Here is a 115343-nt window from a genome sequence, read left to right as displayed (position 1 = left end):
AAGCGGTAGAACTTCTTGCGCTGCACCAGGTAGTTCAGGAAGCTGTGGCGGCTGGTGGGTTTCACCGCGCTGACCAGATCCTTGAGGAAGCTCGTCTGCATATGGCAGTCGGGCACCATCATTCCGGGGTGCCAGGAAAAATGCGGTTTACGCTCAAGAAACAGCGTGCTGAATCCCTCAAGACCGTCTGCCAGCGCGGCGATGCTGAGATTGAACGGGCCAATACCAATGCCGATGAAATCATAGGTTTTCACTGTGCGGGCTCCCTGGTAGCAAAATAAAGCGGGTTATCGAGATCGGTGAGATAGATCGGCAGCATGCGGCTACCGCCGTCATGTTCGGAGAAAGTGAGTTTGACCGGGTTGAGGATCACGCGAATGATCTGCGGCTTAAACAGATCAAACAGGTCGAAGCGCGCCTGCATCTGAGGATGGTGGCTCATGTACTCCTGCAACACCTCAGCCAGCAGCTGATAAAAGCGGGTTTCACTGACGCCACAGCGTTCGGTCAGGCGCGAAATAAAGCGCAGCACCGTGACGAAATGGCCCGTCTGTAAATCATGAATGATGTAGTCGGCGCTCAGGCGGGCGGTGACTTGTTTCACCTCATCAGGTAACGAGGCCATTTCAGGGAAGTCCTCATCCACCAGTCGCATATCGCCCTGGAAATCTTTCAGCAGAATGCGCTGCGGCAGATGGTCTTTCATCACCAGCGTGACGTTCTGGCCGTGGGCGATCAGCGCAACGCCATAGCGGCAAAGCAGGTGATAAAACGGCAGCACCACGGCGCGGAACATCTGCGTGAGCCAGGCTTCCGCGCTCAGGCCGGAACGGGCAATCCAGGCATCAATAAGCGGGCGACCGCTTTCGTCACACTCCATCAATGCTGCCATCAGCACGCCCTGTTCACCCTCCTGCAAATAGCAGGAAGGGTTCTCACGCCAGATAACGCCAAGCATTTCCTGATAGCGATAGGGCGCTTTTGGCAGGGCGGCGTAACCCTGATGCGTCAGATAGCCCGCAGCGGGTTCGCCAAGGATCTGCGCGCCAAGCGCGGTCAGCGTGGTGTCGGCGGCAAATTGCTGCTGTAGCCAGCGGGAAGCCAACGGCCCGGCCGCAATGTATTTGCCGGGAATGCCGCGATAGCAGGAGGTGTTATAGATGGTCAGCGGCAGCTTGATATCGTACGCCGAACGGCGGCTTGCGTTCGTCAGCGTGCGCAGCGACTGCTGAGCCAGATACTCATCGCCGAACTCACCAAGTTCGATAATGTCGCCGCGAGCCAGATGCGGGAAAAAGTGCAGGGCGATTTTCTGCTGCCACTGCCACGGATGGAGCGGCACGGGCAGCCAGGCGTCGGGATCGGGCAAGGTCTGCCAGCAGGCGTTAAAGCGTTGACGTTCGCCGTCGTTCATGGCGCTGGCGAGTAAGCTGCTGATGTCGCAGTCCACATCGCTGCTCCATACCAGCTTGTCCCGACGAACGGCTACCCAGACAAGTTGAAAACGCCCGCAGTATTCAGGAGCGTAAGCCTGCAGCGCATCCAGGCCCCAGCCCCGGCGACCTTTATTGAAGATAAATTTAGGATGACCGCTCAGCAGGCATTGCAGGGTATCCGCAGGCAGGTCGATCAGCGCATCGGCATCCAGCCCTTTGCGGGCCTCCAGCAGCTGCACGTCACCGCGCAGGGTGGCATAGAGATCTTCGAGATGTTCAGCGGTTTGCGCATCACTCATCCCAAGCACCTGCGCAAGCTGACGGAGGGCACGCTCGGCCTCGATGGGTTCGCCGCTGATATTGCTGAGCGTTTGCGGGTCGATATGCAGCCAGCCCCAGATCCCACGCTTTGCGCTGAACTGCCAGCGCTCGTCCCCGAGCCTGATGCGCCACTGACCGTCACTTATTTGTTCGGCGTTCAGGGTGCGCTCATACTCCAGCTCCGCGAGAATTTTTGCCACCATCTCGCGGTTAACCTGTTCCCAGCGAGACAAATTCATAGCCCAACCTCGCGGAAAAACGCCTCACGCTCGTTCATCACCAGACGCGAACGCTTGTGCGGGAAATCGAACTCTTTCAGCGTACTGAAGCCTGCTACGGGCAGATGACGGAACAGGCGCTGGTTGTCATAGCGAGGTTCTGCTACCACGCGCGTAGTACGGGGCTCATCAAGGTAGAGATAATGGCTGAGTCCGCGCAGCCAGCTGCGAATATACTGCGCGCCGCGCCATTGCTCTTCACCGACCAGCATATGCAGGCCGCGATCGAAAGGCTGCCAGCGATAGTGACGGCCAATCCGGTCCTCTGCCGCCCAGTAAATTTCAAAATAGCCGAACGGCTGGTCGTCAAAGCAGCCAATCAGCGGATAGCAATAGCTGGAATCCAGCTGCTTGCGCAGATAGTTTTCCTGCTCAGCCAGCGGGCCTGCCATCTCCCAGAATGCGTTCACCCGCGGTGAATTCATCCAGGCGGTAAAGCGTTCGGCATCCCACGCCACATCCGCAACGCGGAAGCTCAGCGTACGTTTGATTTGTGGATCGTAACGGCGATAAACCTCACCTTCAGGACGCAGTGGACGCTGCGGGAGGCAAAGCTGACGTGATTCATCAAACTGCATTCCCGTGCGCGCGGTGGGCCGCTCACCGCATAGCCACAGCGGCAGCTGCCAGAAAGCTTCCCGGGAGAGGTAATCGCTCTGAACCTGGCTCAGCAGCGCTTTTGCCTGTGCATCGTGTTGCCACTGAGCCCACGGCAAGGTGACACCGCTCAGCTTTGGTGCAGCGACAAAAAGCTGATCGAGAGCCTGAATCAGCCAGCCGTCGGGTATGTTTTCGGGAGGCAGCAGCACGGCGCTGCCGTCGAGTCCAAGCTGCAATGACAGCGGGGCATCAAGCTGAGTACAGCGGAATCCATAGCCGTCATGAACGAGATGAGCGTGCGGCATCAGGGTTGCTCCTTGTAAAACGGGTTGCTGAAGTTGAAGTAGATCACCGCCGGATCGGCAATGGTGTTTTCGTTGTGATCGTGGAGATAGCAGAAGAAGTTGCCCTTACAGTTCCACACCGGACTGTCGAGAACGTAATCCAGGCAGCGGGTATTCACGGCGCTCTGGCGCAGACGAAGCAGGGCATCGCGTACCCGCGCCATCAGCGCCTCTTCCGTGGCAAAGCCCGCAGCAGCGAGCGCCGCTGTGACGGCAAGGGTGGAATTCACCAACAGGTAGTAGGGGAAGTAGCGCAGCAGTTGGGCTTCGCTAAAGCGGTTTTCCGCCTCCAGCTCATTCTCTTCCGTCAGCCAGTCGCGCGCACCTTCGGTAAAGGCGCTTCCCTGGCAGTCACGGTACAGCAGGCCGACGGGCAAATCCTCCTGCATCTCAACCAGAATATTTTGCTGGTGGGCCAGCAGCACCAGTCCATAATCAGCCTCAGCGCTGAACAGCGGCAGCAACACACGTTCGCAGTAAGCCTCTACCCAGCAATCCGACGCTGTTTCCAGAGAGAGATTCAGGCGCTGGCTCAGGCGACGAACAGCGGCAGCAAGCAGGCTGTCACCGCCATCGGGCGCAGCCTGGGTCAGACTTACCAGCACATTGGTCTGGGTTTGCGGCTGGTCAAACAGCAGGTTCACACGCAGCGCCATCAGGCTCTCTTCCTGAATGTTGCCGTTTGCATCGCGCAGTCCTGCCCAGCCATCTTCCTGCATCACCCGCATTGTCGGGTAGCGGGCCTGTAACGCCTGCCAGCGCGACGTTTTTGCAAGACGTGCGAGACGCATACCGCGTTTCACTTCTTTCACCGACAGGGTACGTACGGAGTTGGTCAGCCGCACGCTCAGGGAGAACTTGATCATGTCCCGGCTGCTTTCGCAGTACAGGGAGCGCGAGGAGCTGGTGGGCAGCCAGCTCTCACCCGCTTCGCCCAGATCGAGCAGGCTGCCGTTTTCAGCTAACTGCTGGCACCAGGCCTGTGTCAGCAAATAGTCTGCCTGCCATGGATGCATGGGCAGCAGCCAGCGCTCGTCGCTGAAATGGGGCAGTAGCGCAGGTGCGTTTTCTGCGGCGAAACGCAGCAGGCGATCGCGCAAGGAGAGGTTCAGGCTCTCGCCAGCAACCTGCTTTTTATCCACGGCAAACCAGCGCAACGGGAAACGTGAGGCGAAATCCGGCAGGTAGCGGCGGGCTTCGGTTTCGCTAAAAGGCTCATGGGATTTGGGGGCCGGATGAAAAGCATGTCCCACCAGCAGCGCCTGTTCAGCCTGAGCAAAATTGAGCGGCCCGCTGCGCAGGGTCGCCCAGTCGTGGCGCAGATCGATGGCCTGCCAGGTGTGTCGATGGCTCTCGAGGACGCGCTCGCTGAACTGAGCAAGCGTCTCCTGACTCAGTTCACCCCGCACGCCCGGTTTATTCAGCACGTTGGTAACGAGCTCATCAAAAGTGAGCGTCTGTTTTTCATCGTGGGCGGTGTCAATCAGCAGAGCAGGAAACTGGTACTGATGATGCTGAGTAGGGGAAAAGTAGCGGAGTGGCAGTTGAATCGCCTGACGATCGTTGAGGGGAAAATGGATTCGGGCTGACTCGCCCGGTTGCTCTGCTGGCAGCTTCTGCCAGTCGCGAGTTTCACGCAACAAGGCATTCAGGAAGCACTGAGCCGCAACGTCGGTGCCGGCATGACGGGACGGGGAACGCATCGTTCTCTCTCACTCCATAATTGATAATAATTATCGTTATGATATGCATTCTATTTACATAAACAACTATTTTTGCAATATTTGTTTTCATTAAGTTCATAATTTCCTCACATTTTTTGGCGTTATTTTACATTCCTATGAGTACAAATTCGGGCGTTGCCCCTGATGTGATTTCCCTGAAACCCGCGTGGCCGCTGGCGCTGTGCGCGGGGTTGCTGGGGATTGGCCAGAATGGCTTGTTGGTGATGATGCCGCAGCTGGTGTCGATGACCGGGCTGTCGCTCTCCGTTTGGGCGGGACTGCTGATGTTTGGCTCGATGCTGTTTTTACCCGGTTCGCCGTGGTGGGGGCGGCAGGCCGAGATCCGCGGCTGTAAATTTGTGGTGGTGGCGGCCCTGACGGGCTATCTGGCGAGTTTCACCCTCATGGCATTGACGATCTGGGGGATGGCGCTAGGTGCGGTGGGCCTGTGGCCTGGGCTGTGCGGATTGATTCTCTCCCGCTGTCTGTATGGCCTGACGGTTTCCGGCATGGTGCCAGCCGTGCAAACCTGGGCTATTCAGCGTGGGGGGATGGAAAAACGTATGTCAGCGCTTGCTACAATCAGCTCCGGCTTAAGCTGCGGCCGTCTTCTGGGGCCACCGCTGGCGGCCGCAGCGTTAGGTTTGCATCCGCAGGCTCCGCTGTGGCTGATGGCGGTAGCGCCTTTACTGGCACTGTTGCTGATCGCGCGGGAGGATAACGACCCGCCGCTGCCTCCGGTGGCGAAGCAATCTGCTCACCTTAGCCGCGCAATGCTGCCGTATCTCCTGCTGGCACTGCTGCTGGCGGGCAGCGTCAGCCTGATGCAAATTGGCCTCTCAGCCCGCCTGCAGCCGATCTTCCCGGGTTCCGCGATGCAGGTCAGCCATCATGTGGCTTTGCTGCTGAGCCTCGCGGCGGCAAGCACGCTGGCGGCCCAGTTTCTGGTGGTTCGTCCGCAACGTTTACGTCCTCTGCACTTGCTGTGCGCAGCGGCATTGTTAATGAGCGGAGGCTTGCTGCTGATGGTGCTGCCCGGCCTGTTCACGCTTTACACCGGCATTATCGTGACTTCACTCGGCTCGGCCATGGCAACGCCCGGCTACCAGCTGCTGCTCAACGATCGTCTGACTACTGGCAAAGGCGCAGGCGCTATCGCCACCAGCCATACGCTGGGCTACGGGCTCAGCGCGCTGATGGTTCCTGCTGTCACTGCGCTTTTGGGTGAGCCAATGCTGCTGGGCGCAGCAATGATGCTGTCCTTGCTGTTCCTTCTTCTCTGCGGGGTGCTCTGGCGTCGCCGTAATGACCCGGAGTTCTGATTATGGCCGCTGGCTACCGTATTTTTAACGTCACTCTTGCCCGTCGCATTCCTGTCTCACCCTCGCTGCTGCGCTGCGTTTTTACTGGACCCGAAGTGGCGCAAATGAAGCATGAATCGCCGGATCAGCGTATCAAACTGCTGTTTGACGGGCAGGGCGGGAAGGCGGCCAAAATGGCAATGAGCGATAGCTGGTATCAGGATTACCTTGCCCTGCCGAAGGAGCAGCGCCCGGTAATGCGCACCTACACGCTGCGAGCTTTGCGTGCCGCCGAACTTGAGGTTGACGTTGAGTTTGTGCTGCACGGTGACGACGGCCCGGCATCGCGCTGGGCCACGCACGCCCGGCCCGGTGATGCTATACAGCTGGTGGCACCGAATGCAGCATCGCCGGAAGACAGCGGCGGCTATGAATGGTTAGACAGCGACAGCGTGCGCCAGGCGCTGCTGATTGCCGATGAGACGGCGCTGCCTGCGGCGATTGGCATTCTCGAGCAACTCGCCAAAAAGGCTGAACCGCCGCGCGTGCAGGCCTTTTTCTCGGTGCCGCTGGTGGAAGATGTACAAACCCAGGCGTTTCCGTTCGCGGAGATCCACTGGCTCGCCCGGGAGCGAAATGAGGATTTACTCCACGCCGTGGCAAAGCAAGTGCAGATCCCGGAATACGCGAAAACCTGCGAACAATCGACGCAAGAGCAGAGCCTGAGTGACACGCTTTTGTGGGAAAGGGCGACGGCGGCGACGGGTTTTCAGGCATGGGTGGCAGCGGAATCCAGAGTGGTGAAGTTACTGCGCCGCGAGCTGCTTGAGAAGCAGAAGTTAAACCGCGACTGTGCGAGCTTTATGGCCTACTGGTCTCAGGGGAAGGCATAAAAAAAACCTTCCCGTAGGAAGGTTTTCACATTTTAACGTGTGCGGCCTGATGCCCTCACCCCGACCCTCTCCCACAGGGAGAGGGAGCAGACATTAAAAAAGGCAACCGAAGTTGCCTTTTTGCTGTTTATTACCGACCAAACAGGTCGCGCTTTTTCGGTTTGAACGGCTGGGCAATCAGCACCAGCAGCGCCACAATCAGAAACGCGGCAAAAATCCCTACCAGCCACTGCGGCATTTCGAGCGACAGGAATGACCACTGGCGCACGGAGCAGTCGCCGCTGGCGACAAATACCTGCGGCAGCCACTTATCAAGCGGCAGCCACGTCGGGAAGCGTGCGGCAAAATCACAGGTCTGGAACGGAGACGGGTGCAGCTGCATGATGGTGTGCTCCCATGAAAGCTGCAGGCCCCGAATGGCACTGTAAATCCAGATGGCGAGGGCGGCAAAACGCAGCGGCGTTTTTGGCGCGATCGCCCCGACAATCCCGGCACCCATGACGCCGAACAGCGCGCAGCGTTCGTAGATGCAGAGCACGCACGGCTGCAGCTTCATCACGTGCTGAAACCAGAGCGCAACCATCTCTAAAGCAAACGCGACCAACGCTAACAATAACCATGCTCCGCGACCGCGTGAGCACTGGTTTAAAAATCGCAACATAATCATTTCCCTGGAACATGCTAAGACACCGCAGTGTAAACGAAAACATTTACCGCGCCACTATGCGGAGCGTAATTATTACGTAAAAGCAGATGAATCGCCCGCAAATACCTGCGGGCGTCAATCAGAGAAGGTTTAATGCAGCGGCAGAGGGGCGTTTATCAGCCAGCCCTTTGTCGTCAGCCACTCCGTGTAAGGCATCAGCGTGAACTCCACACACAGCAATCCGACGAGCGTGAGAACCAGCGTATAAGGCAGCGCCATCCACACCATGCGCCCGTAGGAGAGACGGATCAGCGGGGCGAGAGCAGAGGTCAGTAGGAACAGAAATGCTGCCTGGCCGTTAGGCGTCGCGACTGACGGCAGGTTTGTGCCGGTATTAATTGCCACCGCCAGCATTTCAAATTGCTCAAGGGAAATCGCGCCGTGTTCCAGCGCAGATTTGGCTTCGTTGATGTAAACCGTGCCGACAAATACGTTATCAGAAATGGATGAGAGAAGGCCGTTGAACAAGTAGAACAGGGAGAGCTGCGCGTGAGGCGAAGCCTGTAGCACAAAGTTAATGATGGGGGCGAACAGCTGCTGGTCGATAATCACCGCCACCACGGCAAAGAATATCGTCAGCAGTGCGGTAAACGGCAGCGCCTCGGTAAAGGCTTTGCCGATGGCGTGTTCATCGGTAACGCCCGTAAACGACGTGGCAAAAACGATCACCGTCAGGCCAATCAGTCCGACTTCGGCTAAATGCAGCGCGAGGGCGATAATCAGCCACACGCCGATGATCCCCTGAATCACCAGCTTCAGCGTTTCCTGGCGCGTGCGCTGTGCACGGCTGTTGTCATCGAACGCCTGTAGCTCATCCCGCACAGCAGGGGGCAAGGTTTCGCCATAACCAAACAGCCTGAACTTTTCGACCAATACGCAGGTGATTAATCCGCAGACAAACACCGGCAGCGTGACCGGCAGCATCCGCAGGAAAAATTCGCCAAAGTGCCAGCCTGCGGCTTTGGCGATGATCAGATTTTGCGGCTCACCAACCATTGTCATTACGCCGCCGAGCGCCGTACCGACCCCGGCATGCATCATCAGGCTGCGCAGGAATCCACGGAATTGTTCGAGCACGGCTTTGCTGTGAATGTCGATGTCGCTGTCATCAAGCAGGTCAATATCGCCGGGGCGCGAAGACGCGACGCGGTGATAAATGCCATAAAATCCTACCGCTACGCTGATAATAACCGCTACCACGGTCAGCGCATCGAGGAAGGCGGAGAGGAATGCGGCGGCCATGCAGAAGGCAAGGGAGAGCAGCATTTTGCTGCGAATAGTCAGCAGCAGACGAGTGAAGATAAACAGCAGCAGCTGCTTCATAAAGTAGATGCCTGCCACCATAAATATCAGCAGCAACAGCACTTCAAGATTTCCGGCAATCTCTTCCCGCACGTGCTCCGCGCGGGTCATACCGATCATCACCGCCTCAATCGCCAGCAGACCGCCAGGCAGCAGAGGATAGCACTTGAGCGCCATTGCCAGCGTAAAGATGAACTCGGCGACCAGCAGCCATCCGGCAACAAACGGATTGAAGAAGAAGACGACAGGGTTGATCGCCAGAAAGAGAATAAGCGTCAGTTTGTACCAGTCCGGTGACTGACCTAAAAAATTACGCCATAGGGCGCGTGAGGTTGATATTTCCACGACAGATTTCCGATCCCGTCAAAAGTAAGCAGTTTGCTGGAAGTGAAGACGAAGTATCGTTCGTGAGAGCGGGACAGGCAAGTCCCGCTGAGGTGAGGAAATTTTATAAAATAAAACCGCGATCCCCTTTTAATTACCGCGTTGCGCTATCTGCGCCCCTGTTCGCTCTGGTATGATGAGTTCCAAATTTGCAACGCTGTGTAATGGAAATCTCACTATGGTCATTAAGGCGCAGAGCCCGGCGGGTTTCGCGGAAGAGTACATCATTGAAAGTATCTGGAATAACCGCTTCGCACCTGGAACCATCCTGCCCGCAGAGCGTGAGCTTTCTGAACTGATCGGCGTTACGCGTACTACGTTACGTGAAGTGTTGCAGCGTCTGGCGCGGGATGGCTGGCTGACCATTCAGCATGGCAAACCGACCAAAGTGAACAACTTCTGGGAAACATCCGGCTTAAACATTCTGGAAACGCTGGCGCGCCTCGATCACGACAGCGTGCCGCAGCTGATTGATAACCTGCTCTCCGTGCGGACCAACATCGCCACCATTTTTATCCGCACCGCTTTCCGTCAGCATCCTGAAGACGCACTGAAGGTGCTGGCGACCGCAAACGAAGTGGAAGATCACGCCGATGCTTTCGCCGAACTGGATTACAGCATTTTCCGCGGCCTGGCGTTTGCCTCCGGCAACCCAATCTACGGTCTGATCCTTAACGGCATGAAGGGCCTCTACACCCGTATTGGCCGTCACTACTTTGCGAATCCGGAAGCGCGCAGTCTAGCGCTCGGCTTCTATCATCAGCTGGCGAAAGTCTGTGAGCAAGGGCTGCACGAGCAGGTTTATGAAACCGTGCGTCGCTATGGCCATGAGTCCGGGCTTATCTGGCATAAAATGCAGAAAACGCTGCCGGGCGATCTGGCTATTCACGGTCGTTAACCGACGTGAACATGCCGGATGGCGCTAACGCTTATCCGGCCTACAAAATCGAACACGGAAATACCGACAGGCCGGGCAGGCAAAAGCGCCGCCCGGTTTTTTTATGTCTACAGCAAATTTTGCCGCGGCGGGCAACGCTCCAGCAGCTCCACGCTGCCGTCTGCATTCTGCTGCTCCAGCAGCACGTCAAACCCCCACAAACGATGCACGTGTTTCAGCACTTCGCGACGTCCCATATCCAGCGGTGCGCGGTTATGCGGCACGTAGCGCAGCGTCAGCGAACGGTCACCGCGCAGATCAACGTTCCATACCTGAATATTCGGCTCCAGGTTACTCAGGTTGTACTGTGCCGACAGCCGGTTGCGAATTTCCCGGTAGCCCTCTTCGTTGTGAATGGCGGATATTTCCAGATAGTTATTATGATCGTCGTCGAGCACCGTAAACAGGCGGAAATCCCGCATCACCTTCGGCGACAGGAACTGGCTGATAAAGCTCTCATCCTTAAAATCACGCATCGCAAAGTGCAGCGTTTCGAGCCAGTCCGATCCGGCGATGTCCGGGAACCAGTATTTATCTTCTTCCGTTGGCGACTGGCAAATGCGCTTGATGTCCTGGAACATCGCAAAGCCCAGCGCATACGGATTGATGCCGCTGTACCACGGACTGTTGTACGGCGGCTGGAACACCACGTTGGTATGGCTGTGCAGGAATTCCAGCATAAAGCGCTCGGTCACTTTTCCCTCGTCATACAGATGATTGAGGATGGTGTAGTGCCAGAACGTCGCCCAGCCTTCGTTCATGACCTGCGTCTGTTTTTGCGGATAGAAATACTGGCTGACCTTGCGCACGATGCGCAGGATCTCACGCTGCCAGGATTCCAGCAGCGGGGCGTTTTTCTCCATAAAGTAGAGGAGGTTTTCCTGCGGCTCGGAAGGGTAGCGACGGGCGGTTTCGATCGCCTTTTCCTCTTCGCGCTTCGGCAGGGTACGCCACAGCGTGTTCACCTGGCTTTGCAGATATTCTTCCCGGTTTTTCTGCCGCGCTTTCTCCTCCTGTAAGGAGATTTTCTGCGGACGTTTGTAGCGATCCACGCCGTAGTTCATCAGCGCATGGCAGGAGTCCAGCAGTTTTTCCACCTCGTCAACGCCGTAGCGCTCTTCGCATTCGGTGATGTATTTGCGGGCGAAAATCAGGTAGTCGACGATAGAGCTCGCGTCCGTCCAGCTGCGGAACAGATAGTTATTTTTGAAGAAGGAGTTGTGCCCATAGCAGGCGTGCGCCATGACCAGCGCCTGCATGGTCATGGTGTTCTCTTCCATCAGATAGGCGATACAAGGGTTAGAGTTAATAACGATTTCATACGCCAGCCCTTGCTGGCCGTGCTTATAGAGTCGCTCAGTTTCGATGAATTTTTTGCCAAACGACCAGTGAGTGTAGTTGATCGGCATCCCCACGCTGGAGTAAGCGTCCATCATCTGCTCGGAAGTAATGACTTCGATTTGATGCGGATAGGTATCAAGCCGGTAGAGCTTCGCCACCCGGTCGATTTCCGCCAGATAGGTATCCAGCAGCTCGAAGGTCCAGTCGGGTCCATCGCTCAGACGTGTGGTGTCCTTATTCATGGAGTCAATCGTAGCCATTAGCGCGCCCTCATTGTTGGCGGCCCTCTCTGTCTGGAGAGCCTCCTATCAAGAATAGAACACCCCCACGCTAACGTGCGAACAGCAAATATTTTTCTTCGCGATTTCCCTGCGTCAGTCACGCCGGTTTGGTGAATTCTCAGCATTTTGTGCTGACGAAATTTGGGCCGCAGCAGGAGATTTCAAAACCATCCATACCTTTGTGATATGGGCATATGTGAGATGAGTCACCATAAAAAAAGCCTATGTTGAATAATATTTTAAACTAGGTTATCAGTTTGTAATCAGAAGATTGTTCTTTTACGGTACTGGAGTCGTTATGCGAGTGGTTATCCTCGGAAGTGGGGTCGTTGGCGTGGCCAGCGCCTGGTATTTACGTCAGGCGGGACACGATGTGACGGTCATCGACAGGGAGCCGGGCCCGGCGCTGGAAACCAGCGCCGCCAACGCCGGACAAATTTCACCAGGCTACGCCGCGCCGTGGGCCGCACCGGGCGTGCCGCTGAAGGCCATCAAATGGATGTTCCAGCGCCACGCGCCGCTGGCGATAAGCCTCGACGGCACGCCGTTCCAGCTGAAGTGGATGTGGCAAATGCTGCGCAACTGCGACACCCGCCACTATATGGAAAACAAAGGCCGCATGGTGCGCCTTGCGGAATACAGTCGTGACTGCCTGATGGCGCTGCGTGACAGCACTGGCATCCAGTACGAAGGGCGCCAGGGAGGCACTTTGCAGCTTTTCCGCACCGAACAACAGTATGAAAATGCCACCCGCGATATTGCCGTGCTGCAGGATGCCGGCGTCCCTTATCAGCTGCTGGAGGCAAACCGCCTGGCGGAAGTTGAACCTGCTCTGGCGGAAGTTGCCCACAAGCTTACCGGCGGCCTGCGTTTGCCTAATGACGAAACCGGCGACTGCCAGCTGTTCACCCAAAGGCTGGCGAAAATGGCGGAAGAGGCGGGTGTCGTCTTCCGCTTTAATACACCTGTGGATCAGCTGCTGTCAGAAGGCGGGCAAATTTACGGCGTGAAGTGTGGTGAAGAAATTGTCAAAGCCGATGCGTACGTGATGGCCTTTGGCTCCTATTCCACCGCTATGCTGAAGGGCATTGTCGATATTCCTGTGTATCCGCTCAAAGGCTATTCGCTCACGATTCCGGTTAAAGAAGAGGATGGCGCGCCTGTTTCAACTATCCTTGATGAAACGTATAAAATAGCGATAACCCGCTTCGATAACCGGATCCGCGTGGGCGGCATGGCGGAAATTGTCGGGTTTAATACGGCGCTGCTGAAGGCGCGGCGTGAAACGCTCGAAATGGTGGTGCGCGACCTCTTCCCACGCGGTGGTCACGTTGAACAGGCGAACTTCTGGACCGGCCTGCGTCCCATGACGCCGGACGGCACGCCGGTGGTCGGGCGCACGCCATACAAGAATTTATGGCTTAACACGGGCCACGGCACGCTGGGCTGGACCATGGCCTGCGGCTCCGGGCAGCTGTTGAGTGATTTGATTTCTGGCCGCACGCCGGCCATTCCGTACGATGATTTGGGCGTGGCCCGCTATCAGTCAGGCTATACGCCGTCGCGCCCGCAGCATTTGCACGGCGCGCACAACTAAGGAACCGTTATGTCACGTCCCATTACCGCCAGCCTGGATCTCCAGGCGCTGCGGCAGAACCTTGCGGTGGTACGCACTGCGGCCCCTGATTCCCGCGTCTGGTCGGTGGTGAAAGCCAATGCCTATGGGCACGGTATCGACAGGATCTGGAGCGCGCTGAGCGACACCGATGGCTTCGCGATGCTCAATCTTGAAGAGGCGGTGCTGCTGCGAGAACGCGGCTGGAAAGGGCCGATCCTGATGCTGGAAGGCTTTTTCCACGCCGAAGATTTACCGCTGTATGACCAGTATCGCCTGACCACTACCGTCCACAGCAACTGGCAGTTGAAGGCTTTGCAGAACGCAAAACTCAACGCGCCGCTGGATGTATATGTCAAAGTCAACAGCGGGATGAACCGGCTGGGCTTCACGCCGGATAAAGTCTATACCGTCTGGCAGCAGCTGCGGGCTATGCGCAACGTCAGCGACATGACGCTGATGTCGCACTTTGCCGATGCAGAAAATCCCGAGGGCATCGTTGAGGCGTTAGAAAAGGTTGAGCTGGCGGCAGAAGGGCTGAATTGCCCTCGCTCGCTCTCTAACTCTGCCGCTACGCTATGGCACCCGGAGGCGCATTACGACTGGGTTCGTCCGGGAATTGTGCTGTATGGCGCATCCCCATCCGGCAAATGGCAGGATATTGCCAACAGCGGCCTCAAGCCGGTAATGACGCTGAGCAGCGAAATCATCGCAGTGCAGAACCTGAAGTCGGGTGACACCGTAGGCTACGGGCGGCTGTATACCGCGCAGCAGGAGCAGCGTATCGGCATCGTTGCCTGCGGCTATGCCGACGGCTATCCGCGCATCGCGCCGGACGGCACGCCGGTGCTGGTGGATGGTATTCGTACCGGAACGGTCGGGCGGGTCTCGATGGATATGCTGGCGATAGATTTAACGCCGTGTCCGCAGGCCGGGATCGGCACGCCCGTTGAGCTGTGGGGTAAAGAGATTAAGATTGATGACGTAGCGGAGCGCTGCGGCACGGTTGGCTATGAGCTGATGTGCGCTCTGGCGCAGCGCGTGCCTGTTGTGACGAGGTAAACCGCAAAACCTTCTCTTCGGAGAAGGTTTTTAGTGTTTGCTCCCTCTCCCTGTGGGAGAGGGTTGGGGTGAGGGCATCAGGCCGCAGAGCAATCAGACTACTCCACATCCTCTTCCGCCACGCGGACACCCACCTTCAGTACAGCGTTATCTGCTTTCTCCGCAACCGTCCAGACCATTCCGGCGAACTCAACCTGGTCACCCACGACCGGCGCGGCACCCAGCAGCAGCTGCACGATATCGCCGAGCGACTGCTGGTTATCGCGGAACTCTTCACCACCATCGAGGCCGTAAATCAGGGCCACGTCGGCAAATTTCGCGCTGGCTTCCAGAATAAAGTCACCAAAGAAGCGCTGATCGAGCGCCACCGGTGGCGACTGGCTGAACATCTTGCCGAGCGCAGGCAGATCGCGCTCGCGGCCAATCACACACAGCACGTCGTCTTCACGCAGGCGAGTGCTGCCCGTTGGGTGGAGCAGCATGTTGTCGCGGAACAGGGCGGCGATGCGCGTGTCCGGCGGCATATGCAAATCCCGCAGTGCCGCTCCCACGCACCATTTGTCGGCGCTGAGCTGGTACACAAATTGCTCCCACGGGTTCTCCGGATGAATATCCAGCCCTACGCGGGAAACCGGCCAGCCGACAGGGGGCACCACCACTTTGGCTTTTTTGGCGGCCCAGGAGAGCGAGGTGCCCTGCAACAGCAGCGAAACCAGCACCACGAAAAAGGCGACGTTGAAGAACAGCCGTGCGTTCTCAAGGCCTGCCATCATTGGGAACACGGCCAGGATGATCGGCACCGCGCCCCTGAGGCCAACCCAGCTGATAAACACGCGCTCGCGCAGGTTGAAACCGCGAAACGGCAGCAGGCCGATGAACACGGATAACGGGCGTGCGAAGAAGATCATGCCGGCAGAAAGCAGCAGCGCAGGAATGGCTATCGGCAACAGATCCGACGGCGTCACCAGCAGGCCGAGCACGAGGAACATGCCGATTTGTGCGAGCCACGCCAGGCCATCGAAGTTTTGCAGGATGGCGTAGCGGTTACGAATGGGGCGGTTGCCGAGCAGAAAACCGCAAAGATACACCGCCAGAATGCCGCTGCCATCGAGCGAGGTGGTGACAGCGAAAATCATAATGCCGCCGCTCAGCGCCAGCAGGGGATAAAGCCCGGCGGGAAGTGAGATGCGGTTGATCATCTGCAGCAGCAGGTAGCCACCGCCCAGGCCAATCACGATGCCGAGGCCAAACTGCTGGAAAATGTGAACGGCAAACATCCAGTCGAGACCGGTCTGCTGACGCTGGATCATCTCAATTAGCGTGATGGTGAGAAACACCGCCATCGGATCGTTGCTGCCAGATTCAATCTCCAGCGTGGAGCCGACGCGCTCGTTGAGGCCTTTGCCGCCGAGCAGTGAAAATACCGCCGCCGCATCGGTTGAGCCGACTATCGCGCCAATCAGCAGCCCTTCAATCAGATTCAGGTGGAACAGCCATGCGGCCATCATTCCGGTCAGACCGGAGGTGATTAGCACGCCAACGGTCGCCAGCGACAGCGCCGGGCCGAGGGCGACGCGAAAGGAGCTTGCCTGAGTACGCATTCCGCCGTCGAGCAGGATCACCGCCAGCGCGAGGTTACTGATCATGTAAGCGAAGGGGTAATTATCAAACGGAATGCCGCCGACGCCATCGATGCCCGCAAGCATGCCAATGGCGAGGAAAATCACCAGAATGGGGATCCCGAGACGGGAAGAAAAAGAACTCAATAAAATACTGCAGGTGACCAGCACCGAACCCAGAATAAACAGACTGATTATTGCCCCGGCATCCAACGTTCACGTACTCCCTTGATCGCGTGAAAATGAGTGTAAAACGTTATCACAGAAGTACGCGAAACGACGGATTAATCAGCGCTATGAGCGATTTTTTTATTCCATGAGGGTCGGATGACCGGACATTGTTAACGTGGTGCGCTTGCCGGAGTGAACCAGACGCGCCTGCGCGCCCAGCGGCAGAGTCACTGTGCGCTGCTCATGACCAAAATCCAGGCCGCTGATAACAGGAATGCTCAGCCGTGATTGCAGATATGCCGTCATCACCGGTAAGTCATATCCGGCATCGTAATCATTCGGCTCTGCGCCGCTGAAGCTGCCGAGGACAATCGCCTGCTGACGGCCCAGTATTCCCGCGTGGAACAGCTGTAACAGCATGCGCTCAACGCGGAACGGGTGCTCGTTAATGTCTTCCAGTACCAGAATGCCGTCATTCATTTCCGGCAGCCAGGGCGTGCCGACCAGGGACGCCAGCATCGCCAGGTTGCCGCCCCATAGTATGCCGGTTGCTTCACAGGCCGGGCCGCTGCCATTCCATTCGACGGTAAACGCCGGGTTGCGCAGCGCGCGCCAGAAGTGCTCTTCGGTAAACGTGTTCAGCGTCTCTGCGCCGAAGTTCCCGGCAATCATGGGCCCGCTAAATGTTATGACGCCTTCACACAATAGCGCCATCTGGATTGCGGTGAAATCACTGTGGCCGCAGATGAGCAGCGGCGCCTGCTGCTGGCGGGCGGCAATGGCCTGCCAGTCAATCATATCGAGCAGGCGGCTTGCGCCGTAGCCACCGCGCACCGGCATGACGATGACGTTTTGCCCTTTGAGGTTTGCCAGCGCGCTGATATCACCCGCCCGTTCCGCTTCTGTACCGGCAAAACGCTGCTGGCGGCGCGTCAGAATCGACTGATTCTCTACCGGATACCCGGCGGCTTCGAGGCGCTCAATCCCGCGTGCGGCGGCCTGCTGGTTGATGCAGTAGCCCGATGGCGAAATCAGATGAAACAGAGTCATGGCAATTCCTTGCAGAGAATGAAACGGTTATGATGCCGCCTGAACTTCGCGTTGTCATCAGCGCGCACACTTCAGTGATAAGGATAGAAGCGTGAAATTGAGATGGTTTGCTGTTTTAGCGGTACTGCTTGCCGGGTGCAGTTCTAAGCCCAAATACGATTATACTCAGCCACCTTATAACCCGACGGTGCCGGTACAACGGGCTATGCAGTGGATGCCGATAAGCCAAAAAGCTGGGGCGGCCTGGGGACTCGATCCAAAATTTATCACGGCGATTATCGCGGTCGAATCAGGCGGGAACCCTGGCGTGGTGAGTAAATCGGGCGCAGTGGGCCTGATGCAGCTTAAGCCGTCCACCGCCGGGCGCGAAGTGTATCGCTATATGGGCTGGAGCGGCGATCCTTCCGTCAGCGAGCTGAAAAATCCAGAGCGCAACATCTCAATGGGCACGGCCTATTTCCGGATTCTGGAAAACGGACCGCTGCTGGGCATTAAGGATCCCGAAGTGATGCAGTACGCGCTGGTCACCTCTTATGTTAACGGGGCAGGCGCGCTGCTGAGAACCTTCTCGTCAGACCGCAAAAAAGCCATTGCTGCAATCAACGGCATGGACAAAGAGGCGTTCTTCGACCATATCGTTAAAAATCATCCATCGCCGCAGGCCCCTCGCTATATCTGGAAGGTGCAAAAGGCCATGGACGCTATCGACTGATTTAACGAACCTTATTCGCGCGTTCGCGCGCCTCACGCTCCAGGGAGAAAATAATGCGCTGGAGCGTGCGTTCAACCGCCGGACTGACGTTAAGAAAACGGAAGCTCAGGCGCGGTGTGCTGATGGTTTCATTCTTGCCGTCCACCACCTTGCGTTCGCTCAGCGAAATCAGCTGGGCATCGAAGTGAAATTTCCCCCATTCCCCCATATCAAGCTCCAGCTGCGGGATCATCACGCCTGACTTAAGCTGAGGCGGCGGCGTTCCGTCCAGCAGTGCACCCATGCCCCCAAGGGAGAGGTCGCACAGGCGAAAGCGGATTTCACTTTTATCGGCAAGCTTCGCTTTGCAGTAATAAACCGGGTGCAGCGGGGCAGAAATACGGAAAAATTCCCGGCGCTGAATAAACCACAGCGTAGGTGGCACGGGCATGGTGAAGGCGGGCAGGTCCAGAAACTGGCCATGGCTGAGCGCTGGCACGGTAAATTCGATTTTTGCGCCCTGGGTTTCGGCAGAGAGAGTGATATTTTCCGCACGCTGCACCGCGCGATTTTCATACTCCTGGCTGCCGTAATCGATAATAAGAGTCTGAGGTGAGACGTCGAGAATGCGGCTTATAAATTGAGATGTGCCCCAGGAGACGCGTACAGGAATGCGGTCGCGGTGCAGATCGCGAAGAATGTTTAACACTGCCAGCGGATTTTGTTTAAGGAATTGCTCATTGTAATGACTCACGCCCGGTAGCTCCTTATTGACAGAGATTCGATCCACTATCGGCAGCGCGCACCAGAACTTAATACAAACGAGGGAATATTTTTTTACAGATAAAAAATTAAATTGAATCGCTACATTTTAAGAATGTTTACCTATACTTAAGATAACCGGAGCGCACAATACGCTCGCATTATTTGTGGTTATTTTATTTCTTTGGAGGGTGGTTAAAATGGGCATTCTGACCTGGATTGTATTTGGACTGATTGCAGGTATTATCGCGAAACTGATCATGCCGGGCCGCGATGGCGGCGGTTTTATTCTGACCTGCGTGCTGGGGATTGTCGGTGCCGTCGTCGGCGGCTGGCTGGCAACCATGTTCGGCATCGGCAGCGTGAACGGTTTCAATATGCACAGCTTCCTGGTAGCGGTTGTGGGTGCCATCGTGGTGCTGATTGTCTTCCGACTTCTGCGCCGCAACGCATAAGCAATAACGAGTAATAAATAAAAGGGCAGCCGAATGGCTGCCCTTTTTCGTACACGCAAGCGAAGCGCTGCCGGGCAATGGGCCGCAAATTGCTTAAAAATCATACCCCACGGTGGCAATCACCGAGCGCTCTGCACCCCAGTAGCAGTTGTTGGTGCCATAGCAACCAGAAAGATATTCACGGTCGGTCAGGTTGTTGGCGTTAACCTGCACATATGCACCTTTGAGAGCAGAACTCCAGGCCCCAAGGTCGGCGCGGATCATCGCATCAATCAGCGTGGTCGAGGGCAGGCGTTCAGTGTTGGTATCGTCTGCCCACTGTTTACCGATGTAGCGCACGCCTGCCCCTGCGCTGATGCCGAAATCGAACTGATAATGCGCCCACAGGGAAGCCATCTGATCCGGCGTCAGCTGTGGCGTGTTGTTATCGGTGCCGTCTTTGGTATCGGCAAAGCGCAGGCGGTTCCAGCTATACCCGGCAATGGTGCTCAGGCGCGGCGTCAGCTGATTACGCGCTTCCAGCTCAACGCCCTGCGAATGCACTTTCCCGGCAGGCAGGAAGGTTGCAGTACCGATGTTCGGGTCGCGGGTCGCCACGTCCTTTTGCGTCAGATCGTAAACTGCAATGCTGTAGAGGTCAGCGCTGCCCGGCGGCTGGAACTTCAGACCGGCTTCATACTGCTCCGCCGTGGTGGGCTTCAGCAGATTGCCATCAGGACCGGAGAGCATCGCAGGCGTGATCGCCTGACTGTAGCTCAGGTAGGGCGAGAGGCCATTTTCGAAGGCGTAAAGCAGCGAGGCGCGGCTGCTGATGTGGTCATCCGAGCGCCGCGAGGAGGCCCCAAAAGTGTCGCTGACCTGCTGCGAGACAATGCGGTCGTAGCGGGTGGAGAGATTCGCATGCCAGCGGTTCCAGACCATTTCATCCTGCAAATAGACACCCGCCTGATAGTAGCGACGGTTGTTATCGTCGCTGTAGGTTACGGTGTGCCCGGTCTGCGGCGTGGAGTACGTCCATGGATCCAGCGGTGAAGCCCCGCCTGCGCCGCTCCACAGGTCATTGCGGAAACGGTGATATTCGCCGCCCAGAATCAGCGTGTGCGCTACGTCGCCCGTGTTGAAATCGGCCTTCAAGCGGTTGTCGGTTGACCAGCCGTCCAGCGAACCTTCCGAGCCGCTGTAGCCGCGGGCCAGCATGTCGCTGTCGCCGATCCAGCCCACCTGATACACCTGATCGAGCTTCACGTTGGAGTGGGTATAGCTGCCGCTTGAATGTACCGACCAGATGTCGCTGAACTGGTGGTCGAACTCGTAGCTGTAAATCTGTTCCCGGCGCTGGTAGCCGTCGCCCGGATCGCCCTCGTTGGTATGATTGCCGAGCCTGCGTCCGTTGTGCTCGTAGCGTGTGCCGTCCAGCGGCAGCGATCCGTGATAGCCGCCCGACGGATCTTTTTGCAGATACGCGCGTAACAGCAGGGTGGTGTCGGAGTCCGGCTGCCAGAGCAGCGACGGGGAAATGGCGTAGCGCTCCTCGCGGGTGTTGTCGAACTGCGTGTCGGTATTACGGGTAATCCCCGTCAGGCGATACGCCCACTGGTCGTTAATAGCGTCGGTGTAATCAAACGCTGCGCCTTTGGTGTTCTGGGTGCCGCCAAACGCCTGAAGGTGGCCTTCGGAGGTGAACAGCGGGCGCTTAGAGGTGAGATTTACCAGCCCGCCCGGCACGCTCTGGCCGTACAGCGCGGAGGAGGGGCCTTTAATCACATCAATGCGATCGAGGAACCATGGGTCAATCTGCACGATGTTGTGGCTGCCACCATCGCTCATCAGACGCATACCGTCGAGGAAAATATTATCGACGTCACCGCCGTGGTAGCCCCGTAGCGAAATAGCGTCGAAGCGGGTCGCCGCGCCGCCAAAGGTGCTGTAGACGCCTGGCGTATAGCTCAGCGCCTGGCTGACGTTAGTGATGCCCTGATCTTCCATCTGCTGACGCGTCACCACGGACACCGACTGCGCGGTGGTGATTAAGGGCTGATCGGTTTTGGTCGCGCCGGTTGACGTTTTAGCGCTATATCCCTGAGTCGGGGCAGTGGCAGATTCTACCGGCTGTGCCGTCACCACAACCGTTTCTTCAGAGAAGGCGGCGCAGGGGAAAACCAGCGCCAGCGCGCAAAGCACCGACGAGCGTTTAAGAGGCAAAGTGTTAGTCATCACATCATCCTGAGAAACACGGTCTGGCACTCCTGTACGCCGCCGTGTCAAATCGTGCGAAAATGTCAGTTTTCGTTAAAAAAAGAATGCGAATTATTATTGTTTGCGTTAATTGAATCAAGCGAAGAAGTCACGAGGTGACTACCATTTTGGGTAGTAGCGCTGGGGAATTGCCAGGTGGCGGCTGAAGCCCTGGCTGGCCTACAAAAACAGCCGGATATAGCATCTGGCTCACAGGCCGGGCAAGCCTGCGCCGCCCGGCAATGTCGCCGTTTATTGCGTTTTGGTGGTGGGAGCGGCAGCCGCTGGCGCTGGCCGCGTTTTCGGCACGTCGTCGCACGGTTTCTCTTTCGGACAGATCAGATCGAGCATCTTCAGCGTCACGCCGTTACTCCAGCCAAAACCGTCCTGGAGCGGATATTCCCCACCGCCGCCTCCGGTGCCGGTGGAGGTGATGTCATACTTCTCGACCAGCTTCTGCTGGCTGTCGTAGGTGTGCTGCACGTTGGTGAGAAAACGCCAGCTCACTTCCATTGCCAGCGTCTCTTTGCCGTAATTCTGCAGGCCTTCGGTTGCCACCCATTGCAGCGGCGCCCAGCCGTTCGGCGCGTCCCACTGCTGGCCGCTGTTGACCGTGGTGGTGGTGATACCGCCAGGTTTCAGCAGGCGTGATTCTGTTACGGCAGCGACTTTCGCCGCGCGGTCATTAGACGCCGCATGCACGTAAAGCGGAAACAGCGCCGCGGCGGTCAGTTGATTACGCGTCTTTTTGGTTTTCAGATCGTAATCGGCGTACCAGCCCTCTTTGTCGTTCCACAAATATTTCTCTATCGCTTTCTGGCGCTCGTTTGCCAGCGTTTCATAGCGGGTGGCTTTGGTATCGTCCCCCGCAGCTTTGCTGGCGGTAGCGATGATTTTTTCCATCCGGAACATCAGCGAGTTGAGATCGACGGGCACAATGCTGGTGGTGCGAATGGAGCTGAGTTTTTGCGGGTCGTCCATCCAGCGCGAACTGAAATCCCAGCCGGAGGCGGCAGCAGAGCGCAGATCGCGGTAAATCTCGGTGGCCGGACGATTCGGATTGCTTTTGGCGGTGTTGACGTCATCCAGCCAGGATTCCGGGCGCGGCGTGTCCTTATCGTCCCAGTAGCGGTTCAGCAGGACGCCATCCTCCAGCTTCACCACGCGCTTATTCGCCGAACCGTTTTGCAGCGCGTCTGCACCGTCCATCCAGTAAGCGTGCTCTTTTTCCATCTGTGGCAAATACGTTTTCAGTGCGTCGCTGTCGTGTGTGGCAAGCAGTTCCACCATCAGCGAGAAGAACGGCGGCTGTGAGCGGCTCAGGTAGTAGCTGCGGTTGCCGTTGGGAATGTGGCCCCAGGTGTCGATTTCATAGCCGAAGTTAGCGACCATATCCTCGATTTTGTCCCAGTGGCCGCTCTCCGCCAGCCCCAGCATGGTGAAATAGCTGTCCCAGTAATAGACTTCGCGAAAGCGCCCGCCGGGCACCACATAGGGCTTCGGCAACGGCAGCAGGGAATCCCATTTTTCGGCGCTGCCGGTGGTACGCGTCAGCACGGGCCAAAGTCCGTCGATATGGTCGCGCAGGCTTTGATCCTTCGGCGGCACGTACTTGTCTTTTTCCTCGGGGAGAGTGAAGTTGACCTCAACAAAGTGGCGCAGGTCAAAGCTGCTCTGGGCGCGCTGCATCCTGTAATCGGCCAGGATCATCAGCGGATCGCTTTTGGGCACGGCGTCGGCAAAGGTTTTTTGATCGGGAAACAGCTTCGCGCTCTGCACATCGTTAAATAACGGGCCTAATAAAACATCCGGGGATTGAGGTTGCGCCTCATCGGCCTGCGCATAAGCCAGGCCCAGCGAAAACAGCGCCCCCCCAAGTGCCAGCCGCAGGGCGAGGTAGAGGGTATCTGGGCGGCGCAAAGCGGGTTTATTCATTGTCGGTTCTCCTTTTTAATAGCGCACATTCCGCTGCCTGTAACCATAGACGAAACTCATTTACGTCGCGTGTCGGGGATAACACTTTTCGCTTTTTCGACTAATTTCCTATACCGCTGAAACGTGGGGGATAAAACAAAAAATGCCCTCAAATCATCCGCCAGAATCTCCGGGATCGCTTTTGCAAAACCCGCGTCTGTACTCCCCGTTCAGGAATATTCAGCGCGTCATCTTCATCTGTTTATCGTTTTTCTGTCATTAAAGCGTCACGCGCAGCGCTGTTAATAACCCACGGCGAAAACCAGCAACGTGGAACTCTTATGAACAACGCTCGCGCCCTTTTTTCCCTGAACGATTACCCGCTCCAGCCGCAGCCGCTCCCGGCAAATCTGCGTAAAGTGCTGAGCGTGAAAAATCTCTGCAAATCCTATAACGCTCAGCAGACGGTGCTGAACGACATCAGTTTCGACCTGCATGCCGGAGAAATGGTGGGCATTGTCGGGCGAAGCGGGGCGGGGAAATCCACGCTGCTGCACGTGCTGAACGGCACGCATACCGCCACCGAAGGTGAAATCTTAAGCTACCCGGAAGTGGGCATGCCGCGTGATGTTTCCCATCTCAGCGGACGCGCCCTGAACCAGTGGCGCAGCGAATGCGGGATGATTTTCCAGGATTTTTGCCTGGTGCCGCGCCTCGACGTGCTGACCAACGTGCTGCTTGGCCGCCTGAGCCAGACTTCCACCCTCAAATCCCTGTTTAAGGTCTTCTCAGACGACGACCGCGCCCGGGCAATTGCCCTGCTCGAATGGATGAACATGCTGCCGCACGCGCTTCAGCGGGCGGAAAACCTCTCCGGAGGGCAGATGCAGCGCGTGGCGATTTGTCGGGCGCTGATCCAGAACCCTTCTGTGCTACTGGCCGATGAACCCGTTGCTTCACTCGATCCCAAAAACACTCAGCGCATCATGAACGTGCTGCGTGAGGTCAGCGAGCAGGGCATCAGCGTGATGGTCAACCTGCACTCGATTGAACTGGTTAAAACTTACTGCACCCGCGTAATTGGCATTGCGCAGGGGAAAATCGTCTTTGACGGCCATCCGGACGATCTGAACCCGGATGTGCTGCAACAGCTTTATGGCGATGACATCAGCCAGATCCACTGAAACATACCTTCTCTTAAGACAACACGGGCAATGATAATGACTAAGCACATGAAGCGCACATTAACACTTTCCGCGATGATGGCTGGGCTGCTGGTGGCCGGGCATGCCGCGGCAGAACAGCCGAAAGAGCTCAATCTGGGCATCCTCGGCGGGCAGAACGCCACGCAGCAAATTGGCGATAACCAGTGCGTGAAGGACTTTCTCGACAAGGAGCTGAACGTCGACACCAAACTGCGCAACTCCTCTGACTATTCCGGCGTCATTCAGGGCCTGCTCGGCGGCAAAGTCGACGTGGTGCTGAGCATGTCGCCGTCGTCCTACGCTTCGGTGTACATCAATAACCCGAAAGCCGTGGATATCGTTGGCATTGCGGTGGATGACAAAGATCAGTCCCGCGGCTATCACTCGGTGGTGATAGTCAAAGCCGACAGCCCGTATAAAACCATTGATGACCTGAAAGGCAAGTCCTTCGGCATGGCCGACCCTGATTCCACCTCTGGCTTCCTGATCCCGAATCAGGCGTTCAAGAAAAAATTCGGCGGCACGCCGGATGACAAATACAACAACTTCTTCTCAAGCGTTACCTTCTCAGGCGGCCACGAGCAGGACATTCTCGGCGTGCTGAATGGCCAGTTCGCAGGCGCAGTGACCTGGGCGTCGATGGTCGGTGATTACAACGACGGCTATACGGCTGGTGCGTTCAACCGCCTGATCCGCATGGATCACCCGGACCTGATGAAGAACATCCGGATTATCTGGCAGTCGCCGCTGATCCCGAATGGCCCGATTCTGGTGAGCAACAGCCTGCCGGCGGACTTCAAGGCCAAAGTGGTGGATGCAGTGAAGAAGCTGGATAAGGAAGATCACGCCTGCTTCATCAAGGCGATGGGCGGCACCCAGCATATCGGCCCGTCGACGGTGGCGGACTTCCAGCAGATTATCGACATGAAGCGCGAACTGGTTAACGCTCGTTAATCAGGCCATTTCACCTCCCTCGCGCGGTTGGCGGGGGAGCGTTCATCCCGCGAGTGAACATGCAGAATACTGAATTCGAACGTTATTACCACCAGATAAAGGCCCGCCAGACGCGCGATACCTTCACCTGGTCGGCCCTGCTGCTGGTTCTCTGGTTTGCTGCCGGGCAGGCCGCCGAGTTTAATCTCCTCACCATCTGGCACTCACTGCCGAACTTCTTCGATTACATGCTGGAAACGGTGCCGACGCTGCACGGCGGCCTGCTTTTCGCCGATTCGCACACCAAAGGATCGCTGGCGTACTGGGGCTATCGTTTACCCATTCAGCTGCCGCTGATTTGGGAAACGCTGCAGCTGGCGCTGGCGGCAACGCTGGTGGCGGTGGCCATTGCGACAATCCTTGCATTCCTTGCGGCGCGAAACGCCTGGGCACCGCTCGGCGTGCGAATGGCTATCCGCGCGCTGGTGGCGTTTTTGCGTACCATGCCGGAGCTGGCGTGGGCGGTGATTTTCGTTATGGCGTTTGGCATTGGTGCAATACCGGGCTTTCTGGCGCTAATGCTGCACACCGTTGGCAGCCTGACCAAGCTCTTTTACGAGGCTATCGAAAGCGCGCAGAACAAGCCGGTTCGTGGGCTTACGGCCTGCGGAGCCACGCCCGTTCAGCGGATGCGATTCGCGCTCTGGCCGCAGGTGAAGCCCATTTTTCTCTCCTACGGCTTTATGCGGCTTGAAATAAATTTCCGCTCATCAACCATTCTTGGGTTAGTGGGGGCGGGCGGCATCGGCCAGGAGTTGATGACCAACATTAAACTCGACAGATACGACCAGGTGAGCATGACGCTGCTGCTGATTGTGATCGTCGTTTCGCTGCTCGATATGCTCTCTGGCCGCCTGCGCCAGCGGGTGCTGGAGGGGAACAAATGAAACAGTGGCAAGCGGTGACGGATACCGCGCAATACCGGGAAATGCATGCGGCGCTGTTTCGCGTGCAGGGGCGCTATCTGCGCCATATCGGCCTGCTCGCGCTTGCGGCCTTGCTCTATTACGTCTGGTTCTTCATCCAGTTCGGCATCAGCTACGAGCAGCTCACCAGCGGCATGGCGCAGCTCGGGCGCTATTTCTTTCGCATGTTCGTCTGGCATGATTTCCTTAACTGGCCGTTTGGCTACTACTTCCGCCAGATTGGCATCACGCTGGCTATCGTCTTTTCCGGCACCCTCACTGCGACGGTCATTGCGCTGCTGCTTTCGTTTCTTGCGGCCCGCAACATCATGCGCGGCCCGGTAACGCGGTTTGTGGCGATGTTTGTGCGCCGCCTGTTCGACCTGCTGCGCGGAATCGACATGGCGATTTGGGGGCTGATATTCGTGCGCGCCGTGGGGCTTGGCCCGCTGGCGGGCGTGCTGGCGATTATCATGCAGGACACCGGTTTGCTCGGGCGCTTATATGCTGAAGGGCATGAAGCGGTGGAGCGTGCGCCGGGTCGTGGCCTGACGGCGGTTGGCGCTAACGGTCTGCAAAAGCACCGTTTCGGTATTTTCACCCAGTCCTTCCCGACGTTCCTGGCGCTAAGCCTCTATCAGCTGGAATCCAATACCCGTTCGGCGGCGGTGCTGGGCTTCGTAGGCGCGGGCGGTATCGGGCTGATTTATGCTGAAAATATGCGCCTGTGGAACTGGGATGTGGTGATGTTCATTACCCTGCTGCTGGTGGCAGTGGTGATGACGATGGATGCGCTGTCGTCGTGGTTTCGCCGTCGCTACATTACCGGGGCGACGGTGCCGTTGTATAAAGCAGGGGAGTAATCATCGGGCGGGTGGGCGCGAAAAAACTCGCCTCGGGACGGGGCGGGCAATGGTATGATTGCGGCCTGAACGTCAGCCGCTGGCTGATACCGATGCATTTACCGGAATACTGACCGTGACCTCTTTTGCTGAACTTAACGCGCTGCCTGATGAACAACTGAATAACCTCACCGAGCTGGGCTATCTCACCATGACCCCGGTGCAGGCGGCGGCGTTACCGGCCATTCTTGCGGGGAAAGACGTCCGCGCGCAGGCAAAAACCGGCAGCGGCAAAACCGCCGCGTTTGGCCTTGGCCTGCTGCAACACATCGACGCCAGCCAGTTTATTACCCAGTCGTTGATCCTCTGCCCGACGCGCGAGCTGGCCGACCAGGTGGCGAAAGAGCTGCGCCGTCTGGCGCGCTACATGGCTAACATTAAAGTGTTGACCCTGTGCGGTGGCCTGCCGTTCAGCGTGCAGCGCGATTCGTTAATTCATGCGCCGCATATCATTGTGGCAACGCCCGGCCGTCTGCTCGATCACCTGAAAAAAGAGACCGTCAGCCTCGACGCGTTGCAGACGCTGGTGCTGGACGAAGCCGATCGCATGCTGGATATGGGGTTTGCCGATGCCATTGATGAAGTACTGAGCCACGCCCCGGCGAAGCGCCAGACGCTACTGTTCTCGGCCACCTGGCCGAAGGCGATTGCGGCGATCAGCACCCGTTTTCAGCGCGAGCCGGTGACGGTGGAAATCGATACCGTCGACGAACTTCCTGCGGTGGAGCAGCAGTTCTACGAAGTGTCGCGCAACGGCAAAATCCGCCTGTTGCAGCAGCTGCTGAGCAAGCACCAGCCCGCATCCTGCGTGGTGTTCTGCAATACCAAAAAAGATTGTCAGGCCGTCTGCGATGCGCTGACTGAAAGCAATCAGAGCGTGCTGGCCCTGCACGGCGATATGGAGCAGCGCGATCGCGACCAGACGCTGGTGCGTTTTGCGAACGGCAGCAGCCGCGTGCTGGTGGCAACCGACGTCGCGGCGCGCGGTCTGGACATTAAAGCGCTGGAGATGGTCATCAACTTCGAGCTGGCGTGGGATCCGGAAGTGCACGTGCACCGTATCGGGCGTACCGCGCGCGCCGGGCAGAGTGGCCTTGCCATCAGTTTCTGCTCGCCGGAAGAGGGCCAGCGCGCCGCTGTCCTTGAAGAGATGCTGAATATGAAGGTGGAATGGCAGCAGCCGCCTGCGGGCATCACCGTTGCGCCGCTGGAAGCCACAATGGCGACGCTGTGCATCGACGGCGGTAAAAAAGCCAAAATGCGTCCGGGCGATATTCTGGGGGCGTTAACCGGTGATATGGGCTTAGACGGGGCCGACATCGGCAAAATCGACATTCACCCGATTCACGCGTTTGTCGCGGTGAAACAAAGCGTAGCCCGCCATGCCTGGAAGCAGCTCCAGCAGGGCAAAATCAAAGGCAAGTCGGTGAAGGTGCGTCTGTTTAAGTAATCCTTTCCGCCCGTTTGCATGGGCATTGCCCGGTGGCGGCTGCGCCTGACCGGGCCTACGGGGTTTGCCGTTTGTAGGCCGGATAAGCGTAGCGCCACCCGGCCAACTTCCCCCTAACGCATCATCGGCAGATTAAGCTCATGCTTTTTCGCGCACTCAATGGCCTGCTCGTATCCGGCATCGGCATGGCGCATCACGCCCGTTGCCGGGTCGTTCCACAGTACGCGCGCCAGGCGCTTGTCGGCTTCCGGTGTGCCATCACAGACAATCACCACCCCGGCGTGCTGTGAGAAGCCCATGCCAACGCCGCCGCCGTGATGCAGGCTGACCCAGGTTGCGCCGCCAGCGGTGTTGAGCAGGGCATTCAGCAGCGGCCAGTCGGATACGGCATCAGACCCGTCGCGCATCGATTCTGTTTCGCGGTTGGGTGAGGCGACGGAGCCGCAGTCGAGGTGATCGCGGCCAATCACAATTGGCGCTTTCAGCTCGCCGTTGCGCACCATTTCGTTAAACGCCAGCCCGGCCAGATGGCGTTCGCCGAGGCCAAGCCAGCAGATACGCGCCGGTAAGCCCTGGAAGGCGATGCGCTCCTGCGCCATATCCAGCCAGCGGTGCAGGTGGGCGTTATCCGGGAACAGCTCCTTCAGTTTGGCGTCGGTTTTACGAATATCTTCTTCATCGCCGGAAAGCGCCACCCAGCGGAACGGGCCTTTGCCCTCGCAGAACAGCGGGCGAATGTAGGCGGGCACAAAGCCCGGGAAATCGAAGGCATTTTTCACGCCTTCCTCAAGCGCCACCTGGCGAATGTTGTTGCCGTAATCGACGGTTGGCACGCCCATATGATGGAAATCGAGCATCGCCTGAACGTGTACCGCCATCGAGGCGCGGGCGGCTTTTTCCACGGCCTTCGGCTGCGTTTCCCGCTCATCAAGCCAGCGCGTCACGCTCCAGCCTGCCGGTAAATAACCGTTAATCGGGTCATGGGCAGAGGTCTGATCGGTGACGATGTCCGGACGCATACCGCCTGCCTGCGCACGCTTCACCAGCTCCGGCAGGATTTCTGCGGCGTTGCCGAGCAGGCCGACGGAAATGGCTTTCTTCTTCGCCGTCGCATCAGCAATCAACGCCAGGGCCTGATCGAGATTCGTTGCTTTGTAGTCGACGTAGCGGGTCCGAATGCGGAAGTCGATACGCGACTCCTGGCACTCAATTGCCAGCACCGATGCGCCCGCCAGAACGCCCGCCAGCGGCTGCGCGCCGCCCATGCCGCCCAGTCCGGCGGTGAGGATCCATTTACCGCTCAGATCGCCGTTATAGTGCTGACGTCCCGCCTCGGCGAAGGTTTCGTAGGTGCCCTGTACGATGCCTTGTGCGCCGATGTATATCCAGGAGCCCGCGGTCATCTGGCCGTACATCATCAGCCCGGCTTTATCGAGTTCGTGGAAGTGATCCCAGTTGGCCCAGTGCGGCACGATATTGGCGTTCGCCAGCAGCACGCGCGGGGCGTCGGCGTGGGTGCGGAATACCGCGACCGGCTTACCGGACTGAACCACCAGCGTCTCTTCAGGGTGCAGAGCTTCGAGCGAACGCAGGATCTGCTCGAAGCATTCCCAGTTGCGTGCGGCCTTGCCAATCCCGCCGTACACCACCAGATCTTCCGGGCGTTCGGCCACGTCCGGATCGAGGTTGTTCTGAATCATGCGGTAAGCGGCTTCAATCAGCCAGTTGGCGCAGTGCAGTTTGTCGCCGTGAGGGGCGCGAACCGTACGGGAGAGAGCAGTAGTCTGAGGCGTGGTCATGGCAGTCCTTCCTGAGTCAGTGTCGGTGATCGGTAAACGCCGGAGCGTTTGTTATGAATATGTAACAATAAAAGCGATGATGTATAGGCTTGTCTATACAACTTGATGTATATTGCAAACGGGATCACATTCGGCCTTATAAATATCTGGAAAGACAAAGGGTTATAAGATGCTGATCTCAGCCAGTAACAGCAGTGCATCGTCGGAACACGGCAAAACGATGCCTGGACAGTCGCCCTGCCATGCGATGCCGCTTCGTGTATGGCACTGTTTTCCGGCGAGTTCCCATGTTCCCTGAAGCACAAACGCCACACCTTCCTGAGCGGGGGGATGCGCCGAGCTGACAACCTGAACGGAGGCAGAGGCCCGGCCGCGCCGGGTCATGATGTTGAAATCCAGCCCCGCGCCCGCGATCCCTTCCGACCTTAACGGCCACTCTCCGGCAAACGCCCACGGCTGCCAGCGCTCAAGCTGATGATTGATCTCATTACCGCGTAGCCACAGCGGCCCGCCTTCCAGCAGCATGATGACCCGATCCACACCCTCGAACAACGAAAAAGGACCGTCCGCGTTCAAAGTTGCCAGGCTTGCCCGCCAGAGAAACGGCGCATCGGGAGAGGGGACTTTGATGATTTCGCGGGTTTCTCCGCCGCCATTCTTCCAGCGACTCACCGGCAGCGTGTCAAAACTGAAGGGGAAAATCATGAGGCTAACTCCCTGGTTTTCTGCGCATTAAGCTGTTTTAATGCCACATTTGATATTCATTTTGATTACAAATTATTTACAACATGGCTCACAAATCCATCATTCGGCGAGTGTGATGAAAAGTCAATGGTTGTATATACATGTTCTGTCATCTGTTGCACGCCGTGCCGCACAGCATCAAACACGCTAATGAAATCAGGAGAATCATCATGAAGCAGCGCACCACATTTCGCGGGATCTGTCTGACCACTCTGCTTTCAGGGCTATTGCTGAGCGCCACAGCCGTACAGGCGAAGGAGTGGAGCTCGATAACCATCGCCACCGAAGGCGGGTATGAGCCGTGGAACCTGACGCTGCCGGGCGGCAAGCTGAGCGGTTTTGAGCCAGAGCTGATGGAAAATCTCTGCAAGCGAATGGGCATCCAGTGCAAGCTGGTGGTACAGAACTGGGATGGCATGATTGCCGGGCTGAATGCGGGCAAATATGACGTGATCATGGATGCGATTGTGATCACGCCTGAGCGTAAAAAGGTAGTCAGCTTCACCGTGCCTTACGCCAGTACGCCTGCTTCGTTTATCACCGTGAAGGGCAACCTGCTGCCGCCTGCGCCAGCCATCAAGCTGCACGATGACGAAAAAGAGATTCAGGCAGCTATTGCGCCACTGAAGGCTGCGCTGAAGGGCAAAACCATCGGTATCGCCTCCGGAACGGTCTACACGCCGTTTATCGACAAGTACTTCAAAGACGTGGCGGACATTCGCGAATACAACAGCTCTGCCGATGCGATTCTGGATTTGCAGTCCGAACGCATTGATGCGGTCTTTGACGACATCACCTTCGCCAACTCCACGCTCGCCCGTCCGGAAAACAGCAATCTGACCTTCAGCGGCCCGCAGCTGGCGGGGCCCATCTGGGGTGAAGGCGAAGCGATGGGCCTGCGCCCGGCGGACGCTGATCTGAAAGCGAAACTGGATGCTGCGATCAAGGCTGCGCTTGCCGACGGCACGGTGAAAAAGCTGAGCGAAAAATGGTTTAAAGCCGACGTCACGCCATAAGCGAGGTTTCTCATGCTGAATCTGTTAGGTCTGGGCGACGACGGCTGGGGAAGACTCATCCTCAGCGCTACGCTGACCACGCTGTTGCTCTCCCTTGCCGCGCTGCTGGTGGGTGCGGTAGTGGGGGGAGTGATTGCCTCCGCCAAACTGTCATCGCACACGTCGGCCCGCTGGCTTGGCGCGGCCTATTCGGTGGTATTTCGCGGTATTCCTGAGCTGCTGATTATCTATCTGTTCTATTTCGGCGGATCCGGGCTGGTGTCGCTGATTGGCCAGATGTTTGGCGCCGACGGCTTTATCGAAGTGCCGCCGTTTCTGATTGGTGCGCTGGCTATTGGCCTGATTTCGGCCTCTTACCAGGCAGAAGTGTACCGTGCAGCGCGCCTTGCGTTGTCTCCTGGCGAAGTGGAGGCGGCGCAGGCCATTGGCATGCCACGCTGGCGCATTCTCCAGCGTGTGATGCTGCCGCAGATTTTCCGCTACGCATTACCGGGGCTGTCGAACGTCTGGCAGATGAGCCTGAAGGACTCCGCGCTGGTATCGGTGACCGGTATCGTCGAGCTGATGCGCGCGAGCCAGATTGCGGCAGGATCGACCCGCGACTACTTCCTGTTCTATCTGATTGGCGGCGGCTGCTATTTGCTGCTGACCCTGCTGTCGAACCGGGCGTTTATGAAAGCGGAAACCCGGCTGAACCGTGCCTGGCAGCGCCGCACCGTGGCCCAGGCTTAAGGAGCGCATATGGCTATCGATCTGGCTTTTCTCAGCGACACCTTCCTGAAACTGAGCGCCGCGCTGCCGGTGACGCTCGGGCTGTTTATCTGCTCCTTTCTGCTGGGCGGCCTGCTGGCGCTGGGCATTCTGGCGATGCGGATGAGCTCATGGCGTGCGCTGAGCGGCTTTGCCCGCGGCTACATTCTGGTGTTTCGCGGCTCGCCGCTGATGATTCAGCTGTTTCTGGTTTATTACGGCCTTGGGCAGTTTGGCGTGATCCGCCACAGCTTTATGTGGCCGCTGCTGCGCGAACCCTTTATTTGTGCAGTGCTGGCGCTTTCGCTCTGTACGGCGGCGTACACCGCTGAGATTCTGCGCGGTGGCCTGCTGGCGATCCCCGTCGGGCAAATTGAGGCCGGGCGTGCCTGCGGCATGTCACGCTGGCTGCTGCTACGACGGATTATCGCTCCGGTGATGCTGCGCTATGCGCTTCCGGCGTACTCTACCGAAGCGATTCTGCTGGTGAAGTCGACGGCGCTGGCGAGCCTCGTCACCGTCTGGGACGTTACCGGCGTCGCGCAGCAGATTATTCAGCGCACCTACCGCACCATGGAGGTGTTTCTCTGCGCTGCGGCCATCTACCTGATCCTCAACTTTATTATCGTTCAGCTCTATACGTGGCTTGAGCGCCGCCTTACGCCGCATACCCGCCAGAGTTCGCGCACCCTCGCGCTGAAGCCTGCGACCAAAGGAGAATAACATGCAAGATTTGCGTCCCGTCACCCTGTCGGTCAGCGGTATTCAGAAGTCCTTTGACCAGTTGGAGGTGCTGAAAGGCATCTCGATTGAGGCCCGCAAGGGCGATGTGATCTCCATTCTCGGGGCCAGCGGTTCGGGGAAAAGTACGCTACTGCGCTGCATTAACCTGCTCGAAACGCCGGACGCGGGCGTGGTGAGCGTGGGCGGCGAAACCATCGAAATGAAGCAGCATGCGCGCGGGCACCGGCTGGCGGCAAATCCAAAGCAGATTGAGCACCTGCGTTCGCGCCTCGGCATGGTCTTCCAGAGCTTCAACCTCTGGTCACACATGACGGTATTGCAGAACGTGATTGAAGGGCCGCACTACGTCCTTAAACGTAACAAGCGTGAATGCATTGAGCAGGCGGAACAGCTGCTCGATCGCGTTGGCCTGCTGAACCGCAAAGATTATTACCCTGCGCAGCTCTCCGGCGGGCAGCAGCAGCGCGTAGCGATCGCCCGTGCGCTGGCGATGGATCCGGAAGTGATGCTGTTTGATGAACCAACGTCGGCGTTGGATCCGGAACTGGTGGGCGAAGTGCTTAAGGTGATGCGCAGCCTGGCAGAAGAGGGCCGCACGATGCTGGTCGTAACCCATGAACTGGGCTTCGCCCGTCACGTTTCTAACCGCGTGGTGTTCATGCATCAGGGCAATATCGACTGTGAAGGTTCGCCGGATGAGCTGTTTGGCGAGCAGGGCTCGCCGCGCTTCCGCCAGTTTATCTCCAGCCACTATCAGAAGGAACAGTCGCTGTGAACGCAACGGTAGAGTGGGGCGATAGGCCGTTACGCTGGCAGGATGTGGCGAGCGTGGCGCGGGGTAAAGCGACTTTAACGCTGAGCAACCGTGCCCGGGAGCGCATTGCGCAGGGCCGCAGAATTGTCGATTTGATTGTCTCTTCAGGCCACGTGGCCTATGGCGTCAACACCGGACTGGGCGCACTGTGCAATATCAGCCTGCCGGAAGACCAGCTTGGACAGCTTTCCCGCAATACGCTGCTGAGCCATGCCTGCGGCGTGGGCGAACTGCTCGATGAGGCGCAGACCCGCGCCATTATGTGCGCCGCGGTGGCGAACTACAGCCACGGCAAATCGGGGATTTCGCTGGCTATCGTCGACCAGCTGCTGGCGTTCCTCAATCAGCAGATCACCCCGCAGGTGCCCTCGCAGGGTTCTGTCGGCTACCTGTCGCACATGGCGCATATCGGCCTCGCGCTGATGGGCGTGGGCGAGGTGCTTTGGCGTGGAGAAAAAATCCCGGCGCAACGGGCGCTGGCAGAAGCCGGGCTGAAGCCGATTAATCCTGGCGCAAAAGAGGGGTTAAGCCTGGTCAACGGTACGCCGTGCATGACCGGCATGGCCTGTCTGGCGCTGGATGACGCGCAGCGTCTGCTGGACTGGGCTGACGTTACCGGTGCGATGAGTTTTGAAGCCCTGCGCGGGCAGCTTGTGGCCTTCGATGAAGAGATCCTCGCGCTGAAGGCAAGCCCTGGCATTCAGCACAGCGGCGCAAGGTTACGTCATCTGCTCGCCGACAGCCCACTGCTGGCGGAAAGCGTCGGCGTACGTACTCAGGATGCGCTCAGCCTGCGCTCCATGCCTCAGGTGCATGGCGCCTGCCGCGATCAGTTTGACCATGCCCGCGTACAGGTTGAAACCGAGCTTAATGCCTGTACCGATAATCCTCTGGTTCTCGGCACGCCGGAAAACTGGCGAGTGGTGTCACAGGCGAACCCACATGGTGAATCGGTGGCGATGGCCTGCGATCTGCTGGCGATTGCGATGGCGGAGATCGGCAGTATGGCCGAACGTCGTCTGGATCGGCTGGTAAACCCGCTGGTGAGCGGCCTGCCGGCGTTTCTGGTGGCGAAGCCCGGCGTGAACTCAGGAATGATGATTGCCCAGTACGTGGCAGCTTCGCTGTGCGGTGAAAATAAGCAGCTGGCGCAGCCTGCGGTGCTGGACAACTTCGTGACGTCGGGCCTGCAGGAAGATCACCTGAGCCTCGGCACCGGCAGCGCGCTGAAGCTGCAACGCCTGCTGGCGAATCTGTATCACATTCTCGGCATCGAATACCTGCTGGCGGCCCAGGCGCTGGATTTCCACGGTGAACACAAGCTGGCACCTGGCACGCGTAAGAGCCTGGCGCTGCTGCGTGAAACCGTGGCTACCTGGCAGGACGACCGCTGGCTGGCGCCGGAAATCGGCAAGGCCGTCTCCACTCTCAAACACCATCAACCGGGATTTTAGCGAGGCATCTATGTCTTCATTCACACCGACCTCAACGACGGACGAACGGGCAGGCAGCAGTAAAGGGCGCATCACCGAGACTCGTTCTATTGATTACATCCCGGACAGTGAGCGGCACGGCCACGTCTTCAGCCAGTTCACGCTCTGGTTTGGCGGCAATTTGCAGATAACGGCCATCGTTACCGGCGCGCTGGCGGTGGTGCTCGGCGGCGACGTGGTGTGGTCACTGATTGGCCTGCTGGTTGGGCAAATTCTCGGCGCGGCGGTGATGTCGCTGCACGCGTTGCAGGGGCCGCGTCTGGGCCTGCCGCAGATGATCATCAGTCGCGCGCAGTTTGGCGTGTTTGGTGCGGTTATCCCCCTGGCGCTGGTCTGCGTGATGTACGTGGGCTTTTCTGCCAGCGGTACGGTGCTGGCGGGGCAGGCGATGGCAAGGCTGCTGTCGGTCAGCAACGAATCCGGGATGATTATATTCAGCGCGATCATTATCGTCATTGCCGTGCTGGGCTATAAGGTCATCCACAAGCTTGGCAAAGTGGCAAGTATCGTCGGCGTGCTGGCGTTCGCCTGGCTGTTTGCGTCGCTGTTGATGGCGGCAGATTTCACGTCTCTGGCACAGAACAACCACTTTACGCTGCCGAACTTCCTGCTGGCGGTGTCGCTGTCGTCATCGTGGCAAATCGCTTTCTGTCCTTATGTGTCCGATTACTCCCGCTATCTGCCGCGCAACGTTTCTGGCAAAAAAACGTTCTTTGCCGTGTTCAGCGGCACGGTGCTAGGTACTCAGGCGTCGATGACGCTTGGGGTGATCGCTGCCGCGATTGCAGGAAGCGCATTCCCGGGGCACGAAGTGAGCTATATCGTCGGGCTTGGCAAAAACGAGACTATGGCGATGGTTATCTATTTCGCCATCTGCTTTGGCAAAATTACCTTCACAACGCTCAACGCCTACGGCAGCTTTATGTCGCTCACGACCATCGTCTCGGGCTTCCGTCAGCAGGTGACGCTCAGTCAGACTTACCGCGTGATTTTTGTGGTGCTGATGGTCGCGATTTCCTGCGTGATTGCGCTGCTGAGCGAACCGGCATTCCTGAAAAACTTCACCCATTTCCTGCTGTTCCTGCTGGCCTTCTTCGTGCCATGGAGCGCCATCAGCCTGTGTGATTATTATCTGATTTCCCGCCAGGCGATGGATATTCCGGCGCTGTTCGATCCGAAAGGCCGCTACGGTTACTGGAACACAGTGGGCATTGGCGTTTACATTACGGGCGTGCTGATTCAGTTGCCGTTTATCGAAAACCCATTGTTCCACGGGGCGCTGACCTGGCTGTTTGCGGGAAATGACGTGTCGTGGATTATTGGCTGGTTTGGCACGGCGGGGCTGTATCTCGCGCTTAACCGTTTCGATGGTCGGGTGCTGCCGACGGCGACGGTATTCCCTTGATGGATTGCCCGGCGGCGTTGCGCTTGCCGGGCCTACATGAATCCTGCTGAACTTATGGCTGCGGATCCAGCAGCCACGTTCCCGGCTTATCGACGGTTATCGTGGCGCTGCGGGACTGTTCGCCGTTGCGAAGCGTTATCTCATACTGACCCGGCGTCAGCTGTACGGTAGCGTAGCCGTTAACCGGCGTCGGCAATTTCTGCGCTTTGCCGTTGACCTCCAGCTCATCCCCTTCGTTCACGCGGAGATAGACGCGGGTAAGAGCAGATGCTGCGGCTGCCGGTTTTGTTGCGGACGTCACCGTTGCCGTTTTGCCTGATGTTGACGCGCTTTGCGCTACCGGCGTCGAGGTGCTTCGACCGAACAGCAGCGCACCCGCAATCAGACCAACCAGTACGCCAGCTGCGGTTTGCAGCGCGATACGATGCGCTTTCCACCACGGCTGGGCGGCGGGCTCTTCGGGTTCATTCTGTTCGACCGGTATCAGCATCGATCCCGTCTGATGGACAGGCTGCGACATCCCGGTGTCGTTCAGGACAATTCCGGCGAGGCGGGTGAATGCTTCGATGCTCTGCGGTCTTTCTTCAGGCCGAAGCGCCAGCGTGCGATCGATGGCCTGCAACAGCTCAGGCGAATACCCTTCCGGCTGGCTTTCCGTCAGCGGTATGCAGTTGTCCTGAATGCTTCGTGTGACGCTGGTGGGCGGTCGTGCGCCGGTAATAAGCGTGTAAAGAATCGCGCCGAGCGAGTAGATATCGGTCCATGGGCCTGGCGGATTGTCGGCATCGTCAGAATATTGCTCCAGCGGCGTGAAGCCCGGATGGAGCAGCGTCTTGTTCACCTCACCGTTTTCACCCGTCTGGCGCAGCGCGCCAAACTCCAGCAGCAGCGGCAGGCCGTTATCCTGAATCTGGATACTGTTCAGCGACAGGCGACAGTGAATAAACCCTTTGTCATGCAGCGCGGCGAGCGCACCGCAAAGCATCGGAAGCATCCGGCGGATCCAGGCTTCGTTGATGCGTTCAGGATAGTGCTGCAACAGGTCCGACAGGGTCATGCCACTGTAAACGGGCGTGGCCGCATAGGCGGTTTCGTTATACGTCCAGAAGCGCAGAATCTGCACTACGTTCGGGTGATTAAGCCGCGCCAGCTGTCGTGCCTCATGAATAAAACCGTCGAGCCCGGCGAGGAAAGCAGATTGATCCTGCTTGCTGCGCGGCACCAGGCGCTGGCTTTCGCTGCGAACCGTCAGCGTGCGCGGCAGAAATTCGCGAATGGCAACCTGACGTTCCAGCTGATGATCCTGCGCCCGGTAGACGATGTTGTCATTGCCGGCGTCGAGGACATCCTGAATCTCAAACTCTTCAAAACGGTAACCCAGTGGCAGAGCATCAGGGGGCCGCTGGGTGAAATCGTTGTCTGTCATGCTTTGGATCTCAGCTTGTTAAATGACAACATTAATTCTGGGTCCGCCACGCGCCGACTGCCGGATCGCGCAGTTGGGTTTGCAACGAATCGATAAGCAGCAGGTTCATTGGCGCATTCGGCGTAATCCAGCTGGCCCAGGCTTTGCGCACCTGATTGAGCTGGGTTTGCAGACTCGCTTCATCCATTGCCATTTCGCGCGGTACCTTCACGGCTATGGTTCCGCTGGCTGCCCAGGCGTTCAGGGCGGGCTTATAGGGCAGGATCATCCAGCTTTGCGGCGCCTGTTCGTTGCTGACGACCATACGTTCATTGTTGAGGGTGGTGATAAGCAGGCTGTCGGCGTTGACGCCGTCACGCAGGCCGCTCACCGGGAAGCCATGGACGAAGGTCATTGGCAGGCGCTGTTCGCCGTTGCGCCCCCGCTGGATAATTTCGCTGCGCCCGCTCAGCCAGCCGCCTTTTTCACATTTGCCCTCTGGAATAAAGAGTGCAGATGTGCCCGCGGCGGCAGACCAGAAAGTACGCAGGCGGCAGCCGTCCTGGAGAGTGAATTCCTGCCACGGCGTTCGGTCGGCAGGCACTGATTTGTCGCTGGCTGGCAGGGGGGACGCCACATCATCGGCATTCACCGGGGTGACTTTCACATCCCAGTCGCTTGCGCGGTCGGCGGTGCCAAAGGCGAGGGTGGCACCCTGCGGATCTTCCATTCGCCAGTGAACGCGCGAAAGCGCTGAACACTGGCTTTCCAGCAGGGCACCCAGCCGGGGCATAAACCCGTCGAGGATCGCCGGGTTTTGATCGCCGTTGGCGACGATGCGCAGCGGCAGCTCTTTTGCACACCAGCTCTGCGGCGAATTGCTTTTGATATTATCGATCCAGATATCGAGCTTTTGCGACGGTGACTGGACAAAACGGTAGTTCCCGGCGCAAACGGCCGAAGAGGCCAGCAGTAAGGCCACACCCGAAAGCCAGAGTTTCATAGATTTCCTTCCTGCCTCTTAAAACGGATGAACGAGCAAACCGATCAGTTGATTATCCAGGTGCCGCTGTCTGCGTTCTGACAGGCTTTACTGTTGCTGTCGACGTTCACGCAGGTGGTTTTTTTGCTACCGGCCCGGCGGACGCGAGGGCGATCTTTTTTCAGCGTTTGCGCATAAAGCTCGCTTTTCACCAGCGCGCGGGGCGGTACGTAGCCGATAAGTTCAGGCTTATCCTCTTCGGCAATCGCCAGCCAGCTGTGCTCCACGGTGCCAAGCACGGTGTAGGTTTTGCCGTTTTCAAGCTGACCCAATACCTTGCCGCCAAAGTCTGGAGTACTCATCAGAGAACCGGCGTACAGAGCCCGATAGCTGGCGTTCACCGGCGTGAACTCCGTCGGAGTAGAGACAATATAGCGGTGGGTAAGCGTGACGCCGTTAACCTGACTGGTGACCAGCGTGTCGTCCGTCATTTTCGGCGCAGGCGCTTTGCAGCCGACCAGCACGGTCACGACCAGAAGAGGCAATACATTTCGCAATTTCATTATGTTCCCTGCAAATCGAATGATGCCCATTGGCCAGAGCGCCGCTTACCACGAGGGATGACTTAAGGCGTAGAACACGCACAGGGAAGCCAGTCACCGAGCGAAAAACATCTGACCCGGGATTTCACTAAAGAGTTAACAAGTGTTTAGCACGGATGGGATGATTTTACATAGCCTGATTAACAATACAATGCTGTTCAAGCGGATATTTAAGCGCATCGGTTTGATTTATAAGCGAAGCCGCAAAGCGATGAGCGGAACGTGCTGAGCAGGGAAAGAGAGGGGAATAATAGATATGACCCCCGATGAATCCGGGAGTCATTGATTGAATGAATTATTGTTCGCGTTTTGCCATCAGTCGCGCGAGGTCAACCAGACGATTTGAGAAGCCCCATTCGTTGTCGTACCAGGCGAGGATTTTCACCATATTACCGCCTATCACCAGCGTCGAAAGGCCATCAATAATTGAAGAGCGCGGGTCGCCCTGATAATCGCTGGAAACCAGCGGCTCGTCGCTGTAGCCGAGGATCCCTTTCAGCGGGCCGGAAGCGGCCGCCTGTCGGAAGGCGTTATTGACCTCTTCGGCGGTAACGTCGCGCTCAAGCGTGACCGTCAGATCGACAATCGACACGACCGGTACCGGCACGCGCAGGGAATAGCCCGTCATGCGTCCGTCGAGCTCCGGGATGACTTTGCCGAGGGCTTTTGCCGCGCCGCTGGAGTAGGGCACGATGGAGAGCGCCGCGGCCCGGGCACCACGCAAGTCTTTCTCCGGCTGATCGTGCAGCGCCTGGCTGTTGGTGTAGGCATGGGTGGTATTCATCAGGCCGTGCTTAATGCCGAACTGCTGATGCAGCACCTGTGCAGCCGGGGCCAGACCGTTGGTGGTGCAGCTGCCGTTGCTGACGACATAGTGTTTTTTAGGATCGTAAAGTCCGTCATTCACGCCCATCACAACGGTCAGATCGTCATTTTTACCCGGTGCCGAAATGATCACGCGTTTCGCGCCGCCGTGTTCAATGTGCACCGCCGCCTTTTCACGGTCGGTGAAGAAGCCTGTCGCTTCAATCACAATATCGACACCTGCATCCCGCCATGGAATATTCGCCGGATCGCGTTCGCTGAAGACGGTGATGGATTTACCGTCAACGTGAAGCTGGCCTTCGGCGGCTTCCACGCTCACCGGCAGCGTGCCGAGCAGCGAATCGTATTTCAGCAAATGTGCCAGCGTTTTGCTGTCCGTCAGATCGTTGATAGCGACAATCTCCAGATTGGGATTGCCCAGCGCTGCCCGCAGCACGTTGCGCCCGATACGACCGAAACCGTTAATACCGACCTTAACCATGATCAACTCCTTCTTTGTTGTCTATGGCGTTACTGTAGGTCGGTGTGGATTTGGCGTAAATGACAAAAATGGATCATATTACGCCATTTTACGGCAGTGAAAACGCTGGCGATATTCGCCGGGCGTCAGGTGCAGCTGTTTTTCAAACAGGCGACGCAGGTTAACGCTGGTGCCGAACCCGGTTTGCTGGGCGATGGTCTCCAGCGTTTCCCGGGTTTGTTCCAGCCGCTGGCGGGCGGCGGTCAGGCGTGCTTCTGCTACGTACCGTGCGGGAGAAACACCGGTTTCACGAGTGAACACGCGCGTAAAGTTTCGCGGACTCATTGCTGCTCTTTCAGCGAGGTTTTCGACGCAAAGATCGGCGCTGAGGTTGTCAGGGAGCCACGCCAGCAGCTCACTGAGCGGGCCGGATCCGCTGTTTTGTGGGAGCTTATAGCGGCTGAACTGAAGCTGGCCGCCGGGGCGGTTGAGGTACATCACCATATCCTGGGCAACGTCCCTGGCGAGGGTAAAGCCATAATCCTCCTCAACCAGCGCCAGGGTCAGATCAAACCCGGAGCTGACGCCGCCGGACGTCCACACATCGCCATCCTGCACATAAAGCGGCCCGGCTTCGACGCTCACCTGCGGATAGTCGTTTTTCAGCTCGTCCAGCAGCCGCCAGTGCGTGGTGGCCTGTTTGCCGTTGAGCAAACCCGCCTGCGCAAGCAGCAAAGCGCCGCCGCACACGGAGGCAATGCGCCGGGCGTGAGGTGCAGCAAGGTGCAGCCAGTCTATAACGGCAATGGCTTCCAGCTCGCTCTGACCTCTGCCGGTAATCATGATGGTATCGAAAGGCTCGCGTGGATCGAGCTCATGCAGACGATGGTCCGCCAGCAGATTCAGACCAGACTGGCCGTGAATAACCTGGTGCGGCTGGGTGGTGGCGAGTGCCACCTGGTAGCAAGGACGCAGCGGGCCTTCCGGATGCAGACGATTGGCCTGCATCAGAATGTCGGCAATACCGGCGGATTCGAACAGCATGCCGCCATCGGGGACGATAATCAGGATTTTCTTCATGTCCTGAAAAGTACAATTTCTACGAAATAAGTCAACCGTAGAAAAGCGATGACGGTGTGCTGCAGGCAGAATAGTTGTGGCCGTTGCCTGTTCATGAGGCTACAGGTGATGCCCGGCGGCGGCCTGTGCCTGGTCTGCACGTAGGTCGGGTAAGGTAAAGCCGCCACTCGGTAATGTCCGCGCAAGCGAAGCGCCGCCGGGCACGGTTAAAGTGTGCGGATCTCTTTTGGGCGCAACAGCGTAGCGGGCGCGCCGAAAGTGTCTATTTGCATGCGTACCGCAATGGTGGTGGCCTTCAGCGCACCCCAGCCACCGGCAGGGCCGTCGTAGTGTCGGATGCCGGGGTCGGCGCAGGTCGTCAGTCGGGAGGGAATGCGGTATCATCCACACCTCTTTTTCTGCGGATCGTCCGATGTCCCCGATTATCGATACCTTTATTGCGCCGCCGTGCTATGACACGATTGAGATCCTGTATCAGGACGATCATCTGCTGCTGATCGGCAAGCCCAGCGGACTGCTGAGCCTGTCGGGGAAAAATCCGCTTAATCTGGATTCGGTGCATCATCGGCTGGTGCAGCGTTATCCCGGCTGCACGCTGGTGCATCGCCTGGATTTCGGCACTTCCGGGCTGATGGTCGTGGCCCGCAATAAAGCGATTAATGCAGCACTTTGCCAGCAGTTCAGTGCGCGTTCAGTCACGAAAGGTTATACCGCGCTGCTTTGCGGGCACGTGGAGAAAGACGAAGGCATTATCGACGCGCCGATAGCGAAAGATCCGGCGCTGTTCCCGCGAATGGCGATATGCCCGGTTAACGGCAAGCCTGCACGTTCCCGCTATCGGGTGTCAGAGCGCCTTTATCAGGGGGAAGTGGCCTTAACGCGCGTTGAACTGATGCCGGAAACCGGACGGACGCATCAGTTGCGCATTCACTGTCAGCAGCTCGGCCACCCGATTGCGGGCTGTGACTTATACGGTGGCCTCGATCTGCCGGGCCTGGAGAAGACGCCGCGCCTGATGCTCCATGCCAGCGAACTGCATTTCGCCCATCCCGTCAGCGGAGAGGCAATCCACGCCGTGAACGCCAGTCCGTTCTGAGTATGTGGAAATTGCCTGATGGCATTTTGCTCATCAGGCCTACGAGAATTGTTGATGTCGTAGGCCGGATAAGACATTTATGCCGTCATCCGGCAAAGCAGCGTGGAAGCTTGCCTGATTACCACATCAAATCGTCAGGGATTTTGAAGTCGGCATACGGATCGTCTTCATCCTGCGCTTCCTGGCTCAGCACGTTGTGCAGAATAATACTGGCGGCATCACGCTGGGCAATTTTATCCGCTACGGTGGCCGGAATGATGGCGTATTCCCCTTCGGCGTTCGCATCCGTGACCAGGCGGGCAATGGCAAGGCGGCCGTTAATGAGCTGATCCTGAGTGATCCTGTTGACGGTGATTTTTTTAATCAGGCTGCCGTCGGTGAAGTTGAACTCAATGTTGCCTTTCGCCACGACGATGCGGTTCATCTCGATAAGCTGCTTCACCTGCGCTTTGTACTCTTTTGACAGCGCCGCCTGCTTCTGCTGTTCGCTCAGCTGCTTGTCACGCTCGATCTGCGCTTTTTTGTTCTCTTCCACCGCTTCACGGGCTTCTCGAGCCTGAACGCGGGACTTCTTGGCGGTGCGCTGCACCTTGGCCATTTTTTTGCTGGAGACCAGACCTGCTTTCAGCATCTGCTCCTGTAGGGTGAGTTTTGTCATGTTCGTTTCTGGGCTTGTTGATAATGGGAGGATTATACCTTTAATTTGAGCGGGTGTGGGGAGCGGTGACAGGCCAGGCGGCGAAATTGAAAGGGTAAGTAAAGTTGCGGAGATGAGAAGGGACCGAAATGTTTCTTAGCTCAGGTCCCGGTAGCCATATGATGCGTAAAGGCATCATTCATTCTGACGTGCTGAAAATCAGTATCGATATTCTGCTGCCCATGCTTTTAGCATAATTGCTGACTCCGGCTTCGGAGTATTTCGTTTTATCAATTATTCGCCGCTATCATTTTCCTTGCCGAACATTTCCGGCCCCTTATCGCCAAGCTTCACAAGGGTATGCGTAATGAGGGTTTCAACCTGCTCAGAATGACAAGGATTAAAGCTAGCACCAATTTTTTCACTTATCGAAACCGGTGAAAGCTGCGTGATTTTAATATTGTCCAGTTTGCTGAGGATTTTTTTTAGTGTTTTCAAATCTTTTTTAGGAATGTGATCTGTGCCAGCGATGTTTCTCAAGGCAGAAATCAATTGGCTTTGCTCTCTAACGGATAAGCGGTTGGCTTTCATAGACATACCTGTCTTTAATAAGAGTCGATTGCGTCATTTCGCGCGTGCGTTGATGCGTTGAATTGACGTTGAGAACGGTGCCATCTCACCCTTTTTATTTCTTTCAAAAAACGCTCATTGCAAGAAAAACGATTTTATTCCCTGCCGTGGCGTTTTTTGAAAGTTACCTTTTGGATTATTCAGTAGATTACTCCGGCTTTAAGCCCCGCAGGGGCACGGAGATTTTCCGATTAACTTAAAAGGAATATTGTGAATGCAAGTAAATAAATGGGTGTGGGTAGTAGGGATAAACACCGCTTTTTAATGCATGTTTAGCCCGAAATGTATTTGGTTACTGTAATTTTTAGCGTCATTTTTTCACATGGCTAATTATCCAGCTTTTAGCTGGTTATATTTAATAGGATCATTTTGTGAAGATATCACATATTGAGCATGTGTCGCGCCGGATGCGACTTCTTGCCTGGTTGAATATAAGTATTCAGGTTGTCTTTCCCCTCTCAGTGGCCTTTACCCCAGCGATTGCCGGTGCCGGAAGCGAGGGTCGATTTTTGCAGAGCCAGGCGATGGATGAGCTGCAAACCCGGGTATACACGCTCGCAGAAGGGGAGAGCGCTGCCACTGTTGCGAAAAAACACAATATGTCGATGGAAGCACTGCGCAGACTGAACCAGTTCCGTACCTTCGCGCGGGGTTTTGACCACTTGCAGTCGGGAGACGACCTTGACGTTCCGCTGGTACCGCTACCTGAAGTGCGTTGGGATGATGCATCTGCTGCGTCAGTTTCCAGTCAGAGTAACGCGGATATGCAGACACAGAAAGTTGCAGGATATGCCTCACAGGCCGGGAGTTTTCTGGCAAGCGATGCTGGCGGCGATGCCGCATCCTCAATGGTCCGAGGGATGGCGTCCGGCGCGGCCAGCAGTGAAATTCAGCGTTGGTTGAGCCGTTTCGGGACTGCCCGCGTACAGCTGGATACCAGCAAGAACTTTTCTCTTAAAAAATCACAGCTGGACTTGCTTGTCCCTTTGTACGAACAAAAGGACAGTCTTGTCTTTACCCAAAGCAGTATCCACCGTACCGATGACCGGACCCAGTCTAATCTGGGGGTAGGTTACCGCTGGTTTGCCGGTGACTGGATGCTGGGTGCGAATACCTTCCTTGATTACGACCTGTCCCGCGATCATGCTCGCCTGGGACTTGGGGGGGAGTACTGGCGTGATTACCTGAAGTTAGGCTTCAACACCTACTCTCGCCTTACAAACTGGAAAAACTCACCGGACCTTGAGGACTATGAGGAACGCCCGGCTAACGGTTGGGATCTCCGGGCGCAATACTGGTTACCGTCTCTGCCGCACCTGGGCGGTAAGCTTACGTATGAGCAGTACTACGGCGAGGAGGTGGCCCTGTTTGGCCGGGATAACCGTCAGCGAAATCCGTATGCTATTACAGCTGGCGTGAATTACACGCCGGTTCCGTTGCTCACGTTCAGCGCAGAACAGCGCCAGGGGCAGTCAGGTAAAAGTGATACCCGTTTCGGCATGGACATGTCCTATCAGCCTGGCGTGCCATGGCTGCACCAGATTAATCCGGATGAAGTGGCTGCCATGCGTAGCCTGGTCGGCAGTCGGTATGATCTGGTGGAACGCAACAATAATATCGTGCTGGAGTATCGCAAGAAAGAAGTTATCCGCCTCAGGATGGCAGACCTGGTGACGGGCTATGCCGGAGAGCAGAAGTCTCTGGGTGTATCGGTCAACAGCAAGTACGGGCTGGAACGTATTGACTGGTCGGCTTCGCCGCTTATCGCTGCAGGCGGCAAAATCGTGCAGAACGGAGAGAGCTGGACCGTGGTGCTGCCGGATTACCGCTCTGGCGTGGAGGCCGTTAACAGCTACACCGTCAGCGGGGTTGCCGTCGACAAAAAAGGGAACGTTTCCGGCCGGGCTGAGACCCAGGTCACCGTTACGCAGGCGGCAATTGATACAACCACCAGTTCGCTCTCACCGCCTGCTGCGGTACTGCCTGCAGACGGAGCCTCACAGCAGGAATTTGTCCTTAAGGTGAATGATAAAGAAGGACGCCCGGTTGATATTGCCGAAAATGAAATCAGCGTGAAAAAAACGGCAAGGCTTCGGGGGAGCAGCAACGCTACCGTGTCCTCGTTTACCCGACGTGCGGCCGGAGAATATGTGATGACAGTTACCTCCGGGACGATGCCTGAAGCATTCACGATCACACCATCAGCCCGGAATACGAAATTTGCGTCAGCGGATGTCAAACTGACCGCAGACAATGCCACGGCAATGGTTAATGCCCTGGATGTGGTTGAAAACAATGCCATTGCAGATGGTAAATCACAAAACAGATTCCGGGTAACCGTTGTCGATGGACAGAATAACCCGGTACCCGGCCAGCCAGTCAGTCTTCAGGCAGATAATAGTGCCACCGTTGTGAAGTCAGCCATCACGGAAGCGGATGGGACCGTTATCGTTCCGGTTACCTCACCACTTGCGGGTGATACAACCCTTACAGCCAGCGTGAACAATAAGGGAAATAAGACGCTGAAGCTCTCTTTCCGTCCTGACCAGGGCACTGCGCGGATTGAGCAAAAGGATTTAAACATTCTCCCGGAGGTTTCTCTGGCTGACGGAAAGACAGAAAAAACCGTCACTGCCCGGGTGACGGATGCGAAGGGTAATGCTGTCCCGGACATCATGGTTACGTTCAGCGCAGACAAGAGTGCGGTACTCGCTGAGAAAAAAGCCAAAACGAATGCTCTGGGTAGGGTCACCACCACTCTGACCAGTACCGTTGCCGGTATTTCGCACGTGGCAGCCAGCGTGAATAGTCAGTCAACCTCAAAAGAGACCACTTTTACCGGCAATAATGCGACTGCCATTGTGACCGCTGTGAATACGGCAGCTGCGTCCGGCGTCGCGGACGGCGTAACTGCTGTGACGTTCAGGGCGCTAATCAAGGATCAGAATGGCAACCCTCTTTCCGGTATTCCGGTTGACTGGAAATCTGATAAGGACAGCAGCATTGTTGCCTTTAATCATACGCAAACCGCCACCTCCGAAGAGGGGATAGCTGAAACCCGGGTCACCAGTACCCGGGCATACGGTGATGTGGTCGTGACAGCTTCGACGAATGCGTCGTCAAAGGCCGCCTCTCCGTTTACCTTTGTGGCTGATAAACAGAACCCTGTAATCAGTACGTTCAGCAGTAATAAACAGACACTGACGGCCAACGGCAAAGACACGGTGGTCCTGACGGTCGGCATTACCGACAGCAACGGTAACCCGCTTTCCGGGGTGGCAGTGGCGCTCAGTAACGGGAATAACGCCGGAATGACACCTTCCCGCCCGGTAACAGATGCAAATGGCATGGCCTCAGCAAACCTGACCACCCTGAATGCTGGTCAGATCACTATCTCCGCTTCGCTTGATAAGTCAGGTGAGAAGTTACTGACACTCATGGCTGTATCTGATGAACAGACCGCAGGTGTCAGGGTGACAGCCAATACGACTTCGGCGACTGTGGGGCAGACACAGCCCACTATTTTTACTGCTACCGTCATTGACGGGAACAATAACCCTGTTGCCGGTACCAGCGTGGCCTGGCAGGCCAGCCACAACCAACTGAGTGATGCTGTCAGCCAGACAAATGCGGAAGGTAAAACGACGGTACAGTTGACCGGGACAGAGGCGGCCCTCACCACGGTTACAGCCGTACTTACCAATGGTCAGAAAGGCTCAGCTCAGGTGACTTTTGCGCCGGGAGAGCCGGTTGGTGAACACAGCCAGCTTTCTGTGTCGCCTCAGTCCATTACGGCTGATGGCACATCCGAAGCCCTGGCGTCTCTCATCCTGCGTGATAAATGGGATAACCCTGTACCAGGAAAGACCATCGACTGGAGCGCCGATACGAAATCAGGTATTCATTTTGCGCCAGTGGAAAAAGGCGAGGGGGTTTACCAGGCTGCGGTCACCGGAGCCGCAGAGGGCGTATGGTCGCTCAAGGCGCAAAGCGGAACGGTTAACCTGCAGGCGCCACTGGCACTGCTGGCAAATCAGGACTCTGCGCAAATTGAGAGTGTATCCGTATCCGGCCCTGGCACGGCTAAGGCTGACGGGCAGGAAACCGTGACGATTCGTGCACAGGTAAAGGACAAAAATGGCAATACCAAACTTAAAGGCGTAGCTGTGGGCTGGAGTACTACGCTGGGTACATTAGCTTCAAGTCTGAGCACAACGGATGAGAACGGCGTGGCTGACATTACGTTAAGTAGTCGCGCAGCCGGTAGCGCCAGGGTTTCTGCCATGCTGGGTGGTGGTGAGCTGGTTCAGGCAAATAAAGCCGTCAGCTTCTCAGCTGGCGATATCAGTGCGGACAAGTCCTCAATCAGCCTCTCTCCATCCACCATTATTGCAGCAAAAGAAGCTACCACGCTCAGCGTCACCGCCCGTGATGCTGAGGGGAATATGCTTCCGGGCCTGAAAGATAAGATCGCTGCCGGTTTCACTCCTGACCTGAATATGGCCGTCTCCGCTTTCAGTGAGGTATCACCGGGCATCTACGAGGCAAGCATATCGGGTAAGAAATCCGGCACAACACAGGTCAGCGCTGACGTCAGCAATATACGCATCAGCCGTACCGCCCCACTCACGCTCAAAGCTGACAATGAGACTGCCAAAGTCAAAGGTAGTATCAACGTGACACCGGCTTCTGCTACCGTGGGTGACGTTGTCACATATACTGCCGTGCTTATGGACGTTAACGAAAATGCTCTGGGGGCCGGTATTCCAGTGACCTGGAGCGCAAATGAGGGCAGTAAGCTTAGCGCACAGATGACCCGAACGGATGAATCCGGTACCGCACGCGTTACGCTGAGCAGGCAACTGGCAGGTACAGCTAAAGTGGATCTCATTCTTCCTTCAGGCACCACCTCCGCGCCGGACGTGGTATTCAGTGCCGGTGATGTGGATGAAAATCGCTCAGATCTGACGCTTGCTCCTTCGGTGATTATCGCCGGGAAAGAAACCTCCGCACTGGTACTTACGCTGCGTGACAGCAATGGCAATCTGCTTACAGGAAGAAGCGTCAGCGGCCACAGCGATAACCTCGATGTGACCATTGGCGAAAGTCAGGAAAACGGCAATGGGCCCGGACGCTACACAATGAGTGTGAGTAGCGACAAGGCTGGCAGCGCCACTCTCACTGTTAAGGTGGGTGATAAGGCGCTGAACAAGAGCCGGATACTGACGGTGAAAGGTGATACTGACAGCTGGAAACTGACGGCGGTTACAGCGGATAAAACCAGACTGACCGCCGGAGATACAAAAGGGGTGACCTACAGTGCCACAGTCACGGACGCTAAGGGAAATCCGTTGAATAATGTGGTGGTTTCCTGGCAGCTTCGTGGTCAGGCGGAAAGCTATGCCCCAACGTCGCGTACCAATGAACAGGGTGTGGCCACCACGACGGTGAAAAGTCATACCGCAGGGCTGCTTCAGATGTCAGCGTATCTTGATGCGGATAATTATGTTCAGGCAGACAACGTCACGGTTGTTGCAGGGGACATAAAAAACGCCACCTTTGGTGCAGATAAAACCAGTATTGGCTCTGATGGTAAGGATACCGTTACGCTGATGGCCAGTCTGGAAGATACCTACGGTAATCCGGTCACGGGTAAATCGGTAATCATTGAAGGGGGGAATTCCCTGCCGGGCTTTAAGCTCAGTGCAGTCAAGGACCAGCAGAATGGACACTATGTCGCAACAGGGACCGCAACAACCAAAGGGCAGATAACACTCAGTGCGCATGTGGACGGTAAAAAAGTGGGGGATGCCGTTGTGATTACGGTAGGCGCTATCACTCCAGATTTACGATTTGATAATGCCGATCAGCCCGTAACATGGACAAGAACGTTTACCTCCTCCCAGGCTGTTCGGGGTATGCCCGAAGGCGTGGGGCAAATGTGGTCAAGTTCAGACACCAGCGTGGCCACCGTTGACGGGAGCGGAAAAGTGACACTGCTGAAATCAGGCAGTGCGAGAATTTCTGTCTATACCCCCGGAAATGAGCAATATAACCAGGCGATGGCTTCTTACAACCTGGACGTATCCAGAGCGGATCCCGGACTGAAGGCCGGAACGGGAGACCCTGTTACCGCGGTCTGGGCTGATGGTAAGGAGCGAAATATTACCGCCACCTATACGAACAGCGATGTTCAGACCGGGCTGAAGGCTTCGTATTCCGCTAAAAATGAAGCGATTGTCACCGTGGACAATACTGGCAGGCTTACGGCCGTAAAACCGGGAGCCACAACCGTGACTGTCAGTACCCCGGAAACAGATCAGTTCGTCGCTGCATCAGCGGATGTCGCTTATGTTCTTAACAAAGCGACAGCGGATGTCAGCTTTGGAACATCCACGGTGAAAACGACTGATGAAGAAAGCTTCACTCTGCAAAAACCGGTCACCACACTGACGTCTCAGGCCAGTATTAAATGGGCGTCAAGCAATGCGAACGTAGTAAATGTATCGGATTCAGGTGCTGTTCAGGGAAATGTCGGCAAAGGGCAAACCAGGCTGACGCTTAGCGTGCTTGCTAATGACTATTACAATGCCAGCTCCGGATATTACGATGTGATGGTATATACAAAGCCATCCATTAGCCTGGGAGAGGTCTCTTATATAAGTAAAGGGAGTAAGGGCAGTTCCGGCACGTGGACGCCGGTATTTACTGATGACACAATTTCGGTCACATGGAGTGCAGATGCTTCAGATGAGTTCAGTAAGCCTGCAAGCGTGACGGTCTCTATTCTGGACAGTAATAACAATGTTCTTGCCAGCAAGGAGGAGCAGTCGCCATCGGGGAGTAAAACGACCACCGTTAACCCGAACTCTGCGCTGTGGGGTAAGACGGTACATGTAGCATTGGTTGCAAAAGGCTACGGCAACCTTGAAACAAATAAATCGTCCTCGACGATCGGTGTAAGAAATCTCAACCCAAAGAGCATCTGGACAGCTTTAACCGTCAGATCGCAAGTTAAAACCATCACATCTCAGGGCGAAGATAGCTCATGCCAGGAAAGTCATCTCGGTCGAGACCACTGGAATAATGCCGTCATTACCGGGGACAGTATTAATTTTGGCGGTAAGACCTTAATTTCCCCAATGTCGGTTAAAGCCAAAATCACTGCCACACAAAATGGCTCAACTTCTGCGACAGGAGATTTTCCGACTTCGTACAGCAAGGTAACAACAAACCAAAAGGTTGCATTTGGTACGCGTAAAATAGCCAGCAGCTGCTGGAGCAATCATATCGGAGGATATAGGGTAGGAATCGCCGTTAGCTATGCCGGGCAAGACTACGAGTACTGGGCATCAGAGAGTCATGGCTGGGGTGGTAATGGCGATGGTATGTACGTAGACCGAATTGATAGTTTCTAATCAAAGGCACTCCCCCTGTCCAGGGGGAGTGAACACAAAAGGATAACCCTGGAGACAAGCAGGCTTACACGCATAATTAATTCCATTTCTCAAAGAGTATTTTTCAAGGAGAGACCGGGTAATTTCCCGTGCTGCCCAATTGTTTCCGAAAGAATTGTATTTCTTACCAAAAGAAAGATGACGACTCTTGAAATCATTGCGTATGTCGGTGATACCGGTAATCAATCAGATTCTGGTGCCTGAAGGTAATGGAGTCATCGCTACCGTTCCTGCATCAGCAGAGTCACGAGATTTATGCTGATAGCGCCGCCTGGACGGAGCGTTCCGCGCCGGAACGTCACCTCACAGATTATCATCGAAGGTGCTTAAGCTGAATTTGTGGTGAAAATGCATTCTGTTCCGACGTCATGGAATAAGAGTGCGATTAAAACCCGCAGCGATAATCCTGGCATGGAGATGCGCCGGGATGGGAAAGTAATGCGCAATGGTGATAGTCAAAAGCTGGAGGTGGTCAATCGCAGTAAGACCATTCCCCTGCGTTTTACACCGGTAAAAACCGCCTCAATCGGCTATGAGAAAATGACTGCCGGCGATGTTAATGCTTTCGCGACGCTGATTCTGACGCAGTACTGGTATCACAAGAGGCGTTTTTTGATAGAGTGTTTTCTTTGCTGTATGTTAACTTTCTGTCTGCGGATTGAGCCAGGGAAGGGCAAAAAACAATATGACGACTTCATATTGATAGTCATTTCCAGGAAGAAGTAAATATTCATGTAGCGTGAGACATTGCTTTTTAAGCGGAAAAGGATTTTCGCTCCCTCACTGCCGCGTTATTTGGTTGTGACCTGAGATAAACAGAGTGATTTGTTTCAACGATTGGCATATTAACATCGATCGTTAAAACCAATTTCAATTGAAGGTGTTTGCTGTGCTAAAGTACTTATTTTATAAGTCCGGGAAGTGTGGTTGCAAGCGTATCTAAACACCTGTCTAAACCAGAGATATATTATTGGTTATCTTACCAGTTATAATTATCTTTATGATATCATCACCGAAAATGAGTGCTTCCAGAAAATTTGCTATCAATGAAATGCGGTTAAGGCATGTATTGAGAGATGTGTTATGCATTTTTTGATGGTGTTTTACTCATGAAATAAGATGGCTGAGGGATCTAAAAATGAAAAAAAACTCCGCAGGCGAAGGGAAAATTTTCTTTCTGGATTTTACATTTAATCCGGCCTTAAGAACTCTGCAACAAAATGAATGCGTACAGCAGTTGCGAAAAAAACAGTCAGATGTTCTCGCTTTACTGTGCGCAAAATTTCCCGCGCCGGTGTCCCAGGAGGATTTTTTAAAGGAAGTCTGGGGCGGTGGATATGTCACCTCACAAAGTATTGCCCAAATGATCCGTTCGTTGCGCCTGTGCCTGAAGGATGAGTCCAAAAACATTATTGTGACCATCCCCAAGCTTGGATATCAGCTTGCCGTTGAGCCGACCTGGGAAGTGCAGATGCATGAGAAGAGGGGGCTGGTTAAGCCACCATCGGGTAACGTTGAGCTTGAAAATATCTCCTTTGCATCGCAGCAGCTTATTCAATTGTCCCCATCTTGCTCAACGGCCTTGGCTGTCATTCCACGCGATATAGCGGATGAACGGGTAAATGTAAAACGGGTGAAACAGCGGAAATGGTTTTTCAGCACCGTTGCTGCATTTTGCCTGAGTCTTATCAGCGTGGCGATGAGTGCACGTAGCGACCCGCTGAGCCTCATTAACGAGCGAAGTGACTCTTTTTCATCACAGCTGCAAATTCCCGATAAAGGCGTGGCGCTAAGCAGAGTTGTGTACTGTTGTGATGTGACTTCATTCAGGCTTTGCCAGCAGGAAGCCGATCGTTTTTCAGGAACATGTTCACTACAGCTAAACCAGACTCTGCTGAATTAATTTTCATTTTCATTGCATCAAGCCGCCATCTTATCGTATTTGTTGCAGATAAAATTATTTATTGAGTGACTCTTTACCGTTGTGCCTAACAGGTAGAGTAAATAATTTTACCTTAGCGAGTTATTATAACGCAGGCAAAAAATGCCTGCGTTATATATTGCATATTATTTGTCTCTTTTAGTCACAGGTAAATTTTTCACGTATGCCCTCTGTAGCGGCCACGTGGATGCGATTTATTATCGCTGTCTTATGTGCAATGAGTGAAACAATCCTCTCAACATAACGGTCATGATACAGCGTCGTTCGCGAATGATAGCTGCCGACACCATCCCAGGTGTAACCATAGCGGTTGATACTCTGCTTCAGAATCCAGGCGCCAGAAAAGACGTTGGCGCAGCTATTTTGACGCAGAAGCTGTTCATCAATTCCACGTGACTTTAACGTCGAAAAATGCACGGTATTAATCTGCATCACTCCGACATCAACGGTCTTATTCTTATTGTAATTAATCGCCTGCTGCTGATTTTTGGACTCATGCCAGATAATGGCTTTAATCAGCAACGGGTTAATCTGAAAGCATTGCGCCGCCTCCGTAATGCAATCCGGTTTTTGCGCGGCAACAGAGAGTGGAAAGAGGCTGGTTAGCAGGGCCGTCGCCAGGAATAATGTTTTTGTTTGCATGATGGGTAAGACCCGGCGGATTGCCGGGTGACAGTATTAAGAAAAGTCAAAGTGACGAGTCGTCGTCATTTTTCGTAAAGCCCTTATAGAGCATCGTGTTGTAGAACATATTTACGCCCAGCAGCTGGCTGGTAAGCTTGTCGAGGGTACTGTCGGTATAGTCTTTGTACGCCTCATCATTTCGCATCTCACCATCGGCAATCAGCACTGCTGTATTCAGTTCCTGAAGGGAGAGTTTTTTATCCGGGGACAGCGCTTTGATGTCAGCAAGAATGCCGTTCAGTGAACCCTCCGGCTTATTGTTTTGAAAATACTGCAGGACGAGATCGTCAAAGCTAGTGCCATCTGCCTCGGTGCCACTTGCCGTTTGTGACCGCAGCTGCTGACTCGCGGGATTAATCTGACTCATCTTTATTCTCCTGTACTGAAAACGAAGCCGGGGGGGGATTACTCAGACCGATCAGCTGGCTTGCAATATTACGTAGCCGGTCTGGCGTTAAATTGTTAACGACCGCTTCGATCGGAATCAGCTTGTCATCCGCATGCTGTATCCATTCGCGGCACAATGACTCGCTGGGGAAGCGGATGGCGTCCATGTCGTTTTGGACAGTGATGTGGTTGTCGTCGGTGAACTGGTAGTGCGAGGCGTCAGCGCCCTCCGGCAGCGTCACCGTCTTCGGAATGATGATGCGTAGTGCCTTCTGATGACCGCACTGTTCCTGTAAATGGTGGATAATCCGGTTCACAATCGTCGGGTCGTGCAGCGACTTATGCAGGGCGTCAGCAACATGCTGGCGAAACTCGGCCTGCCTTTGATTCTGCAGTCGCTGATAGTCATCAATGAAGGCGGTGAGCTGGTCGAAAAAGAGGCGAAAACCGGCTTCAAACCCCTCTCTTTCGCAGTTTTCCCGCAGCCGGACCGTTTGCAATTCATATTCAGCATGAATTTCGCTGCACCGGGTCAGCGTTCGCTCCAGGGCGACGGTCATTCTCTGGTGACGGGTCCTTTCGCTGGATTTTATTACCGTCTGGCGCGGTGCATCGCCGGGTAATTCATCAATAGTAATGGTACGCATAGGTGAGGGCCATTCTGAGCAGATTAATGTTGTTCATGTTTTTTTTGTCCGATCGGAGGACCTGCGGCATGCCAGCCGGGAAATGAAGCAGCAGGCGCTGGCGCAATGCTGCCGGCAGGCCCGGAAACTGGCTGAGGATAAAGCTGATTCCACAGGAGGCCGTATCGACCTGATGAGACGCCAGGGGCTTGGGTTGCTGGATCATGGGCAGCGAGATAAATGCGAGCAGACGCGGATCGGACAGCAGCAGCGCGCCATGCCGGGTGAGCTCATGACGCAGGAGATAGCCGCCGGTCAGGTGCGCCACCGTCGGGAGCTTGTACCAGTGGGAAAGTAGTAGCGACAGCGTGTCGTCGTCGCTGTGCCAGTCCACCCGCAGTGGCTCGAGTTTTTGCTGCCTGATGAGCCAGAAGTTGAGTAGGGTCGCATCAACGATTTCCCCTTCCCGAAACACGTCTGGAACATGGCTGGCGTGAGCATAGCTTGCCGGATCGTACAAAATGGCCATCATGCGGCTGTCATCCGCTCTCATGATTCTTTGGCCTCACTCTCCGGCTCCTGCTCGCTGGCGTCTTTGTCAGCGGGAGGACGACGGCTGAGCCGATAAACCATATGACCCGCTGTGGCCACAGCGCACAGCGCTAAAGCGCCCAGAATGAAAAACCAGGCTACGGGAAGGGAGTCCGGTACTTTAGTGGGCGCGACATACTGAATGAGCGGAGCCGGGAATAGCACGACGGAGATATTTTCATAACGCACATCATCAAAACTGTTTTTAATTAATGACTTAATCTGCGAAATGAATAAATTATCGTCTATGTCTCCTTTATAGGTAATCAGCACGCCGACGTGACCCACCGGTTTTTGCCCGCTGGTGTCGTTGTTAAAGGGAGGGTAGCTCACGTGGACGCGCGCATTGACCACCTGCGCGATCATCCGCAGAGACTGCTCGAGCCTTTGCTCCTGGAGTGAGAGAACACGCGCCTGTTCGGCATTGGGGGAGGCGACCAGTGAACTGTCCGGAAAAGCCTGCCCAATCTGCACATCGGCTGACCAGGGGAGCTGGTATTGATTAATAATCGACAGTGCGGCGGTGCTTTCCGATTCGTCGACGGTGACGGTATAGCCTGCTTTTAACGTCCCCTCTTTTTTCGCCGTTATGTTGTGCTGTTGCAGCACGGCCATCACCTGGTTGGCCTGCTCCTGGGTCAAATTGAAAAGGACTTTTTCATCATGACAGGCGCTGAGCATCAGGGCAAAAAGCGCCATGGCGAGGGCGCGAAAATATTTATTACTCATTATTGTGACTTTTCCAGTGTTTCGATAGTGCTCACCCCCTTACGCGCCAGCGTGCTGACCAAGGAGACATAGTTGCTGTATTCACCGATATAGGATTGCAGCATCAGCAGCTTCTGCGGATCGCTGGTGAACTGTGGCGACTGACTTAACGTATTGATGACGTTTTTAAACTGAGTGTCGGTTTCGCTAATTTTATTAAAGGTGCTGGAAACCAGATTATTAAAATTCTGGTCGTGCACGGTTGTCGACATATTATCTTCAGGATTAATGCTATGCGGGGTCAGTCGGGTCAGCGCCGAAAGGGCTTCAATAGTCTGGCTCATGATGGCTCCAATACAGGAAAGGGTACAGGTTTCCCTGTACCAACTGGAATTAACGGAAGTTCTGGATAATGGCGGCGCCGATATCTTTATAGGCTTTCACCGTACTGGTCTGGGCATTACGGAAAAGCGTATATTCCTGTAATTTTGCCTGATAGTTGGCTAATACTGCCGGGTTTGATGGATCGGCTTCCAGCTTTGCCTCGGCTTCATTAAGTTGAGTCATCATGTCGGCAGCGCCGGCTTCAAATGCGCCGGATACATCATCAAGAAAATAGCCATTGCTATACACAAGGCCATTATTAAATTGGTCAGACATCTTTATCTCCATTTTTGAGTGGGAAGTACCAATGACGTGGGTTTAAAAAAAGATAACCATTCGTTGAGTCAAGATAAGATTTATTCTCCAGCCAATTCTCATTGAGATTGATGGAAAAATTGATAATGCGATTCCCCCAGTGCTGATTAAAGTCACTAATGAAATTTTGCAACGCCGCCAGCGCATGATCGCTCAGGGCATCGCGAATCACGAGTGCATAACCGTCCGGTGATTTTATTTCCCGATAGTTAATATGCATTCTGTCCAGCCCCTGTCTGGCATCACTCAGGAGCTGGTTTTTCGGTTTAACTTTGATCTGAATATCTTTCGCAAAGGGAATGGTCTGCAGCGCCAGCGCCGTAAAGCTTTTTTGCTGCTCGGGCGTCAGGCCGGACCATAATGCAATCACCGGGTGCTGAGGTTTCGCATAATCAATTTGTAATACCGGATAACCTGACTGCACCAGTTTATCGACGGTGATTTTTTTCTGTTCGCTCAACCAGACGAGAATCACGCTGTTATCTTCGCGAAGTTTAATCAGGGCTTCTTTCGCCCATTCCATCGCCTGATATTTTGTCGCGATAACATAAATCATATTGCCTTCCCGCGCCCGGATAATTTCCAAAGGAACAGGGGCGCCGGCCAGTGCTTCATTTAAGCTGAGTACCTGGCGATCCTTTTCCAGTTTTTTGTACCAAATGAACGCGGCAATCATTAGTAATACCAGCAGAACTGCGGTTCCCATAATCAATGAATGATATTTTTTTGTATTGAATTCAGCGCGCTTTTCCTGCTGACTAAACTCGGCATCCAGCGGCGCTGGCATCACAAAGTGCTGAATATTCTCCGGCCATTCATCTTCGCTGCGCTTGATGGCAAAACGGATATGTTCATGCGTAAATATCTCGTTTTCATAAATCTTCGTGGGGAAACTTTTGCTTTCATCCTGCACGTCGACGTGAAAGCCACCGGGAATGTCTGCGTCCGCATCCGGGGCCTGCAGGCGTAAAACGAGGTTAGGTGATGGGAGATCACAGGGAATATAGAGCGTGTTTTGTGCATAAGCTGCGGCATGCTCACTGGCCGTTACAGAAGCATTACGTTTATCCGTTATAGCCGGGCCTGGGTTGATGATTAAAAAATAATCATCCGCAGGCAAGTGCAACTCGCAGCCAAACATTGGGCCAAACAGCACCTTTAATGTATAACTTTGCTTTGTCTCTGGCACCGGCATCATTTCATTTACTTCATTCATATCCATGTCGCTGTTCATAGAAAAAGGCCATTCAAAATATAAAAATAACTAACGAGGTGAACCTGGTCAGGCGATTTTATATTTAATCCATTACCGCTATTGCATCGCTGTACTAACCTGTAAATATCAACGTAAATATTAACCGCACAGCCAGCTTTAAATAAGCAGGTATCTCATGTGATGATTTTTATAGATATCCACGGGTGCATTCAGGTTGGGGGTGTATTTTACGGGTAATAGGATTTTTCCTCAACCCGGTCGATTTGATCTTTTTTTGAATTTTTTTTGAAAAATATTATTAAATTTTTAAGTTTTCCTGTCTGTGTTGACCAGCAGGATTTTTCTGATAAATTTCTGAGCCACTTAAGATGAATGCCTGATTGATTTATACGATCTTCAATATTATTTGCGGTACTTTCTGAAGTAGGATGCAACTATGGTTATTGGTCAAGTTAAACTCCATCAGGAGAATATTGTAGAGCGTCAATGCAATGACGTAGAACAGAGCACAGGACAAAGAAAGTTAGAACGAAAATGGATTGCTCTCAATAATGGAATCGCATTCGCGAGACCGCTGAATGAGCATGCCACTCTGTCACTTATCGTTGAGGAAACAGAGGGGAACGGCATAGTAGAGAAAAATAATATCCGACATCCCACGGTATCTGCCACCCGAACGAATATGAAAATTTGCCTTGAGGGTGAGTGGTTCATTGAAATAATGCCGATGTCTCAGGCCTCAACGCTGTTTTCATTTCTCGATTTTCAGTCGAAATATCGTGAGATCAAAGTGACGGAAAATCCACGTGCACAGACGGCGCTGCTTCATACCGATACGCATTTAGTGGCGGCGGCAGGGACAGCCGATAAATCGTTTATGGGAATGTTGATGAATACGATGCTGACCCCCCAGAAATATAGCCTGGAAAGCCTCTTTGTATTTGTCCGCAATGTTGAAAGTTACTGGATTTCACATTTTCTGCTGTCACAGGTGATGAACGAGGATAAAGAGAGCGATACGCATAAAATTTATAATGCGAGTAAGATATATGGTGTCTCAGAGTCTTATTTCAGAAAGCTTTGTCACCATGCTTTTGCCCGTGGGCCGAAAAAACAATTGCGCATCTGGCGTGCAGCCAATAGTGCATTGCAGCTTATCGAAAAGGATAACTCAATCGCTATGATAGCGGGTGATAATGGCTACGCGTCGTCATCTCATTTCTCAAGTGAAATAAAATCGCATTTTGGTATTACGCCGCGGGAGTTTAAAAAATTGGAAGGTTTGCTTCATGACTAAGTTTGTTCGCAGTTCGTTTATCGACAAAATGCCCTGGCTTTTAATCGGGCTGTTAGCCTGTCATCCGGCGTCGGCAAAAATGCTCAACAACCCGCGTTCTTCTGACGAAAGCAGGGTGACCAAAACGGCTGCCGAGAATATCTATGTCGCGTCGAATAACAGCATCCAGCAACTGTTTTTTGTGATTGGCGGGGCACTGCACAAACCGTTCATTGTTAGCGTTGAAGCCGCGAAAAAACGCGTCTCGGGCAATTTTGACCTCAATAAACCCCGTGAGCTTCTGGATTCGGTTGCCGCGCAGACGGGGCTTATCTGGTATGACGACGGCAGTTCCGTTTACGTCTATGACACCAGCGAGCTGCAAAGCAGCGTGGTCCGTCTCTCCTACGCGCCATTTGACCGGTTGGTCGCCTATCTGCAATCTTCAGGGCTCTATGACGCGCGTTTCCCTCTGCGCTCCGATGGGCGTTCCGGTTCGTTTTATGTTTCCGGGCCGCCCGTCTACGTTGAGCTGGTTTCCGCGGCCGCAAAGTATATTGATGCCACTTACGCCCGACCTGGAACAGGGGAGAGCACGATTCGCGTGATCAAGCTGAAAAACACGTTTGTTAACGATCGTACTTTCACCCAGCGGGATGAGCCCGTCACCATTCCGGGCGTGGCAAGCGTGCTCAACCAGCTGTTGAACAACGCCACCGGCGACGATGGCCGGACTTCGGCACCTGCTGGGGCGACGATCACCATCGACAACGATACCCGCAGCGCACTGGAGGCCGCATCGGCCACCCAGAAAGGGAACTTTCCTCCGTTGCCGACGTTTGGCTCGGCCCCTGCGGCAAAGCGCCCCTATGTCCAGGAAAATCCTGGTCAGCAGAAGATCAACATCGTGGGCTACTCAGATACCAACAGTTTGCTGATTCAGGGGTCGGAACGGCAGGTCAGCTTCGTTGAGGATCTGGTTAACGCCATTGATATTCCCAAGCGGCAAATTCAGCTTTCGCTGTGGATTATCGATATTTCGAAGGATGACATTAATGAGCTGGGGATCCGCTGGCAGGGTGCCGCTAAGTTAGGTAATACCGGTGTGACTTTCAATACCAGTACCCTGACTCCAGAGAACAGTCTGCACTTCCTCGCGGATGTTTCGGCTCTTGCCCAGAAGGGCAACGCGCAGGTGGTGTCGCGTCCTGAGATCCTGACTCAGGAAAACGTTCCGGCGCTGTTTGATAACAACAGCAGCTTTTACGCCAAGCTGGTCGGTGAGCGTAACTCGTCGCTGGAGAAAATCACCTACGGCACGATGATAAGCGTTCTGCCGCGCCTGGCACAGCGGCAACAGGAAATTGAAATGATCCTCAATATCCAGGACGGCGGGTTGCCGCTCAACGGGACGGGCAGCACGGCAACTGTCGATAATTTACCGATGGTGAATAACACCCAGATCAGCACCGAGGCGCGCGTTCCGGTGGGATTCAGTCTGCTGGTTGGTGGCTACAGCCGAGACCAGGATGAGCACCACAGCGTAGGTATTCCGCTGCTTCGCGACATTCCTTTTGTCGGCGGCCTTTTTGATTACAGCTATACCAGCCATAAAAAAATGGTGCGCCTGTTTCTGATCCAGCCGGGCCTGCTGGCTGAGGGCGAAACCTGGCAGGGGCGTAATGAAACCAATCCGGTATTAGGACGGTCGTGGGTGGGCAATGAGGTGACCTTAAAATCAACGGTCTCTATGTTGCGTAATACGATAAACAATCATTAAGGACTGAGCACGCCATGGATATTCGCTCGATAACCGGGACTGATTTTGGCCGCCTTGATGCCCCGTTGGCGGAAAGCTCCCCCGCACGGCAGATCGTCGAGGCGGGGGATGATGCACTGCCGCTAAATCTGCAGGAAGAGATGAGCAATGCGGCCGAAGAGATGGCCGACATCCTGAGTGCGTTTGGGCGTTTCAGTAAAGCAGGGCGTAAAAACGACAATGCCGACAACGACTTTGTCTCTTCGATGCTCGAAGACCAGGGGGATGAGAAGCTCGATACGCTTATTCGTCAGGTTGCAAAGCTGCGTGACATGAACAACCTGATTAATTTTGCCCGACAGCTCTTTCCCAACGATAGCGATCTGATGCTGGCGTTAAGGGAAATGCTGCTCAGCCGTCAATTATCAGAGCTGCAAAAAAAGAAAATCAAAGAAGCCATTGCCGATCTGGAGAAATTTGGCGATCGCAAGAAGATGCAGTCCGGCATGAACGTTGGACGGCTGGCAAAACGCTTTAGCGAAGGCGCAGAGGGAAAGCCCCTTTCGGCGAAAGATTTGCGTAACAGCTACCTGAGCTTCCTTGAAATGGAGGTGCCGGCAGGTTTTATCTATAAAGAATGGATCGACATTTATGGATATGCAAACAGGACCCGCCTGTTAGCTTTTACCTTATCTGCGTTGATTGCCGATATGAAAGCCAACGAGCCGGGTATCCACTCTTCGGAATTTGGCCCGCTCAGTTCAAAGCTGTCCGATGCCCGCGTGCTGAATACGCTCGACCAGCTGCTTAATGAGACCTTTGCGCAATTTGGGTTCCGCGAGCAGATTCGCAACCAGCAGGTGATGGTCAGCGAGGCCGACATTGTCGGGTTATATATTGCCGGCCTGGTGGATACCGAAGAGTTTAAGCAGCAGCTGAAGAGATTCAGTCAGGAGTTTATGGCCTTGCTGCTGCTGAAACAGCGCTCAGCGGTCATTCAGGCCCTGCGTCATGTTTACAATTTAACGCCAGAGTTTCTCTATGCCGATGTGCTGTTTCGCGATGCCGTATTAAATCATCTCGCTTCATTACTGCAAAAAATGCAGCAAAAAGAGAAAAATACCGGCATCTGGAACGAACACTATAAATAATTATTCTTTGGATAACTGGCTTTTACAATTGATGTGTAACTTTCTATGATTGAAAAATTTATTCTGCAAATCCGCAGTCGACCAGAGCTGATTATCTTAACGATAATGGTGATGGTGGTCGTTATGCTGATTATTCCGCTGCCAACCTATCTGGTGGACTTTCTCATCGGCCTCAATCTGACGATGGCGCTGTTGATCTTTCTCGGCTCATTTTATATTTCGAGGGTTCTGGAGTTTTCCACTTTCCCATCGATATTGCTGATCAGTACGATATTTCGACTGGCCATTTCGATCAGTACCAGTCGTCTGGTACTGACGGATGCGGACGCCGGGGAAATTATTGCCAGCTTTGGTGAGTTCGTTATCGCCGATAACCTGGTGGTGGGCTTTGTTATCTTCTTCATTGTCACCATTGTGCAGTTCATTGTTATCACCAAAGGTTCTGAACGAATTGCTGAAGTGGCTGCGCGATTCTCATTAGACGCCATGCCGGGTAAGCAGATGAGCATCGATGCCGATCTCAAAGCAGGGGTGATCGATGAGAAAGAGGTAAAGCGCCGACGCAGTGACCTGGAGGCAGAAAGCCAGCTTTACGGTGCTCTTGACGGGGCAATGAAGTTTATTAAAGGGGATGCTATCGCGGGGATTATTATTATCTTCGTTAATCTGCTGGGGGGCATTTCCGTGGGCGTACTGCAGCATGGCATGGATTTATCACATGCGATGTCGGTATTTACCCTCCTGACCATTGGCGATGCGCTGGTCGCGCAAATCCCGGCGCTGCTGATTTCGATAAGCGGGGGGTTAATTGTCACGCGTGTCAATAACAGCGAAAACAGCAATCTGGGTGCGCGTATTTTACAGGATATGTTTTCAAATAAATTTATCCTTGTTATTACGGCGATTCTGGCTATTGCGCTGGGCATGCTGCCAGGCTTCCCTTTACCGGTATTTATCTTACTTGCTGCCATTTTGTTGGGTATTTTCATTAAAGACAAAATTGATGAAAAACGGGGTAAAAAACCGGCGACTCCCGTAGAAGCAGAGGATGAAACACCCGTATTGAAGAGCAAGCCGGTGATGATTGATGGAGAATATATTCCTGAAACCATTCCGCTAATTATTACGGCCTGGAAAGGGTACGAGAACTATTTTCAGGAGCATAACCTGTGTTCACTCCTCAAGCGCAATTTCTTTATTGAGTACGGCGTGCGTCTACCCGAGGTGGTGATGAACTACGACGCTCAGGCTGAACGCGGCAAGCTGTTGATAGCAATTAATGAGATTCGCGTTGCCGCCTACGATATTTTACCGGGAATGTGCAAAGTTCTGCTTCGCGGCGAGGAGTTACAGGTCATTGATGACAGCGTACAGGCCATTGAGACCTCACAGGGGATAGCGTACTGGATCCCTGAAGAGCGCAGCGCAACGGCGCTGGATCTCGGCTATTACTCCAGAAATGCCATTGATGAATTTTATGCCTGTGTTTCGACCCTGCTGGTACACAATATTACGGAGTTCTTTGGTATTCAGGAGGCCAAGACGCTGCTTGACGATCTGGAGAAAAAATATCCTGAATTACTGAAGGAGTGTTACCGCAATAATACCGTACAGCGCATCACCGAGGTCTTCCAGCGATTGCTTCAGGAACGAATCTCTATTCGTAATATGCGCCTTATTCTGGAGGCACTCGTGCAGTGGGCACCTAAAGAAAAAGACCCGATTATGCTGGTGGAGCATGTTCGTGGCGTACTGTCACGCTATATCTCTAACCGCTTTGCCGCCAACGGGCAAATTCGTTCCCTGGTGATGTCTCACGACATGGAAAGCCTTGTCCGCGGGGGAATTCGCCAAACCTCCGGAGGAACCTTTATTAATCTGGCTCCGCCAGAAACGGAAAGTATTATCCACAGCCTTGAAGCCTGTATTCGCCGTAATGGGGTTAATGCCCGCGACATTATTTTGATGGTGTCATTAGATATCCGCCGCTTTGTTAAAAAAATTATTGAAGGAAGCTATCCAGAAATGGAAGTGCTTTCTTATGGAGACGTCGCTTCTGGCGTTGATGTTGATGTAATTGGTTCGTTAGAGAATTAACAGGAGATCAATAATGAAATACGATGTCGTTGAATTACTTTCCGCCACGCTCAAGAATGCAGGTATTGCCGATATTATGGATGGCGATCTGAATAACCACTCCACGATTTCACTTTCAATGAAAGAAGGGATCCCGACAATTCATATTCGCAGCGAAGATGATGAAGTCTGGGTCTGGGCAAAGGTGATGGAAAATGCTCCCGATTCTTTAGCCTACTGTAGCGCCAGTCTGCTGCCTTTAATGATGACCTACGACGAGGATTTCTTCTATACCGGCCAGCCTTGTTTATATCCTGTTGATGGCAACCTGGAACTGCGTGCGCAGGTTAAGGAAAAGCATTTGCAGCACCCGGACGCGTTTTTATCCATGCTCGATCATTACCTGGTTATTTTGCAGGACTACCGTTCCGTACTCGTTTAATTACGGAGGCTATTGATATGGTTGCGCAATGTCTGGTTCATCTCGCTCATCCATTACGGATCCAGGGCAATGTGATTGAAGCGCATTTACCCGGAACGCGTATCGGTGAGATTTGTGAGATTCAGAAATCCTTACTTGAACCACAGGTGATGGGGTTTGCCCAGGTGATTGGCTTTAATAAGGAGCACACGCTACTCAGTCTGCTCAATGACAATCAGGGATTTTCACGCAGCAATGTTCTCCTGCCGACCGGTAAGCCGTTTCGTATCGCGGTGCATGAAAACATTGCCGGGTCGATCATTGACGCAACCGGTACAGTTCGGGGGCGGCTGGATGAAGGGGAGCTACCGCCGATGACTGGAGCGGTTCGTCTGGAAGCCAGCGGTTCGCCAAGGGATTTTACCCAGCGTAAGCCTATCGCTGAAAGCCTGGCGACCGGCGTGCGGGCGATTGACGGTTTGCTGACCTGTGGACGCGGACAGCGTATGGGGATTTTTGCCGCGGCGGGCTGCGGCAAAACCTCGCTTATGAGCATGATTATCGAACATTCCGAAGCGGATATTTACGTCATCGGATTGATCGGTGAGCGTGGGCGTGAAGTGACAGAATTCGTCGAGGAGTTAAAACGTTCCTCGCGTCGATCGCAAATCATTCTGGTCTATGCCACCTCGGACCGCTCCTGCGTAGAGCGATGCAACGCCGCCCAGGTTGCCACCACTATCGCCGAGTTTTTTAGCGAGCAGGGTAAAAACGTCTTGCTGTTTGTCGACTCGATTACCCGCTACGCCAGGGCGTTACGCGACGTTGCCCTGAGTATGGGGGAGTTGCCGGCCCGACGCGGCTATCCCGCCTCGGTGTTTGAAGCCTTGCCAAAGCTGCTGGAGCGGCCTGGACGATTCCTCACCGGTTCTATCACCGCCTTCTATACGGTGCTGATAGAAAACGAAGAGGAAGCGGACGTTATCGGAGATGAGGTGCGCTCGATCCTGGACGGGCACATTTATCTCAGCAAAAAACTGGCGGCCAAAGGGCATTATCCGGCCATCGATGTGATGCAGAGCATCAGCCGTGTGTTTACGCAGGTGACCAGTGAGGATCACCAGCAGCTGGCAACGCGTTTTCGTGAATATCTTGTCCGGCAAAAAGAGATGCAGCTGTATCTGGACCTCGGCGAATATCGCCGGGGTGAGAACGCGGAAAATGATGCTGCCTTTGATCGCAAAGCGCATATGGAGGCATTTCTTCAACAGCGTATGACCGAGAAAACGGTGATGCAGGCTTGTCTGGAGAATTTATATGGAAGCGTGGCGTAAAGGTCGTGAGTTTGTCGGGATGCTGGAGCGAAAGCAGCAAACGCTACAGCAAAATATCGTTAAAACTGAAAACCAGTTAGCACAGGTGAAATTACAGATAGAGCTTCATCAGCAAGAATTTACCGATATCAACCAGCAAATAAAAATGTTGACGCCCGCAGGGGTACTGAGTCGTGCAGATATTTATAAAGGGATACGACAGCAGGGTGCTTTGCTGACGCACCAGCAATATGTGTTCCATAAAATAAGTCAGCTGGAAAGTGAGCAGCACAAGCTGGAGCAATTAAAACTACAGCAGCGAAGCGCCATGACCCGGCTTGATAGGAAACATTACAAACTTAACCATTATTTGCAGCCGTTACGCCGTGACTATATTCGTCGCCGCGATAATGCCGCTGAAAATGAAATTCAGGAGCTTGCGGGATATGGTCGAAAAAGTATCTGAGATAAAACCAAACGCCTCAATGGATATTGAGGTGAAGCCCGATGATGGCGCTTTACTGGAATGGATTGAGAAAAAGAAAAAACAAAATGAGCGTGACGGGAACACGCTTCCTCCCGCAACGGTGACGGCGCAGATGCTCGTGCAGTTGCTTAACCGCTCCGTTGGCGGCGGCGGGCTAAAAATCGCCGGCGACACTCAAGAGAAGGCGCTTCCGGCTAGGGATGCAGCACATCATTTTCCGGCGGGGGAGCAACGACTTCTTCGTACGGCTATGGCTGGTCAGAGTGTAGTGCAGATCGCAAAAGAGCAGGCCGCGGTGAGAACGCCAGCTATCGCCACCGCACCTCAGGCAACGAACGACAGCAGCGCCGCGAGCGTTCATGTCGGGCAGCAGCCTGCTGCGCAGCCTCGTTATGAGGTGAAAAATAAGCTGCCGCAATCCGTTTCAGTGGCGATGGCTTCGACGTCGACTACAGCTCCCACGCTGACGGACATCCTTAGCGACGATTCAGAGGCGAAGCGGCTTAACCGGGGTTCCCACGATCTGCAGCGTAAAGAGGAGCCGGCCGATGTGAAGCTTACCCTTCAGGCGGGGAAAACGCAGGATGCTGTGCCAGTCCGCCAGCACGAGGTAAGCCATCAGCAAAGTCAGACGCCAGTAACACAGCAGCAGATGAAAAATCTACGGGTGACTCAACAAGCGGTCGACCCGGGCGTGAAGGGAGCGAAGAATCTGGAGCTGGATTACCCCTTCAGAAGCTGGGCAGGCGAGCATTCGGTAAAGGTCACGGTTCCGACGCAGTCCCTGCGTGAGGGCAATATCACCTTATTGCCGTCTGACCCCCGCGCCGCCGATGCTTTATTGCGCCATATGAGCCAGCTCAATGGGCTGTCGCCTGACCTGCTCCAGCCGGGACAGGACAGCGATGAACAGCGCCAGCAGCAGCACGCTCAGCAGGATGAGGAGCAGGAATGAGCCTGCGTGACCATTTGCGCTTAAGCGATGCGCATCAGCAGCGTCTGGCCGTGCTTCGTCATCGATATCCCACCGGAGAGGTGATCAAAACCGATCCTGAGGCGCGGTATCTGCAGATCCATCTGCAAAATGAACAGCAGGAACAGGCACTGGCCTGGTTCGACGCAGATCGCTGGCTGCAGGCGATGGACGTCCAGCTGCCAGCTATTCCATGGAAAGAGGTGCCTTCTGACTATCTTGCAGGCTGGCTGAATCGTCTCCAACTGAGCTTTTACTGCGAAGAAGCGGTATGGGCTGCACAGGCTATAACGGTGTCTGCGACAGAGATGCCTGAATACGCGCTGTGCCTGCCTGCCGAGCCGTGCCCGCTTTGGTGTCTCGGATGGCCGAATGAAGAGCGTGTCCCGCCGCTAAGCAATGTTCCGGCTCAGGCGATACCTTTCCGCCTGCAGGTTACGCTGGGCCATAGCTGGCTTAGCCTGCAGCAGCTCGCCGGGTTGAGCGAAGGCGATTTGCTGTTGATGACAACGCCCTCGGCCTTTTTGTCCGTCGGGCAACAACGTCTTTATCACATTACTCATTATAAAAATCAGGAGGTCAGAGTGGGAGAGCCCTTTACAGAGCAGCAGGAAACGTATCGTGAAGAGGAAGAGGCGTTGTTTGAATGGGGGGCGTTACCGGTGGAAGTTGAGTTCGTGCTTGATGGGCAGAACGTGACGCTGGCGGAGCTGGAAACGCTCGCGCCGGGTATGGCATTACCCGTCAGCCAGGGCGCCGAGCAGAATATGAAAATCTACCTCAATAAAAAATTGTTTGCGCGCGGTGAGCTGGTGGCGCTTGAAAGTGGCGCTCTGGCCGTCGAAGTCCGGCAGGTCAATGCCGGGTTAACGAGTGAGATGGATAGCACCGATGCTGAATAATGATATTTCGCTTATTGCGATACTCTCATTCTTTACGCTGCTCCCTTTTATTATTGCCGGGGGGACCTGCTTTATTAAATTCTCAATCGTGCTGGTGATGGTGCGCAATGCGTTAGGGATCCAGCAGGTTCCCTCAACGTTGACCCTGAATGGCGTAGCGCTGGTTCTCAGCGCTTTTGTCATGATGCCGGTGTGTCAGCGTATTTCTGATTATATTGAGACTAACCATATTGATTTTAATAGCAGCCAGTCGGTAACACAGCTGACGGAGCAGGGGCTTGGGAGCTATCGTGACTATCTGGTGCGTTATTCCGAGCATGATTTAATCCGCTTCTTTAATCAAGTACAGCAGCAGCGCAGCGGTGAGCCTGTACCCTACGTTGAGGATCACGAGCTCAGCTCATTATCCCTGATGACGCTGATGCCAGCCTATGCATTGAGTGAGATTCAGAGCGCGTTCAAAATTGCATTTTATCTCTATGTCCCTTTTGTGGTGATAGATATGGTGGTTTCCAGCATCCTGCTGGCCCTGGGGATGATGATGATGAGCCCGGTGACGATATCCATTCCGATTAAATTAATTCTATTTGTCTCGATGAATGGCTGGGCTTTATTGACAAAAGGATTGATCGCTCAATATGCCGATCTGATGACATCATGAACAATATTTTATTTATAGGAAATTCAGCGCTGCTGGTGGTTCTGAAATTGACGGCGGTGCCCATTGCGTTTGCGACAATTGTCGGGGTGATTGTGGGTCTTTTCCAGACCATCATGCAGATTCAGGAACAGACATTGCCCTTCGGGCTGAAAATGCTGGCGGTGTTTGCCAGTATTTTTATGCTGATTGAGTGGTTTTCCGCTGAAATGATGAACTTTGCCACCCAGGCTTTTTATATGGCCTTTCATTAAAACGGAATTAATATGCTGTTTGTTGCACTTTATCTCAATTTTCAGCACAGCGTGCTGACGTTTGTTATGGTGTATGCGCGACTGGCGATAATTTTTTATATGTTGCCAGTGCTCGGTGAACGGGTCTTATCCAATCTGATTATCAAGAACACCATTATTTCCCTGACGATTATTGGCTTATGGCCCTGTTTTGCCCAGGAGATAGTGCCGGAGCAGGGCTGGCTTATTATTCTGGTGAAAGAGTGTCTTGTCGGTCTGATTTTGGCCCTGACGCTGTGCGTCCCGTTCTGGGTGGTGATTGGACTGGGTGAAATTCTCGATAACCAGCGTGGCGCTACCATCAGTGACAGCATTGACCCGGTCAACGGTGTGCAGAGCTCCATTCTTTCCGGCTTTCTCAATTTTGCCTTTGGCGCTATTTTCTTCGCCAGCGGCGGCATGCTGCGGCTGGTTGAGGTCATGAGTCAAAGCTACCAGATGCTGCCGCGAGGCAGCATGCTGGAGGGTGTTCACTGGGAGCAAGCGGGCGTTCTTATTCAGCTGCTGATGCAAAACAGCATTTTGCTGGCCGCGCCGGTGATGCTGGTCATGATGACCGCCGAGATGCTGCTGGGCGTGTTTGCACGTTACTGCCCACAGCTCAACCCCTTCTCGTTGTCATTAACGATTAAAAGCGTTATCGCCTTCGCCGTATTCCTGTTTTATGGCTTTCAGGCGCTCACCGAAAAGCCGCTGCACCTGTTTTCCCTGTCGGGCTTCCAGCGATTTATTTCTTAAGAGGATGCCATGGCGGAAAAAACAGAACAGCCCACCAGTAAAAGAAGAAAGGATTCGGCGAAAAAGGGGCAGACGTTTAAAAGCAAAGATCTGATCACCACGCTTATTTTAGTCGTGGGGATTTACTTTATTGCTCATGCCATGAGTTTTGGCCCCTTTATCACTTTTTATACTCTACTGCTGCGCCAGCCCACCGGTATCGGAATAAATGATTTCCTGCTGGCGCTGGCGCAGATTTTCTTCCTGCTGTCGCTGCCCTTTATTGCGGTTTGCACGATAGTGGGCTTTGCCGCAACGCTGCTGCAGACCGGTTTCGCCATTGCCACGGAGGCCATCAAGCTCAATTTTAAAGCGCTGAACCCGGTGGAAGGGGTAAAGAAAATATTCAGCATGCGCACCGTAAAAGAGCTGGTGAAATCGCTGTGCTATCTGGTGGTGTTTGCGGCGACCTGCCACAGCCTTATTCACAACGACCTTCGCCAGGCATTAACGCTCTATCGCGCAGATATTCCGGGGCTGGTGGCGGTCTGGGTTTCTCTGGCAGTCAAAGCCGTGCTGGTGTTTATTGCCTGGTCAATCTTCGTACTGCTCGCCGATCTTCTCGTGGAATATTTCCTGCACTTCAAAGATATGAAAATGGATAAGCATGAAGTGAAACAGGAGCATAAAGAGAGCGACGGCAACCCACAGATTAAGAGCGCACGGCGTCGTGCTCATCAGGAAATCCTTACCGGCGAGGAGATGGCTGCCGTACGTAATTCAGAAGTGGTCATGGCGAACCCCACGCATATTGCCATGGCAATTTACTTCAACCCTGAGATGGCCTCTTTACCTTTCATCGCGCTGCGCTGTACCAATATGAAAGCGAAAGCGGCTATTGCCTACGCTGAAAAAATAGGTGTCCCGGTGGTGCGTAATATCGCTCTGACTCGCCGGCTCTATCACGCATACAGTCAATTTAGCTTTATTTCGCTAAACGACGATTTGCTGATGGACGTAATGGATATTCTTATCTGGTTACGTCAGGTCGAGGCCGCTGGTGCAGGTTATGGACTACCGGCAGACGTTGATGATGAATCCCCCCGTCGTGATTTAGCTGAACGGCCATAACCTGCGCACAGGGCTGTGCGGTTTTTTTGTATTAACGATTTCGGCCCGACAGTAAGATAACGCCATCTTCTTTACTGTCTGCCTTGCGTTGAATGGCGGTTCTCATACGTTATCTATAAATAAGGAAAAAGACAGCAATGGCTAACAAAAATATGTTGGATTTCCTCAGTGAGGATGAGGAATTTAAATCAGATGAGGAGCTTGAGATTTATTCTGAACAGCTTCTCGATGCCATCCAGAATGGCGCGACCCTGAAGGATGTGCAGGGGGTTTCCAGTGATACGATGCAGGACGTGTATAAACTGGCATATGATTTTTATCATCAGGGTAAGCTAAATGATGCTGAGTCATTATTTCGTTTTCTCTGTATCTATGATTTTTATAATCCAGAGTATGCCATGGGCCTGGCGGCAGTTTATCAGCTGCGAAAAAACTATGCCAAAGCCATCGATTTTTATGCCCTGGCGTATTCACTGTCCCGTGAAGATTATCGCCCAATGTTTTATGCGGGACAGTGCAACCTGATGCTGCGTCAGGCTGCGCAGTCGCGTAAGTGTTTCGAAATTGTCATTAATCGTTGTAACGATGCGTTATTAGTTGAGAAGTCGAAAATATATCTTTCTGCATTAGATAAATTAAAACACGACGAAACAGAGCAGGATCAAATCTATGAGGAATAACAATGAACATGCGTGTTGATAATTTTGATGCCGTTAGTCACCACCAGACGGACGTCGAAATTAGAAAGGTTATGCTTAAGCGTCAGTCCGATGAGGCGAAACGTCTGGCTAACGACAGCTACAAAAATCATGCTCAGGCCGACATCGTTCGTGGTGCCGTCCAGTCTTTAGATCTACAGCAGCTGATGGCGGTACTCAAGAATACCCAGCAGGCACTGGGCGGAAACGGCGGTACAACCAACCTGAAGGGGCAGGAGCTCCCTGAACTTCAGGCACCGTCTACCGGCAACACCGAAGGGAAAGAGGCCATTAGTGGGACAAGATCGTCAACTTCGGCGACGATGACCGAACTGCTGGGCAAAATCACGCAGCTGACGGCGGATACCTCCCTGGACAAAATGATCGCTCAGCTTAACACCTACAACGAAATGATGCAGGGAATGTCCAGCGCCTATTCGGAAATGGCAAAGCAGCTTGAGCAGCAGGGGGGCGAATGGGCCAACGATCTTGATGCGCTGCATGAGGCACAGCAGCAGGCCGACGGGCTGGAGAGCGCCAGGGATAATGCGCAATCTGCATTGAACAACGCCCAATCAAAACTCGACGAACTGGAAGCGCAGGCGGCGAAGCAGAATCCGGTTTCCGACGATCTTAAAAAGCAGATTGCTGCCGCAAAAGCTCAAGTCTCCAGCGCACAAAACACGCTGACCCTTGCCAACAACACCTATAACACCTTTGTCGAAAAAAACCTCAATCCGGCGATAGCTGCTGAGAGCAATTCGCGCATGGCGCTGGAGAGCACCCAGGCAAAAACGCAAACGCTGATCAACTCCCTGACGCCGCAGCAGCACATCAACGTTGAGGCGCACCGAAAACAGAATGACGATCTGTCGAAAAGCCTTAATTTCCTGATGGCCCTGATGTCTCGTCTGATTGAAAAAAGCACCAGCGACGATCTTGAGGCCACGGCGGAGCTGAAGCAAAAGCTCGCAGAAGCGTCACAAAAAGACGCAGAGAAGAAGGCCAAAGAGTATGAGGAAGAGGTCCGCAAGGCCGAAGAGATGCAAAAAACGATGGGCTGCCTGGGCAAAATTCTCGGCTGGCTGATCACCGCTGTCAGTTTCGTGGCTGCGGCTTTTACCGGAGGAGCATCTTTGGCTCTCGCCGCCGTTGGCCTGGCGTTGGCGATTGGTGATGAAATCAGCCAGGCCGTCTCGGGGCGATCGTTTATGGCCGACGCGATGCAGCCAATCATGGACGCCATCGTCAAACCGCTGATGGAGCTGTTCGGCAAAATGTTCAGCGCGCTGCTGGAAAGTTTTGGCGTCGATAAAGCGACTGCTGAAATGGCGGGCAAGATCATGGGCGCGATTGCCGCCGCGGTGGTCCTCATCGCTGGGGTAATGGTTGCCGGTAGCGCGTTGAGTAAAGTCTTTGGCGTGGTGATGAAAAAGCTGGGCATGGAAGTGGGCGAAGAAGCCAGTAAAACCATGGGCAAAAGCGTCGCCGCTGAAATTGAAAAAGAGGTGGTTGAGGATCTTGCGCAGACAACCCTGCGTACCGCCGCAAAAGAAGTGGCGAAGGATGTGGCAGAAGAAGTGTCGGAGCAGGCAACCAAATCGACGATGCAGCGCCTGATGGACAGTGCGGTCGGTCAGGTATTTAAGCGTCTTAGCCAGGGCTTTGGTCGTGCGGCCGGCATGGACGAGGTGAAGATGAACGTCATTTATAACCGAACCCAAATGGCACTCACCGGCGCGTCGGTAGCGAACACCGCTATTCAGGTGACCGGCAGCATTCTTGTCGCGGACATGATGGTTGAGGCATCGAAGGCCAAAGCGCAAATGATGAAGGATGCGGCGCTTCAGGAGCTGCTCAATGAAATGATGACGCGTGCCATTGATTCCTTTACGCACCGAATGGAGAGCGTCAATCAGATTGTGAAAAATATGTCTGCGGTTGCCGAAACGCAATTACAGGCCGGGAAATATATTACCAAACAAATGAGCGCCGTTGCCGGGTAAGCGCCCGGTAGCGTAATGCTGCATATCTTCATTAGCACAAGGAGTTTTATTCATATGGTTACCGCAGTTAATACTCAGGCCCCACGCGTTGCGCAGCTGGAGTTCAACGAAAGCCAAAAAACAGCAAATATTCAACAGGAAACGCGTAATCCGCAAAGTATGTCCGCGATGGTTACGGAAGAGGGCATGCTTTCCGTATTAAACGATAAGCTCAGCCTGAGAACGGATAGCGTACGCGCCAATGCGGCGCAGGCCAGCGCGGCGAATGTGAATGCGGAAAGCGCGATGCCGACCGTCACGCTTTCTGTCGCGGGTGAAGGCGATGCCAATAAAGCAAAACTGCTGGCCGATGCGGCTCCGGCCGCAATGATGTCTCAGACGAATATCACTCAGCCGAATAATAAATCCGCTGATAGCCGAAGTGCCGTGGACGCCGCAGGCGGTACCTCCGCGCCGTCTGCCGGTCAAAAACGCACGCTGCCAGCCGTCGAAGGAGGCACCGACGTTACGGGTGCAAGTGCAGCCAAGCGTGTCAGAACGGAGGAAACAGACTCCACGACCACCCAGGCCGCCAGTCGTAAACGCGCTCATTCGGCGGACGAGGGGGCTGATAATGCCGCGCCGGCTAAGCGTGCCTTTGTGAATGTGGTTGGGCCGATGAACCAGCTTATTCTGAACAATAAGCTGACCGTGGCGCTGCGCGACAGCGAAAACAGCCAGAATCTCCAGGCGGCAAAAGCCTCTGAGCGCTTTATTAAATCCACCGCCATCAGCGCCCAAAAAGGGGTGGATGCGGCCGAAGAACGACGCGATGGTGCCATTGTTGGCGGTGTGACGTCGGCGGTTGCTCAGGGCGGTATGGCCGTCGCCTCCACCAGAGCCTTGCAGAAAGAGAACAATTCCCTTAACAACAACGTCCGCGTGGCAAAAAACCAGGAGTTTGGCGTGGCGGCACATGGATCGTCCATCGGCAATGCTGGCGACTCTATGATCCAGAAAGGCGCACGTTCCATGGACAACAAGCTGAAAGATACTCTGTCCGAACCGCATGCTAATGAGATGCTGAAAGCCGGGAATAAACATATTAACCACAGCGAAGTTGTTAATCACACGCAGAAAGTTCGTGTGGTCACCGAACTGGGTAACCAGCTGGCAAACACCACCCGCAATATTACTGAAGGTGCCTATAACGTGAATGCCGCCGAGAAGCAGGGCGAGAGTGACCTGGCTCGCGCGGACGGTACGCTTAACACCGAACTGGCGAATACGCATTCCCAGGGGGCTAAAAAGGCCGCTGAAACCCGCGCGGCGCTTAATCAGGCCAGCGAAAACGTGCTCAACACCAATAACGGCGCCGCCTCTTCAATTGCTGAACGCATGCGTTAATTTTCATTTTAATAAGGGTGGTATCACCACCCTTTATTTCTGAGAGGTAGATAACTATGTGGCCCATTACCGCTTCGGCTCCCGCTGTTCGCCCTGTTGCAGTAGACCATCATGAAACGCATGCCGCCAGAGCGGCTGAAGCCAGCGCAGGAACCGACACTGAATTGAATAGCGTGGCGTTAAAAAAACTACGGGCAGCAGAACAGATCATACCGGTACTTGAGTCCCCAGCGCGCGCGGAAAAGCTCGACCAAATCCGGGCAATTCTCAGTAAGCATGGATTTGACACCTGCAAGGAGGATTGGGACCGAAGCAAGTTCAAGGCATCGATGTCGCAGCTCAGCTATGTAAACGAGAAGCTGACACCCGACGACGATATTGCCAGCTCAGTCGCTAAGCAACACAAACGCGTGGCGGAGACCGCAGACGTCATTTCCACCGTTAAAGGGGATATTCAAAAGGCTCGAACTCAGGCGAACTTATCCGTGATGGAGTTTAAAATCGAGCAACAAAAGGCGCTGCTAAAACAGGCCGTAACGGAGGCGGACGAAGAGAATGAAAAGGGAGGGAAATTCACCGTCAACACCAGCTACAGTGAACTTTGGGCTGCGATGGCAAAAGCAATCGGCAGCATCAAATCAGACTATGTCGATTTCTATGCCGATTTGATGCAGAAATACACTGAATTATACGAGGCCTATAATAATACTGTTCAGAAGGCCAGTGCCAATGCGGTTAAGGCCGGTGAAGATGGCAACAATGTGGATTTCAACAACAGCACCATGCAGCAGGGTTACACTGATTTCAATAATGCAGTGAAGGACATAGACCCAGGTAGCGTGGAGAACTGGAGTTCAATGTCTCAGGAAGAAAAAGACAGCATGACGGCCACCCTTGAACCGGCTTTTAAAATTGACCAAAGCACCGGTAAAATTAGCTTTAACCTGGACCAGTATCATAACAGCCCCAATTTCCCGAGTGACGGCAGCGGTAAAGTATCCACTGCAAGCTATCAGGCATGGTTAGCCACGTTTAATGCCGTTGGTACAGGGCTGCAAAGTAATATGCAATCTTTTGCCCAGCGCTACACTCAGGCAAACAGCACCTTTGATAACCTGAATAAAGTGTTAAGTGGCGCAATCAGTTCGCTGGCCGACAGTGCCAAAGAAGTGTTCCGTAACCTGGTATAACGGTCAGGAATCATCATTATGTGGAAAGTCAATTCCTCATATAACAGTTTATATTTATGCAATCCGTCGCAAGGGATATGTGAACCCTCGGGTGAATTTAATCGTCGTTATATGGGGTTTCGTCTCGATGCTTCTACGGATGACCACCCTCTTGTGCGGATGAATTATAGTGCATCCGCAGAAGGTGAGAGTGGCTTTCGCAACAGCTGCGTTGGTGTGTCCGTAAGACCAAATAACCACTACTCAAGTGCAAATCCTCAGCGCTATGAATACTTTGTCTTCCCACGACAACGGGTTGTAATCCAACAGGTCGCGGGGGATAAGCCTGCTAACCGGGCGGTGGTTCAGATTAACCCGGAGACGCCGTCAGCGTCATTCAGAGAGCGCTCGGATGATAGCGTAAAATCCGCTTCAGGTTTTCGTCGCCTGTTAACGTGGTTCACTCAATTACTGACGTCCTGCTTTAAAACGAATAAATAGTTCTGGGAGATATTCTTATGCCTGGCGTAACCGCTGCGTCATCACAAGCAATTCGTGATATTTACAATGAAGGTGTGCATAAGACCGCTAATGCCACCGGGAAATCTGTTTTTTTAGATTCTGTTACCTCGGCAAAAATGAGTGCGGAAGAAAGATTTTTGCATGAACCTCATATCACCATTCACGCCCGGGATCTTTTTCATGCCGCTATTCCTAAGAGGTATATTACTGAGTTAAATACGGCACCACTCAGTGAAGAAGGGCATGCGATCAAAAAATTTCTGGGGCTTATCTCCGAAGAGGTGGTGCTGAATAAAAACAGTGAGGATATCGCTAAGTTTCAAAAATTGTGCATGAAGTTAAGCGCTACCAATGGTCGCCCCGAAAAGGAGCGTAAATTACAGGGCGATCTTACTCACCTGGCGCAGAAATACGGTAAGGCGGCAAGTGAGAATATCGTGAATACTTATGTTTCGCACTGCGTTGGCGCATGGGTAAAATATCATAATGACAGAGGAATAGACGTTACTGACAAACCGATCTTCAACGAGCAGTTCGATGGAATTATTTCGGTTTGCAAGGATACCATGCAGAGGTTGAGCGGTTCTGTTTTACCGTGGGAACGCATGACGCAAGAGATGGAGTTTTTAGCCGCGGACTGCACTGCGCTTTCTAAGACGATGGTATTCCACGACGTAGAGGATGCGCCACCGCCAGCAGCACCCGCCGGGCCGCAGGAGCCTGCGGAACCCAAGCCGGATGATGCGGGCGAAAAATATTTGCTCCTCGGTGGCGCGGATAAGGGAGGTATCACGCTTCACATCGATAATTCAAACCGAAACGGTGACGTGACCAATACCACCACAGGACCCGATGCCCGCCATGCACCGGAGGACCCGACGTCCAGCATGATGGGTAAAATTCTGGGTTCTGACCTGAGCAAAGAGATGAGGTTCGAACTGGCGAAAGCCTTTATCGACACGCTCGGGGGGAATCGCATTATCAACGTTGTTGAGAAGGTGCAGCCATACCAGCCAGCAGCCCGGAGCGTGGACCTACTGGCTCCCCCAGGCAATAAGCAAGACGAAGCGGGCTTTGAGCCTGTTGAGCCGGCGGTTAAACACCTCACTCAAGCGAATGAAAACCGTGTCGCCAATAATAGGGTTATACGGGATGAGCGCCTCATTCGATCCGAAACCGACAGAGCAGACAACGGCAGGGATCGTGGTACACAGACTCAGGCGCAAAAGCATCCTGAGAAGCCTGTTACTACTTCACAGACAACGAGCATCAATGACGTTGAGCAGCTCAGAAGCACTGAACGAACGGTCAACCGGTTTACCCGACACCAGCCGGTTCATGTGCAGCATTATGCTCCGCTGAACTTACCCGCTGAAACGCCGAAAGCGTTGAAGAGTGTAGCGGGAGCCTCAATGACATCCTCGCAGACCGGAGCAGAAACGGCCCTGAAAAAAACGCGGCAGAATGATGCTGACCGGTTGGCCAGTATCGATACAAAGGCTGCGATTGTGGAAGGCGAAACGGTTCTGACCGCAAGGCTGGTGCAGCAACAGGTACAGCAGTTGCCTGAGGTTAGTTTCCCGGAGCGAGTATCCCTTGCCGACGATAACGACGTAGATGCAGCGACGTCGGTAAACGGCGAACGCCACGGCAGCGTTGAGTCACTGAGCGATGAGGATCTTGCAGATTTTACGCCTTTCGAAGTCCCCCCCAGGTGGCACGACAATCCGCTCTATAAGGGTGAGGAAAACGTCCCATTTGAAGAGATGATTAAAAAAGCCGCCGAGGCGAGTCAAACCCGCATCGCACAGGCGCAGATTTTAGAGCAGCCGCAGAATCAATCCTTCAGGCATAGTCAGCAGAGACTCTCTGTAGATTCGGCGGCCAGATTTAGCAGCCATGCTGATAGCGAATTGAGTGACCCGCTGGGTGACGATGATGATTCAGCGTCCACCGTTAGCAGTTATGCTGACAGCGAATTCAGTGATTCGGTGAGTGATTATGATGACTTAGCGTCTGGCGTTGACAGTGATGTCGACAGCGAGGTCAGCTACGTTAACGTTCCGGCTTATTCACGCAACAGGCTGGACAATAACGTAGAGCCGTCCTCCCTGGCAGAAAAGCTGAAAGCTGCGCTCGAGGAGCGCGAAAAGCGCCTGGCGCAAGAGCAGGCTTTAGAGCTACCGCGGAATCAATCTGCAAGGGACAGTCAGCCGGGCCTGCCGCTGCAAAGCGTCGTTGATGTTAAGGCCAAATCGGCAGAATTCAGACCGGCGAATCTGGCGGGGGTAAATCATCATCATCAGACCGAGGGCAATTCCGGCGAGAAGACTTCTCCGGATAATCGGGTATTCACCACCATCAGGACGCATAACCGCTGGGATTACAAAGATCGACCGGTCAATCATTTTGCGCCAATGAATCAACCTGTCGAGGTTGACATATTTAAAAGACGTACGGATGCCCCGGTGAATACAGTGCTCAATTCTGCGGCCGTAAAAGAGGATCGTGATGAGTGAGACCATAATTGAAAATCCTGTGGAATCACTGGTAGTTAATCTTATTTATCAGGTTAATGGCGTGCTGCCGCGAGATATGAAGCTGCAGGACCGCCTGATCGACGATCTTCTTATGGACTCCGTTGAGTTAATCGATCTTCTTATGCGTCTTGAAGAGGCAGGTGTCATTATTCCTGAGTCAGAAATTAACTCGAGATTAACGGTTGGTGACATAGTCCAGCGCGCTGGTCAGTCAGTAGTCAAACCTTAGTCAGTCGAATTATGCCCTCCTGGATGAGCGCAGTAATGAAGCTGTTGTGGTAAAGGGGGCGCTTGAACTAAATGATGCACGTGCTTATCAAAAATGCAGCGGTATAACTTTACGCAACGATTGAATCAAGCCTGCTTTGCGGGCTTTTTTTATTTGACTCTATAAAATGGAAAGATAAGTGAAAATAATATCGGATGATGTTTTTTTTACCTATGGGATGGATCATCTAACACATTATTTCAGACCTGCGACCGGTGATGAAATAACTGTTTTTGATTCGGGACATCAACATGTCTATTTTTTTAATGCAACACAGATGCGAAAAAATAAAATAAACGATCCTTTTAGCGCACTGGTTTATTGCCGCAACCTTAACGTCCCACGCGATGCCTCTGTTGCTATAACGCTACAGCATTTGAAAAAGAGCAACGGCATTGCCGGTACGGTCACGCCTCTGACCGAAAGAGAAGAGCGCATACTGCGCTCCCTGTGTCAGGAGACCAGCGTGACGTCATTATTAAAATGCTATGGCATCAGCAGCAAGACCTTCAGCACGCATAAAAGAAACGGTTTACGCAAACTGGGAATCAAAAACACGGTAATGCTTTATTCACTGTTAGAGGCATGGAAGGGGAAATGGGGAATCATTTTCCCGGAATATGGAAGGCAAAGCCTGCAGCGACGACAAAGACGGCGGATGTCGGTGTTGCCCGGGGTGTAAAAAAAATCCACGCCGCGGCGTGGATTATGTAAGGCAGGAACAAGGCTTAGACGTTGAACAGGAAGTTCATCACGTCGCCGTCTTTTACGATGTAGTCTTTGCCTTCAGCGCGCATTTTGCCGGCTTCTTTCGCGCCTTGCTCACCTTTGTAGGTAATGAAGTCTTCGAAAGCGATAGTCTGTGCGCGGATAAAACCTTTCTCGAAGTCGGTGTGGATTTTACCGGCGGCCTGTGGGGCGGTCGCGCCGACAGGGATGGTCCACGCGCGCACTTCTTTCACGCCTGCGGTGAAGTAGGTTTGCAGATTCAGCAGTTCATAACCGGCGCGGATCACGCGGTTCAGGCCCGGCTCTTCCAGACCCATTTCAGCCATGAATTCATCACGGTCGGCGTCGTCCAGCTCGGCGATATCGGACTCAACTGCTGCACACACGGCAACGACAACAGAACCTTCAGCCGCGGCGATTTCGCGCACTTTGTCGAGGTACGGGTTGTTTTCAAAACCGTCTTCGTTGACGTTGGCAATGTACATGGTTGGCTTCAGGGTCAGGAAGCTCAGGTATTTGATCGCGGCTTTGTCTTCGTCAGTCAGGTTTTTCAGCGCGCGCAGCATACCGGCATTTTCCAGCTGCGGCAGGCATTTTTCCAGTGCGGCCTGTTCGGCTTTGGCGTCTTTGTCGCCGCCTTTGGCTTTCTTCTGCACGCGGTGCAGAGCGCGTTCACAGGTATCGAGGTCGGAGAGCGCCAGCTCGGTATTGATAACGTCAATATCGTCTGCCGGATCGACTTTGTTATTCACGTGGATGATGTTGTCGTTTTCAAAGCATCGCACCACGTGGCCGATTGCTTCGGTTTCACGGATGTTGGTCAGGAACTGGTTGCCGAGTCCTTCACCTTTGGACGCGCCTTTCACCAGACCGGCAATGTCGACGAATTCCATGGTGGTCGGCAGGATACGCTGCGGCTTAACGATCTCAGCCAGCGCATCGAGACGCGGATCGGGCATTGGCACGACACCGGTGTTCGGCTCGATGGTACAGAACGGGAAGTTAGCCGCTTCAATACCGGCTTTGGTGAGCGCGTTGAACAGGGTGGATTTGCCGACGTTAGGCAGACCGACGATACCGCATTTAAATCCCATGATGTAAATCACCTTAATCTTTGATAATCAACCTGTTGCGTTGAACAGATTGCAGAAAAGTAAACAACTTTGCCTATTATACACGGCGCAGGGCAAAATTGCCGCTCGCAGGGCGTTATTGTGCTTTAAAAGCGTGTAAGCGGTTGGTCGCTTTAGTCAGGCCGTCTTTCAGCCACACTTCGGTACAACGTACCGCTTCGTCAACCGCTTCGTCTATCAGCTTCTGTTCCGACAGCGGAGGCTTGCCCAGCACGAAGCCGACAACTTTGTTTTTATCGCCCGGATGGCCGATTCCCACGCGTAAGCGGTGAAAATTCGGGTTATTGCCGAGCTTGCTGATGATGTCCTTCAGGCCGTTATGGCCGCCGTGGCCGCCGCCGAGTTTAAACTTCGCGACGCCCGGTGGCAGATCGAGTTCGTCGTGTGCGACCAGAATCTCATCTGGCGCGATACGGAAGAATGTGGCCATGGCTGCCACGGCTTTGCCACTGAGATTCATAAAAGTCGTCGGTACCAACAGACGCACATCTTCGCCTGCCACGTTAATGCGTGAGGTATAGCCGAAGAACTTGCTCTCTTCGCGCAGCGGGGCGCGGAAACGATCGGCCAGTAAATCCACATACCAGGCCCCGGCGTTATGACGGGTCGCGGCATATTCCGCCCCCGGATTGGCGAGGCCGACAATCAGTTTAATCGTCACGTTTTTGTCCTGAGTGAGTCGATAGCTGGCGCGTAGTGTACTGTAATCGCGGCGGCAGACAAAATTCTGCAGGCCGAACGGCGCAGAGCGGATAGTCACCACCCTGAACCATTAGAATTGCATAGAGTTCAGCCGTTTATTTGTAAAGTTATGTTGCTTATATGTTCGCAATTGTGATCGCTGACGCACTCAATGGCGGGAGTGTTGTCTATACTTTACACACAAGGACCAGGGGTATTCCCTGTCAACCCAAAGTTCCGGAGGTGACATATGAAACGCAGAAACGCTTCGCGACTCGGTAACGTGCTCATGGGTTTAGGGTTAGTCGTCATGGTCGGGGGAGTCGGTTACTCTATTTTAAACCAGCTTCCACAACTTAACCTGCCGCAGTTTTTCGCGCATGGCGCGGTGCTGAGTATTTTCCTCGGTGCCGTTCTCTGGCTGGCGGGCGCCCGCGTTAGCGGTCATGAGCAGGTAAGCGACAGATACTGGTGGGTGCGCCATTACGACAAGCGCTGTCGTCGCGACAGTCACCGCCATAGCTAAGATTCACAGAACGGCTCCCGTGGGAGCCGTTTTCATTTACTGCCCGGATGAACCCAGGAAAGGGCGTAGATACATACCCACTGCTTTACTGTGATACGTCACGTTGTGCTCAAACCGAAAGCCAAAACGTTCAGCCAGATGAATGGAACGCTGATTTTCCTCATCAATGATACAGCACAGCGGCATGTTCACATTTCTGTCAGCCCATTGCAGCATCGCGTCCAGCGCTTCGGAGGCATAGCCTTTGCCGTGTACTTCTGGCGTGAGCGCCCAGCCGGCTTCCGGAAACGCCAGGGCAGGCGTCAGATCTCGCTTCGCGTCCTGTAGCCCAAACGAGCCGATGTAACGGTCGGACTGTTTCTCAAACACGGCCCAGTATCCATACCCGAGCGCCTGCCAGTGACCGATATAGCGTAGAAGTCGGTTCCAGCTCGCTTCTGCACTTTGAGGCTCGCCACCGATAAACTTCACCACGCCAGGATCGGCCCAAAAGGCGGCCAGTGGAGCAAAATCATCCACGGTAAACTGCCGTAAAACCAGGCGTTCAGTTTCCAGTCGGGGGGCTTGAGTGAGCATATCCATCCTTCGCGATCCTGTTTATTACGGCTGATGATTGCTGATATCGGCAAGCGCCGCATCACGATTCGGGTAAAACGACAAACGTCCCGCAATGGGCTGTACTCCCGCGCGGGCAAGAGTGCGTAGTGGCTGGAATTCAAGGTTCGATACGCGCAGTTCACAGCCATCCGGCAGACGACTGACGAAGCGCTGAAAAGCTTCCAAACCACCTGCATCCAGCACCGGAACCGCATCCCACTTCAGCACCACGATGCGTTTCCCTTCAATGCGCGACTGTAAATCGAGGAACACGCTTTCGGCTGCGGCGAAAAACAGAGGACCGATCACCCGAATAACCAGCACGTCGTCCGGCACCGCCACGTTCACCGGTGCGAGATGGGTCATTCTGGCGATTCGACGCATAAACAGCAGTGACGCCAGCACAATACCGACGCTGATGGCGATGACCATGTCAAACAGCACCGTCAGCGACATGCAGATAAGCATCACCACGATGTCGTCTACTGGCGCACGGCGCAGCAGATTGATGACCTTGTGCGCCTCGCTCATGTTCCACGCTACCATCAGCAGCAGAGCGGCCATTGCTGAAAGCGGCAACCAGGAGAGCAGTGGCGCCAGCACCAGCAGCGCCATGATCACCAGCACGGCGTGCAGGACGGCTGAGACAGGCGAAGTGGCTCCGGCACGCACGTTGGCGGCTGAACGCGCAATGGCCGCGGTGGCGGTAATACCGCCAAAGAACGGCGCAATCATGTTGCCGAGGCCCTGGCCAATCAGCTCGTTATTGGCTTTATGGCGCGTGCCCGTCATGCCGTCCAGCACCACGGCGCACAGTAAAGACTCAATCGCGCCAAGCATCGCCATGGAAAATGCCGCAGGCAGCAGCGCCTGCAAGGAATCCCAGCTGAGCGTAAAGCCTGAGTCCGGCATGTTCCATGGCAAGACCAACTGAGGCAAAAGTTGCGGAATGCCGTTGCCCTGAGTGCCGTCGCTGAGTACATAGTGGAATTGCGAACCAATAGTGGCAACATCTCCACCGAGCAAATTGACCACGCCCATTACCGCACAGCCTGCCAGCAGGGCAGGCAGGTGACCCGGTAAGCGCAAACCCAGACGGGGCCAGAAAATCAGAATGCCCAGCGTGACGATGCCAATGGCGGCATCGCCAGGATTCAGGCCCGGCAAAGCCATCACCAGCGCGCCGACTTTCTGCCAGAAATGTTCCGGCATATGCGCAATTTGCAGGCCAAAGAAGTCTTTGATCTGCATGGTGGCGATGGTGATGCCGATCCCGGAGGTGAAGCCGAGGGTGACGGAGATCGGGATGTACTCAATCAGGCGACCGAAGCGGGCTAAGCCGAATAACACCAGAAAGACGCCGGACATCAGCGTTGCCACCAACAGACCCGCCAGACCGAACTGCTGAGAAACCGGATAAAGAATGACGACAAAGGCGGCGGTGGGGCCGGACACGCTGTAGCGAGATCCCCCCGCCAGCGCAATCACAATCCCGGCTACGGCAGAGGTATAGAGGCCATATTGCGGTGCCACGCCGCTGCCGATGGCCAGCGCCATCGCCAGTGGAATGGCGATGATCCCGACGGTGATGCCGGCGATCAGGTCGCGGGTAAAGCGGCTAAGGGTGTATTTTTCTTTCCAACAGGCGTCGATAAGAGCGCGAAACGGCATGATATCTGCGAGTGTTGATCTGTTCACAGTGAGCTTCATCCCTATGCGCATCATTTGTCGAATGGATGGCAAATGAAGGAGGCATTAGTCATACAAAACGGTTAATAACATAAAAAAACCCGCCGCAGCGGGTTTCTTGTACCGGGTTCAATCAGTGTTCGAACATGGCAGAGATGGATTCTTCGTTGCTGATACGACGAATCGCTTCCGCCAGCATGCCTGACAGGGTCAGAGTACGGACGTTTGGCAGCGCTTTGATTTCATCCGACAGCGGGATGGTATCGCAAACGATCACTTCATCAATGACGGAGTTACGCAGGTTGCTTGCCGCGTTGCCGGAGAAGATTGGGTGAGTGGCGTAAGCAAATACGCGTTTTGCACCACGCTCTTTCAGGGCTTCGGCGGCTTTGCACAGAGTGCCGCCGGTGTCGATCATGTCGTCAACCAGCACGCAGTCACGGCCAGCGACGTCACCGATGATATGCATCACCTGAGAGACGTTAGCGCGCGGACGACGTTTGTCGATGATCGCCATGTCGGTATCGTTGAGCAGCTTGGCGATAGCACGGGCACGCACCACGCCGCCGATGTCCGGAGAAACCACGATTGGGTTTTCCAGCTTCAGCTGCAGCATGTCTTCGAGCAGGATTGGGCTGCCGAATACGTTGTCTACCGGTACGTCGAAGAAGCCCTGAATCTGTTCAGCATGCAGGTCTACGGTCAATACGCGGTCAACGCCGACGCTGGACAGGAAGTCCGCGACAACTTTGGCAGTGATTGGCACACGAGCGGAACGTACGCGACGATCCTGACGGGCATAACCAAAGTAAGGGATAACGGCGGTGATACGGCCTGCGGAAGCACGGCGCAGGGCATCGACCATGACAACCAATTCCATCAGATTGTCGTTGGTTGGGGCACAAGTGGACTGGATGATGAAAATATCACCACCGCGTACGTTTTCGTTAATTTGTACGCTGACTTCACCGTCGCTAAAACGACCTACGGCGGCGTCGCCAAGAGAAGTGTACAGGCGGTTGGCAATACGTTGTGCTAGTTCCGGGGTAGCGTTACCAGCAAAAAGCTTCATATCAGGCACGAGAAGAACCTCAGGCATGCGTCCAGTGGTGGATGAATGGGCCAAAAACTGTGCGGGCCAGGCGCATTTCATCCAGGCGGTGTATTAATGAGCACGATGCAACGTCTGGAACGGGGTGACGTTGTCACCGAAACTCAGTCTGCTCCTTCGATGGTGTGCATTAACGGTGAAACGTTCACACCGCGGGCGATAAAGCCCTGCAGCCATTCCGGGGCTTGCTCAAGCACCTGGCGGGCAGCGGATTCGGTGTCAAATTCAGCAAACACACAGGCCCCTGTGCCAGTCAGGCGCGACGGGGCGTATTCTAACAGCCAGGAAAGCGCGGCATCAACCTTACGAAATCGTTTTCTTGCGATAACCTCGCAATCGTTGCTGAATTCACATTTTAGTAACGTTTCAATTGACCTGCGCGGTGAATTTCTGGGCAATTCCGGATCGTTAAAGATAACCGGGGTAGGAATGCTCTCGCCCGGATGCGCCACCAGGTACCATTTTTCCGGCACCGTGACCGGCGTGAGCAGCTCGCCAACGCCTTCAGCAAAGGCGGCATGGCCCCGCACAAACACCGGCACGTCCGCGCCTAGCGTCAGACCAAGCACCGCAAGTTCATCGGCGGAAAGCCCGCAGCGCCATAGATGATTTAATGCAACCAACACCGTTGCGGCATTCGATGAGCCACCGCCCAGCCCGCCGCCCATCGGCAAACGTTTATCGATGCTGATATCTGCGCCCACGCCTTCCGCCAGACGCCCGCTGTCTGCCGCCGCTTTCATCAGCAGGCGCGCGGCCCGCACGATCAGATTTTGTTCGTCAGGTACGCCCTCAACGGGCGTTAGCAGCCGAATATCACCATCGTTGCGCACATCAATGGTTATTGTGTCGCCATAATCCAGAAACTGGAACAGCGTCTGCAACGTGTGATAGCCATCGGCACGCTGGCCGGTGATATAGAGAAAAAGGTTCAGCTTCGCCGGGGAGGGCCAACGGGTGCTCATTTAACGATCCAGCTATCCATTTTGAGTTTGATGCGCTCGCTGCCTTCGGTCAGCTCCATGTTTGACGGCAGGGAGGGTTTGCTGTTGCTGTCGTAGCCGCTGTACACCACCTTCCAGGTTTTACCGTTCTGGGTATAGTTCAGCTCGCTCAGGCGCGCCTGGTCGTCGAGCTTATAGTCGGTGGCATCGCCCGGCAGGCCGAGGATCCACTGGCGCAGGCTGTTGAGCGGAATTGGCATCCCGGTGAGTTTGCCAATCATCTCTTCGGCATCGGTTGAGGTGTAGGACTGGCCTTTGTTATCAATCAGCGTCACGCTGCCCGGGCTCGCGGTAAGCGAAAGCTCGGTGCTGCCCAGCGGGTTGGTGAGCAGAAGACGGTAGTTATCTTTGCCGGTTTGCTGCCAAAAGAAGCGGGCATACACTTTCTGCTCATCGTTCAGGAAGGCGAACGCGCCACGGGTCTGATACTGGCTGAGCTGACGCACTTCCTGCTGATGCTGCTGCCACTGTGGGGAGTCCGGGCTTTTACCCGGGCCTTTCGGCGCATTAATGGAGCAGGCGGAAAGAACCAGCGCTGCCAGCGGCATCAGGCGTAAAACAGAGGTCAGCTTCATTGAAAATCCTTGAGTTGCGTTGCAGTTATCACCGTCAATGCTAGCGCCGCCTGCGGGCAGCGTCTACGTTCAAGTTGTCCCAAATCATAATATTACCGATTACTCCGAAAGGGGGCCGTCTCTTTTATTGACCTTGCGCATCCTGTATGATGCGCTCAGACTAACCTTATCAACGCTGGTACTACTCCTGCATTCATGACGCTCCTGGCACTAGGCATTAACCACAAAACCGCACCGGTTGCGCTGCGAGAACGCGTTGCGTTTTCGCCCGATACGCTCGATCTGGCGCTGGAAAGTCTTCTGTCCCAGCCGATGGTGCAGGGCGGTGTGGTGCTGTCGACGTGTAACCGCACGGAGCTTTACCTCAGCGTTGAAGAACAGGAAAACCTGCAGGAATCGCTCATCCGCTGGCTGTGCGATTATCATCAGCTGAATGAAGAGGACCTGCGCCAGAGCCTCTACTGGCACCAGGATAATGACGCGGTCAGCCATCTGATGCGCGTGGCGAGCGGCCTGGATTCCTTGATTCTGGGCGAACCGCAGATCCTCGGACAGGTCAAAAAAGCTTTTGCCGATTCCAGCCGCGGCCATCTTAACGTCAGCGAGCTGGAACGCATGTTCCAGAAATCCTTCTCCGTCGCCAAGCGCGTGCGCACGGAAACCGATATCGGCGCCAGCGCCGTGTCCGTTGCTTTTGCTGCCTGTACTCTGGCGCGTCAAATCTTTGAATCCCTGTCGTCGGTGACCGTATTACTGGTGGGCGCCGGGGAAACTATCGAGCTGGTTGCACGTCATCTGCGTGAACATCGGGTCAAAAAAATGCTGATCGCTAACCGAACCCGCGAACGTGCACAGGTGCTTGCCGACGAAGTGGGCGCGGAGGTTATTGCGCTGAGCGACGTCGATGAGCGCCTGAAAGAGGCCGATATTATCATCAGCTCCACCGCCAGCCCGCTGCCGATTATCGGCAAAGGCATGGTCGAGCGCGCCCTGAAAGCGCGCCGCAATCAGCCGATGCTGCTGGTGGATATCGCCGTGCCGCGCGACGTGGAACCGGAAGTCGGCAAGCTTGCCAACGCCTATCTCTACAGCGTGGACGATCTGCAAAACATCATTCAGCACAACCTGGCGCAGCGCAAAGCCGCCGCTCAGCAGGCTGAAACGATCGTCGAGCAGGAAACCAGTGAGTTTATGGCCTGGCTGCGTGCGCAAAGCGTCAGCGAGACCATTCGTGAATACCGCTCGCAGGCCGATCTGGTGCGTGATGAGCTCACCAGCCGGGCGCTGGCCGCGTTACAGCAGGGCGGAGACGCCGAAGCCATTATGCAGGATCTGGCGCGTAAGCTGACCAACCGCCTGATCCACACGCCAACGAAATCACTTCAGCAGGCTGCCCGTGACGGGGACGATGAACGCCTGAATATTCTGCGCGACAGCCTCGGGCTGGAGTAGCGCTGCTCTCTCAAATTCTTATTACAGGGTGAATTCACGCCTATGAAGCCGTCTATTGTTGCCAAACTGGAAGCGCTGCACGAGCGCCATGAAGAAGTCCAGGCGCTGCTGGGAGATGCCAGCACCATCGCCGACCAGGAGCGTTTTCGTGCCTTATCAAAAGAGTACGCGCAGCTGAGCGACGTGGCGAAATGTTTTACCGACTGGCAACAGGTGCAGGAAGACATTGAAACCGCGCAAATGATGCTGGACGACCCGGAAATGCGCGAAATGGCGCAGGAAGAGTTACAGGAAGCCAAAACCAAAGGCGAACAGCTGGAGCAGGATCTTCAGGTTCTGCTGCTGCCAAAAGACCCGGACGACGAACGTAATGCGTTTGTAGAAGTGCGCGCAGGAACAGGCGGAGATGAAGCGGCGCTGTTTGCCGGAGATCTGTTCCGCATGTACACCCGCTATGCAGAATCTCGCCGCTGGCGCGTGGAGATCCTGAGCGCCAACGAAGGCGAACACGGTGGCTTTAAAGAAGTGATTGCCAAAATCAGCGGCGACGGTGTTTACGGTCGCCTGAAGTTTGAGTCCGGCGGTCATCGCGTGCAGCGCGTCCCGGCCACGGAATCGCAGGGTCGTATTCACACTTCTGCCTGTACCGTCGCGGTTATGCCGGAGCTACCTGAAGCGGAGATGCCGGACATCAACCCGGCCGATCTCCGTATTGATACCTTCCGCTCCTCCGGTGCGGGCGGCCAGCACGTAAACACCACCGATTCCGCCATTCGTATTACCCACCTGCCGACCGGCATTGTGGTGGAGTGCCAGGACGAACGTTCGCAGCATAAAAACAAAGCGAAAGCGCTCTCGGTACTGGGTTCACGTATCCGCGCGGCTGAAATCGCCAAGCGCCAGCAGGCGGAAGCCTCTGAGCGCCGCAACCTGCTCGGCAGCGGCGATCGCAGCGATCGTAACCGCACCTACAACTTCCCGCAGGGTCGCGTTACCGACCACCGCATCAACGTCACGCTGTACCGTCTTGATGAAGTGATGGAAGGCAAACTCGACATGCTAATCGAACCGATCGTCCAGGAATACCAGGCCGATCAGCTGGCGGCGCTGTCCGATCAGGAATGATGAATTTTAAGCAGTGGCTGATTCAGGCGATTGAGCGTCTCGCAAAAAGCGAAAGTCCGCGCCGCGATGCGGAGATTTTACTCGGCTTTGTGACGGGCAAAACGCGCACCTTCATTCTGGCGTTCGATGAAACGAACTTAACCGCTGAAGAGAGCGAGCGGCTGGAAGCGTTGCTGGCGCGCCGGGCGAGCGGTGAACCCGTTGCCCATCTGGTCGGCATGCGCGAGTTCTGGTCGCTGCCGCTGGAAGTTTCCGCGGCGACGCTTATCCCGCGTCCGGACACCGAATGTCTGGTGGAGCAGGCGCTGGCGCGTTTGCCTGATGCATCCTGCGAAATCCTGGATTTGGGCACCGGTACCGGCGCGATCGCGCTGGCGCTGGCGAGTGAACGGCCGGATTGCCGGGTAACGGCGGTGGATTTTGTGGCCGAAGCCGTGGCGCTGGCAAAACGCAATGCGTTAAGCCTGAATATCGACAATGTGACGATTACCCAAAGCAACTGGTTCAGCGCGCTCGAAGGGCAGACGTTTGGCATGATTGTCAGCAATCCGCCCTACATCGACGCTGAAGATCCGCATCTTGGCGAAGGCGACGTGCGCTTTGAGCCTCTGAGCGCGCTGGTGGCGCCTGATGAAGGGCTTGCCGATCTTGCGCATATTATCCGTGCAGGAAAGCGCTTTCTGCTGCCCGGCGGCTGGATGCTGCTGGAACATGGCTGGAAGCAGGGCGAGGCGGTTCGCGAGCTTTATCAGCAGGCCGGTTACGATGAGGTGGAAACCTGCCGTGACTATGGCGGAAACGAGCGCTTAACGGTGGGGAGACGGAATGCTGACTGAAAGCCCGTTTAGCGTTATTATTAGCATCATTTTGAAGTCATCAGGTTGCCATTCAGCAACACGCAGTTGGGGTAGGTCATGAGGTCATTAGCGGATTTTGAATTTAACAAAGCACCTTTGTGCGACGGTATGATCCTCATCTCTGAACTGATTCGTGACGATTTCCAGGCTCAGTACGTGATTGACGAGCTGGAACAGCTGGTCAGCCTGGCGCAGGAGGAAATCAGCCCTTCCTGGACGGAAACCCGGCAGGTTGAACGTCTGATTGAGCTGTTCTACGGCGAGTGGGGCTTTAGCTCCGCCCACGGTATTTACCGTCTTTCTGACGCGCTGTGGCTCGATAAAGTGCTGAAAAACCGTGAAGGCAGTGCGGTCTCGCTCGGCGCTATCATGCTGTGGGTGGCCCGTCGTCTTTCAATTCCGATGATGCCGGTGATTTTCCCGACTCAGCTCCTGCTGCGCGCCGATGTTGAAACCGGCGAAATGTGGCTCATTAATCCTTTCACCGGCGATACCCTGGATGAGCACACGCTGGAAGTATGGCTGAAGGGTAATATCAGCCCGGTGGCCGAACTCTTTAACGAAGATCTGGATGAGGCGGATAACTCAGAAGTGATCCGCAAGCTGCTCGACACCCTGAAATCTGCCCTGATGGAAGAGCGGCAGATGGAGCTGGCGCTGCGCGTCAGCGAAGCGCTGCTGCAGTTTAATCCGGAAGACCCTTATGAAATCCGCGATCGCGGCCTGATCTACGCTCAGCTGGAGTGCGAACATGTTGCGCTCAGCGATCTGAGCTATTTCGTGGAGCAGTGCCCTGAAGATCCGATCAGCGAAATCATTCGCGCGCAGATCAACAGCATCGCGAGCAAACACATAACCTTGCATTAACCGGAAAGAATCCGATTAACCCCTGATAAGGCGATCCTATGAAACAAAAAGTGGTTAGCATTGGCGATATCAACGTCGCAAACGACCTGCCGTTTGTCCTGTTTGGCGGCATGAACGTGCTTGAGTCCCGTGACCTCGCGATGCGTATCTGTGAGCACTACGTGACCGTGACCCAGAAGCTGGGCATCCCTTACGTGTTCAAGGCCTCTTTTGATAAAGCCAACCGCTCATCCATCAAATCTTATCGTGGCCCAGGCCTCGAAGAGGGGATGAAGATCTTCCAGGAACTGAAGCAGACCTTCGGCGTGAAAATCATCACTGACGTACATGAAGCGCATCAGGCACAGCCCGTTGCCGACGTAGTGGACGTGATTCAGCTGCCTGCGTTCCTCGCGCGTCAGACTGACCTGGTGGAAGCGATGGCAAAAACCGGTGCCGTTATCAACGTCAAAAAACCGCAGTTCGTCAGCCCAGGCCAGATGGGTAACATCGTCGATAAATTCGCCGAAGGCGGCAACGACAAAGTTATCCTGTGCGACCGTGGCACGCAGTTCGGCTACGACAACCTGATTGTCGATATGCTGGGTTTCAGCGTAATGAAAGCCGTCTCCGGCAACTCTCCGGTGATTTTTGACGTGACCCATGCGCTGCAGTGCCGCGACCCGTTCGGCGCCGCCTCCAGCGGTCGTCGTGCTCAGGTCACCGAGCTGGCGCGCGCGGGCATGGCAACCGGTCTTGCGGGCCTGTTCATTGAAGCCCACCCGGATCCGGAACATGCGAAATGCGACGGCCCGTCCGCGCTGCCGCTGGATAAGCTGGAACCGTTCCTGAAACAGATTAAAGCCATTGACGATCTGGTGAAGAACTTCGAGCCGCTGGATACCAGTAAGTAAGTTGCTCAGAAATGAGAAAACCCGCCGCGGCGGGTTTTTTTATGGCTATCCCTTCTCCCTTGAGGAGCAAGGTGAGGGAAAATGTGTCTGCTGCGGCCTGATGCCCTCACCCCGACCCTCTCCCACGGGGAGAGGGAGCAAACACTAAAGGCCATCTTCTCAGACGGCCTTGCTGTTTACCTAGGCAAATATCGTCATCAGATAAGCCACGAACAGCGCCAGGTGTGCAGCACCGTTCAGCACATTAGTACGCCCGGTGGAGAACGAGATGTGACACAGCACCAGCGAGGCGACCATCACAATCATCTCCAGTGAACCCAACGCGAAGTGCAGGTCATTGCCTGTCGCCCATGCAATCAGCGTCACCACCGGAACGGTCAGGGAAATGGTGGCCAGCACGGAACCAAAGAACAGGTTCATGGCACGCTGTACCTGATTGTTAAGCACCGCCTTCAATGCGCCAAGGCCTTCCGGCGAGAGGATAAGCAGCGCTACCAGGAAACCAGTAAAGGCGACCGGAGCGTTGAGGCTGGTCAGCAGCGCTTCAAGCGGATTCGCGTTCATTTTGGTGACAGCGATAACCGCAACCAGATGGACAATCAGCCATATTGCGTGCCACAGGTTGCTGTGGGCGGAAGGCTTGCCATGATGCGGATCGTCGTCGTCCGCTTCGTCTTCATGCTCGTACACGAACAGACTCTGGTGCGTTTTGGTCTGAATCAGCAGGAACACGCCATACATTGCCGCAGAAATCAGCGCGACCAGCAGCGCCTGGCCGGTGGAGAAGTTTGCACCCGGCAGCGCCATCGGGAATACCAGTACAATAATCGCCAGCGGGAAGAGGGCAATCATGTACTGTTTAATGCCGAAAAGGTTCATGTACTGGGTAGCGAATTTGCGCCCACCAAGCAGCAGTGAAAAGCCGACAAGGCCACCGGTGACAATCATAATGATTGAATAAAGCGTATCGCGCATGAGCGTCGGCGCGGCATCGCCTGTCGCCATTAAGGCAGAAATAAGGCTAACTTCGAGGATTACCACCGAAAGGCTTAAAATCAAGGAACCATAAGGCTCACCAAGGCGGTGGGCCAGTACGTCTGCGTGACGAACAACGCTGAATGCGCTGCTTAAAATACCAATTAACGCCAGAATATTAATGCCGATAACCACTGGCAGGGACTGGTTGTGACCAAAGAAAACCAGTACGGCCAGTGCTACGATCGGGAAAATAAGCGACGTCTCCTTGTGGCGGGTTTTGACCGCCTCATGTGCATGTGTCATGAACCATCTCCATTTGTGCAAGTTTTATAATTATAGATAACATAGCGCGATAAAATAGCAGATTTGTTCGATTTTCCCGCGAATGTTTACGGAAGTTTACCCCTTTGCCTGTGGACGTGGATAAGTGGGATAAAGATTAAGTTACGTTTAAATTAAGTTTAAATAACAGCCTGTTAATTGAAAGGATAATGCAATATTTCCTCTGGCTTGCCGTGTGGTATTTCGTGTACCAGGCTTAACGTTTGTCCCCATGCCGGAGAACACCATGCCTTATAAAACCCGCACTGACTTACCCGACAGCGTCCAGCACGTGCTGCCCGCCCACGCTCAGGATATCTATAAAGAAGCGTTTAACAGCGCCTGGGATGAGTACAAACATAAAGAAGAAAGGCGAGATGACGCTACTCGCGAAGAGACCGCACACCGCGTGGCGTGGGCGGCGGTAAAACATCAGTATGAGAAAGGCGACGATGATAAATGGCATAAAAAGAAATAAATGAGCGCGTTTCGCGAATGCGCTAGCGCTGAAGGAATTATTTGACTCTTATTGACACTTTGTTGCCTTGCTATCGGCCCATTCATTGCATATTGTCTGTGGAAGCTGGATACTATTTCAGCAATATAAAAGGAAATCAGTGGTCGCAGGGAAGTTCGCAGTGGTGGAGGTTAAAAGTGTTAACGCGTGATTTCTTGCTGAAAGCCGATTGCAAAACGGCCTTTGGTGCAATCGAGGAATCGCTACTCTGGTCGCCTGAACAACGTGCAGCCTCGCTTGCCGCAACGTTATCCTGTCGCCCGGATGATGGCCCTGTATGGATTTTTGGTTATGGTTCGCTGATGTGGAACCCGGCGCTGGATTACAGTGAATCCTGCACCGGTACGCTCGTCGGCTGGCACCGTGCCTTCTGCCTGCGCCTGACGGCAGGGCGAGGTAGCGCCTGTCAGCCCGGGCGAATGCTTGCCCTGAAAGAGGGCGGCCGCACCACCGGCGTGGCCTACAGGCTCCGCGACTGTGCGCTTGAAGACGAGTTGTCCCTTCTCTGGAAGCGCGAAATGATCACCGGCTGCTACCTGCCAACCTGGTGCAAGCTGGCGCTGGACGACGGGCGTACGGTAAACGCTCTGGTCTTTATCATGGATCCGCGCCATCCGCTGTATGAATCGGATACCAGCGTGCAGGTCATTGCCCCGCTGATCGCAGCGGCCAGCGGTCCGCTCGGTACGAATGCGCAGTACCTTTTCTCGCTCGAACAGGAACTGGTGAAGCTCGGCATGCAGGACGATTGCCTGAATGAGCTGGTAAACCGCGTGCGGCATTTGCTGAACGGTGAAAATCTTCCGCGAACGGCCTGATACGTTCAAGAAAAAGCCCGGCAGCGCCGGGCTTTATGGTTTATGCAGGAACGTAACTGATGGAGTGCTCTAACGACTGGCTGTGGCTGTCGATAAGCACATTCCAGGTACCGCTGTAGGGCACGGTCAGATAAGCGTGCTCCCGATTCTGTACGCTGAGGATATCAGCCTGGTGCTGACTCTCCTGTTTTTTGGCGCTCATCAAATGAATGTGGCAGCGCTCAGAACAGCGCACCACTACCGTATCCCCGCCAAACAGCGTTAAACTTGCTTTTACCATTGCCATTGTCTTTACCCCGTAACCCTAAGCGTTTGCACTCCCTGCCTGCGTGTTCCTGTGCGTGATGTTGTTCACAATTCACACATGGCATCACACCAAAGGGGAAGGGGACGGATGCTGACCTTGATCAAAAAATGCCGTAACGATTAAACAATAATGACAAAGTTCCTGAAACCATTCAGCTAGCGCGATATTCAGGGTTCAAACAGGCGCCAGCAGAAGATTAAATGCGGAAATGACCCGCTGTCGTAGCGAGGTCACCCGCCTGCGACTGCAGAGCACCTGCCGCGGCGGCGGATTCCACAACCAGCTCGGCGTTCTGCTGTACCATCCGGTCAAGATGGATGACCGCGTGGTTAATTTCTTTAATGCCCTGCATCTGCTCGCTGCTGGCAATGCTTATTTCACGAATGATCCCCGATACGCTACCGACGCTGGAGACGATCTCCTGCATGCTTTCCCCGGCCAGACGGACGTAGTGCGAGCCGGTCGCTACGCTTTCAGCGGTGGAGTCGATCAGTGTTTTAATCTCTTTCGCCGCCTGCGCACTGCGGCTGGCGAGATTACGAACTTCTCCGGCGACGACGGCAAATCCCCGACCCTGTTCGCCTGCGCGAGCGGCCTCGACAGAAGCATTGAGCGCCAGAATATTAGTCTGGAAAGCGATCCCGTCGATGACGCTGGTGATGTCACCGATTTTTGCCGAGGCGGTTTCAATAGCCTGCATGGTGTCGATGGCGCTGGAGACCACGCTACCGCCTTTCGAGGCGACTTTGGTGGCTTTTTCGGCCTGTGCGCTGGCGGCGGTAGCGGATTCCGTAGACTGCGACACCGACGCCGTAATTTGCTCCACTGCGCTGGCGGTTTCACGCAGGCTTGAGGCCGCCTGTTCTGTCCGTGCCGACAGGTCGCGGTTACCGGCAGCAATTTCCTGTGCGGCAGTCTGAACTGATGAGGTTGCATCGCGAAGCTGGAGCATTACCTGCGCCAGCTTGTTGCTGAACAGGTTGAAGGCATGGGCAATCTGCGCCACTTCATCATTGCCCGTTTCCGGTAAACGCTGGGAGAGATCGTTGGTGCCGTTGCCGATAGCCAGCATTGCATCGCGAATGGTCAGCAGGCGTTTGAGCATCGCTGCGACCAGCAGGTGCACAACGCCGCCGCCAACCAGCACCAGTACGATGAAGGCAACCGCAGAGGCTTTCAGCAGGGCGTTCATGCCGGAGGTGGCATCGCTGCGATCGAGCGCCACCACCAGCAGCCAGTGTGTGCCGCGTACCGACGTGGCGGAAAAGAATTTCTCGCTCTTACCCAGACTGCCTGAAACCGTTTCTCCGGAAGTCAGCGCTTTTAAGCTCACGCCGGAGATGGCTTCATTCAGCGGTTTCAGGGTCAGTGCCGAATCGCTTGCCGCAATCACGCTGCCGTCGCTGTTCAGCAGCAGCCCGCTGCTGGCGGGCGTCGGATGGATTTCACGGACGTTTGCCACAACGCTATCCATCGTAACGTCCCCGGCGACAACGGCTTTCAGCTCGCCGTTCTCTTTCACGGGAGCAGCGAAGGTCACCACCAGTTTACCTGTTCCTGCATCAACGTAAGGTGCGGTCACGACCGGCGCGTTGTCGTGAAGCACTTGCTGGTACCACGGGCGAACGGTCGGGTCATAATCTGCCGGAACGCCCGTTGGATCGGAGAATTTAGCTGTTTTGCTGGCGTAGCCGACATATACGTTGCTGAAACCGCCCGCGCGGGCCATTTGCAGGAACTGCGGCACCGGGTCGTCGCTCAGCGCAACTTTATCGAGTGAAGCTATCACGGCCATTTTGCTGCTGACCCAGTCCGCTATCGCCATACCGTGGCTGGTACGGGTGCTGATTAACATCTCCTGCTGTGCCTGAAGATTATCGCGGCGGGTGACCTGATAGTTGATGATGGTGTTCAGAAGAAGGGCAACCGCCAGACATCCGGCGGTTGCTGCAATGATGCGCGTGCGAATAGAACGAAACATAATATATTCCTGCTGTGTTGTTTGGCTTGATATCGGCAAGCCGGGCAGGAACTTGATGGTGAAACCGGGTCCATAAGAAAAACATTTAACCGGCGCTTTTTGACTCAAAAAGTTAATACTTTGTCGGCCTCCAGCGTCCACTGTGCGAGCTCCACCAGCGTCCCGATTTCTACGCCATCCGCCAGCACAAGCCCGGTAATGCCCCGGCCATCGGTGCAGGTTTTGCACAGTTTTACTGGCACATTCTGCGCGGTGAGAATTTCCAGCATTTGCTGAATGTTATAGCCTTCCGCCGGTTTTTGGCCGCGTAACCCGGCGGTAACGGCATCCGACATCAGGAAAACTTTCAGTTCGACAGGCTGCTGCTCGCGCAGCGCAATGGCCAGGCGCAGACTATTGAACAGCGATTCGCTGCCGTAGGCCGCCCCGTTGGCGATAATCACAATGCTTTGCATACTCACTCCTTGAAAAATGGTGAGGTTCAATGCTACTGCGAGTCGGGCAGAGAGCCAACCGCTTCCCGGTACGGAGATGATCTGCCGCAGGCTACTGCCCGAAACGGCCAATCAGTCCGGCGGCTGCGAGCTGGTGGCCTTTCAGTTGCTCAAACAGCGCTTCACGCGTTAGCCCCGCAGGCAGCGTGGGCGGTAAAGAGGTGGCAACCAGCGTGAAGGTGTAATGGTGCGCTCCGGAACCCGGTGGCGGACAAGGGCCGTACCAGGCATGAGTACCCGGCGTGTTATTGCCGCCGGTAAAGCCTTTGCCATCCCTTAAGGCGTCCGGCGCAAATCCTGTTGTTGACGCAGGAATGTTATAGGCAACCAGATGGGTCACGCCGAGGCCCTTATTGCCTTCCGGGTCGTGGACGATCAGCGCCAGGCTTTGGGTTTGCGGCGGCACGTTACTCCAGACCAGCGGCGGTGAGCTGTTTTTCCCGGGACAGTTGGCATTTTTTGCGTCGTTTCCGGCATAGGTCCGGTTGAGCAGGGCATTATCGGCGAAGGCCGGGGATTGCAGAATAAACAATTCGCTGGCGCTGGGCGCGCCGATGCAGGCGAACAGTGCCGTGAAAGCAATAATGCCGGGAGTACGATTCATAAGCGCATCTCATGCAGGGCGGGTGGTTTAACTGTAGCTGATGCTTAAGGATCTTCCTGAAAATTACCCTGGTGCTGAAAGGCAGGGTGAAAACCGTTAAAATTACAGGAGATTGCTGATTTTTAAGGAACCCGGCTGCGTTTTGAAGTCTTTGTTGTCACGTCCTGAACTGCTGTTCTGTTTACTCTTGCCTGTCGCAGGAGGTGCTTCAGGTGCCCGCCAGAACTTTGTCGAACAGGCCAAAAATCCTTTTGACACAACCCCGGAGACGCTGCCGACTCTCGGCATTGTCACGGATAATGACGAGGGTGAAAAGCACCTCGCCGAAATGATGAAAGCCTTTGGCGAAGCCAGCATGCAGGATAACGGGCTGGATGCCAGCGACCAGGCGCGTCTGTTTGCCATCGAAAAACTCAGCCATCAGCTTAATGATGAAGTGAATCAACAGCTCGATGCGTGGCTCTCGCCCTGGGGCAATGCTTCCGCCGATCTGCGGGTAAATGGTGAAGGAAAGTTCACCGGCAGTCACGGCAGCTGGTTTGTTCCGCTTGAGGACAACAGCCGCTACCTGACCTGGAGCCAGGTGGGCGTCACTCAGCAGGATGATGGACTTGTCAGCAGTCTCGGCCTTGGACAACGCTGGATTGCCGGTGACTGGCGGCTGGGCTATAACACCTTTTATGACGTGCAGCCCGGTGACAACCTTCAGCGCGGCGGCCTGGGCGCGGAAGCCTGGGGCCAATACTTGCGCCTGTCTGCGAATTACTATCAGCCGTTCAGCAACTGGCGGGACGACAGCGACACGATGGAGAGCCGGATGGCGCGCGGCTACGATCTCACCGCCCAGGCGCGCCTGCCGTTTTACCGTTATCTCAACACCAGCGTCAGCTTTGAGCAGTACTACGGCGACAGCGTCGACCTGTTCCATTCAGGCACCGGCTATCACAATCCGCTGGCTGTCTCGCTCGGGCTGGCTTATACCCCGGTGCCGTTGATGACGTTTTCTGCAGAACACAAGCAGGGGGAAAGCGGCGTCAGCCAGAATAACCTCGGTATGAAGCTCAACTATCGTTTTGGCGTACCGCTGAAGAAGCAGCTTGAGGCCAGCGAAGTGGCGGCCTTTACCTCGCTGCGTGGCAGCCGCTACGACAGCCCGGAACGCAGTGATTTACCCGTTGTGGAATACCGTCAACGTAAAACCCTGAGCGTATTTCTTGCTACGCCGCCATGGGATCTTCAGCCCGGAGAAAGCGTGGCGCTGAAGCTGCAGGTGCGGAGTCGATACCGCATTAAGTCGGTGAGCTGGCAGGGTGACAGTCAGAAGCTGAGCCTGACCCGGCCGGAAAACAGCAACAGCACCGACGGCTGGACGGTAATTATGCCTGCCTGGGATTACAGCGATGGCGCGCAGAATCGCTGGCGCTTGTCGGTGGTGGTGGAGGATGAAAAGGGGCAACGCGTGTCGTCGAATACGATTACGTTGGCGCTGACGGAGCCGCTGGTCACGTTCCCTGCGGCGACGTCAGATTCGCTGCTGGTGCCTTAGAAAATGCGTTCCTGATGTACCCACACCGCCGCTTCAACGCGGGATTTAAGCTTCATCTTTTTCAGCATATGCTTCACGTGCACTTTGACCGTACTCTCGGTGATATCAAGGCGACGGGCGATCATTTTGTTCGGCAGACCCTGAGCAATCAGCTTCAGGATGTCGCGCTCGCGTGGCGTCAACTGGTTGATGTCCCTGTCTGACGTTGCACGGTTGGCGCGCAGGCTGGCGGCAAGCACCGGGGTCAGCGCTTCGCTCAGTACCATTTCGCCCGCGGCGGCCTGATGCAGCGCCTTCAGCAAATCTTCCGGTTCCATATCTTTCAACAGGTAGCCATCCGCGCCGCGCTTAAGAGCGGTCACCACATCTTCTTCATGGTTGGATACGCTGAACACGACCACGCGGCCAGAAAGCGATTTCTCACGCAGTTTGTCGAGGGTTTCAAGACCGTTCATACCGGGCATATTCAGATCGAGCAGCACCAGATCCGGGTCGAGGGACTCTGCAAGCTCGATGCCCTGTTCGCCGTTGCTGGCCTCGCCGACCACCAGAAGATCGGGCGCCATGCTGATCAGCTGCTTGACGCCGGTGCGCAGCATGGGGTGATCGTCAATTAACAGGATGGTGGCGCGTTCCTGATTACTCATGGGTGTCTCCTTGGGGTTGTGGACGCGGCTTTTCAGGAATGAAAGAGACGACAACTTCGGTGCCTCCGGATTCCCGACGTCTGACCTGGCAGTCGCCGCGTAGACTCTGCGCGCGGTCGCGCATGATGATTAAGCCGTAATGATTTTGCCGTTCGGCCTGGTCCGGCACGCCGCGGCCATTATCGGCTACGACCAGGCGCACCTGGTTGTCATGCTGCGCCACCGATACGGTGACGGCGGTGGCTTCGGCGTGCTTGAGCGCATTGCTCAGAGCCTCGCGGGCAATCTGTAGGGCATGAATGGCCTGATGCGAAGGCACAAAGCGGGGCGGTAACTGGTAGTCGAGCTGCACCGGGAAGCCGAAACGGGCGCTGTACTCTTCGCAGCTTGCTTCAAGGGCAGGGCGCAGGCCCGGCTCGGTTAACTGTAGTCGGAACGTAGTCAGCAACTCCCGCAGCTGAGCCCACGATGTGTTCAGCTCATTGCGTATTTGGCTCAGCAGCTGGCGGCTTTCATCCGGCAGCTCATCCCCCTGCATTTGCAGGCAACTGACCTGCATCTTCATGCAGGAGAGCGACTGGGCTATCGAGTCATGGAGCTCGCGGGCGATAGTGGCACGCTCCTCCATGACGATAAGCTGGTGCTGTCGTTCTTGCTGCCTGTCGAGGGCAAGCGTTGCGGTCAGCTGTTCAACCAATGTGTCAACCAACTGCTGCTGATCGTGGCTCAGGTGGCGACCTGCGGGCAGAGTGGCAAGCAGGATACCGTACTGATTATGCGCATCGGTCAGCCGCCATTTCAGCGTCATGCCGCCGCCGGGCAGGGAGGGAAGATTGCGCGGGCAGAGATAGCAGCCTTTGTCATCGCAGTCGATTTCTGAATGACAGCTAAACTCCTGATGGTTTTCTTCATCTTCCATATCGTAGACCCGCACTTCGATATCGCGCAGCAGCGTCAGGCCCTGAAGGCCATTGAGTACCGGGGAGATGCGTTCGCACAGCGGTGCCTGAGAGTGAAGGCGGCGGTTGGCCTGCCAGAGGAAGGCGAGAATTTCGTTTTTATGCTCGAGATTCGCGGTTTTTTCCTGTACCCGCTGCTCCAGCACGGCGTAGCTTTCCGCCAGCTCTTTCGACATGTTATTCAGCGCCATGCCGAGCGTTGCCATTTCGTTACGGCCGCTGATTCTGGCGCGTTGGGTAAAATCACGCTGGCTGACGGCACGCGCCATGCGCAACAGCTGTTCCCACGGGTGCAGCAGACGTGCGCGCAGCCAGACGATGGTAAAGATTAATAGCAGCGCCATGCACAGCGCCATCATCCGGTGTACCCACACTACGTGCTGAATACGCTTTTCAGTGGTATGGTCAAACGCGGTGACCAGCATGTCGATGCGGTTTACAAAGCTTGCGACTTCACCGGCCACCTGCTGCTGGCTGCTGGCTCGCTTCATGCTCGGGGCCAGCTCGGCCTGCCAGTAGCGCTGCAGGGCCACGAGCTGATGCTGCTGGCCATCGCGGCGGGCGGATTCAATCAGCTCCGGGCTGGTGACCGTCCGGTTCATCTCATCGAACAGCTTCTGGTCGGCGTCATGCAGCGGAATGGCCGCCAGCAGGCGATAGCTCTGCATACGCAGGGAGCCTGCCTTATTGATGGCATGGGCGCTGCCCTGTACGCCATGAACCAGGCGGGCAGAGATCGCCATGCCCGTCACGCCAATCGCGGTGGACAGCAAAACGATAAGCGCCAGTTGATTGACCAGCGTCAGCGGGGTAAAAAGACGTTTGAACATCGGCAGCAGGGCTCCTGACCGGGGATACCATCCGGGCGTGTGGCTTATTCTCGGATATCACCTGGAGTATACCCATACCTATAAAGGATTACCTCTTAATTGCCGGGAGTGGCAGGAACTCAGTGGGAAGGGGTTAGACATGCAAAAGCAGCGTGAAAAACCACAGTTTTTTAATTGATTATACGTACTCATTAAGGATGAGGTCGATTTTTCAGGCCGGAATATGTTCCATTTTCCTTTGATTTATATCAACTTACCCTGGCGCGTAAACCCTAATGTGGCTGCATATCACACCATCATTAGAGGTTTATATGAGTCACACTTCCGCTTCGGAAAAGGATAAAGGCGCCGTCATTACTGACTGGCGCCCTGAAGACCCGGCCTTCTGGCAAACTCGCGGTCACCGCGTAGCCAGCCGTAACCTGTGGATTTCCGTCCCCTGTTTGCTTCTCGCGTTCTGCGTCTGGATGTTGTTCAGTGCCGTTGCGGTAAACCTCAATAAAGTCGGTTTCAACTTCTCAACCGATCAGCTGTTTATGCTGACCGCGCTGCCAGGCCTTTCCGGCGCGCTGCTACGTGTACCTTACGCGTTTATGGTGCCTATCTTTGGCGGTCGCCGTTGGACGGCATTCAGCACAGGGATCATGATTGTGCCTTGCGTGTGGCTGGGCTTTGCCGTACAGGATCCGACCACCCCGTTTAGCGTCTTCATGATCATCTCGCTGCTGTGCGGTTTCGCAGGCGCTAACTTTGCCTCCAGCATGGCAAACATCAGCTTCTTCTTCCCGAAAGAGAAGCAGGGTGGTGCGCTCGGTGTTAACGGTGGCCTCGGCAACATGGGCGTGAGCGTAATGCAGCTCGTAGCGCCGCTGGTCGTCGGCATGTCCATCTTCGCTATTTTTGGTGGTAACGGCGTTGCACAGCCGAACGGCTCAACGCTTTTCCTTGAAAACGCAGCATGGATTTGGGTTCCGTTCCTGATCGTCTTCACCCTCGCGGCCTGGTTCGGTATGAACGACCTGTCTGCGTCTAAAGCGTCCCTCAGCGAGCAGCTGCCGGTGCTTAAGCGCGGCCATCTGTGGATCATGGCGGTGCTTTATCTGGCGACTTTCGGCTCGTTCATTGGTTTCTCTGCCGGGTTTGCGATGCTGTCCAAAACCCAGTTCCCGAATGTGAACATTCTGCACTTTGCCTTCTTCGGACCGTTTGTCGGCGCGCTGGCGCGTTCTCTTGGCGGCGGCATTTCTGACCGCCTGGGCGGAACCCGCGTGACGCTGATTAACTTTATTGCGATGGCCATCTTCACGGCACTGCTGTTCCTGACGCTGCCAACCAACGGCCAGGGCGGTAACTTCGTGGCGTTCTTCACGGTCTTCATGGGCCTGTTCGTGACGGCCGGTCTGGGAAGCGCATCCACCTTCCAGATGATCTCCGTCATTTTCCGTAAGTTGACCATGGATCGTGTGAAAGCGCAGGGCGGCAGCGAAGAGCATGCGCTGCGTGAAGCGGCAACGGATACCGCAGCGGCACTGGGCTTTATCTCCGCTATTGGCGCCGTCGGCGGCTTCTTTATCCCGAAATCTTTCGGTATCTCGCTGGATATGACTGGCTCTCCGGCTGGCGCAATGAAAATTTTCCTCGTGTTCTATATTGCCTGTGTGGTCATCACCTGGGCGGTATACGGGCGTAAAACAAAAAAATAAGTCTGACTTTTTGATTATCAGGGCGCGAGAGATTGCGCCCTTTTTTTTGCGTTGAGCGCACCGGGCTCCGCTGCTTTTGTTGATTCATGTCAGCCATCCTTCCCGTCGTCTCACTCCCTAATACCACTTAATAACTATCACCCTGCTGAAGCTCAGTGCTTTTGAATGCATATTGATAAAAACCATTTAAAAACAGATAGATAAAAAATAAAATTCACTAATACTTTATGGGTATCTCCTGGCTTTGCGCACTTTTGCATTCCGGCCCGCCTTGATCGCCATCAATTCTCAACCTCTTTCAGAGGGTTACCTTCGCCGCAATTGTTGCAATGTCGATTTATCAGAGAGCCAACAGGCTCCAAACAGGAGAAACCCGATGAGCAAATTTCTGGACCGGTTTCGCTACTTCAAGCAGAAGGGCGAAACTTTTGCCGATGGGCACGGTCAGCTTCTGGAAACTAACCGGGACTGGGAAGATGGATACCGCCAGCGCTGGCAGCATGACAAGGTGGTACGCTCCACCCACGGTGTAAACTGCACCGGGTCATGCAGCTGGAAAATCTACGTCAAAAACGGCCTGGTAACCTGGGAAACCCAGCAGACCGACTATCCGCGCACTCGCCCAGACCTGCCAAATCACGAGCCTCGCGGCTGTCCGCGTGGAGCGAGCTACTCCTGGTATCTCTACAGCGCCAACCGTCTGAAATATCCGCTGATGCGCAAACGCCTGATGAAAATGTGGCGTGAGGCAAAAGTACAACACCCGGATCCAGTTAACGCCTGGGCATCCATCATTGAAGATGCCGATAAAGCGAAAAGCTTCAAACAGGCGCGCGGCCGCGGCGGATTCGTTCGCTCCTCCTGGCAGGAAGTGAACGAGCTGATTGCCGCGTCTAACGTCTATACCGTCAAAACCTACGGTCCTGACCGCGTCGCGGGCTTCTCGCCAATTCCGGCGATGTCGATGGTGTCTTACGCCGCAGGCGCGCGTTACCTTTCCCTGCTTGGTGGCACCTGCCTGAGCTTCTACGACTGGTACTGTGACCTGCCGCCTGCTTCTCCGCAGACGTGGGGCGAGCAGACCGACGTGCCGGAATCTGCTGACTGGTACAACTCCTCGTACATCATTGCCTGGGGCTCGAACGTCCCGCAGACCCGTACGCCGGATGCCCACTTCTTCACTGAAGTTCGCTACAAAGGTACTAAAACCGTTGCGGTGACGCCGGACTATGCCGAAATCGCCAAGCTGTGCGATCTGTGGCTGGCGCCGAAGCAGGGTACCGATGCCGCGATGGCGCTGGCGATGGGCCACGTCATGCTGCGTGAATTCCACCTCGATAAACCAAGCCAGTACTTTACCGACTACGTGCGTCGCTACACTGATATGCCGATGCTGGTGGCGCTGGAAGAGCGTGAGGGTTTCTACGCCGCAGGCCGTATGCTCCGAGCCTCTGACCTCGTTGACGGTCTGGGCCAGGAACAGAACCCTGAATGGAAAACCGTTGCCTTTAATGACAACGGCGAAATGACCGTACCAAACGGCTCCATCGGCTTCCGCTGGGGCGACAAAGGCAAATGGAACCTCGAGCAGCGTGATGGCAAAAGCGGCGAAGAAGTTCAGCTGCGTCTCTCCATGCTTGGCAGCCACGACGAGATTGCCGAAGTGGGCTTCCCGTACTTCGGCGGCGATGGCACCGAGCACTTTGCCAGCGTCGAGCTGGAAAACATCCTGCTGCATAAGCTGCCGGTAAAACGTATTCAGATGGCTGATGGCACCACTCAGCTGGTGACCACCGTTTACGATCTGACTATGGCGAACTACGGTCTGGATCGCGGCCTCGGTGATGATAACTGCGCCACCAGCTACGACGATGTGAAAGCTTACACGCCAGCCTGGGCAGAAAAAATCACCGGTGTATCCCGTGCGCAGATCATTCGTACCGCGCGCGAATTTGCGGATAACGCTGATAAAACGCACGGTCGTTCGATGATCATCGTTGGTGCCGGTCTGAACCACTGGTATCACCTCGATATGAACTATCGCGGGATCATCAATATGCTGATCTTCTGCGGCTGCGTTGGACAGAGCGGCGGCGGCTGGGCGCACTACGTGGGCCAGGAAAAGCTGCGTCCGCAGACCGGCTGGACTCCGCTGGCGTTTGCGCTGGACTGGAACCGTCCGCCTCGTCACATGAACAGCACCTCCTATTTCTATAACCACTCAAGCCAGTGGCGTTACGAAACCGTAACCGCGCAGGAGCTGCTGTCACCGATGGCGGATAAATCCCGCTACAGCGGCCATCTGCTCGACTTCAACGTGCGTGCGGAGCGTATGGGCTGGCTGCCGTCTGCGCCGCAGCTCGGCACCAACCCGCTGACCATCAAAGCGGAAGCGGAAAAAGCGGGCATGTCTCCGGTCGATTTCACCGTGAAATCCCTGAAAGAGGGCTCGATGCATTTCGCCTCCGAGCGTCCGGACAACGGTAAAAACCACCCGCGCAACATGTTTATCTGGCGTTCAAACCTGCTGGGCTCCTCCGGTAAAGGTCATGAATACATGCTGAAGTACCTGCTGGGTACCGAACACGGCATTCAGGGCAAAGACCTGGGCGTGCAGGGCGGCATGAAGCCAGAAGAAGTGGAATGGGTGGACAACGGCCTCGACGGCAAACTGGATCTGGTGGTGACGCTGGACTTCCGTCTGTCGAGCACCTGCCTGTTCTCCGACATCGTACTGCCGACCGCGACCTGGTATGAAAAAGACGATATGAATACCTCGGATATGCATCCGTTTATTCATCCACTGTCTGCGGCCGTTGATCCAGCCTGGGAATCAAAAAGCGACTGGGAAATCTACAAAGCGATCGCGAAGAAATTCTCCGAAGTCTGCGTAGGTCATCTGGGCAAAGAAACTGACGTCGTTACGCTGCCAATTCAGCACGACTCCGCGGCAGAGCTGGCCCAGCCGCTGGACGTGAAAGACTGGAAGAAAGGCGAATGCGACCTGATCCCAGGGAAAACCGCGCCGCACATTATGACCGTCGAGCGCGACTATCCGGCGACGTATGAGCGTTTTACCTCCATCGGCCCGCTGATGGAAAAAATCGGTAACGGCGGCAAGGGCATCGCCTGGAACACCCAGAGCGAAATGGATCTGCTGCGCAAGCTTAATTACACCAAAGCGGAAGGCCCGGCCAAAGGCCAGCCAATGCTGAATACGGCAATCGATGCCGCCGAGATGATCCTGACTCTGGCGCCGGAAACGAACGGTCAGGTGGCGGTGAAAGCGTGGGCGGCGCTGAGCGAGTTTACCGGGCGCGACCTTACGCATCTGGCGGTGAATAAAGAGGAAGAGAAAATTCGCTTCCGCGATATTCAGGCTCAGCCGCGCAAAATTATCTCCAGCCCAACCTGGTCGGGCCTGGAAGATGAGCATGTCTCTTATAACGCCTGCTACACCAACGTTCATGAGCTGATCCCATGGCGTACTCTGTCAGGTCGTCAGTCTCTGTATCAGGATCACCAGTGGATGCGTGATTTTGGTGAGAGCCTGCTGGTTTATCGTCCGCCAATTGATACGCGTTCGGTGAAAGAGGTCATGGGTCAGAAGTCCAACGGCAACCCTGAAAAGGCGCTGAACTTCCTGACGCCGCACCAGAAATGGGGCATCCACTCCACCTACAGCGATAACCTGCTGATGCTGACCCTGGGGCGCGGCGGTCCGATCGTCTGGATGAGCGAGGCGGATGCTAAAGACCTGGGTATCGAAGATAACGACTGGATCGAAGTGTTTAACAGCAACGGCGCGCTGACCGCACGTGCGGTAGTGAGCCAGCGTGTACCGGCCGGGATGACCATGATGTATCACGCGCAGGAACGTATCGTGAACCTGCCTGGCTCTGAAATTACTCAGCAGCGCGGCGGTATTCATAACTCCGTCACGCGTATTACGCCGAAACCTACCCATATGATTGGCGGCTATGCGCAGCTGGCGTACGGCTTTAACTACTACGGCACCGTCGGCTCTAACCGTGATGAGTTCGTAGTGGTACGTAAGATGAAGAACATTGACTGGTTAGACGGTGAAGGTAATGACCAGGTACAGGAGAGCGTAAAATGAAGATTCGTTCACAAGTCGGCATGGTGCTGAATCTCGACAAATGCATCGGCTGTCATACCTGTTCAGTCACCTGTAAAAACGTCTGGACCAGCCGCGAAGGCGTAGAATACGCGTGGTTCAATAACGTCGAAACCAAGCCGGGCCTCGGTTTCCCGAACGACTGGGAAAACCAGGAGAAATGGAAAGGCGGCTGGATCCGTAAAATCAACGGCAAACTGGTGCCGCGCATGGGTAACAAAGCGCTGCTGCTGGGGAAAATTTTCGCCAACCCGCATCTGCCGGGCATCGATGACTACTACGAGCCGTTTGATTTCGACTACCAGACGCTGCACAAAGCAGGCGAGAGCAAGCATCAGCCGATTGCCCGTCCTCGCTCGCTGATTACCGGCCAGCGTATGGACAAAATCACCGCGGGCCCGAACTGGGAAGACGATCTGGGCGGCGAATTTGAAAAGCTCTCCCGTGATAAAAACTTCGAGAACATCCAGAAGGAGATGTACGGCCAGTTCGAAAACACCTTCATGATGTACATGCCGCGCCTGTGCGAACACTGCCTGAACCCGGCGTGTGTAGCGACCTGCCCGAGCGGTGCGATTTACAAGCGTGAAGAAGACGGCATCGTGCTGATCGACCAGGACAAGTGCCGCGGCTGGCGTATGTGCATCACCGGCTGCCCGTACAAGAAGATCTACTTCAACTGGAAGAGCGGTAAATCTGAGAAGTGCATCTTCTGCTATCCGCGTATCGAAGCCGGTCAGCCGACCGTCTGCTCCGAAACCTGCGTGGGGCGTATCCGCTACCTCGGCGTGCTGCTGTATGACGCAGACGCGATTGAGCAGGCAGCGAGCACCGAGAGCGAGAAAGATCTCTATCAGCGTCAGTTGGACGTATTCCTCGATCCGAACGATCCAAAAGTGATTGAAGAAGCGCTCAAACAGGGCATTCCACAGAGCGTTATCGACGCCGCCCAGCAGTCGCCGGTGTACAAAATGGCGATGGACTGGAAGCTCGCTCTGCCGCTGCACCCGGAATACCGTACTCTGCCAATGGTCTGGTACGTGCCGCCTCTGTCGCCAATTCAGTCCGCGGCAGACGCGGGTGAGATTGGCAGCAACGGCATTCTGCCGGACGTCGACAGCCTGCGCATTCCTGTGCAGTACCTGGCGAATATGCTGACTGCGGGCGACACCGCGCCGGTGCTGCGCGCCCTGAAGCGTATGCTGGCGATGCGTCACTACAAGCGTGCTGAAGCCGTTGACGGCGTGAACGACACCTCTGCGCTGGAAGAAGTCGGTCTGACGGAAGCGCAGGCGCAGGAAATGTACCGTTATCTGGCGATCGCTAACTACGAAGATCGCTTTGTGGTACCGAGCAGCCATCGTGAGCTGGCCCGCGATGCATTCCCTGAGAAAAGCGGCTGCGGCTTTAGCTTCGGCGACGGTTGCCACGGCTCCGATAGCTCGTACAACCTCTTCAACAGCCGTCGTATCGATGCCATCGATGTGACCAGCAAAACGGAGCGTCGGTCATGAAAGAACTGATGATTGTCTCCCGCCTGCTGGAATACCCGGATGCTGCCCTGTGGCAGCATCAGCAGGAGCTTAATGAGGCGCTGGCAGAGTCTGACGTGCTGGCGAAGGAAGATGCCCAATCGCTGTGCGTGTTCGTTCGCGACCTGATGCAAAAAGATCTGCTCGACGTGCAGGCCGCCTACAGCGAGCTGTTCGATCGTGGCCGCGCGACTTCTCTGCTGCTGTTCGAACACGTGCACGGTGAATCCCGCGATCGTGGCCAGGCAATGGTCGACCTGATGGCTCAGTATTCTCAGCATGGGTTAGAACTCGACAGCCGCGAGCTGCCGGATCACCTGCCGCTCTATCTGGAGTATCTGGCTCAGTTACCGCGCGAAGACGCGATTGGCGGCCTGCAGGATATCGCTCCGATTCTGGCACTGCTGAAGGCACGACTGGAGCAGCGCGAAAGCCATTATGCTGTGCTGTTTGATGTGCTGCTTAAGCTTGCCAGCACGGAAGTGGACAGCAGGAAGATGGCGGAACAAATTGCTGACGAAGCCCGTGATGATACGCCGCAGGCGCTGGATGCGGTCTGGGAAGAAGAGCAGGTGAAATTCTTCGCCGACCAGGGATGTGCGGATTCAGACATCACCGCCCATCAGCGTCGCTTTGCGGGCGCGGTTGCACCGCAGTATCTGGATATCTCTACTGGAGGAGAGCGCTAATGCACTTCCTGAATATGTTCTTCTTTGACATTTATCCGTATATCGCCGGGACCGTATTCCTGGTCGGAAGCTGGTTGCGTTACGATTACGGGCAGTACAGCTGGCGTGCGGGATCGAGCCAGATGCTCGACAAAAAAGGAATGAATCTGGCCTCAAATCTGTTCCACCTTGGGATCCTCGGTGTGATTGCCGGTCATGCCTTCGGGATGCTGACTCCGCACTGGATGTATGAGGCCTGGCTGCCGCTGGAAGTGAAGCAGAAGATGGCGATGTTTGGCGGCGGTGCCGCTGGCGTTATATGCCTGGTCGGCGGCGTATTGCTGCTGAAGCGCCGTCTGTTCAATCCGCGCGTGCGGGCAACCACCACCGGGGCAGACATTCTGGTCATGTCCGTACTGGTGATTCAGTGCCTGCTCGGTCTGCTGACGATTCCTTTCTCCGCTCAGCATATGGACGGCAGCGAAATGATGAAGCTGGTAGGTTGGGCGCAATCCGTGGTGACCTTCCACGGCGGCGCATCGGCTCACCTGGACGGCGTAGCGTTTATCTTCCGTATGCACCTGGTGCTGGGGATGACGCTGTTCCTGCTGTTCCCGTTCTCGCGCCTGGTGCATATCTGGAGCGTGCCAGTAGAGTACCTGACACGCAAATACCAGATTGTTCGCGCCCGTCGCTGATCAACGCGCTTTCTGTTCAAGGCCCTGCGAATGCGGGGCCTTTTTCTTTGTGCCCCAGCCCAGATTATTGCCCGCCGCCGCCAGCAGAATGAGTATTCCCCCGAACATCTGCACCGCATTCAGCGTGTGGCCGAACACCGCTGCATCAACCGCAATCGCCACCAGTGGGTAAATAAAAGAGAGCGAGCCAATAATGGGCGTGGGCAGCTTCTGAATGGCGCTGTACAACAGCTGATACATAATGCCCGTATGCACGATCCCAAGCGTCAACAGGATTCCCCAGGGGGAGGCTACAGAAAGGTGGGTAAAGTGGGCGAGCGGTAGCAGCATGACAACTCCCGTCAGAACCTGAATCAACGCGATATGCTGCGGCGGAAGCGGATGAAGCCGACGGGCAATCATCGCCGTCAGGGCATAGAAGAATGCGGCGCCGAGCGCCAGCATAATGCCGGTAAAGAGATGGGCGTTGTGGTGGGTGAGTTCGCTCGACAGCAGAACCACGACGCCCACAAACGCCAGCACCAGCCAACCCCATTTCACCAGCGCGACCCGTTCACCGAAAGCCATTCCCATCAGCACCAGCATAAACGGTTGGGTGTTGTAGACCACGGTCGACATGCCGATGGAAATTTGCCCGTAGGCGGCAAACAGCAGCAGCCAGTTAATCACAAGCGCGATGCCGCCAGCGATCGCCAGAAGCAAGGTTTTACGGGTTAAACGGCTGAAGGGTTGCCTGCTGAGGATAATAAAGAGCAGAAGGGCGACGGCACCAACGGCACATCGCCAGAACACCACGTCGATCACGGGCAGGCCTGAGAGCAACACAAAAACGCCAATTGACCCCGAGATAAGCATTGCCAGGCTCATTTGCCAGATACCTGTATTACGTTCACACATAGACGCCTCCACAGTTGATGGCATTATTGTGTGAAATCCGCTCCTGCGGTTACAGATTTGATATAAGGTAAAAGTGAGTTTTTTCTTTTTTAAATAAGGCCAATACGATGGATTTCCTTATCGATGATATCGACCGGGCAATTATTGCCTGTCTGACGAAAGATGCCCGGGTATCGCTGAAAGTGTTGAGTGCCCACGTCGGGCTGACGTCACCAAGTACCGCTGAGCGGCTCAAGCGTCTGGAAGAGCGGGGCGTCATTGAGGGATACAGCGCCAAAGTGAACCTGGCCGCGCTGGGCTATACCTTGCAGGCGCTGGTCCGGGTCAAACCGCTACCTGGCGCGCTGCTCAAAGTGGAGAGATATCTCCAGGCGATGACGCAATGCATTGAATGCGACAAGGTAACCGGGGAGGACTGCTTTGTGGCCAGGCTGGTCGTGAAGGATATCGCTCAGTTGGACACGCTGCTTGATGGACTCTCAGAGCTGGCGCAGTCCAATACGTCGATTGTGAAGAGTTCGCCTGTTGGGCGGCGGTTGCCTGGGGTTTAAGGGCTGATTTCCGCCCGGTGGCGGCTTCGCCTTACCGTGCCTACGGTGACAGTACGTATTTGTAGCCGGTAAAACGGAGTGCCACCGGGAAAGTATGGCGTGAAAAATCCTTCTCGCTACGGAATGCTAAGTGATTCCAGGCATTGAGTTAGCTGAGAGGCTTTATAAGGAGAGGGTGGCGGGGGAAGGATGACTCGTCGCGAAAGCGACTCACCCTTCGGGTCGTGGCCTGCGGCAACGCTTTCTCACTGCGTTCGAATCGAACCTTAATCGAAGCTTCTCATCCTTCCCCGTACGGAGAAAAATTAGCTTTGGCGTTTGAGATTGAACTGGATGCTTAATGCAGGATGGTGGCGGGGGAAGGATAACTCGTCGCGAAAGCGACTCACCCTTCGGGTCGTTGCCTGAGGCAACGCTTTCTCACTGCGTTCGAATCGAACCTTGGTCGAAGCTTCTCATCCTTCCCCGTACGGAGAAAAATTAGCTTTGGCGTTTGAGAT

The 115343-nt window shown here is 54.9% G+C and carries 101 protein-coding genes, 2 other RNA genes and 1 pseudogene (1 of these 104 cut by a window edge); 57 read left to right on the top strand and 47 right to left on the bottom strand.

The features are described 5' to 3' along the window. The 4 genes in view from RTU33_RS05730 to RTU33_RS05715 are tightly spaced (each overlapping or abutting the next) and all read right to left on the bottom strand, a layout consistent with a single transcriptional unit that may run on beyond the window. On the bottom strand, window positions 1–254 hold the start of the coding sequence (locus RTU33_RS05730) for a SidA/IucD/PvdA family monooxygenase (protein WP_312625909.1). Its footprint begins 1069 nt before the window's first position; only the first 254 of its 1323 coding nucleotides appear in the window; it begins with the start codon at window positions 252–254; its stop codon lies off the left edge, out of view. Beyond that, entirely contained in the window at window positions 251–1996 is a 1746-nt protein-coding gene (gene iucC / locus RTU33_RS05725) for an aerobactin synthase IucC (RefSeq protein WP_312625908.1), read from the bottom strand. The genes RTU33_RS05730 and iucC overlap by 4 nt, the downstream gene beginning before the upstream one ends. Next, on the bottom strand, window positions 1993–2940 hold the full coding sequence (locus RTU33_RS05720; RefSeq protein ID WP_312625906.1) for a GNAT family N-acetyltransferase: 948 nt from the start codon (window positions 2938–2940) through the stop codon (window positions 1993–1995). The genes iucC and RTU33_RS05720 overlap by 4 nt, the downstream gene beginning before the upstream one ends. Further along, on the bottom strand, window positions 2940–4682 hold the full coding sequence (locus RTU33_RS05715) for an IucA/IucC family protein (RefSeq protein ID WP_312625905.1): 1743 nt from the start codon (window positions 4680–4682) through the stop codon (window positions 2940–2942). The genes RTU33_RS05720 and RTU33_RS05715 overlap by 1 nt, the downstream gene beginning before the upstream one ends. Before the next feature lie 137 nt (window positions 4683–4819). Here RTU33_RS05715 and RTU33_RS05710 point away from each other — a divergent pair, with 137 nt between their 5' ends. Beyond that, window positions 4820–6025 (top strand): MFS transporter, encoded by a 1206-nt coding sequence (locus RTU33_RS05710; protein ID WP_312625904.1) that lies wholly within the window; start codon window positions 4820–4822, stop codon window positions 6023–6025. A 2-nt stretch (window positions 6026–6027) separates the two neighbouring features. Continuing rightward, window positions 6028–6897 (top strand): siderophore-interacting protein, encoded by an 870-nt coding sequence (locus RTU33_RS05705; RefSeq protein WP_312625903.1) that lies wholly within the window; start codon window positions 6028–6030, stop codon window positions 6895–6897. A 130-nt stretch (window positions 6898–7027) separates the two neighbouring features. Here the strand turns inward: RTU33_RS05705 and dsbB are convergent, their stop codons facing one another. Next, window positions 7028–7558: a disulfide bond formation protein DsbB gene (dsbB, locus tag RTU33_RS05700; RefSeq protein WP_312625901.1), complete on the bottom strand. Its 531-nt coding sequence runs from the start codon at window positions 7556–7558 to the stop codon at window positions 7028–7030. Between the two features lie 135 nt (window positions 7559–7693). Further along, window positions 7694–9250 carry a Na(+)/H(+) antiporter NhaB gene (gene nhaB, locus RTU33_RS05695; protein WP_312625900.1) on the bottom strand — a complete coding sequence of 519 codons (1557 nt, stop codon included), beginning with the start codon at window positions 9248–9250 and terminating at the stop codon, window positions 7694–7696. 217 nt (window positions 9251–9467) lie between these two features. Between nhaB and fadR the strand changes: the two genes are divergently transcribed. Continuing rightward, window positions 9468–10187 (top strand): fatty acid metabolism transcriptional regulator FadR, encoded by a 720-nt coding sequence (fadR, locus tag RTU33_RS05690; protein WP_312625898.1) that lies wholly within the window; start codon window positions 9468–9470, stop codon window positions 10185–10187. Between the two features lie 107 nt (window positions 10188–10294). Here the strand turns inward: fadR and RTU33_RS05685 are convergent, their stop codons facing one another. Beyond that, window positions 10295–11827 (bottom strand): SpoVR family protein, encoded by a 1533-nt coding sequence (locus tag RTU33_RS05685; RefSeq protein ID WP_312625897.1) that lies wholly within the window; start codon window positions 11825–11827, stop codon window positions 10295–10297. A 319-nt stretch (window positions 11828–12146) separates the two neighbouring features. Between RTU33_RS05685 and RTU33_RS05680 the strand changes: the two genes are divergently transcribed. Then, window positions 12147–13445, top strand: coding sequence for a D-amino acid dehydrogenase (locus tag RTU33_RS05680; RefSeq protein ID WP_312625895.1), 1299 nt, complete (start codon window positions 12147–12149; stop codon window positions 13443–13445). Between the two features lie 9 nt (window positions 13446–13454). After that, window positions 13455–14525, top strand: a complete 1071-nt coding sequence (gene dadX, locus RTU33_RS05675) for a catabolic alanine racemase DadX (protein WP_312625894.1) — start codon at window positions 13455–13457, stop codon at window positions 14523–14525. A gap of 98 nt (window positions 14526–14623) precedes the next feature. On the opposite strand, the gene RTU33_RS05670 is transcribed toward dadX, so the two are convergent. Next, a complete protein-coding gene (locus tag RTU33_RS05670) occupies window positions 14624–16357 on the bottom strand; it encodes a potassium/proton antiporter (protein ID WP_312625892.1) in 1734 nt (577 codons plus the stop codon). A 96-nt stretch (window positions 16358–16453) separates the two neighbouring features. Beyond that, a complete protein-coding gene (gene ldcA, locus RTU33_RS05665; RefSeq protein WP_312625891.1) occupies window positions 16454–17365 on the bottom strand; it encodes a muramoyltetrapeptide carboxypeptidase in 912 nt (303 codons plus the stop codon). A 91-nt stretch (window positions 17366–17456) separates the two neighbouring features. Between ldcA and emtA the strand changes: the two genes are divergently transcribed. After that, window positions 17457–18077: a membrane-bound lytic murein transglycosylase EmtA gene (gene emtA, locus RTU33_RS05660; protein ID WP_312625890.1), complete on the top strand. Its 621-nt coding sequence runs from the start codon at window positions 17457–17459 to the stop codon at window positions 18075–18077. Window position 18078: 1 nt separating this feature from the next. Here emtA and RTU33_RS05655 read toward each other — a convergent pair whose 3' ends face one another. Beyond that, window positions 18079–18810 carry a flagellar brake protein gene (locus RTU33_RS05655; RefSeq protein WP_312625889.1) on the bottom strand — a complete coding sequence of 244 codons (732 nt, stop codon included), beginning with the start codon at window positions 18808–18810 and terminating at the stop codon, window positions 18079–18081. Window positions 18811–19018: 208 nt separating this feature from the next. Here RTU33_RS05655 and RTU33_RS05650 point away from each other — a divergent pair, with 208 nt between their 5' ends. Further along, window positions 19019–19273, top strand: a complete 255-nt coding sequence (locus tag RTU33_RS05650) for a GlsB/YeaQ/YmgE family stress response membrane protein (protein WP_312625888.1) — start codon at window positions 19019–19021, stop codon at window positions 19271–19273. A gap of 93 nt (window positions 19274–19366) precedes the next feature. Here RTU33_RS05650 and RTU33_RS05645 read toward each other — a convergent pair whose 3' ends face one another. After that, a complete protein-coding gene (locus tag RTU33_RS05645) occupies window positions 19367–21487 on the bottom strand; it encodes a TonB-dependent siderophore receptor (RefSeq protein WP_312625887.1) in 2121 nt (706 codons plus the stop codon). 273 nt (window positions 21488–21760) lie between these two features. Further along, window positions 21761–23443, bottom strand: coding sequence for an alpha,alpha-trehalase (locus RTU33_RS05640; protein WP_312625886.1), 1683 nt, complete (start codon window positions 23441–23443; stop codon window positions 21761–21763). 320 nt (window positions 23444–23763) lie between these two features. On the opposite strand from RTU33_RS05640, the gene phnC reads away from it, so the two are divergent. From phnC to dbpA, 5 genes are all read left to right on the top strand, one after another. Continuing rightward, window positions 23764–24606 (top strand): phosphonate ABC transporter ATP-binding protein, encoded by an 843-nt coding sequence (gene phnC / locus RTU33_RS05635; RefSeq protein ID WP_312625885.1) that lies wholly within the window; start codon window positions 23764–23766, stop codon window positions 24604–24606. Window positions 24607–24654: 48 nt separating this feature from the next. Beyond that, entirely contained in the window at window positions 24655–25581 is a 927-nt protein-coding gene (gene phnD / locus RTU33_RS05630; RefSeq protein ID WP_409438225.1) for a phosphonate ABC transporter substrate-binding protein, read from the top strand. 59 nt (window positions 25582–25640) lie between these two features. Next, window positions 25641–26507, top strand: coding sequence for a phosphonate ABC transporter, permease protein PhnE (phnE, locus tag RTU33_RS05625; protein ID WP_409438224.1), 867 nt, complete (start codon window positions 25641–25643; stop codon window positions 26505–26507). Further along, window positions 26504–27388 carry a phosphonate ABC transporter, permease protein PhnE gene (gene phnE / locus RTU33_RS05620; RefSeq protein WP_312625879.1) on the top strand — a complete coding sequence of 295 codons (885 nt, stop codon included), beginning with the start codon at window positions 26504–26506 and terminating at the stop codon, window positions 27386–27388. Before phnE (RTU33_RS05625) ends, phnE (RTU33_RS05620) begins: the two co-directional genes overlap by 4 nt. Before the next feature lie 115 nt (window positions 27389–27503). After that, window positions 27504–28877, top strand: a complete 1374-nt coding sequence (gene dbpA, locus RTU33_RS05615; RefSeq protein ID WP_312625984.1) for an ATP-dependent RNA helicase DbpA — start codon at window positions 27504–27506, stop codon at window positions 28875–28877. A 113-nt stretch (window positions 28878–28990) separates the two neighbouring features. On the opposite strand, the gene hutU is transcribed toward dbpA, so the two are convergent. Together hutU and RTU33_RS05605 are read right to left on the bottom strand one after the other, a co-directional pair. Continuing rightward, entirely contained in the window at window positions 28991–30676 is a 1686-nt protein-coding gene (gene hutU, locus RTU33_RS05610; protein WP_312625877.1) for a urocanate hydratase, read from the bottom strand. A 162-nt stretch (window positions 30677–30838) separates the two neighbouring features. Then, a complete protein-coding gene (locus RTU33_RS05605) occupies window positions 30839–31381 on the bottom strand; it encodes a HutD family protein (RefSeq protein ID WP_312625875.1) in 543 nt (180 codons plus the stop codon). A gap of 209 nt (window positions 31382–31590) precedes the next feature. On the opposite strand from RTU33_RS05605, the gene RTU33_RS05600 reads away from it, so the two are divergent. The 6 genes from RTU33_RS05600 (at window position 31591) to RTU33_RS05575 (ending at window position 37642) form a co-directional block, all read left to right on the top strand. Beyond that, a complete protein-coding gene (locus RTU33_RS05600; RefSeq protein WP_312625873.1) occupies window positions 31591–32436 on the top strand; it encodes a transporter substrate-binding domain-containing protein in 846 nt (281 codons plus the stop codon). Between the two features lie 12 nt (window positions 32437–32448). Beyond that, window positions 32449–33168, top strand: a complete 720-nt coding sequence (locus RTU33_RS05595; protein WP_312625871.1) for an ABC transporter permease subunit — start codon at window positions 32449–32451, stop codon at window positions 33166–33168. A gap of 9 nt (window positions 33169–33177) precedes the next feature. Further along, window positions 33178–33909: an ABC transporter permease subunit gene (locus tag RTU33_RS05590; RefSeq protein ID WP_312625870.1), complete on the top strand. Its 732-nt coding sequence runs from the start codon at window positions 33178–33180 to the stop codon at window positions 33907–33909. Window position 33910: 1 nt separating this feature from the next. Beyond that, on the top strand, window positions 33911–34705 hold the full coding sequence (locus RTU33_RS05585; protein ID WP_312625869.1) for an ATP-binding cassette domain-containing protein: 795 nt from the start codon (window positions 33911–33913) through the stop codon (window positions 34703–34705). Further along, the gene (hutH, locus tag RTU33_RS05580) at window positions 34702–36198 is read left to right on the top strand and encodes a histidine ammonia-lyase (RefSeq protein WP_312625867.1); all 1497 of its coding nucleotides are present in this window, start codon (window positions 34702–34704) and stop codon (window positions 36196–36198) included. The genes RTU33_RS05585 and hutH overlap by 4 nt, the downstream gene beginning before the upstream one ends. Window positions 36199–36268: 70 nt before the next feature. Next, the gene (locus tag RTU33_RS05575; protein ID WP_312625982.1) at window positions 36269–37642 is read left to right on the top strand and encodes a cytosine permease; all 1374 of its coding nucleotides are present in this window, start codon (window positions 36269–36271) and stop codon (window positions 37640–37642) included. Between the two features lie 52 nt (window positions 37643–37694). On the opposite strand, the gene RTU33_RS05570 is transcribed toward RTU33_RS05575, so the two are convergent. The 6 genes and pseudogenes from RTU33_RS05570 to RTU33_RS05545 form a co-directional block, all read right to left on the bottom strand. Further along, the gene (locus tag RTU33_RS05570; RefSeq protein ID WP_312625866.1) at window positions 37695–39068 is read right to left on the bottom strand and encodes a serine/threonine-protein kinase; all 1374 of its coding nucleotides are present in this window, start codon (window positions 39066–39068) and stop codon (window positions 37695–37697) included. 31 nt (window positions 39069–39099) lie between these two features. Further along, the gene (locus RTU33_RS05565; RefSeq protein WP_312625865.1) at window positions 39100–40050 is read right to left on the bottom strand and encodes a hypothetical protein; all 951 of its coding nucleotides are present in this window, start codon (window positions 40048–40050) and stop codon (window positions 39100–39102) included. 44 nt (window positions 40051–40094) lie between these two features. Next, complete coding sequence (locus RTU33_RS05560; protein ID WP_312625864.1) at window positions 40095–40592, bottom strand: SH3 domain-containing protein; 498 nt, start codon at window positions 40590–40592, stop codon at window positions 40095–40097. Between the two features lie 334 nt (window positions 40593–40926). Beyond that, window positions 40927–41937 (bottom strand): type I glyceraldehyde-3-phosphate dehydrogenase, encoded by a 1011-nt coding sequence (gene gap, locus RTU33_RS05555; protein WP_312625862.1) that lies wholly within the window; start codon window positions 41935–41937, stop codon window positions 40927–40929. A 78-nt stretch (window positions 41938–42015) separates the two neighbouring features. Next, the gene (locus tag RTU33_RS05550) at window positions 42016–42996 is read right to left on the bottom strand and encodes a helix-turn-helix domain-containing protein (protein ID WP_312625860.1); all 981 of its coding nucleotides are present in this window, start codon (window positions 42994–42996) and stop codon (window positions 42016–42018) included. 221 nt (window positions 42997–43217) lie between these two features. Beyond that, window positions 43218–43358, bottom strand: a pseudogene (locus RTU33_RS05545) (hypothetical protein); the annotation flags it as partial. Window positions 43359–43408: 50 nt separating this feature from the next. Here RTU33_RS05545 and RTU33_RS05540 point away from each other — a divergent pair. Beyond that, window positions 43409–44092 (top strand): RluA family pseudouridine synthase, encoded by a 684-nt coding sequence (locus RTU33_RS05540; RefSeq protein ID WP_312625859.1) that lies wholly within the window; start codon window positions 43409–43411, stop codon window positions 44090–44092. Window positions 44093–44210: 118 nt separating this feature from the next. Here the strand turns inward: RTU33_RS05540 and RTU33_RS05535 are convergent, their stop codons facing one another. Both RTU33_RS05535 and RTU33_RS05530 read right to left on the bottom strand, forming a co-directional pair. After that, on the bottom strand, window positions 44211–44750 hold the full coding sequence (locus RTU33_RS05535; RefSeq protein WP_312625857.1) for a DUF2058 domain-containing protein: 540 nt from the start codon (window positions 44748–44750) through the stop codon (window positions 44211–44213). Between the two features lie 273 nt (window positions 44751–45023). Continuing rightward, window positions 45024–45320 carry a hypothetical protein gene (locus tag RTU33_RS05530; RefSeq protein WP_312625856.1) on the bottom strand — a complete coding sequence of 99 codons (297 nt, stop codon included), beginning with the start codon at window positions 45318–45320 and terminating at the stop codon, window positions 45024–45026. A 410-nt stretch (window positions 45321–45730) separates the two neighbouring features. Between RTU33_RS05530 and RTU33_RS05525 the strand changes: the two genes are divergently transcribed. The 3 genes from RTU33_RS05525 (at window position 45731) to RTU33_RS05515 (ending at window position 54719) form a co-directional block, all read left to right on the top strand. After that, complete coding sequence (locus tag RTU33_RS05525) at window positions 45731–52777, top strand: Ig-like domain-containing protein (protein WP_312625854.1); 7047 nt, start codon at window positions 45731–45733, stop codon at window positions 52775–52777. A 381-nt stretch (window positions 52778–53158) separates the two neighbouring features. Continuing rightward, window positions 53159–53542, top strand: a complete 384-nt coding sequence (locus RTU33_RS05520) for a hypothetical protein (RefSeq protein WP_312625852.1) — start codon at window positions 53159–53161, stop codon at window positions 53540–53542. A 412-nt stretch (window positions 53543–53954) separates the two neighbouring features. Continuing rightward, entirely contained in the window at window positions 53955–54719 is a 765-nt protein-coding gene (locus RTU33_RS05515) for a winged helix-turn-helix domain-containing protein (protein WP_312625851.1), read from the top strand. 177 nt (window positions 54720–54896) lie between these two features. Here RTU33_RS05515 and RTU33_RS05510 read toward each other — a convergent pair whose 3' ends face one another. The 8 genes from RTU33_RS05510 to RTU33_RS05475 form a co-directional block, all read right to left on the bottom strand. Next, a complete protein-coding gene (locus RTU33_RS05510) occupies window positions 54897–55400 on the bottom strand; it encodes a lytic transglycosylase domain-containing protein (RefSeq protein ID WP_312625850.1) in 504 nt (167 codons plus the stop codon). A 46-nt stretch (window positions 55401–55446) separates the two neighbouring features. After that, window positions 55447–55809, bottom strand: a complete 363-nt coding sequence (locus RTU33_RS05505; protein WP_312625849.1) for a type III secretion system protein — start codon at window positions 55807–55809, stop codon at window positions 55447–55449. Then, window positions 55796–56389, bottom strand: coding sequence for a type III secretion protein (locus RTU33_RS05500; RefSeq protein WP_312625848.1), 594 nt, complete (start codon window positions 56387–56389; stop codon window positions 55796–55798). Before RTU33_RS05500 ends, RTU33_RS05505 begins: the two co-directional genes overlap by 14 nt. A gap of 67 nt (window positions 56390–56456) precedes the next feature. Next, window positions 56457–57008, bottom strand: a complete 552-nt coding sequence (locus RTU33_RS05495) for a type III secretion protein (RefSeq protein ID WP_312625847.1) — start codon at window positions 57006–57008, stop codon at window positions 56457–56459. Next, on the bottom strand, window positions 57005–57775 hold the full coding sequence (gene sctJ / locus RTU33_RS05490) for a type III secretion system inner membrane ring lipoprotein SctJ (RefSeq protein WP_312625846.1): 771 nt from the start codon (window positions 57773–57775) through the stop codon (window positions 57005–57007). The genes RTU33_RS05495 and sctJ overlap by 4 nt, the downstream gene beginning before the upstream one ends. Further along, window positions 57775–58098 (bottom strand): type III secretion system inner rod subunit SctI, encoded by a 324-nt coding sequence (sctI, locus tag RTU33_RS05485; RefSeq protein ID WP_312625845.1) that lies wholly within the window; start codon window positions 58096–58098, stop codon window positions 57775–57777. The genes sctJ and sctI overlap by 1 nt, the downstream gene beginning before the upstream one ends. Before the next feature lie 49 nt (window positions 58099–58147). Next, a complete protein-coding gene (locus RTU33_RS05480; protein ID WP_312625843.1) occupies window positions 58148–58414 on the bottom strand; it encodes a type III secretion system needle complex protein in 267 nt (88 codons plus the stop codon). Next, the gene (locus RTU33_RS05475) at window positions 58407–59675 is read right to left on the bottom strand and encodes a PrgH/EprH family type III secretion apparatus protein (protein ID WP_312625842.1); all 1269 of its coding nucleotides are present in this window, start codon (window positions 59673–59675) and stop codon (window positions 58407–58409) included. Before RTU33_RS05475 ends, RTU33_RS05480 begins: the two co-directional genes overlap by 8 nt. Window positions 59676–60105: 430 nt before the next feature. Between RTU33_RS05475 and RTU33_RS05470 the strand changes: the two genes are divergently transcribed. From RTU33_RS05470 to RTU33_RS05375, 20 genes are all read left to right on the top strand, one after another. After that, a complete protein-coding gene (locus RTU33_RS05470; protein ID WP_312625841.1) occupies window positions 60106–60966 on the top strand; it encodes a helix-turn-helix domain-containing protein in 861 nt (286 codons plus the stop codon). A gap of 28 nt (window positions 60967–60994) precedes the next feature. Further along, window positions 60995–62725 (top strand): type III secretion system outer membrane ring subunit SctC, encoded by a 1731-nt coding sequence (gene sctC, locus RTU33_RS05465; protein WP_409438227.1) that lies wholly within the window; start codon window positions 60995–60997, stop codon window positions 62723–62725. Between the two features lie 14 nt (window positions 62726–62739). Continuing rightward, window positions 62740–63855: a type III secretion system gatekeeper subunit SctW gene (sctW, locus tag RTU33_RS05460; RefSeq protein WP_312625839.1), complete on the top strand. Its 1116-nt coding sequence runs from the start codon at window positions 62740–62742 to the stop codon at window positions 63853–63855. A gap of 45 nt (window positions 63856–63900) precedes the next feature. Then, window positions 63901–65952: an EscV/YscV/HrcV family type III secretion system export apparatus protein gene (locus RTU33_RS05455; RefSeq protein WP_312625838.1), complete on the top strand. Its 2052-nt coding sequence runs from the start codon at window positions 63901–63903 to the stop codon at window positions 65950–65952. Window positions 65953–65965: 13 nt separating this feature from the next. After that, window positions 65966–66373 carry a hypothetical protein gene (locus RTU33_RS05450; protein ID WP_312625837.1) on the top strand — a complete coding sequence of 136 codons (408 nt, stop codon included), beginning with the start codon at window positions 65966–65968 and terminating at the stop codon, window positions 66371–66373. Window positions 66374–66390: 17 nt separating this feature from the next. Then, complete coding sequence (sctN, locus tag RTU33_RS05445; RefSeq protein WP_312625836.1) at window positions 66391–67686, top strand: type III secretion system ATPase SctN; 1296 nt, start codon at window positions 66391–66393, stop codon at window positions 67684–67686. Next, window positions 67670–68131, top strand: a complete 462-nt coding sequence (locus RTU33_RS05440) for a type III secretion system protein (RefSeq protein ID WP_312625835.1) — start codon at window positions 67670–67672, stop codon at window positions 68129–68131. The genes sctN and RTU33_RS05440 overlap by 17 nt, the downstream gene beginning before the upstream one ends. After that, window positions 68112–69107, top strand: coding sequence for a hypothetical protein (locus RTU33_RS05435; protein WP_312625834.1), 996 nt, complete (start codon window positions 68112–68114; stop codon window positions 69105–69107). Before RTU33_RS05440 ends, RTU33_RS05435 begins: the two co-directional genes overlap by 20 nt. Further along, window positions 69104–70027 (top strand): FliM/FliN family flagellar motor switch protein, encoded by a 924-nt coding sequence (locus RTU33_RS05430; RefSeq protein ID WP_312625832.1) that lies wholly within the window; start codon window positions 69104–69106, stop codon window positions 70025–70027. Before RTU33_RS05435 ends, RTU33_RS05430 begins: the two co-directional genes overlap by 4 nt. Beyond that, the gene (locus tag RTU33_RS05425; protein WP_312625830.1) at window positions 70017–70688 is read left to right on the top strand and encodes an EscR/YscR/HrcR family type III secretion system export apparatus protein; all 672 of its coding nucleotides are present in this window, start codon (window positions 70017–70019) and stop codon (window positions 70686–70688) included. The genes RTU33_RS05430 and RTU33_RS05425 overlap by 11 nt, the downstream gene beginning before the upstream one ends. Beyond that, a complete protein-coding gene (gene sctS, locus RTU33_RS05420; protein WP_312625828.1) occupies window positions 70685–70939 on the top strand; it encodes a type III secretion system export apparatus subunit SctS in 255 nt (84 codons plus the stop codon). Before RTU33_RS05425 ends, sctS begins: the two co-directional genes overlap by 4 nt. 12 nt (window positions 70940–70951) lie before the next feature. Then, window positions 70952–71716, top strand: a complete 765-nt coding sequence (gene sctT, locus RTU33_RS05415; RefSeq protein WP_312625826.1) for a type III secretion system export apparatus subunit SctT — start codon at window positions 70952–70954, stop codon at window positions 71714–71716. A gap of 9 nt (window positions 71717–71725) precedes the next feature. Beyond that, window positions 71726–72826 (top strand): EscU/YscU/HrcU family type III secretion system export apparatus switch protein, encoded by a 1101-nt coding sequence (locus tag RTU33_RS05410; protein ID WP_312625824.1) that lies wholly within the window; start codon window positions 71726–71728, stop codon window positions 72824–72826. 137 nt (window positions 72827–72963) lie between these two features. Continuing rightward, on the top strand, window positions 72964–73506 hold the full coding sequence (sicA, locus tag RTU33_RS05405) for a type III secretion system translocator chaperone SicA (RefSeq protein WP_312625823.1): 543 nt from the start codon (window positions 72964–72966) through the stop codon (window positions 73504–73506). 2 nt (window positions 73507–73508) lie between these two features. After that, window positions 73509–75530 (top strand): type III secretion system translocon subunit SctE, encoded by a 2022-nt coding sequence (sctE, locus tag RTU33_RS05400; RefSeq protein ID WP_312625822.1) that lies wholly within the window; start codon window positions 73509–73511, stop codon window positions 75528–75530. 54 nt (window positions 75531–75584) lie between these two features. Then, window positions 75585–76916, top strand: coding sequence for a hypothetical protein (locus RTU33_RS05395; RefSeq protein ID WP_312625820.1), 1332 nt, complete (start codon window positions 75585–75587; stop codon window positions 76914–76916). 56 nt (window positions 76917–76972) lie between these two features. Then, window positions 76973–78106 carry an IpaD/SipD/SspD family type III secretion system needle tip protein gene (locus RTU33_RS05390; protein ID WP_312625819.1) on the top strand — a complete coding sequence of 378 codons (1134 nt, stop codon included), beginning with the start codon at window positions 76973–76975 and terminating at the stop codon, window positions 78104–78106. Window positions 78107–78603: 497 nt separating this feature from the next. After that, window positions 78604–81126 carry a hypothetical protein gene (locus RTU33_RS05385; RefSeq protein WP_312625818.1) on the top strand — a complete coding sequence of 841 codons (2523 nt, stop codon included), beginning with the start codon at window positions 78604–78606 and terminating at the stop codon, window positions 81124–81126. Next, window positions 81119–81376, top strand: a complete 258-nt coding sequence (locus RTU33_RS05380; protein ID WP_312625817.1) for an acyl carrier protein — start codon at window positions 81119–81121, stop codon at window positions 81374–81376. The genes RTU33_RS05385 and RTU33_RS05380 overlap by 8 nt, the downstream gene beginning before the upstream one ends. A gap of 178 nt (window positions 81377–81554) precedes the next feature. Beyond that, window positions 81555–82097: a LuxR C-terminal-related transcriptional regulator gene (locus tag RTU33_RS05375; RefSeq protein ID WP_312625816.1), complete on the top strand. Its 543-nt coding sequence runs from the start codon at window positions 81555–81557 to the stop codon at window positions 82095–82097. Window positions 82098–82143: 46 nt separating this feature from the next. Here RTU33_RS05375 and ychF read toward each other — a convergent pair whose 3' ends face one another. After that, window positions 82144–83238, bottom strand: a complete 1095-nt coding sequence (gene ychF / locus RTU33_RS05370; RefSeq protein WP_312625814.1) for a redox-regulated ATPase YchF — start codon at window positions 83236–83238, stop codon at window positions 82144–82146. 115 nt (window positions 83239–83353) lie between these two features. Next, entirely contained in the window at window positions 83354–83938 is a 585-nt protein-coding gene (gene pth / locus RTU33_RS05365) for an aminoacyl-tRNA hydrolase (protein WP_312625981.1), read from the bottom strand. A gap of 270 nt (window positions 83939–84208) precedes the next feature. Between pth and ychH the strand changes: the two genes are divergently transcribed. Continuing rightward, complete coding sequence (gene ychH, locus RTU33_RS05360; protein ID WP_312625813.1) at window positions 84209–84484, top strand: stress-induced protein YchH; 276 nt, start codon at window positions 84209–84211, stop codon at window positions 84482–84484. Window positions 84485–84520: 36 nt separating this feature from the next. Here ychH and RTU33_RS05355 read toward each other — a convergent pair whose 3' ends face one another. The 5 genes from RTU33_RS05355 to lolB all read right to left on the bottom strand — a co-directional run bounded on the left by RTU33_RS05355 (window position 84521) and on the right by lolB (window position 89460). Then, a complete protein-coding gene (locus tag RTU33_RS05355) occupies window positions 84521–85060 on the bottom strand; it encodes a GNAT family N-acetyltransferase (protein WP_312625980.1) in 540 nt (179 codons plus the stop codon). Between the two features lie 24 nt (window positions 85061–85084). Then, window positions 85085–86779, bottom strand: a complete 1695-nt coding sequence (gene dauA, locus RTU33_RS05350) for a C4-dicarboxylic acid transporter DauA (protein ID WP_312625811.1) — start codon at window positions 86777–86779, stop codon at window positions 85085–85087. Window positions 86780–86903: 124 nt separating this feature from the next. Beyond that, on the bottom strand, window positions 86904–87851 hold the full coding sequence (prs, locus tag RTU33_RS05345) for a ribose-phosphate diphosphokinase (protein ID WP_097164424.1): 948 nt from the start codon (window positions 87849–87851) through the stop codon (window positions 86904–86906). 134 nt (window positions 87852–87985) lie between these two features. Beyond that, on the bottom strand, window positions 87986–88846 hold the full coding sequence (gene ispE / locus RTU33_RS05340; RefSeq protein WP_312625809.1) for a 4-(cytidine 5'-diphospho)-2-C-methyl-D-erythritol kinase: 861 nt from the start codon (window positions 88844–88846) through the stop codon (window positions 87986–87988). Next, window positions 88843–89460 (bottom strand): lipoprotein insertase outer membrane protein LolB, encoded by a 618-nt coding sequence (lolB, locus tag RTU33_RS05335; RefSeq protein ID WP_312625808.1) that lies wholly within the window; start codon window positions 89458–89460, stop codon window positions 88843–88845. The genes ispE and lolB overlap by 4 nt, the downstream gene beginning before the upstream one ends. 195 nt (window positions 89461–89655) lie before the next feature. On the opposite strand from lolB, the gene hemA reads away from it, so the two are divergent. From hemA to kdsA, 5 genes are all read left to right on the top strand, one after another. After that, window positions 89656–90912 (top strand): glutamyl-tRNA reductase, encoded by a 1257-nt coding sequence (gene hemA, locus RTU33_RS05330; protein WP_312625807.1) that lies wholly within the window; start codon window positions 89656–89658, stop codon window positions 90910–90912. Window positions 90913–90954: 42 nt separating this feature from the next. After that, window positions 90955–92037 carry a peptide chain release factor 1 gene (gene prfA, locus RTU33_RS05325; RefSeq protein ID WP_312625806.1) on the top strand — a complete coding sequence of 361 codons (1083 nt, stop codon included), beginning with the start codon at window positions 90955–90957 and terminating at the stop codon, window positions 92035–92037. After that, window positions 92037–92873, top strand: a complete 837-nt coding sequence (gene prmC / locus RTU33_RS05320) for a peptide chain release factor N(5)-glutamine methyltransferase (RefSeq protein ID WP_312625979.1) — start codon at window positions 92037–92039, stop codon at window positions 92871–92873. The genes prfA and prmC overlap by 1 nt, the downstream gene beginning before the upstream one ends. 78 nt (window positions 92874–92951) lie before the next feature. Next, window positions 92952–93761 (top strand): invasion regulator SirB1, encoded by an 810-nt coding sequence (gene sirB1 / locus RTU33_RS05315; RefSeq protein WP_097164353.1) that lies wholly within the window; start codon window positions 92952–92954, stop codon window positions 93759–93761. A 38-nt stretch (window positions 93762–93799) separates the two neighbouring features. Continuing rightward, window positions 93800–94654: a 3-deoxy-8-phosphooctulonate synthase gene (gene kdsA, locus RTU33_RS05310; protein ID WP_312625805.1), complete on the top strand. Its 855-nt coding sequence runs from the start codon at window positions 93800–93802 to the stop codon at window positions 94652–94654. A 180-nt stretch (window positions 94655–94834) separates the two neighbouring features. Here the strand turns inward: kdsA and chaA are convergent, their stop codons facing one another. Beyond that, window positions 94835–95935: a sodium-potassium/proton antiporter ChaA gene (chaA, locus tag RTU33_RS05305; RefSeq protein WP_312625804.1), complete on the bottom strand. Its 1101-nt coding sequence runs from the start codon at window positions 95933–95935 to the stop codon at window positions 94835–94837. 265 nt (window positions 95936–96200) lie between these two features. Here chaA and chaB point away from each other — a divergent pair, with 265 nt between their 5' ends. Further along, window positions 96201–96431 carry a putative cation transport regulator ChaB gene (chaB, locus tag RTU33_RS05300; RefSeq protein ID WP_312625803.1) on the top strand — a complete coding sequence of 77 codons (231 nt, stop codon included), beginning with the start codon at window positions 96201–96203 and terminating at the stop codon, window positions 96429–96431. Window positions 96432–96607: 176 nt separating this feature from the next. Further along, complete coding sequence (locus RTU33_RS05295) at window positions 96608–97288, top strand: gamma-glutamylcyclotransferase (protein WP_409438223.1); 681 nt, start codon at window positions 96608–96610, stop codon at window positions 97286–97288. A 40-nt stretch (window positions 97289–97328) separates the two neighbouring features. On the opposite strand, the gene RTU33_RS05290 is transcribed toward RTU33_RS05295, so the two are convergent. The 4 genes from RTU33_RS05290 to RTU33_RS05275 all read right to left on the bottom strand — a co-directional run bounded on the left by RTU33_RS05290 (window position 97329) and on the right by RTU33_RS05275 (window position 100674). Next, window positions 97329–97574: a DUF1883 domain-containing protein gene (locus tag RTU33_RS05290; protein ID WP_312625802.1), complete on the bottom strand. Its 246-nt coding sequence runs from the start codon at window positions 97572–97574 to the stop codon at window positions 97329–97331. Between the two features lie 217 nt (window positions 97575–97791). Beyond that, window positions 97792–99576 (bottom strand): methyl-accepting chemotaxis protein, encoded by a 1785-nt coding sequence (locus RTU33_RS05285; protein ID WP_312625801.1) that lies wholly within the window; start codon window positions 99574–99576, stop codon window positions 97792–97794. Between the two features lie 104 nt (window positions 99577–99680). After that, entirely contained in the window at window positions 99681–100031 is a 351-nt protein-coding gene (locus RTU33_RS05280) for a DsrE/DsrF/TusD sulfur relay family protein (RefSeq protein WP_312625800.1), read from the bottom strand. A 91-nt stretch (window positions 100032–100122) separates the two neighbouring features. Next, a complete protein-coding gene (locus tag RTU33_RS05275) occupies window positions 100123–100674 on the bottom strand; it encodes a YbhB/YbcL family Raf kinase inhibitor-like protein (protein ID WP_312625799.1) in 552 nt (183 codons plus the stop codon). Window positions 100675–100816: 142 nt separating this feature from the next. On the opposite strand from RTU33_RS05275, the gene RTU33_RS05270 reads away from it, so the two are divergent. Next, window positions 100817–102220 carry a YchO/YchP family invasin gene (locus RTU33_RS05270; RefSeq protein ID WP_409438222.1) on the top strand — a complete coding sequence of 468 codons (1404 nt, stop codon included), beginning with the start codon at window positions 100817–100819 and terminating at the stop codon, window positions 102218–102220. Here RTU33_RS05270 and narL read toward each other — a convergent pair. Continuing rightward, a complete protein-coding gene (narL, locus tag RTU33_RS05265; RefSeq protein WP_312625798.1) occupies window positions 102217–102867 on the bottom strand; it encodes a two-component system response regulator NarL in 651 nt (216 codons plus the stop codon). The two genes, RTU33_RS05270 and narL, sit on opposite strands and share 4 nt — an antisense overlap. Continuing rightward, window positions 102860–104656 (bottom strand): nitrate/nitrite two-component system sensor histidine kinase NarX, encoded by a 1797-nt coding sequence (gene narX, locus RTU33_RS05260; RefSeq protein ID WP_312625797.1) that lies wholly within the window; start codon window positions 104654–104656, stop codon window positions 102860–102862. The genes narL and narX overlap by 8 nt, the downstream gene beginning before the upstream one ends. 311 nt (window positions 104657–104967) lie before the next feature. On the opposite strand from narX, the gene RTU33_RS05255 reads away from it, so the two are divergent. From RTU33_RS05255 to narI, 5 genes are all read left to right on the top strand, one after another. Further along, window positions 104968–106359: a NarK family nitrate/nitrite MFS transporter gene (locus RTU33_RS05255; RefSeq protein WP_312625795.1), complete on the top strand. Its 1392-nt coding sequence runs from the start codon at window positions 104968–104970 to the stop codon at window positions 106357–106359. A gap of 376 nt (window positions 106360–106735) precedes the next feature. Next, window positions 106736–110479, top strand: a complete 3744-nt coding sequence (locus RTU33_RS05250; RefSeq protein ID WP_312625794.1) for a nitrate reductase subunit alpha — start codon at window positions 106736–106738, stop codon at window positions 110477–110479. After that, window positions 110476–112011 (top strand): nitrate reductase subunit beta, encoded by a 1536-nt coding sequence (narH, locus tag RTU33_RS05245; RefSeq protein ID WP_312625793.1) that lies wholly within the window; start codon window positions 110476–110478, stop codon window positions 112009–112011. Before RTU33_RS05250 ends, narH begins: the two co-directional genes overlap by 4 nt. Beyond that, entirely contained in the window at window positions 112008–112718 is a 711-nt protein-coding gene (narJ, locus tag RTU33_RS05240; RefSeq protein WP_312625792.1) for a nitrate reductase molybdenum cofactor assembly chaperone, read from the top strand. The genes narH and narJ overlap by 4 nt, the downstream gene beginning before the upstream one ends. Then, on the top strand, window positions 112718–113395 hold the full coding sequence (narI, locus tag RTU33_RS05235; protein ID WP_312625791.1) for a respiratory nitrate reductase subunit gamma: 678 nt from the start codon (window positions 112718–112720) through the stop codon (window positions 113393–113395). Before narJ ends, narI begins: the two co-directional genes overlap by 1 nt. On the opposite strand, the gene RTU33_RS05230 is transcribed toward narI, so the two are convergent. After that, the gene (locus RTU33_RS05230; RefSeq protein WP_312625790.1) at window positions 113396–114292 is read right to left on the bottom strand and encodes a DMT family transporter; all 897 of its coding nucleotides are present in this window, start codon (window positions 114290–114292) and stop codon (window positions 113396–113398) included. A gap of 107 nt (window positions 114293–114399) precedes the next feature. Between RTU33_RS05230 and RTU33_RS05225 the strand changes: the two genes are divergently transcribed. Continuing rightward, the gene (locus RTU33_RS05225; protein WP_312625789.1) at window positions 114400–114843 is read left to right on the top strand and encodes an Lrp/AsnC family transcriptional regulator; all 444 of its coding nucleotides are present in this window, start codon (window positions 114400–114402) and stop codon (window positions 114841–114843) included. 173 nt (window positions 114844–115016) lie between these two features. Here RTU33_RS05225 and RTU33_RS05220 read toward each other — a convergent pair. Further along, window positions 115017–115148, bottom strand: a non-coding RNA gene (locus RTU33_RS05220) — RtT sRNA. Window positions 115149–115191: 43 nt separating this feature from the next. Further along, a non-coding RNA gene (locus RTU33_RS05215) (RtT sRNA) lies at window positions 115192–115323 on the bottom strand. Window positions 115324–115343: the final 20 nt, after the last annotated feature.

Origin of the sequence: Scandinavium sp., assembly GCF_032012665.1 — a bacterium.
GTDB lineage: Bacteria > Pseudomonadota > Gammaproteobacteria > Enterobacterales > Enterobacteriaceae > Scandinavium.
This window is presented reverse-complemented; position numbering and strand designations above follow the sequence as displayed.

What these genes read in the sequence shown, in the direction of transcription:
- iucC (WP_312625908.1), bottom strand. Translation starts at nt 1,996, where the DNA reads ATGAATTTGTCTCGCTGGGAACAGGTTAACCGCGAGATGGTGGCAAAA.
- RTU33_RS05720 (WP_312625906.1), bottom strand. Translation starts at nt 2,940, where the DNA reads ATGCCGCACGCTCATCTCGTTCATGACGGCTATGGATTCCGCTGTACT.
- RTU33_RS05715 (WP_312625905.1), bottom strand. Translation starts at nt 4,682, where the DNA reads ATGCGTTCCCCGTCCCGTCATGCCGGCACCGACGTTGCGGCTCAGTGC.
- RTU33_RS05710 (WP_312625904.1), top strand. Translation starts at nt 4,820, where the DNA reads ATGAGTACAAATTCGGGCGTTGCCCCTGATGTGATTTCCCTGAAACCC.
- RTU33_RS05705 (WP_312625903.1), top strand. Translation starts at nt 6,028, where the DNA reads ATGGCCGCTGGCTACCGTATTTTTAACGTCACTCTTGCCCGTCGCATT.
- dsbB (WP_312625901.1), bottom strand. Translation starts at nt 7,558, where the DNA reads ATGTTGCGATTTTTAAACCAGTGCTCACGCGGTCGCGGAGCATGGTTA.
- fadR (WP_312625898.1), top strand. Translation starts at nt 9,468, where the DNA reads ATGGTCATTAAGGCGCAGAGCCCGGCGGGTTTCGCGGAAGAGTACATC.
- RTU33_RS05685 (WP_312625897.1), bottom strand. Translation starts at nt 11,827, where the DNA reads ATGGCTACGATTGACTCCATGAATAAGGACACCACACGTCTGAGCGAT.
- RTU33_RS05680 (WP_312625895.1), top strand. Translation starts at nt 12,147, where the DNA reads ATGCGAGTGGTTATCCTCGGAAGTGGGGTCGTTGGCGTGGCCAGCGCC.
- dadX (WP_312625894.1), top strand. Translation starts at nt 13,455, where the DNA reads ATGTCACGTCCCATTACCGCCAGCCTGGATCTCCAGGCGCTGCGGCAG.
- ldcA (WP_312625891.1), bottom strand. Translation starts at nt 17,365, where the DNA reads ATGACTCTGTTTCATCTGATTTCGCCATCGGGCTACTGCATCAACCAG.
- RTU33_RS05650 (WP_312625888.1), top strand. Translation starts at nt 19,019, where the DNA reads ATGGGCATTCTGACCTGGATTGTATTTGGACTGATTGCAGGTATTATC.
- RTU33_RS05645 (WP_312625887.1), bottom strand. Translation starts at nt 21,487, where the DNA reads ATGACTAACACTTTGCCTCTTAAACGCTCGTCGGTGCTTTGCGCGCTG.
- RTU33_RS05640 (WP_312625886.1), bottom strand. Translation starts at nt 23,443, where the DNA reads ATGAATAAACCCGCTTTGCGCCGCCCAGATACCCTCTACCTCGCCCTG.
- phnC (WP_312625885.1), top strand. Translation starts at nt 23,764, where the DNA reads ATGAACAACGCTCGCGCCCTTTTTTCCCTGAACGATTACCCGCTCCAG.
- phnD (WP_409438225.1), top strand. Translation starts at nt 24,655, where the DNA reads ATGAAGCGCACATTAACACTTTCCGCGATGATGGCTGGGCTGCTGGTG.
- phnE (WP_409438224.1), top strand. Translation starts at nt 25,641, where the DNA reads ATGCAGAATACTGAATTCGAACGTTATTACCACCAGATAAAGGCCCGC.
- phnE (WP_312625879.1), top strand. Translation starts at nt 26,504, where the DNA reads ATGAAACAGTGGCAAGCGGTGACGGATACCGCGCAATACCGGGAAATG.
- hutU (WP_312625877.1), bottom strand. Translation starts at nt 30,676, where the DNA reads ATGACCACGCCTCAGACTACTGCTCTCTCCCGTACGGTTCGCGCCCCT.
- RTU33_RS05605 (WP_312625875.1), bottom strand. Translation starts at nt 31,381, where the DNA reads ATGATTTTCCCCTTCAGTTTTGACACGCTGCCGGTGAGTCGCTGGAAG.
- RTU33_RS05600 (WP_312625873.1), top strand. Translation starts at nt 31,591, where the DNA reads ATGAAGCAGCGCACCACATTTCGCGGGATCTGTCTGACCACTCTGCTT.
- RTU33_RS05595 (WP_312625871.1), top strand. Translation starts at nt 32,449, where the DNA reads ATGCTGAATCTGTTAGGTCTGGGCGACGACGGCTGGGGAAGACTCATC.
- RTU33_RS05590 (WP_312625870.1), top strand. Translation starts at nt 33,178, where the DNA reads ATGGCTATCGATCTGGCTTTTCTCAGCGACACCTTCCTGAAACTGAGC.
- RTU33_RS05585 (WP_312625869.1), top strand. Translation starts at nt 33,911, where the DNA reads ATGCAAGATTTGCGTCCCGTCACCCTGTCGGTCAGCGGTATTCAGAAG.
- RTU33_RS05570 (WP_312625866.1), bottom strand. Translation starts at nt 39,068, where the DNA reads ATGACAGACAACGATTTCACCCAGCGGCCCCCTGATGCTCTGCCACTG.
- RTU33_RS05565 (WP_312625865.1), bottom strand. Translation starts at nt 40,050, where the DNA reads ATGAAACTCTGGCTTTCGGGTGTGGCCTTACTGCTGGCCTCTTCGGCC.
- RTU33_RS05560 (WP_312625864.1), bottom strand. Translation starts at nt 40,592, where the DNA reads ATGAAATTGCGAAATGTATTGCCTCTTCTGGTCGTGACCGTGCTGGTC.
- gap (WP_312625862.1), bottom strand. Translation starts at nt 41,937, where the DNA reads ATGGTTAAGGTCGGTATTAACGGTTTCGGTCGTATCGGGCGCAACGTG.
- RTU33_RS05550 (WP_312625860.1), bottom strand. Translation starts at nt 42,996, where the DNA reads ATGAAGAAAATCCTGATTATCGTCCCCGATGGCGGCATGCTGTTCGAA.
- RTU33_RS05540 (WP_312625859.1), top strand. Translation starts at nt 43,409, where the DNA reads ATGTCCCCGATTATCGATACCTTTATTGCGCCGCCGTGCTATGACACG.
- RTU33_RS05535 (WP_312625857.1), bottom strand. Translation starts at nt 44,750, where the DNA reads ATGACAAAACTCACCCTACAGGAGCAGATGCTGAAAGCAGGTCTGGTC.
- RTU33_RS05530 (WP_312625856.1), bottom strand. Translation starts at nt 45,320, where the DNA reads ATGAAAGCCAACCGCTTATCCGTTAGAGAGCAAAGCCAATTGATTTCT.
- RTU33_RS05515 (WP_312625851.1), top strand. Translation starts at nt 53,955, where the DNA reads ATGAAAAAAAACTCCGCAGGCGAAGGGAAAATTTTCTTTCTGGATTTT.
- RTU33_RS05510 (WP_312625850.1), bottom strand. Translation starts at nt 55,400, where the DNA reads ATGCAAACAAAAACATTATTCCTGGCGACGGCCCTGCTAACCAGCCTC.
- RTU33_RS05505 (WP_312625849.1), bottom strand. Translation starts at nt 55,809, where the DNA reads ATGAGTCAGATTAATCCCGCGAGTCAGCAGCTGCGGTCACAAACGGCA.
- RTU33_RS05500 (WP_312625848.1), bottom strand. Translation starts at nt 56,389, where the DNA reads ATGACCGTCGCCCTGGAGCGAACGCTGACCCGGTGCAGCGAAATTCAT.
- RTU33_RS05495 (WP_312625847.1), bottom strand. Translation starts at nt 57,008, where the DNA reads ATGAGAGCGGATGACAGCCGCATGATGGCCATTTTGTACGATCCGGCA.
- sctJ (WP_312625846.1), bottom strand. Translation starts at nt 57,775, where the DNA reads ATGAGTAATAAATATTTTCGCGCCCTCGCCATGGCGCTTTTTGCCCTG.
- sctI (WP_312625845.1), bottom strand. Translation starts at nt 58,098, where the DNA reads ATGAGCCAGACTATTGAAGCCCTTTCGGCGCTGACCCGACTGACCCCG.
- RTU33_RS05480 (WP_312625843.1), bottom strand. Translation starts at nt 58,414, where the DNA reads ATGTCTGACCAATTTAATAATGGCCTTGTGTATAGCAATGGCTATTTT.
- RTU33_RS05475 (WP_312625842.1), bottom strand. Translation starts at nt 59,675, where the DNA reads ATGGATATGAATGAAGTAAATGAAATGATGCCGGTGCCAGAGACAAAG.
- RTU33_RS05470 (WP_312625841.1), top strand. Translation starts at nt 60,106, where the DNA reads ATGGTTATTGGTCAAGTTAAACTCCATCAGGAGAATATTGTAGAGCGT.
- sctC (WP_409438227.1), top strand. Translation starts at nt 60,995, where the DNA reads ATGCCCTGGCTTTTAATCGGGCTGTTAGCCTGTCATCCGGCGTCGGCA.
- sctW (WP_312625839.1), top strand. Translation starts at nt 62,740, where the DNA reads ATGGATATTCGCTCGATAACCGGGACTGATTTTGGCCGCCTTGATGCC.
- RTU33_RS05455 (WP_312625838.1), top strand. Translation starts at nt 63,901, where the DNA reads ATGATTGAAAAATTTATTCTGCAAATCCGCAGTCGACCAGAGCTGATT.
- RTU33_RS05450 (WP_312625837.1), top strand. Translation starts at nt 65,966, where the DNA reads ATGAAATACGATGTCGTTGAATTACTTTCCGCCACGCTCAAGAATGCA.
- sctN (WP_312625836.1), top strand. Translation starts at nt 66,391, where the DNA reads ATGGTTGCGCAATGTCTGGTTCATCTCGCTCATCCATTACGGATCCAG.
- RTU33_RS05440 (WP_312625835.1), top strand. Translation starts at nt 67,670, where the DNA reads ATGGAAGCGTGGCGTAAAGGTCGTGAGTTTGTCGGGATGCTGGAGCGA.
- RTU33_RS05435 (WP_312625834.1), top strand. Translation starts at nt 68,112, where the DNA reads ATGGTCGAAAAAGTATCTGAGATAAAACCAAACGCCTCAATGGATATT.
- RTU33_RS05430 (WP_312625832.1), top strand. Translation starts at nt 69,104, where the DNA reads ATGAGCCTGCGTGACCATTTGCGCTTAAGCGATGCGCATCAGCAGCGT.
- RTU33_RS05425 (WP_312625830.1), top strand. Translation starts at nt 70,017, where the DNA reads ATGCTGAATAATGATATTTCGCTTATTGCGATACTCTCATTCTTTACG.
- sctS (WP_312625828.1), top strand. Translation starts at nt 70,685, where the DNA reads ATGAACAATATTTTATTTATAGGAAATTCAGCGCTGCTGGTGGTTCTG.
- sctT (WP_312625826.1), top strand. Translation starts at nt 70,952, where the DNA reads ATGCTGTTTGTTGCACTTTATCTCAATTTTCAGCACAGCGTGCTGACG.
- RTU33_RS05410 (WP_312625824.1), top strand. Translation starts at nt 71,726, where the DNA reads ATGGCGGAAAAAACAGAACAGCCCACCAGTAAAAGAAGAAAGGATTCG.
- sicA (WP_312625823.1), top strand. Translation starts at nt 72,964, where the DNA reads ATGGCTAACAAAAATATGTTGGATTTCCTCAGTGAGGATGAGGAATTT.
- sctE (WP_312625822.1), top strand. Translation starts at nt 73,509, where the DNA reads ATGAACATGCGTGTTGATAATTTTGATGCCGTTAGTCACCACCAGACG.
- RTU33_RS05395 (WP_312625820.1), top strand. Translation starts at nt 75,585, where the DNA reads ATGGTTACCGCAGTTAATACTCAGGCCCCACGCGTTGCGCAGCTGGAG.
- RTU33_RS05390 (WP_312625819.1), top strand. Translation starts at nt 76,973, where the DNA reads ATGTGGCCCATTACCGCTTCGGCTCCCGCTGTTCGCCCTGTTGCAGTA.
- RTU33_RS05385 (WP_312625818.1), top strand. Translation starts at nt 78,604, where the DNA reads ATGCCTGGCGTAACCGCTGCGTCATCACAAGCAATTCGTGATATTTAC.
- RTU33_RS05380 (WP_312625817.1), top strand. Translation starts at nt 81,119, where the DNA reads ATGAGTGAGACCATAATTGAAAATCCTGTGGAATCACTGGTAGTTAAT.
- ychF (WP_312625814.1), bottom strand. Translation starts at nt 83,238, where the DNA reads ATGGGATTTAAATGCGGTATCGTCGGTCTGCCTAACGTCGGCAAATCC.
- ychH (WP_312625813.1), top strand. Translation starts at nt 84,209, where the DNA reads ATGAAACGCAGAAACGCTTCGCGACTCGGTAACGTGCTCATGGGTTTA.
- RTU33_RS05355 (WP_312625980.1), bottom strand. Translation starts at nt 85,060, where the DNA reads ATGCTCACTCAAGCCCCCCGACTGGAAACTGAACGCCTGGTTTTACGG.
- ispE (WP_312625809.1), bottom strand. Translation starts at nt 88,846, where the DNA reads ATGAGCACCCGTTGGCCCTCCCCGGCGAAGCTGAACCTTTTTCTCTAT.
- lolB (WP_312625808.1), bottom strand. Translation starts at nt 89,460, where the DNA reads ATGAAGCTGACCTCTGTTTTACGCCTGATGCCGCTGGCAGCGCTGGTT.
- hemA (WP_312625807.1), top strand. Translation starts at nt 89,656, where the DNA reads ATGACGCTCCTGGCACTAGGCATTAACCACAAAACCGCACCGGTTGCG.
- prfA (WP_312625806.1), top strand. Translation starts at nt 90,955, where the DNA reads ATGAAGCCGTCTATTGTTGCCAAACTGGAAGCGCTGCACGAGCGCCAT.
- prmC (WP_312625979.1), top strand. Translation starts at nt 92,037, where the DNA reads ATGAATTTTAAGCAGTGGCTGATTCAGGCGATTGAGCGTCTCGCAAAA.
- sirB1 (WP_097164353.1), top strand. Translation starts at nt 92,952, where the DNA reads ATGAGGTCATTAGCGGATTTTGAATTTAACAAAGCACCTTTGTGCGAC.
- kdsA (WP_312625805.1), top strand. Translation starts at nt 93,800, where the DNA reads ATGAAACAAAAAGTGGTTAGCATTGGCGATATCAACGTCGCAAACGAC.
- chaA (WP_312625804.1), bottom strand. Translation starts at nt 95,935, where the DNA reads ATGACACATGCACATGAGGCGGTCAAAACCCGCCACAAGGAGACGTCG.
- chaB (WP_312625803.1), top strand. Translation starts at nt 96,201, where the DNA reads ATGCCTTATAAAACCCGCACTGACTTACCCGACAGCGTCCAGCACGTG.
- RTU33_RS05290 (WP_312625802.1), bottom strand. Translation starts at nt 97,574, where the DNA reads ATGGCAATGGTAAAAGCAAGTTTAACGCTGTTTGGCGGGGATACGGTA.
- RTU33_RS05285 (WP_312625801.1), bottom strand. Translation starts at nt 99,576, where the DNA reads ATGTTTCGTTCTATTCGCACGCGCATCATTGCAGCAACCGCCGGATGT.
- RTU33_RS05280 (WP_312625800.1), bottom strand. Translation starts at nt 100,031, where the DNA reads ATGCAAAGCATTGTGATTATCGCCAACGGGGCGGCCTACGGCAGCGAA.
- RTU33_RS05275 (WP_312625799.1), bottom strand. Translation starts at nt 100,674, where the DNA reads ATGAATCGTACTCCCGGCATTATTGCTTTCACGGCACTGTTCGCCTGC.
- narL (WP_312625798.1), bottom strand. Translation starts at nt 102,867, where the DNA reads ATGAGTAATCAGGAACGCGCCACCATCCTGTTAATTGACGATCACCCC.
- narX (WP_312625797.1), bottom strand. Translation starts at nt 104,656, where the DNA reads ATGTTCAAACGTCTTTTTACCCCGCTGACGCTGGTCAATCAACTGGCG.
- RTU33_RS05255 (WP_312625795.1), top strand. Translation starts at nt 104,968, where the DNA reads ATGAGTCACACTTCCGCTTCGGAAAAGGATAAAGGCGCCGTCATTACT.
- RTU33_RS05250 (WP_312625794.1), top strand. Translation starts at nt 106,736, where the DNA reads ATGAGCAAATTTCTGGACCGGTTTCGCTACTTCAAGCAGAAGGGCGAA.
- narH (WP_312625793.1), top strand. Translation starts at nt 110,476, where the DNA reads ATGAAGATTCGTTCACAAGTCGGCATGGTGCTGAATCTCGACAAATGC.
- narJ (WP_312625792.1), top strand. Translation starts at nt 112,008, where the DNA reads ATGAAAGAACTGATGATTGTCTCCCGCCTGCTGGAATACCCGGATGCT.
- narI (WP_312625791.1), top strand. Translation starts at nt 112,718, where the DNA reads ATGCACTTCCTGAATATGTTCTTCTTTGACATTTATCCGTATATCGCC.
- RTU33_RS05230 (WP_312625790.1), bottom strand. Translation starts at nt 114,292, where the DNA reads ATGTGTGAACGTAATACAGGTATCTGGCAAATGAGCCTGGCAATGCTT.
- RTU33_RS05225 (WP_312625789.1), top strand. Translation starts at nt 114,400, where the DNA reads ATGGATTTCCTTATCGATGATATCGACCGGGCAATTATTGCCTGTCTG.